This is a genomic window from Paraburkholderia sp. EG286A, assembly GCF_040965375.1.
In the GTDB taxonomy this organism is placed as follows: Bacteria; Pseudomonadota; Gammaproteobacteria; order Burkholderiales; family Burkholderiaceae; genus Paraburkholderia.
The window spans coordinates 735,529-849,294 of sequence record NZ_JBFRCB010000004.1 but is presented as its reverse complement, the minus strand read 5'-3'; the positions used below and the strand labels follow the sequence as shown (position 1 = coordinate 849,294).

Here is a 113,766-nt window from a genome sequence, read left to right as displayed (position 1 = left end):
CTCGTCCAGGCTGAGACCGCGCATGATGCAAAGGGGTGCATCGGTTAGCGGAGCGCATAAGACCGTCTCGTCGCCGCCGGCGCGGACGTCGCCCCACGAAGGCAGGTCGACCCCTTCGTGTGACTCGCGCGACCAGCGTTTCTGGTCGAGATCGATCCACACAAGGGCGAATTCGTGTTTGTCTGCCGGGTCAGAACCATTGATCAGGATGGTCAGTCGCATGAGCACTCCGTGCAGTGCGGCTCGTTGGTGGGATCGCGGCGCGAATCGCAAGCTGTCAGTCTAGAAGTTCCGCAACGGAACGCAAGCGGATTTTCCATATATTGGGAAAACTCCGTGGTGCGGATGCGCACATAACGCGAAGGTCAAGCCGGGACCCGAAGACGTCGGCGCAGCTTCGGTTCGCCCGGGGGTCGGAATGAGTTCTCCGCATCCTGGCGTCCGATCTGGTCTATGCTCACGAAATCATATGATTTGAATCGGGGAGACGACGTGCTTACGTCCGCCAGGGGCGACAAGTTCTGGACCGCCGGCATTTTGCGCCGCATTTATGTTCTCCGGGTCCTCGGCTACGCGATCGGCTCCATCCCCGTTCTGTCCTTGCTGCACGTGCAACATGCGCCGGCGTTGCTCTTCGCTGGCGTTCTTGCCATCTGTCTCGTCTGGCCGCATGTCGCTTATTCGCGGGTACGCGCCAACACTGACGATGCACTCCGCAAAGAGAAATGGAATCTGCTCTTCGATTCGGCGTTCGGCGGCTGGCTGGCCGCGGCGGTTCATTTCGAACCGGTCGCAACCGTCGTCATCCTGTTGATGTTTGCGCTCGACACCATGGCCGTGGGTGGTTGGCCGGTCTTCGTCGCCGGGGTGGGCGCGAGTGCGGCGGGCCTGATCGCCGGGGCGGCGATCTTCGGTGTCGCCGCCACGCCGCTGGACGTACGGATCGCGCCGGTGTGGCTGCCCATCATCTTCATCTATCCACTCCTGTTCGCCAAAACGACCCATGACGTGTCGGTCAGGCTTCTCGATCGTTCGCGCCGTTTGCGCGAACTCAGCGAATGCGACAGCCTGACCCGGCTCGCGAATCGTTCGGCGCTCAGCGCACGATTGCAGGCACTCCTGACTGACCCCGCCCGGCACGGCGAATCCGTCTATGTCGTTTTCCTCGACCTGGACACGTTCAAGACCGTCAATGATGCGCTCGGGCACAGCGTCGGCGATCAGCTGCTCGTCGAAGTTGCCGGGCGTCTGCGGGGCTGCGCGCGGCCGGGCGACATTCTCGGTCGTTACGGCGGCGACGAGTTCATGATCGTTGCGCCGCGCGGGCGCGACGACACACGCTTCGACCTTCCCGACGCCGTACTCGCGGCAATCGCGAAGCCCGTGCTCGTCGGCGGGAATGAGCTCGTGGTGAGCGCCAGCGTCGGTATCAGCGTGTTTCCAGCGGATGGAGACAATGTGGAAACGCTGATCTCGTGCGCGGACATGGCGATGTACGCGGCCAAGAGTCGTGGCCGCAATTGCTGGGATCGCTATCGGCCTGAGATGGGCGAGAACGCCGACGCAAAGCTCATCCTTTCGGCACGGCTGAGAAAGGCGATCGAAGCAGGGACGCTGCGCGTGCACTACCAGCCGCAGGTCGACATGCGCAACGGCCACGTGCTTGGCGTCGAAGCATTGGCGCGTTGGCACGATGAGATTTACGGCGAGATCGCGCCGGCCGAATTCGTTTCGATAGCGGAAGCCTCGGGATTTGTCGAGATGCTCGGCGAGTGGGTGCTGCATGAGGCCTGCCGGCAGTCGGCGCTATGGAGGCACATGGGGATTGCGCCGGTGCGCATCGCGGTCAATCTGTCGCCGCTCCAGTTGCAACGCACGGATATGGTCGAGACGTTTCAGACCATCCTGCAGGAGACGGGCGTCGATCCGACGATGCTCGAGCTCGAGGTCACCGAAACCGCGTTGATGAAGCAACCGGAGATCGCCGCGCGCCGCCTTCACGCATTTCGCCGCGCGGGCATCCGTATTGCCATCGACGATTTCGGCATGGGCTACTCGAGCCTGAGTCAACTGCGCGCGCTGCCGGTCGATCGCATCAAGATCGACCGTGCGTTCGTGCAAGGCGTTGGGGAAACGGACACGGGTGCGATCGTGAAGGCGATGGTTACGCTTGCGCAGTCGCTCGGTTTATCCGTCATCGCCGAAGGGGTGGAGACGCTCGCGCAGCAGGAGTTCCTGCTCGCGCTTGGTTGCGTGGAAGCGCAGGGATTCCGCTTCAGCAGGCCGCTCGATGCCGAAAGCATCACGCGTGTGCTCGCCGACGGCGGCCCGCTACCGCGGCCTTCGCTTGCCACGCTCGGCGAAAACGTCATCGTCTGAGCGGCGCGACGCGACGCGACGCGGGCCAGCGACGCCTGAAAGCTCGCATAAGTGCGTGCTATGCTGGCGTCACGCGACTTGCCCAAACCCACATGCATAAGCCGTTGTCCATTCTTTTCGTCGATGACGACGAGATGTCTCGCACCCACTTCGCACGCGCCGTCCAGGGGCTTTATCCGGTTCATCTCGCGCGCAACGCAGACGAAGCCATCGAGGTACTCGAGGAGCACGGCGCGGACATCGCAGTCCTGGTGACCGACTTCCGCATGCCGGTCAACAATGGCGATCAGCTGTTGCGCGAAGCCGCCCAACGCTATCCCCGCATCGTGCGGATTCTGGTGACCGCTTACGCCGACAAGGACATGCTGTTGCGTACGGTGAATACCGGAGGCGTCTTTCGCATCATCGAAAAGCCGCTGCGGATCGAAACGGTACGCGAGACGCTGCGCGAGGCGATTGCGCAGTGGACCGAGCGTGAAACGCGTCAGCATCAGTTGCTGGCGATGGATGAAACGCTTGCGTTCCTCGCGCACGAGTTGAACACGCCTTTGGCGACGATCGCACTGATTGCGCAAACCATCGAAAACGGCAGTGCCGGCGCGTCCGATCCGATGCCGCAGAGCAAGGTCGCCGATGCGGCAACCTCGATGCTCGCCAATGCGCAGTACTGCATGACGCTGATCTCTTCCTTCTGGGCGAGCTTGCATAAAAGCGGTGGCGCGCAGTCTATTTCGCGCGCTGGCGCACGGGAAGTGCGAGCGACGCGCCTGATTGCCACCCTGCTCGACACTTACCCGTTCTCAGCCTCGCAGCGCGACTGGATCACGGTTGACGTGCAGGACGATTTCATCGTGCGTGCCATGCCCAATTGCGTGACGCTCGTCCTTTCTTCGTTGCTGTCGAACGCCCTGCGCGCGCTCAGCCGCACGCCCCGCCCTGCGTTGCGCATTGAAGTGCTCGACACGCTCGAACCGCAGATCCGCGTGCGCGACAACGGTCCGGGCATTGCCCCCGAAATCAAGGCGCGACTCTTGCGGGACCCCATCACGACTCACGCCGAAGAAGGTGGCCACGGCATGGGCATGATCTTCTGCAACCGCATCATGCGATCTTTTGGCGGCGGCCTGGAAATCGACTCCACCGTGGGTGTCGGGACGACCGTCACCATGCGCTTTGGCACCCGCAAGGAACGCGCGCAAGCCACTGACGCGCAACGGCCGCTCGAGCCTCAGTCCTCGCTCGACACGCCCGGCTGATCGACCGGGCTTATCGCCGCCACAAAATATTGATGCAGCGCGTCGGCCGAGCGGTTTCCCAGCGCGGTGGTCTGGTCGAACCAGTCGGTCTCGTCCGGCCATTGGCCATCGAGGACCCGCGGATAGATCTGCTTCACATACAGGTGCAGCGCTTTCGCGCCGATATTCCCGCTGATGCCTAAAAGCACGTGTAGCGTCGCGTGGACTGCCCGGATGTCACCGGCCTCCACACTGGTTGCAAGCTGCGCCAGTAGCGAGCGGATTTGCGCAATGCCCTTGAGGAAGGTCTGATCCAGCATGTCGAGCGACGCCAGTTCGTCGAGGTGTGCCTCATCGAGCAGGTCGTTCTCCGCGATCGCCGGCCGATTCGCAGGCCGGTTTGCAACCCGCATGACCGGCACTGCCGGCCGCTCGCGTTTCTCCGGCGCGCTCGCCACGCGCGAGTGTGCAAACTGCCGCGCGAGACAGGCATAGAGCACACCGACCTGCACCGGTTTCGTCATGACTTCGTTCATGCCCGCCGCGAGACAGGCCCTGACTGCCGCCATATCGGACTGGCCGGTGAGGGCCACGATAGGCAGCTCGCCATACTCCTCCACGCGGGCGCGAATCCACGCCGCCGTCTCCACGCCGCCCATGCCGGGCATGTTCATGTCCATCACGATGGCGTCGACATTGCCGCCGCCCTGCAGGCGCGCCAGCACGCCCTGTCCGTTTTCCGCCTCCACGACGCTGGCGCCACAACGCTCCAGATAGCTCTTCGCGACCATCCGGCTGTAGGTGTCGTCGTCGGCGACGAGAATCGTCTTGCCCGCGAATCCGTCGAAGCGCGGGTGGCGCAAATGGCGATCGCCGCTTTCCATGAGTTTCTGCAGCGTACTCACCAGTTCCACCATGCGTATGGACTTGCTGATCGTTGCGTCCATGCCGGCACCCTTCGCGAGCACGCGAGCCAGGTTGTGAGCTTCGGCCGTATAACCGACCACAAGCAGGCCCCCGCCAGCCAGGTCGGCGTCGGAACGGATCTTCTCCGTGGTCGTGTAGCCGTCGAGACCCGGCATGTTGATGTCCATCAGGACGAGATCGTAGGCGGCGCTCTCTCGAAGGAGCGTCAGCGCGCGTTCACCGCTCTCCGCTTCGACGACCCGGGCGCCCACCCCCGCAAACGCATGGCAGACTTTCTCGCGTATCACCGCGTCATCATCCACGAACAGGATCGCCTTACCGCTGAAGAACTCCGTGGCGCGCGCGAGTAGCGTCTGCCGGTAGGCCGCGATTTCGCTCTCCGGTATGGCAGGAAACTCGAGCGTAAACTGGGTGAATCGGCCGGCTTCCGAGCGGCACTCGATCGTGCCGCCGAACGAGCGCATCGCACGCTGGCAGTAGGCAAGCCCCAAACCCGTGCCGGCAGCATTTCCCTGGGTGCGGAAAGGCTCGAACAGATGGGACATCATCTCGGCTGCGATGCCCGGTCCCGTGTCGTGAACGATCACCTTGTTCCGGTCGACGGTCAGCGTGAGTGTTGCCGTGGGATGCGCCGCCATGTGATGCAGCGCATTCTTGATCAGATTGAACAAGGTAAACAGATAGACGGTCTCGTCGACCTTGAAGGTAAAGTCTTCGAGGACCATCAGTTTCACGCGGCCGCGCTCTTTCCTGCCGCCGAAGCCGTACTCGTCGAGCGCCTTGCGTGTCGCCTCCGCCGCGCTCGCATAGTTGAGATTGTCCGACTGCATGGGCTTGGCGCTGACTTCATCGAGCGTCATCGCGATGATTCTGAGCCCGCGATCGATCGCCAGCTGTCCGTGCGCAACGTGCTGCGAGAGCGAAGCCACTGCATCGACGGGCAACGCCGGCGAGGGCTTCGAATCGGCCATCGCGGGCAGCGCCTCCTCGACGCGATCGAGCACGTACCTGAGCTGGCTGAGCGGATTCCGCATTTCATGGGCGATCGTGCCCGCAAGCGCCCGAAGTGCGCCGTTCTTGGCCTGCGCCGTGATCCCCCGCATGTTGCTGTAGCTGAACGTGAGGCCCGCGCTGATGCCGAACGCGAAAACCGGCAGATAGGTGTAGAGCAGCAAATGGCCGTCGACGTGCAAGGACTCCGGCGTGACGATCCACGCGCAGAGGATGGCGAGGCCAACCCCGAGGGCGAGATTCAGCGCCAGCGCGACAAACGACGGAAAAATCGCGATCAGGAAAAACATCATCCCGACTTCCGCCATCGACCAGATCATCGAATAGTGGCCGGTGATCAGGTAGTAGGTGAAAAAGAACGGTAGCGTATAGGCTACCGTCAGGAAGTAATACCACGGCAGGAAAGGCACTGCTGCTGCGGGCCAGAAGCGGCGCAGCAGCAACAGCAGACAGGCGAGCGCGCCGATCACGCGCATCAGCGTGCTTTCATTGGGCTGGGGGTCGATGTAGGTCCACCACAACCAGTACAGCGGATGGCCGATGGTCCCGATGACGCCCACCGCCAGCACGCTAAGGTCCGACAACCCATATGCGTCGCGAACCCGCTGCATCAGATAGCGAACGCCTCCTGCAATGCCTTTCATATCGTTCTCAATAGACTGATACCGAGCCTCAGAACAGGAAGCTGCTCACGTTGAACGACATGCCGGCGCTGCCGACCCAGCACAGCGCCCTGTCGCCCCGCTTCAGCTTCCCGGTCTCCTTGGCCATTGAAATCGCGGCCGGAATCGAGGCGGAAACGAGATTTCCGGTATCCGGATAGATGTGATACATCTTATCGTCGATGCCTGCCTTCACGCCGTAGCCGTGCCACGCGGCCTTGGAGGAGGCGTGCGTAAACACGATGTCGATGTCCTTTTTGGGAACGGCCAGTCTGGAGAAGACTTCGGTAAGCTCATCTGAATTTTTGTGCAGTTCGTGGCCGAACGAGGTAAACCGCATTTCGCCGTTCTTGCCGATACGGTCGGTGGGATGGCAATACCCCTCGTAGCCAGGAATCGGAATCGTGCACAGGTCCGAGACATCGGGCTTGCCGCGAAATGCAAAGCTGAAGTTATCCGGCTCCTTCGCGACCACCAGCGTGGCCGTCGCCGCTTCGCCTATCGTAAACGACGGCAGCGTGTATTCGACCTGGGCGTGATGCTTGAGCGCGAAATTCGAAGGATAGAGCGGCCCCCCTGCGAGCATATTGAATTCGGCATTGACGATCATCGCGTTCTTATACTGGCCGGTCTTGAAGAGACTGTCGACGATCGACATGGCCCGCGTCCAGCTCATGCAGGCATCCACCACATCGAAGCATTCGGCATTGCCAAAGCCGAGCGTGCTCGCCATCATGTGGCTGTTGCCCGGCTCGAGAAACCCGCGACCGATGCCGACGAAAATGAACAGTTCGATGTGCTCCGGCCTCAGATAGGTTTCCGATAAGACCTTGCGCGTCGCCATCGCAACGTGATCGATGGGCGACTCATGGCTGTCGCACCAACGACGATGGACCAGCCCGCTCCGGTCGAGCAGCGTCTTGATGGTTCGCGCGGTCCTGTCGATGTCGCCATCGAAAGCCGTAGAGTGGGAGCGGATCATATCGACGACTTCTTCGTTCGTGACGACCCTCGAGGGAAGACTGACTGCGACGTTCTTGATAAGCATAGAGAATCCGTGAATCGCGAAAAGATGGATGGGTAAAGGTCTCGCGCGTGTGGCACGCGGATACCTGGACACCAGATATCCGGCCGGACGGCCCCCGTACGTTAGCGCCCCCACCGTTTATCACGAATTCCCCCCCTTCCCTACGCGTTGACTTTCAGCGGCCGGGTCTCGAGCGCCCGGGGTTCGTCGCCATGCTCCCGGGAACCTGCCTCCCTCCCATTCTTTCAATTCAGCTTCTGGCGACCTGAGCCATTCGGCGACGGCTCAGGCTTCACGACTCATGTTCGGCGCATACTTTGCGGGAATGATCCCGAACGGAATATCGGCAACAGTGAGTGGAACTTGAGCGTCGGGAAATCGAGCAAGCGCGGCTAGGCGCGATGCTTCAACCTTGAGCGACCATAACGCCTGTCGCACCAACCAGATAGCCAGACCATGCAAGCTCACGTTGACGCCACTCGCACTTACACGAAGCGCTTCGATGCCGTACTCGCCTACATCGACATGAATCTCGATGGGGATCTCTCAGTGGAAACGCTAAGTCGCGTCGCGAACTTCTCGAAGTTCCATTTTCATCGGCAGTTCGCCGCCTATGTGGGCGTGCCAGTTGCACGCTTCGTGCAACTGATGCGTCTGCGCAAGGCTGCACAACGCCTGGCTTCACGTGAGTTCTGTTCGGTGCTCGATGCCGCGCTCGACGCGGGCTTCGACAGCCCCGAAGCCTTCAGCCGCGCTTTCAGGCGCGCGTTTGGCACGTCGCCGAGTTCGTTTCGCGAGCATCCGAACTGGCAGATCTGGAGCGCGACTTTTGTCGTCCCTTATTTTTCGAGGAAACTCACCATGCAAGTCCAGATTGTCGATTTTTCAGAAACGCGCGTCGCCGCACTCGAACATTGCGGCCCTACCGGGCTCGTCAACGAGAGCGCGCGCAAGTTCATTGACTGGCGCAAGCAAAGCGGGCAATCCCCGGTGGCGTCGAGCAGAACGTTCGGCATTCCGCGCAATAACCCGGACACGACGCCGGGAGAGGCATTTCGCTTCGACATCTGCGGCGAGATCGACGAACCGGTCGCATCGAATGGCTACGGTATCCGCGAACTCGTCATTCCGGGCGGCCGATGTGCCGTGGTCCGGCATACCGGATCGACGGACCACGTCGGCGAGACGATCTATCCGATCTATCGCGACTGGCTGCCCGCAAGCGGAGAAGAACTGCGCGACCACCCGCTGTTCTTTCACTACCTGAGTGTGTTTCCGGAAACGCCGCAGGACGAGTGGCAGACCGACATCTACATACCGCTTGTGTAACTGGTGGCGGTCGAGCGCGGCGACCCGCGGCGTCCATCGGGTCGCCGCGGTCCGGGCCGCTACCGGCTCAACACACGTCTCTTAGCCAAACCGCGCGGGCCAATACGGCGTGGGATCGATGAACGGCGTTTCGCCGACGATCTGCTCGGCAACGAGGCGCGCCGTGACCGGCCCGAGCGTGAGGCCATGATGATTGTGACCGAACGCGAACCACAGCCCCGCATGACGCGGCGCAGGCCCGAGCAGCGGGCGCATGTCGGGCGTGCACGGGCGCAAGCCCATCCACGGCGTTTCGTCCAGCCGCGCGCCGAGGCCGAACACGGGACGCGCCTCGCGCTCGGCGGCGTCGAGCTGCGCATAGTTGGGCGGACGCTCGCGCGTAGCAAGCTCGACGCCCGTGGTCAGACGCAGGCCGCGACGCATCGGCGCGACCACGTAACCGCCTTCGATATCCACCACCGGACGCACGAGCGGCGCACGCGCCTCGCTCGCGTAGTGCATGTGATAGCCGCGCTTGACCATGAGCGGCACGCGGTAGCCAAGCGGCTGCGTCACGAGATCCGACCATGGGCCGAGCGCCACGACCGCAAGCCCGGCGCGCACCGGTCCCGCGTCGGTCTGCACTCGCCAGCCCTTGCCGTCGGGCATCAGCGTGCGCGCATCGCCCTGTGCAAATGCACCGCCTTCACGCAGGAATAGTTGCGCATAACCCTTCGTCAGCGCGCCAGGATCCGCCACGCTCGCGGGATCGATCCAGTGAATCGCGCCCGCATAGCCCGCGTTGAGTGAAGGCTCCAGTGCGATGAGGCCCGGCGCGTCGAACATCTGCACATGCAGGCCATGGGCGTCGGCCACGCCCTGCGCCGTGTGCATTTCTCGCTCGAAGCCGATGGGCGAGCGCCACGCTTCGAGCCAGCCGACGGGCCGCACAATGTCACGCAAGCCCGCGCGCGCGATCAGCGCGTCGTGCTCGGCCACGCTGCGCTCGATGAGCGGCAGCATGTCGCGCGCGGCGTGTGCGAGGCGCGCCGGCGACGACTCGCGCCAGAACGACGCGAGCCAGCGCGCGTAGGCGGGCAACGAGCGCACGTCGTAGCGCAGCACGGTCGAGTCGTTGCGCACGAGGCGCAGCAGCGTGCGCCAGTCGCGCGGGAAACCATACGGCACGACCGACGACGACTCGATCAACCCCGCGTTGCCATGGCTCGTTTCCTCGCCGGGCCCGCGCCGGTCGACCAGCGTGACCTGCACGCCGCGCGCCTGCAGATGCAGCGCGACGCTCACGCCCACGATGCCCGCCCCGAGAACGATCGCGCTCTGGCTCATGAATCGGCTCTGGAGTCCAAAGTCATCGGCATCACTTCGCGACGATATCGCGGCCGAAGTACTTCATCGACAGCTTCGTGAGCGTCCCGTCCTGGCGCAGCGAATCGATCGCGGCCACCACCTTCGCCTTGAGCGCCGCGTCGTCCTTGCGCATGCCGAAGCCCGTGCCTTCGCCGAGCGTGGTCGGGTCCTTGAGCGGCGCGCCCGCGAATTCGAAGCCCTTGCCCTGCGGTTTCGAGAGGAAGCCGTCGGTGGCAGTCTGCACTTCCTGCACCGCGCCGTCCAGGCGCCCGGCCGCGAGGTCAGCAAAAATCTGGTCCTGGTTCTCGTAGGTGACGACGTTCACGCCCTGCGTGCCCCAGTGCTTGCGCACATAGTCTTCCTGCGTCGAGCCTTGCAGCACGCCAACCGACTTGCCCTTCAGGCTCGCGGGCGTGGGTTGCAGACCCGAGCCGCGCTTCGCGACCATCTGGATCGGCATCACGTAGATGGCGGGCGTGAAGGCGATTTGCTGACGTCGCTTGTCGGTGATGTTCATGGCCGAATTGATGACGTCGAACTTGCGCGCCTCGAGCGCGGCGATCAGACCGTCGAAGCTGTTCTCCACCCACACGCACTTCATCTGCAGTTTCTGGCACACCGCGTTGCCAATATCGATGTCGAAGCCTTGCAGATCGCCCGAAGGCGTCTTGCTCTCGAACGGCGGATAGGACGCCTCCACGCCGAAGCGCAGCGTTTTCGGGTCCTGCGCGTGCGCCGCGCCCGCCGTCATGCCCGCCAGGCACGCAAGGCTGGCCGCCGCCGCAAAGCGAATCATCTTCCTGTTCATCGTCGTCACCCAATTCGTAATAAGTGTCTGTTCACGTGTGTTGCGCTTCGTGCGGCGCCCTTTCACGATGGCCGCGGCCGCAGGAGGAATATAGACGAAAAATAAAAATAAAGTCTAGAATGGACAAAAATGTCTACACCGCGACTCCGGAGCCTTAACATGAACGAGATGTCCCAAGCCAGCGCCGCGCCGCTCGTCGTCGACGCCGCCCAGGTGCGCGACGCCCTGCCCAGCCTCGACGTGCGCGGCGAACTGGCCCGCCTGTTCGCCTCGCTCGGCCGCGGCGACGCCGTGCAGCCGCCGCAAACCCTCACGCTGTTCCCGAAGCAGGCCGGCGACTTCATCACCTATCTCGGCGTGCTCGCCGAAGCGGGCGTGTTCGGCGCGAAGCTCTCGCCGTACATCGCGGGCGCCGAAGGCCAGCCGCCCATCATCACCGCATGGACCGCGCTGATGTCGATGAAAACGGGCCAGCCGCTCATGTGGTGCGACTCGGCGCTGCTCACCACCGAGCGCACCGCGGGCACCACGGCGCTCGCCGTCGACCAGCTCGCGCCTCGCGACGCGAAGCGCCTGGCCGTGATCGGCTCGGGCGCGGTCGCGCTGGCGCATCTTCGTCACGTTGCGCCGCTGCGCGCGTGGGAGAGCATTCGCGTGTTTTCGCCGAAGCTCGCCGGCGACGCACAACGCCAGGCCGAACTGCACGCGCTGGACGCACGGACCAGCGTGGCGCAGACGGCCGAAGCCTGCGTGCACGACGCCGACGTGGCGATGCTGTGCACCTCGTCGGGCAAGCCCGTGCTCGCGCTGGACATGCTCACGAAACCCACGCTCATCACCTCGATCAGCACGAACGCCGCACACGCGCACGAGATCGATCCGGCCGCGCTGCCCTCGCTCGACGTGTACTGCGACTATCGCCACACCACGCCGCAAAGCGCGGGCGAAATGGTGCTGGCCGCGCGCGAGCACGGCTGGTCGCCCGATGCGATCGCGGGCGATCTCGCGGAACTCGCCAACGACGCGTGCCCGCGACCGGCGTACGCGCGCCATGCCTTCTTCCGCTCGATCGGTCTTGGCCTCGAAGACATGGCCGTCGCGAACGCGCTGTATATGCATCTGCAAAGCGCACGTTGATGCCCGTTGATACGCGGCGCCGACTGGACGCAGTATCATCGATGTCCTTTCTGCCGCCACCCGGTCCCAGTCCGATGCCGAAACGAGAAGACGAGAAAACCCGCGTGAAGAAAACCGCGAGCCCGAAGTCCGCGCGCGACCTGCTGCTCGCGCGCTACGCGCACGTGGCGGACAGCATCACCACGCTGTTCTTTCCGTTCGCGGAGGTCGTGATTCACGACCTCTCGGACCAGACCGTGGCGTATCTCTCGAACAACCTCTCGAAGCGCGAGGTCGGCGACGACGCCGCGCTCGAAGACGTCGAGGAAACCACCCGCAACAAGCTGCTCGGCCCCTACGAGAAGGTGAACTGGGACGGCCGGCGCATGCGTTGCGTGAGCACGGCGCTGTTCGACGACGAAGGGCACGCGGCGGGTGTCATGTGCATCAACTTCAACATCGCCGCGTTCGACGACATGCAGGCCACGCTCAACCTCTTCCTGCGCGGCGCAGGCGTGATCGCACAGCCCGAGGAGCTATTCCGGGACGACTGGCAGGAGCGCATCAACACCTTTTTGCACGGCTGGCTGCGCGAGCGGCAGATCGCGCTCAACTCGCTCACGCGCGAGCACCGGCGCGAACTGGTCGAGGCGCTGCACGCCGAAGGCGCGTTCAAGGGCAAGAGTTCCGCCAACTATGTGGCGAAGGTGCTGGGCATGGGGCGCGCGACGGTCTACAAGCATCTGCGCGAAATGAAGGCGGACGCCGAATAGCGCGCAAGCCATGCCTGACTAGAAGCGCCAGTACAAGGGCGCAATGAACACGACCACGGCCATCGACCACGACACGATCAGCACGCCGATCTTCCAGTAGTCGCCGAACCCGTAGGCGCCCGGCCCGTACGTGACGATGTTCACCGGCGTGCTCATTGGCGTGAGGTGCGCTGCGCCCGCGCCCAGCGCGACCGCGATCAGGAACGGCGTCGCCGACACCCCGAGCTCCCGCGCCGTGGCAACGGCAATCGGCACGGTCACGAGCGCGGAAGAGTTGTTGGAGATGACCTGGGTCAGCACCGCGGCGACGACGAAGAGCCCCGCCATCACGGCGCGCGGGCCGCCGGAGCCGACGATCTGGATCACGTAGTCGCCAAGCAGATACGCGAGCCCGGTCTTCGACATCGCCGTGGCGAGCGGGATCAGCGCGCCGACCAGCACGCAGGTGTTCCAGTCGATGGAATACAGCTGGCTCAGCTTGATCACGCGTGTCAGCACCATCGCCGTCACGCAGATCAGCGTGGCCACCGCGGCCGGCACGACATTGGTCGCAAGCAGCACGACCAGCACGGCGAGGATGATGAGCGCTTCGCGTGCGCCGCGACTGAGCGCGACAGTCTGGCGCCGGACGGCTTGCGGCGGATCGACCATGAGGATCTGCGGGTCGGAGAAGTGCTTGTCCAGCGCCTCCCAGGTACCCCGGAACAGCAGATGGTCGCCGGCGAGCAGATGCGTGGAGGGTCCCGGCACGTCTTCCCCACCTCGTTGAACGGCGAGAACGATCAGGTCTCCTTCGTGCGTCGCCATGCCCGGAAACACGGCTTGACCAATCAACGCGGAGCGCTGCGGGATCACCACTTCGGCAAGGCCTGACGTACGGTTGAACAGCGCGTTGGTCACGGCCTGCGATTCACGGTACGGCTCGCGAATAGCGAGGTGCAGGTCGTTCGCCAGCCGCGCGACAACCTGCGCGTCGCCGCGCACCAGAAGGTGCTGTCCCTCGAGCGCGGCTTGCCCGCCCAGTTCCGCATCCTCTTCGTCCATGAGCCCGAGGACGCTGAGGCCCGGGTATTGCGACAGATCGATGTCGCCCACCGTCTTGCCGATGAACGGCGAGCCGGCACGCACGCGCAGCCGGCACACGTCGTCGGCCATGCGGTACTGCTCGACGAGCGTATGCGCATGCTGGCTGAAATCGGCCGGCAGCGATCCCGAACTGCGTTTGGGCAGCAAGAGCGGCCCCAGCACCAGAATGATGATGAGGCTGCCCGCGAAAAGCGGCAGGCCGACAATCGACCATTCGAAGAAGCGGATCGGCACGCCGCCCGCCGCATCGGCCGCGCTGGCCGCGATGACATTCACAGGACTGCCTAGCAGTGTGAGCTTGGCGCCGGTCAGGCACGCAATCGACACCGGCATCATCAGTTGGGAAGGCTCGAGCCGCGTGCGCACGCAGACGATGACCGCGATCGGCAACATCGCGACGACGGCGCCGTTCATGCCGATCAGCGCCGTCGAGATCGCGGACAGGATCAGCAGCGAAGCGATGAGCCGCTTCTGGCTCTGGCCGGCATGACGAATCAGCCACTGGCCCGCCCACGTGCCCACGCCGGTCGTCTCGAGGCCGATCCCCACGCCGAGCAGCGCGGCGATGAAGACGATGAGCGGATCGCCGAATCCGCCCAACGCCTCGTGCATCGTCAGCACGCCGGTGAGGTAGAGCGCGAGCAGCGACATGACGGCGACCACCGCCGCCGGCAGCTTGTTCCAGATGAACAGCACCATCGTTACGGCGAGGATGAGCGAGGTAACGATCATCGGGTTCATGTGTTCGACCCTTCGCGCGCGTCTGCCAGTCCGCAGTCAGTCGTCGCGGAAGCTAGTAGCCCAGCGCGGCGCCATCTCCGCGCGGATCGGCGCCGCCTTCATAAAAGCCCTGTTCGTGATCGACCCGGATCGCGTGCGCATGTCCCATGTTGTCGTTCCAGTGCGTGACCATCTGCACGGGCTGCCCCCGGCGTTTCAGTTCGCGCACGACTTCGTCGGAGATGCGTCCCTCGAGCGACATGTTGCGCGATTTGGTGCCCCAGGTACGGCCCATCAGCCAGCGCGGCGCCTCGATGGCCTGCTGCACGTCGTAGCCGAAGTCCACGATCCGCGTGACGAGCGCCGCCTGCGTCTGCGGCTGCCCTTCCCCGCCCATCGAACCGAACGCGAGGCAAGGCTTGCCGTCGCGCGACATCAGCGCCGGGATCAAGGTATGGAACGTTCGCTTGCCCGGCTGCAGGCTGTTCGGATGATGCTCGTCCAGCGAGAAGAACGCGCCGCGATTCTGCATGATGATGCCGGTGTCGCCACCCATCACCGCGCTGCCGAAGTCGTGATAAATCGACTGGATCAGCGACACGACCATGCCGTCCTTGTCGGAGGCGCAAAAGTAGCAGGTGTCGCCGTCCGGCGCGCGGCGCTCGTGCGGATGCTGATACGCAATGCCCGCGGGCACCGTTGCGATGTCGAGCGCACGCTCGGGGTTCAGCAGCTTGCGGCGCTCGTCGCAGTACGTCTTGGAGATCAGCTCGTCTACCGGTATCGCGACGAAGTTCGGGTCGGTCAGCCACTCTTCGCGGTCGGCAAACGCGATCTTCACCGCCTCGGCGAGGTGGTGATAGTAGTCCGCCGTGCCATCGCCCCACGCGGTGACGTCGTAGCCCTCGATCAGGTTCAGGATTTGCAGCGGCGTGAAGCCTTGCGTGTTCGGCGGCAGTTCATACACCGTGTTGCCCCGGTACGTCGTGCTGATCGGCGTCACCCATTGCGCGTGGTACGCGGCGAAGTCGTCCGCCTGCAGCGGCGAGCCCGCCTGACCGATCGCGCCGCAAATGCGCGCGGCGAGATCGCCTTCGTAAAGTCCCGCCCGCGCGCCGTGATCGGCGAGATGCTGAAGCGAGCGGGCGAGCGCACCCTGCACGAGCCGTTCGCCGTCCGCCGGCACGCGGCCGCCCGGCAGGAAAATCGCCGCGGTTTCGGGATATTTCGTGAGGATCGGCACGTCCTGCACCGTCCAGTCCGCGAGCGAGCGGCTCACCGGCACGCCGTCGCGCGCGTAGCCGATCGCAGGCGCAAACAGCTCCGCCCACGTCAGCCGCCCAAAGCGCTCGTGGGCGAGCCGCCAGCCATCGATCGCGCCCGGCACGGTGAGCACGGCCTGCGGCCCGCGCGCCGCGATTTCGTCGGCGCCGGCGCTGCCTCGATAGCGCGCCAGTGTGGCTTGCTGCGCAGCGGGTCCGCTCGCATTGATGGCATACACCTGCTCGCTCTTGCCGTCGGCGATCAGCCAGAATCCGTCGCCGCCCAGTCCCGCCATGTGCGGGTAGGCGACGCACAGCACGGCATTCGCGGCAATCGCGGCATCGACTGCCGTGCCGCCGCGTTGAAGCATGGTTAGGCCGGCCTGGCTGGCGAGATAGTGAGGGGTCGACACCATCCCTTGCGGTGCGCGGGTGGGCGGCCGACCGGTGCGAGGGCCGTTTGGATGACTCATGATGAATGCGCTCCCGTGATGTTGATCCGGCAAAGCGACACGCTTGAACGCGCGAAACCGACGAATCAATCAGGAAGCCCGATCGTCGAATTCGACGCCCGCGTCCCTGACCTTGTCTTTGGAGTGGTCCATGAAGCGCGTGATGATAGGCAACGCGCCGCCGGCAATCACGCATAGCAGGCCGAGGCTCAGCAGCAGCGTGTTACCGGTGGTCGCGCCCCTGCTGGTGAGTGGAAAGGCCAGGAACATCAGGATCAGCGCCACCGTTTCTGCCACGAGCTTGTCCATGCCGATGACCTCACGCGAGCATGACGAGAACAATCGTGCCTATCCCCGTGAGGATGGCCACGATGATCGTCCACGGGATGGCGAGTTTCATGACCGCGCCTTCCTGCCCCTTGATACCGGTGATGCTGGTGCCCAGCACGATATTCGCGGGGCCGATCGCATTCCCGTAGGCGCTGCCTGCGGCCTGCGCCGCCACGATCGCCTCCACGGGCAGCGAATGCAAATGCGCCACGTCGCTCTGCAAGCCGCCGAACAGGACGTTCGATGCGGTGCTGCTCGACGTCATGAACGCGCCAAGCGCGCCAATCACACTGGCAATGCCCGCGTAGACGAGCGGCGGCGACGCGTCGGCAATACCGTGCGCGAGCACCATGGTCTGGCCGCTGTGATCGAGAACCCGGCTCGTCACGAGGAACGCGATGACGGGCAGCGACGCTGGCACGCCATCCACAATGAGCGAACGCCCGAGGTTCTCCTTGCCATGACGCGACTGCCACGCCCCGTAGTAGCCATTCGCGCGATACACGATCCACACGATGATGGCCGATATCAGCAGCATCGTGCCCGGATGGGTAAACGGCGCGAACGGCGCATAACGCACGACCGCCGCGTTCGTCACGCCGAAGCCTGTGGTCACTTCGGGAAACGGCAGACCGATACGGAATTGCCGCAAGGTGTTATTCAGCGGATCGATGAGCAAAATACCCAGCGTGACGACCGTGAGCACGACATACGGCAGAAAGGCCATGCCGATGCTCATCACCGGCTCGCTCGCATCCGCCTGGGTGCGGACCGCCGTTTCGTCCATTGCGGGCCGCAGCGGCACGTCGGCTTGCGGAACCGGCTCGCTGAAACGGCGCCAGCGCGAGAGCGGGTACAGCGAGATCATCGCAATGGCCGCTGCGAGAAACGTGGAAAGCTCCGGACTCAGGAACGCAAAAATCAGCTGGCCGAAGCCGAGTATGGTGCCGAGAATCAGGACGAGCGGCCAGGCATGACGCACTGCGGCCCAGCGTCCGTACAGCCACACGATCAGCAGCCCGCCAAAGTAGGTGGGAATCAGCAGGAGCAGCGACGATTCGAACGCGGCCCGCGTCACGTCCTGCACATCCGCCACCTGCAAGGTCGCCAGCCAGCCGACACCAAGCGTGCCGAAGAACCGGGCCCATGCATGCGCAATGATCGATATGGCGGCGGCGTAAACGGGTCTCACGCCGATTGCGAGCAGCAGCGGAGCCACAACGGCAATCGGCGCGCCGAACCCGGCGATGCCTTGAAGAAACGATGAAAATACCCAGCCGAGCCCAAGAATGACGAACAATTCATTTCGGCTAAAGCGGGAAATCCCTTGACGAAGGGCGTCGTATCCACCGGCCTGTTTGGTGATCTGGTAGAGCAGCAATGCCGGCCACATGACATACAGGATGAATATGGCGTCCCATACGCCCTTCGCGCTTGCGACGGTCAATGTCCCAAGTGGAGTGCGGAATGCGAAAAAGGCGATCAACCCCGCCACGAACATTGCACCCGGACCCGCCTCGGGCGCGCGCCAGCGCAGCGGCACGAGAAAGACAAGCAGCGCGACGATGGAAAGTGTTGCCAGAATCCAGTGAATCAGATCGACCGGAATTGATGTCTCAGCCATCTCCTTCCCTCATACCGACAAAGTCTCCGCTGACGTTGGGAGATTCGGCCTGGAAATCGATTTAACTGATGATAGTCGCTTTTGTTTAAGCCGCAAGACAAAAATCCAGCGACTTATTTCGTTGTGCAACATTTTTCCGATTTGAGTGGCTTATCCTCTCCTTGAAAATTATTTCGTTATTTAACGTCGTTCTCAACCGATTACCGATTTTCGAAAAAAGACAATGATTGCGCCCGCAATGAAACATCGGCATTTCCGCAGGCGGGACATCCCACCCGTTGGGATGCCGTTCGCGCGCCACTACCAGGTTTGCTAATGCGATCGACCGTCGCGTGACACATCAACCCTGCAAGCGAATTGGGGATCAAGTGCAAACGCCCGGGTTATTTTTCCGCGCCGGCGAAATAGCTGACGCACGCCGCTCCGAAAAGCACGGCTTTCGGACACGCCTATGTTGGTGACTGCCGGCTCGCCCCGGGCGTATGCTGAATCGTGACGAGTTGCGGCATCGAGCTCGTCGGTTCCACGGATACGGCGGCGATGGACGATAAAGTCAACGCGTTGGAAGGCAGTGACTACCTGCTGAGGCTTGCAGTCCTTCGAATGCAGGTGGTCGATCTCTGGTCCGGCGAAAAGACACGCGTGCGGTCCGATCTGTCGAAATTCATCAACTTCGTCGAGGCGCAACTGCCTGACGACCTACGCGTTCAAAGCGCCTGCAACATCGCCCGATCGCTGGTCGTGCTGGAGCGGCCATTTTGCGCGCTCCTTCGCATCGAGTTGCTGCTTGCCCAGTTTGGGCACTTCGCTGACTCCTGACTCATGCCCGGAGCGTGGCGGCACTGACGCAGGAATGGCCGTTTAGGCCGCCGGCCACCGTCCGCGCCCTCCGCACGAAAGGCTGCGCTGTTGCGCGACCTCGCGTCTGAGCAGATCGCGGTGCAGCGTCATGGTCTGCATGATGTCGCGCATGACGCAAAGCAAATCTTCTCCTGCCACGCTGGCGGTGCCGTGATCCCGCTGACGCTGGACGCATGCCGTGAGCACCGCCAGCCTGTGGCGAGCTTCCGCGAGGTGAAGGTCTGCGGTAAGAAGCTCGAGCTCCTCGGCCGATGGGTCGTTCATGATGCCCCTCTCCGGATTCGCCGCAATCGGCCGCAACGAATGGCAAGGCTGGCACCGCGACCACCCCAGTATATGCCTCGCACGAGAAACTATCGCTGTACAAATGAAGGCGGGGGCGTAGTATGAAAACATCCGTCGACTGCGACCGATCCCGCCGCTCCTCCTGCTGCCACTTCTCAGGGATCGCGCCGCTCCCCTCCATCGCAGACCACGAATGCCGCCGGCCGAAGACTCGGACGGCGTGCGGATTCTTCACTGGGATTCAGGGAGCGAACTATGCGTTCAGATCCAGACCGGTTTCATATCGATCCAACGCCACGCCGGGCGGATGGGGAATACATGGCGCACGCGCGCATCAGCACCAGCCGTATCGATGGGAGCGAGTGCGAAGTCCACTCCAGCGGCGATCTCGCGGGATTCGACGCGCGCGAGGATGCCATTGCCTTTGCGGAGAACTGGGCACGGCAATGGCTGGATGCCCGCTTTGGCTAGGCGGTCCCATCGGCTGCTCCGCGCATTTGCCGCTCCGCCGCCTGCTCGAGTTGGGGCCACGCCAGGCTAAAGGAAATCCCGGCCGTGTCGTTATACCGGGGGCGAATCCAAATGTTCCTGAATGGTGATGGTCGCTGGCATGCCGTACACGGGAAGAACCCGATTTCTCGAGAAACGACGCAGTTTTCGGGACGCCACAGAACTGCGTCTATTCCTCGAGAGTGCGGCGGAGAGTTCACGTCATCTCGCTGTGGCGGTCCAACTCTTCGGGCTGGTGTCATGGCTCATGTCCCGGGCATTCGCGAATCCCCATGCGCACTTCGATGTGCCGGGCACGCTGGCAGCCGCCAGCGGCATCCTCCTCGCGATGGGCATGACCTACGCCTCACGGGGACTGCGAATGGATGCGCTGGGCCGGTTCGCATGCGCAGCGTTCGTGGCGCTGGCGTTTCACTCCAATATGCCCGGCACCGGCAATCCCGCGTTCTGGGTGCTGCCGATCGGCGTGGCGATCAACGTGGGCATGGCCCCGGTGATCTCCGGGTATTTCAACTATCTCGCAAGCGCACTGACTGTCTGGCTGATCATCTCCCACGGCGAGGTGGTCGCGCTGATGTCCTCACAGGACCGCAACTGGATCTTGCTGTTTGCGCTCGCCGCCCTTGCGCTCGGCCTCCTGCTCAATCTCCTGTTCACACAGGAGCGGAAAAGGACATTTCTGGTTCAGCGCGAACTGGCGCGGCTCGCATTCAGGGACACGCTCACCGGGATTGCGAATCGCCGAAGCTTCATGCTGGAGGTCAATGAGTGTCAGGACCGCCGGTCTAGCGAGGAATTCTGGCTATTGCTCATCGATGTCGACGATTTCAAGCAGATCAACGACACCGCCGGGCACGACGCCGGCGACGAGGTCCTGGCCGCCGTGGCGCGAGCCATCGAAGAAGGCGCCAGCCCGCACTTTTGCGGCCGCCTTGGCGGCGAGGAGTTCGGCGTGATCTTTTCGGGCAACCAGCAAAGCGCCGAAACCCTCGCACGTGAGATCTGCGAAGCGTTGGCGACGGCGCGAATTTCCGGACACAGGGTAACAGTCAGTATCGGGGTCTCGAGCATCTCGGAGCTAATCGGTGTACCTGAAACGTTTCGGCTCGCCGACCGTGCGCTCTACGAAGCGAAACGGCAAGGCAAAAACCGATGCGTCCTTGCCGAACCGGAGTCGTGGTGACGCGCGTCACCGGACGAGCTTCGATGTCCCCCCCCGCCGGACTAGCCAATCAGACGTGCGGCCGTGCGGACCACCTCCTCGACGAAGACGTTGATCGCTGGGTGGTTGCGTTCGCCGCGCCGCGTTGTCGCGAGCGCCATCGACAGCACGTCTTCGGCGAGCGGCACGACACCGACGCTTTCCTGTTTGTCGCCGACGACGAGCGACAGATCGTCGATCAACGCGATGTCCGCTCGCCAGGAACGCAGCGCCGAGAGCCCGTCGCCGGACACGGCACGACCGCATCGCGGCCCGGCGCGATGCTTTTAGCGGGACGCACGCGAGAAACGCAACTGATACTCGCGCGGCGAGAGACCCGTTTTACGCTTGAACAGCACGCGAAACGAACCCGGATCGGCGTAACCGACGCGGTCGCTGAGGTTTTCGAGCGCGATGGGCCGGGATTCCAGCAACTGTTTCGCCACTTCGATGCGAAGATTCTGCAGATATTCGAGTGGCGCGAGGCCCGTGGCCTGCTTGAAGCGGCGGTTCAGCGTCCGCTCGCTCACGGCGAGCCACGTGGCAAGCTCGCTTAACCGGAACCCTTCGGCAATCGTCGCTTCCATGCGCTGCTGCGCCCGGGCGATGAGGGGATCCGTGTGACCGTGCTCGTCGACCAGCGTCGAATAGGATGCCTGATCAATTCGATTGACGTCGATCAGCAAGGATCTCGCCGTCACGGCAGCGAGCTTTTCGTCGGCGAGCAATTCCACGAGCCGTATCGCGAGGTTGAGATATGAGGTGACCGCGCCGCTGGAAATGATGCGGTCCTGCCCGGTCAGGACCTCGCGCGCCCGCAGCTCGACGGCCGGATAACGGCGCGCGAAATCGGCCGCCTTCGCCCAGTGCGTGGTGGCGACCCGCCCGTCCAGCAGGCCCGCCTCGGCAAGCAGATAGTTGCCGGTGCAGTAGGCCGCCAGCACGGCGCCGGCCTTGTGCTGGCAGCGCAGCGCCCTCGAGAGCTTGTCGATCCGCTCGCGGTGGCCGATGAACTCGTCCATGTCGGCGAAAAACGGCGCCGTGAGCAGGATGGCGTGCGCGCCTTTGCGTCCGTCGATCTTGCCGTCCACCGCGATGGTCTGCCCCGACGCCGCCCTCACCGTCTGCCCGTCGAGGGATTCGACGCGCCATGCGAAACGCCACGCGCCATGGCCTCCGCGTGCACCCAGTTGATTGGCGGCGTTGAAAACGTCGATGGGGCCGGCCACGCCGGAGGCCAGAATGCCGTCGTAAACCCAGATGCGGATCGTGATCATTGGTGTGTCCGATATGCCTTCAATAATGGCGATCTTGCCACTTCCTCGCTAGCCGGTAAAGCCGCATGATCGTCCCATCCCAACACCTGATCGACGGAGTAGCGCCATGCCCATGATCGACGCACTGTGGCCCGAAGACGCCCTGACACCCGAAGCCGAAGCCGGGCTCGTCAAGGAACTCACCAACATTCTGATCCACGCGGAAGGCTACGATCCCGGCAACCGCATCGCGCAGGGCGTGACCGTGCTCTATCTGCACCGGCCGGCCGCCGTCTATGTCGCCGGGGAGCCCTCGCCGCTGCCGCGCTACCGCATCGTTCCTTCGGCGCCGGAAGGTCAGTACACCGATGCTTCCCGCAAGGCGCTCGTCAGGGCCGTGACCGAAGCCGTGGCCCGCGCCGAGAACCGTCCCCTCGAAGACGTGGCGCCGCGCGTGTGGGTTTTCCCGACCGAGATTCCGGACGGCACGTGGGGCAGCCGCGGCAGCATCTGGACGTTGCCCGACATTCACGCCCTGCTCGAAGGTGAAGCCGAACGCGGCGTGGGCGCGACGCGACTCGCGCGCCGACGCCGCGAAAAAGCGCGTACCACGCTCGCGGCAGCGCTCGACGCGGCATCGACGGGGCACACTGACGAGTAACGGCGAAAGGCTCTTCGCAAGCGAAGAGCCTCTCAATGGCGACGGCCCGCAGGGCCGCGCGCGCGACAAGCATCGTTAATGCGCGTAGACCGGACCGAGCCCGGGCGTATCCTGCCGGGACGAAACCGTCGCCGCACCGGCGCCTCCCGCCGACGAGCCGTCCGCCACGCCGCCAAATCCCGAAGCCACCGCGCCGTTCTGCGCGCTCACGCGCGCCTCGGCGGCCTGAATTTCCTGCGGATAGTTCGCATAGTCGGCGGTAGGGTTGTAGCCGGCCTTCTCCAGCTGGACGAGTTCCGCGCGAACCTGTGCACGCGTGAGCGGCTCGCTGGGTTGCGCGAAGGAAACAACCGGAACGGCGACGATAGCGGCAACGACCAGCGACTTGATGAGTTTCATGGGATCACCTGCAAGCAAAGTATTGGGTCAGACCACGGTTGCGTGGCACGTGCATCCAGTCGCCCCGACGTCTGCTTTGCGACACCGCCGACTGGCATGGACGTATTTGAAACCCTCAACGTATCCGGCTTGTTTCCGTGAACCCCGGCTTTTGCAAGCCTCCTTGTCCTTTGGCGCGATGGATACACCACGATACAAAGTCCGCAAGATCGCTGCGTGCCGTTCGGGTCGGCGCGCCTGTCTCAATCGTCTGAATGTTGCGGATGCCGGGCTAGTGCGTGCGGCGCGCCGTTCCTGGCGACCCCGCACGGGTTTTGTATCCCCATGTATCTGGCGGCCGCGTGGAAACAGGCACATACACAAAGGCGGGCCGCCCGACACGTGCGGGATACATCGGCACGCTTCAATACGTCAACCGGGCGAACCGCCCTGCACGAACCCTGGAGTCGCGAAACATGTCCTGTATCGAAGCTGTTCCGCGCAGCACCGAAGCATCGGCCAGCGTGAGCGCGCAGATCGCCCGCCACTGCCTGCTGACGCGCACCCGGCAGATCGCACGCGTGCTGACCGGCCTTTACGACGAAGCGCTGCGCCCGCTCGGCATCAGCTCATCGCAGCTTTCGCTGCTCGTGCTCGTCGCGGAGTACGGCCCCTTGAGCCGCGCCGCGCTCGGGCGCAAGAATCATCACGACCGCACGACGCTCACGCGTAACCTGCAGCCGCTCATCGCCCATGGCTGGGTCGCCGATGGCGAGCCTGGCGGCGACGGCCGCAGCCGTGCGCTCTCGGTCACGCAAGCGGGCCGCGCGCTGCTTCAGACCGCCGGGCCGGCGTGGTCCACCGCGCAACAGCGCGCCGCCGGCGTGCTCGGCCTGGAAGGCGCGAGCGCGCTCATGAACATCGCGGCGGATCTGTCGTCAGCCACCATCTGAATTTTTTTCGTCGTCAATGTTGCATATGCAACGCCATCAGGAGCCTGCAATGAAAGTCGTCAAAGCCGCCGCCGTCCAGATCAGCCCCGTGCTCTACAGCCGCGAGGCAACGGTTGCCAAGGTCGTGCAGAAGATTCTCGAACTCGGCCGCAAGGGCGTGCAGTTCGCCACGTTCCCCGAGACCGTGGTGCCGTATTACCCGTACTTTTCCGCGGTGCAAACGCCCATGCAGTTGCTCGCGGGCACCGAGCATCTGCGGCTGCTCGAACAGTCCGTGACGGTGCCCTCGCCCGCCACCGATGCGATCGGCGAGGCCGCACGGCAGGCGGGCGTGGTGGTCTCCATCGGCGTGAACGAGCGCGACGGCGGCACCATCTACAACACGCAACTGCTGTTCGACGCCGACGGCACGCTGATCCAGCGCCGCCGCAAGATCACGCCCACCCATTTCGAGCGCATGATCTGGGGCCAGGGCGACGGCTCGGGCTTGCGCGCCGTGGACAGCAAGGTGGGCCGCATTGGCCAGCTCGCCTGCTTCGAGCACAACAACCCGCTCGCGCGCTATGCGATGATCGCCGACGGTGAGCAGATCCATTCGGCCATGTATCCGGGCTCGGCCTTCGGCGAAGGCTTCGCGCAACGCATGGAAATCAATATCCGCCAGCACGCGCTGGAATCCGGCGCCTTCGTCGTGAACGCGACGGCATGGCTCGATGCCGACCAGCAGGCGCAGATCATGAAGGACACGGGCTGCGCGATCGGGCCGATCTCGGGCGGCTGCTTCACCACGATCGTCGCGCCGGACGGCTCGCTGATCGGCGAACCGCTGCGCGAGGGCGAAGGCGAAGTCATCGCCGACCTCGACTTCTCGCTGATCGACCGTCGCAAGATGCTGATGGACGCGGCCGGCCACTACAACCGTCCGGAACTGCTCAGCCTGCAGATCGACCGCACGCCGACGGCGAACGTTCACGAACGTGTGCAGCACGCCGCTGCGGCGACCGGAAACGACAGCGAGGAACCACGTACGATCGTTGCCTGAGAGCGCACTGCATCCGCTCTGGCTACTGCCTCTCTTTAAATGTGTATATACACTCTTTAGTGTTACGAAACAGGTAAGCGAAATGACCACTCAAACCCAGCATGACCGTCCGATTCTCGTCACGGGTGCGGCAGGCGCAATTGGCGCCGTCGGCCGCAGCATCACCGAAAACCTGCTTGCGAAGGGCCATCGCGTGCGCGCGCTGGTGCGCCGCGAGGACGCGCGCGCCGACGAACTGCGCCGCCTCGGCGCGCAGGTCGTGCTCGGCGATCTGACCGATCTCGATTCGATACACCGCGCCATGGAAGGCGTCTCGCGCCTCTACTTCGGCATGTCGGTGTCGCCCGCGTATCTCGAGGCGACGATCAATACCGCGGCCGTTGCGCGCCATCACGGCGTCGAAGCGTTCGTGAACATGTCGCAGATGACCGTCTCGCAGATGAGCATCACCGAAACCACCGACAGCGTGCAGCAAAAGCAGCATTGGCTCGCCGAGCAGGCGCTCGCCTGGTCGGGTCTGCCCGTCGTCACCGTGCGGCCCACGGTCTTTCTGGAGAGCTTCTTCCTGCTTCTCGCCGCGGAGGGCGTGCGCAAGCACGACGAACTCGTGCTGCCGATCGGCAACGGCCGCACCTCGCCGATTTCGTCGCTCGACGTCGCGCGTGCCGTCGCGGAGATCCTCGACAACCCGGCACCGCATATCGGCCAGGTCTACCACCTCACGGGCCTCGAATCCTGCGATATGGAGCACTATGCGCGCCTCTTCTCCGAGGTGCTGGGCCGCACGATCCGCTATCGCGACGTGCCCGTCGAGGCATGGGCTGCGAAGCTGGGCGAACTCGGGATCACCGCGCACGTCGTCAAGCATCTCGCGGTCATGGCCGAACTGCATGCGCAGGGCCGCTACGACCGCATGACCGACGACCTGCGCAAGCTCACGGATCAGGCGCCGATCGGCATGCGCGAGTTCGTGACGCGCCATGCTGCGGCATTTGCGAGCGGCGCGGCATCGGTCTGATGCGACGTTCGTTTGCGTGCCGGGACATCCGGCTCGAATCCCGTTGGCGAGCGATGCAAAACTGCAGCACATGCGCACGCCAGCACAACTACGCTTGGTATTGCGAAGCATCCCTATGCGCTCTGCCTCCAATACCAGAAAAACGGAGTACCTATGTCTGACGATTCTCTCATCCCGTCGCCGTCGCGCCGCCGCTTCATGGGCGCGACCGCGGCCGCCGTGGCGGCAGCCTCGCTGAGCCAGCTGGCGTTCTCGCAAACCCCGCAAGGCATCACCGAAGTCAAGTCCGCACCGAACGGCGACAAGACCGCGATTCGCCCGCTGCGCGTGCATGTGCCCGAAGCGCAGCTCGTGGATCTGCGACGCCGCATCAAGGCCACGCGCTGGCCCGACAAGGAAACCGTGAGCGACGATTCGCAAGGCGTGCCGCTCGCGATGATGCAGGAGGTCGCACGCCACTGGTCGACCGACTATGACTGGCGCCGCTGCGAGGCGAAACTAAACTCGCTGCCGAATTACATGACTGAAATCGATGGACTCGATATTCATTTCATTCATGTGCGCTCGAAACACGAGAATGCGATGCCGCTCATCGTTACGCATGGCTGGCCGGGCTCGGTCATCGAACAGTTCAAGATCATCGACCCGCTGACCAATCCCACGGCTTACGGCGCGAGCGCTTCCGACGCCTTTCATCTGGTGATTCCGTCGCTGCCGGGCTATGGCTTCTCGGCCAGGCCGACCGAGGTCGGGTGGGGTCCCGAGCGGACCGCGCGTGCGTGGGTCGTGCTGATGAAGCGCCTTGGCTACGAGAAGTTCGCGGCGCAAGGCGGCGATCTGGGCGGCATCGTCGCCAACGTGATGGCGAAGCAGGCGCCGCCGGAACTGCTCGGCATTCACGTGAATTTCCCGGCGACGATTCCGCCCGAAATCGCCAAGGCGCTGCAAGCCGGCTCGCCCCCGCCAGCCAGTCTCAGCGACGACGAAAAGCACGCCTACGAGCAGCTCGCGAGCGCAGCCAAATCGCGGCGCGCCTACGCGCTCGAACAGGGCACGCGCCCGCAAACGCTCTATGGGCTCTCGGATTCGCCGATCGCGCTGGCCAGCTGGCTGCTCGATCACGGCGACGGCTATATCCAGCCGGCTGCGGCACTCACCTCGGCCGTGTACGGGCGCGACGTCAACGGAGAATCGGCGGGCGCGATGACGCGCGACGACGTCCTCGACGACATCACGCTCTACTGGCTGACGAACACGGGCATCTCGGCCGCTCGCTTCTACTGGGAGTCGCACTTCAATTTCCTGGCCGCCGCCGACGTATCGGTGCCGGCCGCGGTGAGCGTCTTCCCACGCGAGAACTATCAGGCGCCGCGCAGCTGGACCGAACGCGCCTATCACGACCTCATCTACTACAACCGGCCCGACAAGGGCGGCCACTTTGCGGCGTGGGAACAGCCGCAACTGTTCGCACAAGAGGTGCGAGCGGGCTTGCGGCCGCTGCGCCAGTCATAGCGCGAGCCGTCTGTAAGGCGCCGGGACGCGACTCCCGGCGCCGACCTGAAACCGAAGGAACATCCGACATGAAATTCAACGACACTGCGCCTGTCTTGGCGCCCGAAAACACGCCGCCGCTCTGGCTGGCGAAACTGGCAGAAAATGCCACGCTGGAAGCGACCGTCCTGAAGCGTCCGATAGAGGGCCGCGCCGATATCCTTGCCGTGATCAGGCATGCCGTTTCTCTCTATGAGTTCCAGCATCACAGCTACAAGGGGGAAATCGGCAACAGCCTCTACATGGAGTCCTACCGATCGCAGATCCAGGGAGAACCGATCGAAACCGTGGTCGTCGCGCATCTGAACCAGAATGGCGAAACGGATTCGGTCGTCATCAACCATCGGCCGCTCGAGGCGGCGATGTTGTTTTCGGCACTGATGTGGGAGCGGGTAGACGAACGATTCCGCGACTACTATCTGAGCGGACCGGAAGCGGCGGCCATGAAAACGGCGTAGTTCGGCAAGCGGCGTAGAGCCGCCTGCGGCCGTCAATGCATGAAAGCAAATGCCTGCTCGGCAAACAGAATGACCGCTACCACGATCATCGTCGCGCCGGACAGCTGGCTCACCCTGCGGGCAGCCGTTGGCCGCGTGGTCAGAATGGCCTTCGAACCCACGCCGACGACGGAGTAAACCGACGCACAATTGATCATGTGCAGCAGACCCAGCGCGACGATCTGCGTGGAAACCGGCCACAAGGCATCGCGCCGCGTGAACTGCGGCAGGAGTGCGACGAACAACAGAATGGCCTTCGGGTTGAGACCGCTGATCGCGAAGCCGCGCAACGACCATCGCCACCGGCTGCTCTCCTCCTGCGCCTGTCCAACCGCGAGTTCCGATGGCCGCATGAATGTCCTGATGCCGAGCCAAACCAGGTAGGCCCCGCCAACGGCAGTCAGCACGGGAAGCACGCCGGGGACGCTCATCACCAGCGTTCCGACACCTGCGGCCACGATCAGCGTGATCGCGAGATAGCCGGCCAGCATGCCGACGACGGCAGGCGCGACGGCGCTGCCGCGCAGTCCCGCCGAAATCACATACGCCCAGTCGGCGCCGGGGACCATCACCAGCGAGATCGATACGATCCAGAACGCCGTCAACAAACTTGCTTCCACTTCTGCACTCGCTTCCTGTCAAGCGGGCGCCACCGCCCGAAGGCGCAAATGGTAGGGCCTGGGACGCGAAAAGTGCTCCCTATGTCTTGCGTGTTCCGGGCGCTCGACGCTAATATTTAGCGCATGGACGCGATCGATCGAAAAATTCTTGCTGAGATCCAGCAGGATGGAAGAATTTCACTCACTGAGCTGAGCGAGCGGGTTGGCTTGAGCGTCTCCCCATGCCAGCGACGGCTGCGCGCACTGGAGAGCGAGCAGGTGATCAGCGGTTACCGCGCCACGATCGACGCTTCGGCAGTCGGCCTGAATTTTTCCGCGATCGTCTTCGCGACCTTGCGCGAGGGCAGCAGTGAGAACGTGCGATCTTTCGAGGACGCGCTCATCGACATTCCCGAAATCACGCGCGCGGAGCGTCTGTTCGGCGAACCCGACTACATGCTGCATGTCGTTACGCGGGATCTGAAGGCGTTCCAAACCCTCTACGATCGCCGGCTGCTGCCGCTGCCGTCGGTACTGCGGCTGACCTCGACGCTCGTGATGAAGAGCATCTTTCAGGACCGGCCGCTGCCGTTGTGATCACATCGACCGTTCCCGTTTGAACTGCGGCAGGGGAAGGGCTACTTCTCTGCCTTGCCATGCATGACCATGATCGTCTGCTGCATGAGGGCGCAATCCGCAAACTCTACAGGGCGGTTGACCCCGACGGCCGCTCCGCCGCCACCCGTTCGCCCGGCGAGGCACTCCGCACGACCGGCAACGCATCAGGAACCGCACATGAATTCAGGCAAATCAACCAGACGCGCGCTGCCAGGCAAGCGCGAACTCGAAACGATGTCGGCGTTCCGGTATGACCTGCGCAAATTTCTGCGGGCTTCCGAAGAGATCGCCAACGCCGCGGGCATCACGACGCTCCAGTACCAGTTGCTGCTGCACGTATGTGGCTTTCCCGACCGCAACTGGGCGACCGTCGGCGAACTCGCGGAGCGCTTGCAGGCGGCGCCGAACGGCACGGCGGCGCTCGTCTCGCGCTGCGAATCGGCCGGACTCGTGACGCGCAAGCCCGATCCCGCCGATCGTCGCCAGGTGCAGGTCCATCTCACAGCCAAAGGCGAGATGTTCCTGCTCGAACTCGCGGCCGAGCACAAGGCGGTCTATGGCGCGTTCGGCTGGGTGTTCGACGAGGCCGGCAGCTAGCCCTTCCCGGAGCGGGCCTGTTGGACTGTGGCGGGGGAAAAGGCAATTTATGTCACAATGTGCCTTAAATGCCATTTTCTCCGGCTACCCATGCGATTTACGAACATTTTTGATCGGCGCACGCTTGTGCGAAGCCATCGGCGCTGGCGCTATTTCGGCGTGTTCTGGGTCGGCGCCATCGCGACCGGGCTCGTCGCGGTTCTGTACGCGCGGCTCATCGACTTCGGCTTCGACCTCTTCGTACAGGTGACCGCCCACTACTGGTGGTTACCCCTTGTCATCACGCCGGCGATCGCCGCGTTCAGCGTCTGGGCCACGCGACGCTGGTTTCCGGGTTCCGAGGGCAGCGGCATCCCACAGGTCATCGCGACGCTGCACGACGTGCGCGGACTCGGCCCGCGCCTGCTCACGCTGCGTATCCTGATCGGCAAGATCGCCCTGTCGTTCCTCGCGATCCTCGGCGGATTCACGATTGGCCGCGAAGGGCCGACCATCCACGTGGGCGCCGCGCTGATGTACAGCCTCCGGCGCTTCTATCCAGCGCGGCTGCGCAGCATGTATGGGGTTGGCCTCGAATACAAGCTCGCGCTCGCGGGCGCCGCCGCCGGCCTTTCTGCCGCGTTCAACGCGCCGCTCGCAGGCGTGGTCTTCGCCATCGAAGAACTCACGCGCAGCTTCGAAGCGAAAACCAGCGGCGTCATCATCACGGCGATCATCTTTGCGGGCGTCGTGTCACTCGCGCTGCAAGGCAACTATGTGTATTTCGGCACCATTGCCATCGGCGGCCATTTTCCCGATCTGCTCGCCGTCGCCGTTATTCTGGTCGGCGTGATTACCGGCGTCGCGGGCGGCGTGTTCTGCTGGCTGCTGCTCAACACCGAACGATGGATGCCCGCCCGCCTGTTCACTCTGCGTAAGGACAGCCCTGTCGCGTTCGGCGCGCTGTGCGGTTTGTTCATCGCCGTGATCGGCGTGGCGACCGGCGGCCACCTGTTCGGCAGCGGCTATGCGGAAGCGCGCGGCATGCTCGAGGGTCATTCGCAGCTCGGCGCGGCTTATCCCGTGCTGAAAATGGCCTCGATGGTGGGCTCGTACCTGCCGGGCACGCCGGGCGGCCTCTTTGCGCCGTCGCTGGCAATCGGTGCCGGCATCGGCAATGCCCTGCACATGGTGTTCGGGCAGATGCAGCTGCCGATGCTGATCGCACTCGGCATGGTCGGCTATCTGGCCGCCGTCACGCAAAGCCCGATCACGGCGTTCGTCATCGTCATCGAGATGATCGACGGGCACGCGCTCGTGATCTCGTTGATGGCAACGGCGCTCGTGTCGAGCCAGGTCTCGAAGCTGTTCGCGCCGCCGCTGTACGAAGCCCTGGCGCATCGCTATCTGAAGCATTGACGCGCGCTGTGACGTCTGTTCGTCACAACGGACGTCTACCAAGACCCCCATCTATCGTTGCTCGAGCCATCCGCGCTCGCCCGTCCCCGGCAACCGAAAGCGCACTTCACATCGTGAAATACAGCTTGAATTCCCGAAGCGGCGCCATTCCACTTTATGAAAACATGTTCTACAGCGCAAAAATTGTTCGCCATCTCATTGATAAATAACGAATAAATAACTCATATGTCTTATATAAGACTTTGCTGCGACGCATCAGGATGAACCTACAATTGAGCCATGCAGTTCGCTTCGACTTACGTGGCGGCACGCTGAACCATTCATTCAATCGCACTTTGCTCTTCGGAGACTTAGGAGATACACATGGCTCAATATCAGGACGACATCAAGGCAGTGGCTGGTTTGAAGGAGAAACAAGGCAGCGCCTGGAATGCCATCAATCCCGAATCGGCTGCACGCATGCGGGCCCAGAACAAGTTCAAGACGGGCCTCGACATCGCGAAGTACACGGCGAAGATCATGCGCGCCGACATGGCCGCCTACGACGCCGATCCGTCGAAGTACACGCAGTCGCTGGGTTGCTGGCACGGCTTCATTGGCCAGCAGAAGATGATCTCCATTAAGAAGCACTTCAACAGCACCGAGCGCCGCTACCTTTACCTGTCGGGCTGGATGGTGGCCGCGCTGCGCTCCGAGTTCGGGCCGCTGCCGGACCAGTCGATGCACGAGAAGACCTCCGTCAGCGCGCTGATCCGCGAGCTGTACACCTTCCTGCGCCAGGCCGACGCCCGTGAACTGGGCGGCCTGTTCCGCCAGCTGGACGCGGCGGAAGGCGCCGCCAAGGCCGCCATCCAGGAGAAGATCGACAACCACGTCACTCACGTCGTGCCGATCATCGCCGACATCGACGCGGGTTTCGGCAACGCGGAAGCCACCTACCTGCTCGCCAAGCAGTTCATCGAAGCGGGCGCATGCTGCATCCAGATCGAAAACCAGGTGTCCGACGAGAAGCAGTGCGGCCACCAGGACGGCAAGGTCACCGTGCCGCACGAGGACTTCCTGGCCAAGGTCCGCGCGATCCGCTACGCCTTCCTGGAACTGGGCGTGGACGACGGCGTCATCGTGTGCCGCACCGACTCGCTGGGCGCCGGCCTGACCAAACAGATCGCCGTGACCCACACGCCGGGCGACCTGGGCGACCAGTACAACTCGTTCCTCGACTGCGACGAAATCCCGGCCGACGCACTGGGCAACGGTGACGTCGTCATCAAGCGCGACGGCAAGCTGCTGCGTCCGAAGCGCCTGCCGAGCAACCTGTTCCAGTTCCGCGCCGGCACGGGCGAGGCACGTTGCGTGCTGGACTGCATCACCTCGCTGCAAAACGGTGCCGACCTGCTGTGGATCGAAACCGAAAAGCCGCATATCGCCCAGATCGCCGGCATGGTCAATGAGATCCGCAAGGTCATCCCGAACGCCAAGCTGGTGTACAACAACAGCCCGTCGTTCAACTGGACGCTGAACTTCCGCCAGCAGGCGTATGACGCGATGAAGGCCGCGGGCAAGGACGTGTCGGCATACGACCGCGCCCAGCTGATGAGCGTGGAGTACGACGAGAGCGAACTGGCGAAGGCCGCAGACGAAAAGATCCGCACCTTCCAGGCCGATGCGTCGCGCGAAGCCGGCATCTTCCATCACCTGATCACGCTGCCGACGTATCACACCGCTGCGCTGTCGACCGACAACCTCGCCCGCGAATACTTCGGCGACCAGGGCATGCTCGGTTATGTGGCCGGCGTGCAGCGCAAGGAAATCCGTCAGGGCATCGCCTGCGTCAAGCACCAGAACATGTCCGGCTCGGATATCGGCGACGACCACAAGGAGTATTTCAGCGGCGAAGCGGCGCTGAAGGCGGCGGGTAAAGACAACACGATGAATCAGTTCTGATACTCGTTAGTCCCCACGTACAACGCCACCCCTTCCGGGTTGGCGTTTTTTTTCGTCCGTCGAGATCGCTCGCCGGCCCCCCGCAGGAACGAAGAATGCGACTCCGGAGGGGGATTCAACCACCGGAGCGCACAATCATGTCCCATCGACTCAAAACAGGCGATCGCGTCACGTGGAACACCCCGGAGGGCATGGCGACAGGTACGGTCGTCCGCCGGATCATCAGGGATACGGAACTGGAAGGCCACACCGTCGCCGCGTCGAAGGACGACCCGTATTACGAGGTCGAAAGCGAGAAAGACGGTCAACACGCTGTGCAACCCGCCGAAGGACTGGAAAAGGTGCACAAGCATTGAGCTGCGCGCGATTACACGGTCGAATTCGTCGGCCGGGGGACTGACCTCTTTGAGGGACAGGCTCGCTGTTCACTGATACAACTCGAAACGTTCTGTGCGCGATGAATCGGTAAACTTCTCGTGCGAGCAAGCCTGCGGCTTGCTAATGCGCACCGCTGTTACCCTCATCACCCTTCCCCCGGCACGCGCCGTACGCCACCGCCGGGGAATATGACCTGGAACGTATTGTGGACGACCGATTCGACCGACGCGAACTGTTGCTGCACCGTGGAGATGTTCTCGAAGCGATGCGCAACGTCGGCGCGACTCAACCCTTTTCGCCCGTTGCGCATCTTGCGTTGCGCGAGCCTTCGTTGCAGGCGTTGCCCTTTCTGCAGCAGATGTCGCCTCGCATGCGTGCGAGAGATTTTCTTGAACGGGCCGCCAGCGCCTACGCGAGCTGGCCAAGGGCGCTCCTGGAGGCCGAACTCGATCGCATCGAGCTTGCCTCGACGGTGCAGCGCGAACTCTTCGCGGACGATCCGCAAGGTTGGGCAGCGTACGCCGCCTGGGTCAGGCAGAAGGTCAGCTGGTTCGGACTCGAGCTCGACGAGACAGCCCAGGCCTCGACACGGGTGAACGATCGTGACGACGGGAACGGCGGAACGACACCTGCACCTGCGATGAGGACGGGCTGGCCGTGGAAGCCGATCGAGTGAGCTATGCTCCCCCCCGATTCGCCAATGTGATCGCACGCGAGACCCCACCACCCCGAGGAGTTACACCCATGCCGCTCGCCACCGCTACTGCCAGCCTCGCCGCCGACGCGCCCAACTACGTCGTCGCCATCGAGGCTGGCCGCCACCCGCTGACCGGCGACGAAGGCCCGCACGAAGGCGGCCAGGACCGCGGCCCCGCGCCATTCGCGTTCGTGCTCTCCGGGCTCGCCGCGTGCACGGCCGCCACGCTGCGTATGTACATGCAGCGCAAGACCTGGTCAGCCGCCGCGATCGCCGTCGAGGTCAGCCTGCATGCGGATCACGACGGAACCCAGTACATCCGCCGCGGCGTTGCAGTCGGCGGACCGCTCGAGGAAGCGCAGCGCGCGCGCCTGGCCGAAATCTGCGAAAAAACGCCAGTCACACTCTTCATCAAACGCGGCACGCGCATCGACACGACCTTGCGCATTGGATGAATGTCATGGATCAATCTGGCGACTTCATCGTACGCACCATGTCGGCCGACGAGGTGGCCCTGTCGGTCGAATGGGCAGCCGCAGAGGGCTGGAACCCCGGGTGGCACGACCCGCGCTGCTTCCGGGAAGCGGACCCGGACGGTTTCTTCGTCGGCCTCTGGCGCGGCGAGCCGGTCGCGTGCCTGTGTGCCGTTGCCTACGACGACAGCTTTGGCTTCATCGGTCTCTACATCGTGAAACCCGGATTTCGCGGCAAGGGCTTCGGCATGCGGATCTGGCAGCACGGTATGCGTTACCTGGGAGACCGTAACATTGGTCTCGACGGCGTCGTCGCCCAACAGGCGAACTACGGCAAGTCCGGATTCCGGCTCGCGTACCGCAACATCCGCTATCAGGGGCGCGTGAGCGGCATCGGGTGCGCGTGTGCGGGGCCAGCCGCGGACGTGCCGTTCGAGCAGTTGCTTGCCTACGATCGCGCCTGCTTTCCCGCGGCGCGCGAGCGTTTCCTCCGCGCCTGGATCGCGCAGCCGGATGCCGTCGCGCTCGCAACGGTCGACGCGGGCCGCGTCGCCGGCTATGGCGTCGTGCGGCGATGCGAGGCGGGCTGCAAGATCGGCCCGCTCTTCGCCGACGATGCGGACGTTGCCACGGGCCTCTTGCGCGCGCTGGCGGCGAGCATGCCGGGCGAGGTCATAGTGCTCGACGTACCGGAAACGAACCCTGCGGCCGTCGCGCTGGCGGAACGGCACGGTATGACGAGCGTGTTCGAAACCGCGCGGATGTACACGAAAAACGCGCCCGCGATCGCGATCGATCGCGTGTTCGGGGTGACGTCGTTCGAGCTGGGTTGATCGCGCTAAAGCTGGAGCCGCTGAACATAGCCCGTGAGTTCGAGATAGCCGCGTCCTAGCGGTTTTCCTGTGGGTTTCGCAGCGGTGTTTGCCTTGCCCGTGCTCGCCGCGTCCGCGGCAAACGCCGTCACCGCGCCCTCCCAGTACACCGCGCCGGTGCTCGCGCGGCTGTCGAACTCCTGATCGTCCATGAGCGGCACCAGCGTCAGATGCACGTCCTGCGCATCGACGCGCATCGCCACCGGATACTGTGCGCCGGTATGCGGCGAACGCCACTGGCGCAGCGGCGTGAAGCGAATGCTATCGGGCGTCAGCGTATGTGTGGTTCCATCGGCGGCGCGCAGCGTGCCGCCTGCCCAGAACTTGCCGCCGGCCTTGTCGCGGATCTGCAAGGCCATCAGTGCGCCGCCGTCATCGAAGTTGATGCCGATCCAGTCCCAGCCGACCGCGCCATCCGCGAGCGGCGCCGACGACCATTCGTGATCGAGCCACGCCTGCCCTCGCACGTGCGCGGCGTTCCCGTTCGAATCATCGCCTCGCTTAAGCACACCGTCGACTTGCAGCCACGGTACGCTGTAGTAGTAGCTCGCTTCGTCCGGCAGCGGGCCTTTGCGGCTGTACCCGCCCGCGCCGTTGACGAGCACCGGCTGCGTCGGCGCCAAGGTGAAGGCGAACGCAAAGCCAGGCGTGGCGATGTTCAGGCGGTAGCGGCCGTCCGCGTTGCGCTCGAGCGACCAGTCGTCGATGTGGACGGCCGTGTCCGTCTCGCTCGCATCGGCAAGACCAAAGCCGCGGCGCGCAATGCGCTGGTCGTGCTGCAGGCTGCCCGCATGCGGATCGCTGAGCGCCACGTTGGCGAACAGCAGTTGCTCCGGCGCGAAGCGGCTCGGGTTCGCATCGTCGAGCGCGGGGCGCGAGCGGAAGAAGGTCGCTTCGAAGCCCAGCGATGCATCGGTAGCCGTGTCGGCATCCGCTTGCAGCCAGCCGGTCACGTACCACCATTCGGTGCGATAGCTCGAATGCGCGCCATAGTCGCGCGGGAACACGAGCGGCTGTCCGCTCGTCACCGCTGGATAGTCCGGCATGCGCGCCCATGCAACGCCTGGCGACAGCGCGGCGAGCGGCGATAAGAGGAACATGCGCCGTCTCATCGCGTCACCAGTCGTCGCGCACGGCGCGCACTGCATCGACCGACATCGCGGCGCGCGAACTCAGGAGCGCCGTGAGCGCAGCGGCCACGACGACCGCAGAAGCCAGCGCGGCCAGCAAACCCCACGGCATATGCACGCTCATCGTCCAGTGAAACGACTGCGGGTTGACGACATGCACGAGCACCATCGCGAGACTCAGGCCCAGCGTCAAACCGGCAAGCACGCCGAGCAGCGCAACGAGCGCGCCCTCCATCGCGAGCATGACCGCGATCTGCCGACGTGTCACGCCGATATGCCGCAGCATGCCGAACTCGCGCGTGCGGGCAAGCGCCTGCGACCCGAAGCTCGCGCCGACGCCGAACAGACCGATGATCACCGCCACCGCTTCCAGCAGATACGTCACGGCGAAGCTGCGGTCGAAGATCCGCAGGCTCGCCGCGCGGATCTCGCCGGGCTGCGCGAACTCGAGGCGCTGCCCGCCGTGCACGCTCTCGCGCAAGCGTGCGATCGCTTGCGCGGGCGCCACGCCCGGGTCGAGCCATAAGGCGGCATCGCTCACGCGCGTGTCGCGAGTCAGCCGCCGATAGTCGCTCGCGTCGATCACGATGGCGCCGAACTGGCGCGCATAGTCGCGCCAGACGCCGGCCACCGTGAACGGCAAGCGCTGGCCCGCCAGCGGCAGCGTGATGCGCTGGCCCGTGTGCATCCCGTACAGATCGGCAGCCGCCTCGCTGATCCACACCGGCGGCGGCTCGCCGGCTTGCGGCACACGGGGCGCCGTCGTCAGCGGCAGGCGCGCGGCGGGGTTACGCGCATCGATGGGCCGCGCGAGCAGGCTCACGGGCGGCAGGCGAGCGTCGAGCGAGATTTGCGTCGCGCGCAGAAACTCGGCGCGCGCGATGCCGGGCGTGGCGGCGATGACCGCCTGATCGCCAGGCGAAAGAAACGCGCTATCGCCGCCCGGCGAAGCGCGCAGATAGAGCGGCGCGGGCAGCAGCAACTGCAGCCAGTCGTCGACCGCCACGCGAAAACTCGACACCATGATCGCCATCGCCGTCATCAGGCTGAAGCTCGTGACGATGCCCGCGAGCCCAATCGTCGCGCGGCCGGGGGCATTGGCGAGCTGCGCCAGCACGAGCTGCGGCAAGGCATGATTCGAGCGCGGCAGCACGGCGAATACGGCGCGCGCGAGCGCCGGCATCGCCAGCACGCCGCCCAGCAACAACAGGGCGATGGAAACATAGCCGAACACCGGCAAGCCGGCCACGGGCGGCAATAGCGCGGTGACGACCCCGGCCGCAATCGCGAGCAGCGCCGCCGTGACCGTGCGCTTCGTACGCAGCCGGGCGGCCGGCGCTTCCTCGTCGCCCGCCTTCAGCGCCCGCGCGGGTCGCGCCTTCGCGGCTTCGAGCGCCGGCGCGAGACTGCCGAGCACCGACGCAGCCATCCCCAGCGCAAAGAATATCGCCGCGGGCATCGCATCGAAATGCACGCGCGGCTGCACCCCTTCGAAATAGCCGCCGCCCAGATCGCCGCCCGCATAGCGCAGCACGGCGGCCGCGAGCGCGAAGCCGATGGCGAGGCCCGCCGCCGCGCCGAGCACGCCGAGAACTGCGCCCTCGGAGACGACGAGCCACAGCACGCCACGCTGCGTCACGCCGATTGCGCGCAACAGCGCAAACTGCGCACGGCGCCGCAGTACGGCGAGCGCCTGCATCGTGAAGACGAGGAACGCCCCCGTGAACAGCGCGACGAGCGCGAGCACGTTGAGATTCGCGCGATACGCACGCGAGAGCATCGAGGTGCGCTGGGCGCTGTCGCCCGGCGTGACGGCGGCGACACCCGCGGGCAGGCGCGACGCGAGCGAATGCGCGAACACTTCGGCATCGACGCCAGGCTTGAGCTTGATGTCGATGCGCTCGAGCGTGCCGAGCCGCTGCAAGCGCCATTGCGCGGCACCGATGTCCATCACGCCGACGCGCACCGCATCACCCGATGCGGGCAACACGCCCGCGACACGCAGCGCGACCGAAGCGAGCCCGACCTGCACCGTGAGCGAATCGCCGGGCTTGAGCGCGAGCCAGCTCAGCGCGGCCGGCGAGAGAAATACGGTGTCGGGGTCGAGCAGATCGAGCGTGGTGGCCTTCGCGCCATTCGCGCCGTTCGCGCCGTGCGCGCCGTTCGCGCCGTTCGCGCCGTGCGTGCCGCTCGCGCCATTCGTGCGATCGGTCAGCTCCACGCGTCCGACGAGATTCGGCGTGACATACCCTGCGCGAAACACATCGACGCCGAGCAGCTTCAACGACTCGTCGCGCCCCGCCACGCGCGCATCGACCTCGACGACCGGGCTGGCCGCGGCGACCTCGGGCAAGCGGGCAATGCGCGGGTAGAGCGCTTCATCGAAGCCCGCGCGCGGGCCGCGCAATTCGATATCGGCGTTGCCCATCAGCGAGTTGACGGTGGCCGACAGCTCGTTGAGCGCCGCGCGATTGATCAACTGCACGGCGTAGCCCATCGCGACGCCCGCCGCGATCGCTAGAATGCCGATCAGCGTGCGCAGCGGATGCGCGCGCATTTCACCGGCGATGAGCGCCGCGCCGACGCCGCCAGCGGGCATGCGATCGCCCGGGCAACGCGATGCAGCAGCGTCGCGCGATGACCCCACGGCGCCGAACCAGCGCATCGCCTACGCGCCGCCGGCGCCGGGCGCGTACGGCTCGAGCCCGGCGGGCGTGAGCCGCAGCACGCGGTCGGCGGCAGCCGCCACGGCGGTCGAGTGCGTCGCGAGCAGCACGCCCGCGCCGTTCTTCTGCGCCAGTTCGCGCAGCAGCGCGAGAATGCGCATCGCCGTGTCGTGATCGAGATTGCCGGTGGGCTCGTCGGCCAGCACGAGACGCGGCTGATGCACGAGCGCGCGCGCGATCGCCACTCGCTGCAACTCGCCGCCCGACAATTCGCGCGGCAGCGCGCGCTCGCGCCCGCCGAGCCCGACGGCCTGCAGCACGGACGACACGCGCACCGGCACGTCTTTCGCCCGCATGCCGTTCAGGAGCAGCGGCAGCGCGATGTTCTGCGCCGCCGAGAGGTTCGGCAGCACATGGAACGCCTGGAACACGAAGCCCATCTTCTGGCGGCGCTGCAGGGTGGCCGCGTCGTCGTCGAGTGTGCGGAAGTCGTGTCCGTCGAAGACGATCTGTCCCGCGTCCGGCCGGTCGAGCCCGGCCGCGAGATTGAGCAGCGTCGATTTTCCGGCGCCCGATTCGCCCATGATTGCGACGCATTCACCCGAGCGCAGCTCGAGGTTCACGCCGCGCAGCACGTTGCGCGGCGTGGTGCCGTCATAGTGCTTCGATACGTTGGCGAGCGTCAGCATCATGTCGAACCAAACGCAGCGCCAGTCAGGCGGGCCCCATGTCCTGCTGCGGCGACGTCGCGGTCGTGCCCGGACGGCGCAGCATCTTGTCGACCTCGCCCGCGTGCAGCTCCTCGACCTGGATCATCTGGCGCGCGTACTCCTCGAGCGCAACCGAGCGATCTGCCACGAGCGAAAGCAGCTCGCGGTAAAGACCGAGCGCGATCTGTTCGGCCTCGAGCGATTCGCGCAGGATGGCCCCGATATCGAAGGTATGGGAATCGAGCAGCGGACCGATGGCGAGCGACGGATACGCGCCGAGCGTCGTGATCCATTCGCCAGCCTGCTGCGCATGCAGGAGCGACTCGTCCGCCTGCTGCCGCAGCCACGAGACGATCGGAATGCGGCCGAAGCCGAACACCAGGAACGAATAGTGCGTGTAGCGCACAACGCCCGCCAGCTCGGATTCGAGGATCTTGTTCAGCACGGCGACGACGGGCTCCTTCTCGATCTCAGTCATGTTGCCTCCCATGCACGGCAAGTAAGCGGTGGGGACTGTTCATAACACCTCCGTCTCGCAGAAATCTTGCAGAATGCGTGTGCAAGCGCACTGACGAATTCGATTGTTGCACTTATCGCGGTTTGCCGCTGCAGTCGACCAACTGTGCATCGAGCAGGCGCGCAAGCGCCAGGCCGCCTTCGCGCATGATCGAATCGTGATTCCAGCGGAATACCAGACGCGCGAGGGGCGCGAGTGCGACCGCGCTCATCCACGCACTGGCCGTCCTGACGTGCCAATCGTAGCGCACCACCGTGCGGCCGCCGTCGGCCGCGAACTGCCAGCGCCCCACGCCCTCCAGCGCGCCGCTGGCCTCGCCCTCGAGGGCGACGAGCGGCGCGACGCGCGTGACACGCACGTCGATGATCACGCGATAAGGCAGCACGCCTTTCCACGTGTAACGATGCACGGCACCGAGCCCGTCGGTCTCGCCCGCCCGCAACTCGCGTACCGCTTCGACGTTCTTCCACCACCTCGGCCAGTTCATCGCATCGTGGATCGCGTCCCATACCGGCTGCACCGGCGCCTCGATGCACCACAAGGTGGTCAGACGGAATTCCGCCATCGTACGTTTCCTCCTTGTCCGCGCCAGGGCCAAGCCTGCATTGCGCGGTGCGAAGCCGTGCTCCAGAATGACCCATCTTCCACATTCGAGTATAGGAGGGGGCAATGACGCTCCCAGACCGGGATTTCGTGGCCGTCGCACAGGCACGCTTCGATGCGCTCGCAAACTACCAGGTCACGTTGAAATCGACATCGGCGGGAGCGGAAACGGTCGAGGTGCTCTATGGCTACCGAAAACCCGGCTTCGTCCGGATGGACTTCATCCGGCCGCACGGCGGCGCGACGCTCACCTTCAACCCGGAATCGGGCAAGGTCAAGCTCTGGCCGTTCGGTTTCGACACGTTTCCGAGGCTCACGCTGAGTCCCGACAACCACATGATTCAGAGCCCGCAGGGTCATCGCGTCGACGAGTCCGATCTCGGCGCGCTGCTGGTCAATGTCCGTGCGCTGCAGGAGCATGGGGACACCCAGGTCGTCGGCGCCGAAACGATCGGCGCGCACCAGGCGGCGCATGTGATCGTGACGTGCCGGCCCGGGCACTTCGTGAGCGGCGTGTTCCGCTATGAGTTATGGTTCGATTTGAGCCATGAGCTGCCCATCAAGGTCGTGAGCGAGGGCGAGTCACGCGAGCCGATCGAAACGGTGCTGATGGAAAATCTGCGCATCGACGTGCCGGATTCGCAGCTCAGGCCGTTCGGCTAGTCGCGCGAGCGATCACTGGCATTGGGGATGTCACTTAATCCTCAGGTTAATCAAGGCGTAAACATGACATCCTAGAATGCCTCAACCGCTTAGGATGCCAAATAACCAGCCTGCCCAAGCGTGCGCGACGAGCAAGCTATCGTCGGAAAACATACGTCTGATCCCCCAATCGTTGCTAACGCAGTCAATCGCGAATCCGTCGACGGAATCTACCGTGAGCGACCCGCTCGCCTGCGAACAGGAAGCGGCGGCGCTCTGCCCGAAAGGTATTCCCCGTTTGCTGGGTCGAAGGGACATGGCATGTTCAGAAACTTTATCGAGTTCGCAAGACAGGTGCGACGCAGCGAAGACTTCAAGAACGCGCTCAATACGCCAGCCCGCCTGTGCCTGCATGCGAAGCAGCGCCTCAACCGTGGCCACTTCGTCATAGAGATTCGCGCAAATTCGGGCTTCTTTTCCGTCATGCAGATCGTCCTGTGCATCCTCCTGTACTGCGACGAAAAGCATTTGACGCCCGTTATTTCGGCGCGCGGCGGCAGCTATGGCGACGCGCAAGGCAAAATCGACTGGCTAGCCGAATACTTTGAAAACCTCGCACCGTCCGCCCTGCCGAACGACGCGAGGGCGGGTTTGCGAACGTCGATCGTGCGCGATCTCGGCGATCTGGGCTTTCGCCGTTACGAAGCCGGCCTCGGGCTCGCGCGGGCAAGTACGGTATTCCTGTCGAACTTTCGGCCAGGCGAAGCGATCCGGCAGGAAGTCGCGCGCATCAGCGAGCGGCTCGAGATTGGCGCCTCGACGCTGGGCGTCCATTTTCGCGGCACGGACAAAAAGTTCGAGGCCCATACGATCGACTGGAGTGCGTTTTGCCGCATGGTCGAGAGAACCCTTGCGGACGATCACCGGCTCACGAACATCTTCGTCTCCAGCGACGAGCAGGCCTTCCTCGACTTCTTCCAGAAGTGGGGCTTCGCCGTGCCCGTCAACGTCGCGCCTGCCACACTGCTCGCGAGCGGCGAGAAGCCCGTGCACTTCAGCGGACATCCCGGACTCGCCATCGGCCGCGAAGCCCTGGTCGCAAGCCTGCTACTCGCAAACTGCGGCCATTTGATCAAGACGCCCTCCTATCTCTCGGCGTGGTCGAAGATCTTCAATCCGTCGCTGCGGGTGAAGCTCGTCGTGCCGCCCCGCAACAACGCCTTCTGGTTTCCCGATAGCCAGATCTGGACCGAACAGACCAGGCGCGACAACGACCTCGTGAATCCTGAAGTCGAAAACGCGGCCTTCGACTCGCCGTTCACGGCAACCGCGACGACGCCAAACGCGGGAGCCCTTCCCCGGCCTATCGACCTCTGAAGACGTATCATCAAAGCCAGAACGCAGGGCGCGTGCAACTGCGAGCATCGTCATGGACTGGCTGGCCAATACCGTTCTCGTACTACATGCACTGGTCGTACTCTTCATCGTCGGCGGCCTGGTCGCGATCTGGGTGGGCGCCTGGCTCGAGCGCGGTTGGGTGCGCAACCGCGTGTTCCGGCTCACGCATCTCCTTGCGATAGGGCTCGTCGCGCTTCTTGCTGTCCTCGACATCCCCTGTCCGCTCACGGTGCTCGAGGACTGGCTGCGTACCGGGCACGCCGGGCCGCAGGGCTTCATCCAGCGCTGGGTCAGCGACTTGCTGTACTACGACTTGCCCGGCTGGGTGTTCGCGACAGCTTATGCAGGATTCCTGCTGATCGTGGCAATCACCTGGTTTCGTGTCCCGCCGCGTTCGTGACGGCAACAGCGCGTCGCTCTTTCGGCGTGTAACGACACTGGCGGGACACCGCCTGTTTTCTCTGGCGCCTCGCATTCCGAACATCGAATCTTGCCTCCACAGCGTATGCGAGTCGCATAATAGCGCTATCCGCGCGCCTCTCGACACGCACGCTCACGCGCCTCATGCGCCTCATGCGCCGTCAGTTTGCTGACGTCCGGGTTCGCCTCGCCGCCATGGCGTGGAGGTTTTCAAATGACACAGGGCAGCTACGACATCGTGATCGCGGGCGGCGGTCTCGGCGGCGCAACGCTTGGCCGTGCACTGGCAGGCGCCGGCGTGCGCACGCTCATCGTCGAACGCGAGACGGCGTTCAGGGACCGCGTGCGCGGCGAGGGCATGATGCCTTGGGGTGTCGTCGAAGCCCGCGCGCTCGGCATCGACCGGCTGCTCTGCGATGACGGCGCGCACGTGGTCCCGTTCTGGCGGCGCTACAGCGGACTGGTGCCGGCCGAGTCCCGCAACCTCGCGGAGACCACCCCCGGGCACACCGCGTGTCTGGACTTCTATCATCCGTCGATGCAGCGCACGCTGCTCGACGCGGCCGAATCCTCGGGGGCCATCGTGCTGCGCGGCGCCGAGGTCGTGCGCGTCGATCCGGGCGACGCCCCGGGCAAGCCGCCGGTCGTCGAGATTCGCACGGATGGCGGCACCCATCGGCTGAAAGCGCGGCTCGTGGTGGGCGCCGACGGACGCCGGTCGACGGTGCGCAGATTAGCCGGCTTCACGCTCAACCAGGATCCCGGGCGGCTGGTCGTGGCGGGGGTGCTCTACGAGGGGCTCGATACGCCGGAGGATTCAGTCCACCACTTCCAGTGTCCCGCGTTGGGACAGGCCGCATTGATCTTTCCGATCGGGCAGCAGCGGTTCCGGTCGTACTTCGTCTCGTGGGTCGGGCAGCGCGCGCACCCCATCAGCGGCAGCGGGCATGTCCGCGAGTTCCTCGACGCCTGCGTCGACACGGGCGTGCCGCGCGACTGGTTCGAACGCGCGAGTGTCGTTGGCCCGCTCGCGGCGTATCCCGGCGCGGACATCTGGGTCGAGCATCCCTGCATCGGCAGCGTGGTGCTGATCGGCGATGCAGCGGCGGCCAGCGACCCGTCATGGGGATGCGGGCTGTCGTTGACGCTGCGTGACGTCAGGGTGCTGCTTGACCGTCTGCTCGCCAACGATGACTGGGAAGCCGCCGCGCACGCGTACGCCTTCGAGCACGACCGCTATTACGGCGCCCTGCACCGCGTACTGGACTGGCTCACCCAGCTCCTGTACGAACGCGGCGCGAGCGCCGACGAGCGCCGCGCCCGCATCCTGCCGTGTTTCGCCATGGAGCCCGATCGCGCGCCCGATCTTCCCGGGCTCGGCCCGGAGACGCCATCGGACGAAGAGGCGCGCCGGCGGTTCTTCGTCGAGGATCGTTTTTTGCCGCCAGGCTGATCTCGCGACGCATGTTCAACGTCACGCACGGAAGCGTGCCAGCGACGCTTACGCGGCACGGTTCGCGATCCTCGCCTTCAACGCCTCGATGACGGCGCGCACCTTGCCCGACGGGTAGTTCGTCGGCGCGAACACGGCCTGCACACTCAAAGGCACCCCGGACCATTCGGGCAGCAAGCGGACCAGCGCGCCGGACGCAAGATCCGCGCGGGTCGAGAAGTCGGTCAGCGCGGCGAAGCCACCACCCGCGAGGACCGCCGCGCGCGCGGACGTCGCCGTGTTCACGCTCAGCGCATTCACGCAGCGCACGCGGCGCACGGCTTTGTCGTGGCTGACGCGGCCCGTCGCGAGGCGCCCGGCTTCGCGCGTCAACTCGAGCGTCGACGGATGCCGCAGCACGCTCATCGCGATATGCGGCAAGGACGCCAATGCGTTCAGCGACCTCGGCATGCCGTGCCGCGCAACGAACGCGGGGCTCGCGACCAGCCAGCGCACGTAGCTGCCGAGTTTCACCGTGCGGTAGTTCGAGTCCGGCAGATTGCCGAGCCGCACGGCCAGATCGATCCCCTCGCCGATCAGGTCGACGTAGTGATCGGCGCAAACCAGTTCGATGTCGAGTTCCGGATAGACGGCGCGCAGATCGACGAGCGCGGGCGCGACGATCTGCGCGCCGTAGTCGACAGGCGCGCTCACCCGCAGCGCGCCGCGCGCGGGCGTGGCCTCGTCCGAGACGGCCGCGAGCGCCTCTTCCGTCATCTGCAGGATACGGCAGCTGGCGTCGTAGAACGCACGGCCTGCGTCGGTCACGGAGAGCTGACGCGTGGTGCGCGTGATCAGGCTCGCGCCGATCTCGCGTTCGAGGCGCTGCATGTGCGCGCTGACCATCGTCTTGGCGATGCCGAGCCGCTCGGCCGCGGCGGTCAGCGAGCCCGCTTCGACCACGGCGACGAACACCGCCAGCCGGTTCAGATTCACGTCGCGTACGTCGGTCATCGGCGATTGTCCACTTTCGATAGAAAATGAATGCAAGCTTAGCAGTCTTCTCGCGCGCGCAGCCATTGCCTATTCTGAACGCTCACTGACGCTTCATCCCGAGGCGCTTTCGTTATGGAGAATGCGATGCCCGCTGCCCGTCCCGCCACGCCGATCCGCTTGTACACCATGCTGCTATCCGGCCACGGACACCGCGTCCGGCTGTTCCTGTCCATGCTGGACCTGCCGTTCGAGATCGTGCCGGTGGATCTCGCCGCAGGCGAACACCGCCAGCCCGAGTATTTGAAGCTCAATCCCTTCGGCCAGGTCCCGACCATCGTCGACGGCGACACGGTGTTGTTCGATTCGAACGCGATTCTCGTCTATCTGGCGAAGCGTTACGGCGATCCGTCGTGGCTGTCCGACGACCCGCTGGGTGCGGCTGCCGTGCAACGCTGGTTGTCGCTCGCAGCCGGTCCGATCGCGTTCGGCCCGTGCGCCGCACGCCTAGTCCATGTATTCAAGCGCGATCTCGATCTGGCGCGTGCCCAGCAAATCGCGCAAACGCTGCTCCCACTGCTCGATGCCGAACTCGCGCACAAGCCGTTCGCCGCGGGCGAGCACGTGACCATCGCCGATATTGCCGCGCATACCTACATCGCGCATGCACCGGAAGGCGGCGTGTCGCTGGAGCCGTATCCGCATCTGCGCGCATGGCTCGACCGCGTGGCCGCGTTGCCGGGCTTCGTGCCGATGCCATCGACGAAAGCGGGCCTGCTCGCCGCCTGAACCCCACTTGCGCGCCGCTAGATCGAGACCGTCATGACCGCGCTCCCCGAACTGAATCCGTACCGCGCCGCCGGGCCGTTTCACGACGGCGAGCGCGAAGCCCAATTGCGCGCGGGCGTCGCCGACGTTGCGCTCGAAAACGGCTCGCGCGGCATCCGCGACTACATGCCGGACCAGCATCGCGCATTCTTCGCGATGCTGCCGTTCATGGTGTTCGGCGGCGTCGACGCAAACGGTCAGCCCTGGGCGACGCTGCGTGCGAACACGGCGGGCTTCGTGTCGACGCCGGACAGCCGCACGCTGCGCATCGACGGCGGCGCGCTGCCGGGCGATCCCCTCGAAGGGAGCTGGGTGCCGGGCGCGCGTATCGGCGGGCTCGGCATCCAGCCGCATACGCGGCGGCGCAACCGCGTGAACGGCGTAATCGAAGCGGTCGATGACGGCGTGGTGACGCTTGCCGTCGAGCAGAGTTTCGGCAACTGCGCGAAGTACATCAATGGACGTGAACCGGCATTCGTCGGCGATGCGCCGGCGCACGCCACGGTCGAACATGCGCAGGCACTCTCGGACGAAGATTGCGCGCTGATCGCGCGCGCCGACGTATTTTTCATCGCCACCGCCAATCTCGACGATGCAGCGGGAGCGGCGGGCGGCGCCGACGTGTCGCATCGCGGCGGCATGCCCGGCTTCGTGCGGATCGACGACGCGCGCACGCTGACCGCGCCCGACTTCAGCGGCAACAAGTTTTTCAACACGATCGGCAACCTGCTGCGCGATCCGCGCGCGGGGTTGCTGTTCGTCGACTTTGCGCGCGGCGATCTGTTGTATCTGGCGGTACGCGCCGAGGTGATCTGGGACGGCCCCGAAATCGCGCAATTCCCGCTGGCACAGCGGCTGGTGCGCTTTCATGTGGCAGAAGTGCGCCGCGTGCGGGAAGCGTTGCCGTTGCGGTGGTCGGCGGTCGACTATGCGCCGCAGTTCGCGCAGGCTTCGACGGAATCCTCGCCAGCCGCTGCACCGAAGAACGCCGACACGCGCCCGTGGCGCACGCTACGCGTCGCCGAGGTGCGCGACGAGTCTCCGACGATCCGCTCGTTCCATTTCGAAGCGGTGGACGGCGAACCACTCGCCCCGTTCGAAGCGGGACAGTACCTTCCGCTGCGCATCGCCATGCCTGGCTCGGACAAGCCGCTCATGCGCACCTATACGCTCTCCGCGGCGCACGATGCCGCGCATCCGGCGCGCTACCGGATCAGCGTGAAGCGCGACGGCGCGGCGTCGCGCTGGCTGCATGAACACGCACGCATCGGCGCGCTGATCGACACGCTGGCGCCGCGCGGCTCGTTCACGCTCGATGCACGCAGCCCGCGCGCGATCGTGCTGGCGGCGGCAGGCATTGGCATCACGCCGATGCTGGCGATGCTCGACGCGGCACTCACGCTCGAACCGCAACGCCGCATCCACGTGTTCCATGGGACGCGCGGCGAGCACGAAAGGCCGTTCGCAGCGGCGCTGCGGGAGATCGAACGCGCGCATCCGAACGTCTCAGTGCATCTGTACGACAGCGCCGCGCAGCACGACTCGCCCGATGAAGACCGGCTCGCGGGCCGCGTGAACATCGATGCGTTGCGTCGCTTCCTGCCGTTCGACGACTACGACTTCTATCTGTGCGGCCCCGAAGCGTTCATGCGCGATCTGTACCACGGGCTGCGCGCGCTGAATATTGCGGACGAGCGGATCCGCTTCGAGGCGTTCGGGCCATCGAGCCTGAAGCGTGCGCCTGATCACGCGCCCGTGGCGAGCGAGGCAACGACAGTCAGACCGGTGACCTTCGCCCGCACGGCGAAAACGGTGCAATGGCAGCCGCAGCAAGGCTCGCTGCTCGATACCGCCGAGCGCTGCGGCACCGACGCAGTGTCGAGCTGCCGCTCCGGCATGTGCGGAACCTGCGCCACGCGCGTGCTCGATGGCAGCGTGGAATACGACGAAGCGCCGGAGTTCGGCGTCGAGCCGGGGTACGCGCTGATCTGCGTCGGGCATCCGGCAGCGGGCGGCGTGACGCTGGATCTCTAGCCGCCATGCTCGCTGCACGCGCGACCAGCGTCAGCTCGGCGCGCGCAGAAAGCGCACGACTTCGTCGTTGAACCGCTTGGGAAACTCGATGTTGGAGCGGTGCACCGCCGGCAGCATCAGCAGCCGCGCGCCCGCAATCGCTTCCGCCATCTGCACGCTGTAGCTCGCCGCCGTGACCGTATCGTGCTCGCCCGCAATCACCAGCGTCGGCCGCACGATGCGCGCAAGCGACTCCCGCATATCCGCTTCTTGCACGGCGCCCTACGAACCCCCAAGCCCATGCCGGTTCGTCGTGACCGGTCGATCCGGTGCGGCGCATGCACGCCCAGCCATTGGCCGACAATTCCGCCCAGTGAGAGCCCGAGAAAATGAGGAGAACGCACCGATGATCTATTCAGGCAACACGCCAGCTGCGCCGGCGCATCAAGACGTTCTGGCCATCTTGCTGCGCAGCTGGCCAGCCGAAAGCCACAAGGCAGAGATCAGAAAGTAGACGGCGCCGACCGCTGCATAGCCCGCCACTTTTTCGATCGCAGAGGCCAGAGGCGCGCCGCCCTGCACGATGAAAAACACCCCTGCCAATGCCGATTGAGCACCGCTTAGTATCATCGCCCATTGCGCGCCGAAGCGTTTCCAGCGACGCACGGCGGTGCCGAGCTGAAGCAACCCTGCAAGGATGGCCCACACGCCAAACACGCCCAGCACCCCGTGCGCGCCCAGCTTCAACGCCACCATCACGGCGACCGTCGTCAAGATGCTGATGCCGACGTTGACGACCTGCGTACGGTTTTCCTCCGCCCCGCCGCTGCGCAGCATGTCGAGATAGTTGGCCACGGCATCCCACGCCGGATAGACGACGAGCAGCGCCGCGATTCTGGCCGGCGAATGCTGCCCGAGCGAGAATGCCAGTGCGACCCAGGCGACGGAAAACGCGGTCCGCACAAAGTAATACTGCTTGAGCCAGCTCGCTTCGCGAGTGAGCGTGATATCTGCGTGTCGATCAGCCATGGCAACTCCTGAACAGTTCGTGACAACGGTGCAAAGGATCGCACTCGCCTCGTTTTTGCGGCATCGGTCGAATGACCGACCCTCGCGGGGTCGAATGGCGTTGTGACGTATAGTGATCGAACGTCTGACGTGCGCCCTGCCTCCCATGCCGATGATCGACGACCAAGCTGGCCTTTTCCCGCTGCGCGTGTTCGATGCCGTGAAAGCACTCGCCTTCATCGGCGATCTGAGCATGGGCCAGCCCACCGATCATTCGCCGCGCACCGCATGGCTCGCGGCGCGCCTCGCGCAAGCCGCCCGGCTCGACGCGTCGACGATCGATACCGTGCGGGAGACGTCGCTGCTGCGCTGGTCGGGATGCACGGCAAACGCGGCGGGCTTCGCCGACGTTTTCGGCGACGACATCCAAAGCCGCGTCTCGATGCTAGACGGCCGCACAGACTGGGTCGCGCCACTCGAGTCGCGTGGCGGTGCCGCCGCGGTGCTCACGCCGCTCGCGCAGACCCACTGCGAAGTGGCGGGCGAAGTGGCGCGCATGCTGGGCCTCCCGCTCGAAACCGAAACGGCGTTGCGTCATATCTTCGAAATGTGGGACGGCAACGGTGTGCCCGCGCATCTTGCACGCGAAGCCGTGCCGATGCCGGTGTTCGTCGTCGCGCTTGCCGGAGATCTGGAGATTTTCAGCCGCACGTACGGTGTCGAGCAGGCGCTCGGTCTCATCGCGCAACGCGCCGACACGCGCTATCCACTGCGGCTCGTCGAGACCGCGCAGCGCAGTGCGCCCATTTGGCTCGCGGAACTGGAACATGCGTCACTCGCCGCGCTCGACGCTGCACTGACGACCTCGCCCATGCAGCAGGCAACGTCGGCGGAGTTGATCGCCGACGTCGTCGACCTCAAGCTGCCCTGGATGACCGGCTTCTCGCGCGCGGTCGCGGCAACGGCCGCCCGGTGCTGCGAACGTCTCACAACGGACAAGGCCGCGCACGAACGCGTCTATCGCGCAGGATTGATTCATGGGATCGGGCGGGCAGCGGTGCCCAACGGCATCTGGAATCTGAGCGCGCGTTTGCCCGCTAGCGCCTGGGAGAAGGTGCGCCTCGTGCCCTACTGGACGTCTCGCGCGGGCAGGCAGGCCGGCGCGCTCGGTGACGCCGCCGAACTCGCATCGTATGCGTATGAGCGGCTGGACGGCTCGGGTTATTTTCGCGGCGCGCGCGGCGAGGCCATGACGCTGGAGGCGCGCGTGCTGGCTGCTTCGGTGGCGTGGGTCGCGTTGCGCTCGGCGCGCCCGTGGCGAGCCGCGCTCTCCGACGACGCCGCCGCGCAACAGCTGCGCGACGAGGTCACGAGCGGCCGGCTGAGCGGCGAAGCGGTCGATGCGCTGCTGGCCGAAGGCGCAGTTGCCGTCAGGCGCCCGATGAACAGCACGCCGCAGCGCTCGCCGCTGACGCCGCGCGAAATCGACGTGCTGCGTGCCATCTCGCGCGGTGCGAGCAACAAGGAAGCCGCGCGAGAACTGGCGCTGAGTCCGAGCACAGTGCGCACGCACGTCGAAAGCGTGTTTCGCAAGTTCGAATGCTCCACCCGCGCGGCGGCGACACTCAAGGCATCGGCAATGGGCCTGCTTTAGCGATCATGCCGATGCGTTCCGGAAGAGAACGCCGCGCGTTGCCATGTCCGGTGGCAGCAACGCGTTGCGGCTAGTGCAGGTTAATGGTTTTTTTCCCCTGCTTTTTTGGTGGTCTCTCACGCTTCCCGGATTTTTAGGTGGTCTCTCACGCTTCCCGGATTTTTGGGTGGTCTCTCACGCTACCCCAACTTGTTTGATCTCCTCTGCTCCCCCGAATCAGGCATGACTCAGTCTATTTCTTGTCCCCCGGCTCTGGCCGCGAACCGATCCAGCAAACACTGCAGCCGACGCTCCTGAATGTGCAGGATCCCCGGTGTGGAACGGAGCTCGAGCACGCGGGAGTGCCAATAACTCGCACCGAAAATCGCCATCGCCTTGTCCGCGCTGATCGCGCTTTCGAGGTGAGCAATTGCCGTGTCGAGCGTGTGGACAGTGTAGGGACTCTGCGGCCGCCTTTCTGTCTCTGTCTTTATCTGAATCGTTTTCTCGCGCCCTGCCCGCTTGCCTCCCGCCTGGCTATCGCGCTCCTGCGCGAGCAGGGACTGCAGGCGCTGCTCATCGAGCGCGTCGTACCGGATGGAGTTGTCTCGCATCGCACGGTCTCCTCGTCGGCGATCGCTCACCAATTACCGTCGAGCATGTTCCGGCGCTCGCTGATGATGACCGTTGGGCCCGGATTGTCGTGATTAACCAGGGTCGCATCGGTGCACACGGTGCGGGCCGCTTTGGCGCCACGGCGGTGGCGTGCGACAGACTCCAGCAGGCTCAACGTGATGCAGAAACTCCGGTCGATCTGCTCGGTCCAGCACTTCTGGTCATAGGCGGCCAGCGCCTGCACGAAGACGTCGTAGATCTGGTCCGGAAAAGTCACGCCGCTCGACTCGATGCGGACCATGAGCGCCCTTGCCCGAAGCAGCTCGGCCAGGATCGTCGCGTCCGGCTGCGTGGCCGGTTCAGGCTCCGGCTTGCAAGGGCGTGCGCGGGTTTCGTCGTCCGACGCAAAGCGGAAAATATTCAGCAGGCTTTTGAAGTCGGGATGCGGCGTATGCATGATGGTGTCCCTCATCGTCCGAACTGCAGCGACTCCATCCTGCGCGTCCCGGGGCGCTGGCAAAACCGGCCATGGCGGGGGAAAAACGCCTCCAGAAGGCGGCCCCACAAGCGTCCCCCGCTATGGGGGGATCGCAACCTGCAGGATTACGGGTACAGTGGGGACGACTAGAGAGGCGCTCGATGGACAACCTGTATTTCCGGCACGTACTGCTCGTCGAAGACGAGGGCTTGACGCGTATCGCGATGAAGAGCCTGATCCTGACGTCGGAACCGACGCTCGACATCGACGAGGCCGGCTCGTACGACGCTGCTGTCGAACGGCTGCAGAACAAGGCTTACGACCTGGTCTTTCTCGACTACCAGATCGGGGACAATCACACCGGGCTTGATTTGCTGCGCTGGCTGCAGGAGAACGAGCGCGCGGCGCACGTGGTCATGCTGTCCGCGCAGGACGACCGCGAGACCGTGCTGGACTGCATCAAGAATGGCGCCGGCGGCTTCATCTCGAAGGCCAGCGAGGAAGGCGGTGCGGTGTTCCGGGAAGCCCTGCAGACGATCCTGAATGGACGGGTCTACCTGCCCAACAGCGTGCTCGGCAAGGGCGGCCATACCCCGCAGTCACCGGGTCCGAGCAAGGCCATTCCGATCGACTCGCTGAACCTTCCGCCGCGCCTCGCGCAAACCCTGGGCTTTGTCCTGCAGGGCATGTCGAACAAGGCCATCGCGCGCAAGATGAATATCTCGGAGAACACCGCGAAGGAGTACATCAGCGATCTGCTGAGCCGCTTCAACGTATCGCGGCGCACTTTCCTGATCGTCGAAATGGCACGCCGCGGCATCGAGATTCCCACCGTTGCGCACGCCCCGGCGGTCTAGGTCGCCCGGGCCGATGCCTCCGTCAATTCGAGCATGCGCGCAATCAGCAGGTCGGGAGCCAATGGCTTGCTGAGCACGCAGCGCTCGGGCAACACGCCCTGCGTGCTTGCCACGGCTTCCCCCGTCACCACGAGGCACGGCACGGGCCGCGCAACGTGCTCGCCCAGCAGACGGATGACGTCGTGCGCGGTCGAATTCTCCGGCAGCCGGTAGTCGCTGATCACGAGGTCCGGCACGCGCTCGATCGTCTGCAACAGTTCACCGAGTTCGGCTGCGGAGCGCACCGAATCGGACAGCACGCCCCAGCGTGCAAACAATGCCTCCATCGAGGCGCGCACCAGGCTGTCGTCCTCGACCAGCAGCACGTAGAGACCGCGCAGTGACGACGGTGACGGCGACGATGCCGCATCGGCGGGCGATAGCGCGGCATCCTCGTGCGCGAATGGGTCCGCCACCGGCATGCGCACCGAAAAGCGCGACCCGTGACCCTCGATCGACTTGAGTTCGAGACGATGGCCCTCGAGCAGGGACACCACCGCATTCACGATCGACAAACCGAGTCCGAGCCCTTTCTCGCGGTCCCGCTCCGGGTTGCCGAGCTGGACGAACGGCTGGAAGATCGCGTCCCAATGCTCCGACGCGATGCCGATGCCGTTATCGAGCACGTCGAGACGCACATAATTAGGCATACGGACCAAACCCACGAGCACCGTGGAGCGCCCCGCTTTCGCCGGATCCGAATATTTGATGCCGTTCGCAATGAGGTTGCTCAGCACGCGGGGAATCCAGTCGGCGTCGGTGCGCACCCATGCGGGCTTTTGCAGCGCCTTCGCATAACGCAGCACGACGCCGCGGCTCGCCGCGAACGACGCGAGCTGCTCGACCGCCTCCTCGGTCACGCGGCTCAGGTCGACGCTCGTATAGGTCGGGTTGACGTGCCCCGATTCGAGCTTCGACAGGTCGAGCACCGCGTTGAACAGACGCGCCGTCAATACCGACGCCTTGCGCGCTTCGCCGATCAGCTTGCCCGATGCTTCGATGTCGCGCGCTTCCAGCGCTTCGTCTGCCGCCGCGAGAAACAGGTTCAGCGCATGCATGGGCTGGCGCAGGTCGTGCGCGGCCGCGGCCAGAAAACGCGACTTCGCCCGGCTCGACTGTTCGGCGGCTTCGCGCTGCTGCTCGCGCAAGGCGATCAGGGCTTCCGACTTGGTCTGCTGGTCGCGCCGTGAGCGCTCGAGGTCATGATGCTTTTGCGCGAGTTCGGCGTTGGCGCTTTGCAGCGCGGCGTTGCTCTGCGCGAGTGCCTGCACGGCGACATAGCGGTCGCGCACATGCCGCTCGGCATTCACGTTGACGCTATGCCCCAGCACGGCGACGTTCAACAGATAGAACATGCCCGCGGCGAAGTTGTCCGGCTCGACCGCCTGGGTGACCAGTTGCGCCATCACGATCACGGCGATCACGCATGCGGTCAGCATGAGCGTCGCCTTGGCCCGCAGGCGCAGAAAGCCGAACAGATAAAAGAGAATTAAATAAAAGCCGACAAAAAAATGGGTGAAATTGAATGGGCGCGGGGCAAGGATCGTTTGCATCAACAGGCAAAAGCACATGAACGCCAGGCCCGACAGCAGGATCCAGTGTGCAACCTTGTCCCGATGAAATTCGAGCCTGAAGGCCAGCACGATGCCGACGGTCGCGCCGAGCGCACCGGCGCAACGGAACGCGAACACCTCCGGGAAGTACGGCCGGAACACCGGACTGGTCTGTGCAAGGCTGATTTCCCAAAAGCCGAAACACACCCAGATCAGGGTTCCGAGCACCAGCGCCGCACGGCGAAAGTCAGCGAAGCGCCGGCCATACTCCTCCGTAAATTCCCGTTCGACCTGCGGATCCTCGAAGCGGGCTGGCCAGCAAAGCATATCGACCAGCCACGCGCGAACCGCGCTGGGCGCATGCGAGCGTTTGAGGAATGCCGATTCCGTCGCCGATTGAAATCTGAATATGCTCATCGCATCTCGCCGGTATGCTCGCTGGCTAACGAAGCAGGAAGCACGTCTCGCGCTTAGGCATGCCAATCCATTCTAGCCGGTCACAGCCTGCCCCGCCCGCTTCCCCGCTGGAAGCGAGGATATCTTACGCCTGCGGACCAGAAGAGATGTCATATAACATGGTGTTCGGCGCGCGACGATCCGGTATCGCGGCGGCTCTCTCCAGGCATCCTTGATCCTTCGCACTCCGTTGCAATTACAACGAACTACGTCTATGCCGAGCCGAGGCATTCCCCACCGCGCAAGGTGGCTCACCTCCCCTCCCAATCCACGCATCAATCTATTTCCCATTTTGAGCAGCATTCATCATATGTTTCCTGCGCAACGAACGTAATGCCATGATTAAGCTGCAAAAATCGGCATACACGAGGCTGAACCCATCACACGAAAATGACGCTGGGATGGCCAATAAACTTTCAATTTCCTTTTTATTTAACGAAACTGAATCGGTGTTTTATCGCCATAAATGCGATCGTGTCATGTTTTCCCTCTAAGATCTGTCGCGACGTTTTCACGCAGCCTGGACTGGAGAACAGTATGGATCTGGCAAGAATCCGCCGCGATGCATTCGCGATGCCCATGCACAACCCCGCGTATCCGCGGCCGCCGTTTCGCTTCGTCAATCGCGAATATTTCATCATCACGTACGAGACCGATCCCGATGCGCTGCGCGCCATCGTGCCGGAGCCGCTCAAGCCGGAAAACAATCTCGTGCATTACGAATTCATCCGCATGCCCGACTCGTCGGGTTTCGGCGATTACACCGAAAGCGGTCAGGTGATTTCCGTACGCGATCCGCAAGGCCGCCTCGCGAATTACACGCATTCGATGTATCTCGACGACGAAGGTCCGATTGCCGGCGGCCGTGAAATCTGGGGCTTCCCGAAGAAACTCGCGCGCCCCGTGCTCGCCGTCGATGGCAACGACACGCTGCTTGGCACGCTCGATTACGGCACGCAGCGCATCGCGACCGGCACGATGGGCTACAAGCATCACGTGCTCAACAGCGAAGACGAGCGCCGCAAGCTCGCCGACACGCCCAACTATCTTCTCAAGATCATTCCGCATGTGGACGGCACTGCGCGCATCTGCGAACTCGTGCGCTTCTATCTGCGCGACGTGACGGTGCGCGGCGCATGGAGCGGCCCGGCCGCGATCGAGCTGCATCCGCACGCGCTCGCACCCGTCGCCGATCTGCCGGTGCGCCGCGTGGTGGGTGCACGCCACGTCATTGCGGACCTCACGCTCGATATCGGCGAAGTCGCCTTCGACTATCTCGCCGCGACATCGAGCCAGGACGCCGCCCTGGGCGAGCCCGAAGTCGAGCTTGCCTGATCTGCTTAACAATCGCTTTTAGTAAGGAATACATATGTCGTTGAAGGACAAGGTTGCAGTCATCACGGGCGCCGCGAGCGGCATTGGCGAACATTGCGCACGCACGTTCGCGAGCCAGGGTGCGGCGGTCGTGATCGCCGACCTCAATCTCGCGAACGCCGGCAAGGTGGCGGACAGCATCGTGGCCGCGGGCGGCAAGGCCCTCGCCGTGGCGATGGATGTCACCAACGAAGAAGCCGTGAATGCGGGGATCGACGAAGCGGCGAAAGCCTTCGGCGGGATCGACGTGCTCGTGTCGAACGCGGGCATCCAGATCATCAGCCCGGTGGACGAGTTCCCGTTTGCCGACTGGAAGAAGATGCTCGCGATCCATCTCGACGGCGCGTTTCTCACCACCAAGGCCGCGCTCAAGCATATGTACGGCAGCGGCAAGGGCGGCTCGATCGTCTACATGGGATCGGTGCACTCGCACGAGGCGTCGAAGCTCAAGGCGGCTTATGTCACGGCGAAGCACGGTTTGCTCGGCCTCGCCCGCGTCGTGGCGAAGGAAGGCGGTCCGCGCGGCGTGCGCGCCAACGTCGTGTGCCCGGGTTTCGTGCGTACGCCGCTCGTCGACAAGCAGATTCCCGAGCAGGCCAGGGCGCTCGGCATTTCGGAAGCCGACGTCGTCAAGAACGTGATGCTCAAGGACACCGTGGACGGCGAGTTCACCTCGCTCGACGACGTGGCCAACACGGTCGCGTTCCTCGCGGGCTTCGGGTCGCAGGCGTTGACGGGCCAGTCGGTGCTCGTCACGCACGGCTGGTCGATGCACTGAGCAATCAACGAACGAAGGGAGAACGTATGCGCAGCAGCAATCTAATCGCCCGCACGGAGCGCAAGCCGTTTGAGCTGCCGCGCTACGACGAAATCGCCCTTGTTTTGCAGGGCGGCGGCGCGCTCGGCTCTTATCAGGCCGGCGTGTTCGAAGGGCTCGCGCAGGCCGGCGTCGAACCGCATCGCATTGCGGGCGTGTCGATCGGCGCGCTCAACACGGCGATTATCGCGGGCAACGAGCCCGCTCGGCGCGTCGAAGCGCTGCGTGGTTTCTGGGAGTCGATCTGCCATCCGCTCGACTGGTTCGGCAACCTCGGCGCGCTCGCCATGCCGATCTTCAGCCAGCAGGAATTTTCGCGCCGTTGGGCCAGCATGTGGGCCGCGGGTCGCGCGCTCACCGAAGGCCAGCCGGGCTTTTTCGCGCCGCGACGCCCGCTGCCCGTCGCAGGCTGGCAGAAGGCGACTCCGAGTGCGGTGAGCTACTACGACACCGCCGCACTGAAGTCGACGCTGCAACGTTTCGCCGATTTCGACCGCATCAACGATGGCCCGATCCGCGTTTCCGTGGGCGCCGTGAACGTGCGCAGCGGCAATCTCGTCTATTTCGACAACGCCAAAATGCGGCTCGAGCCCGAGCACTTCATGGCATCGGGCGCGCTGCCGCCGGGCTTTCCGGCCGTGGAAATCGACGGCGAGTATTACTGGGACGGCGGCCTCGTGTCGAACACGCCGCTCACGGAGGTGCTGCGTGACGCGGACCACAAGGACACGCTCGTATTCCAGGTCGATCTATGGAGCGCGAGCGGCAACGTGCCCGCCGATTTTCTGGACGTGGCCGAACGCGCCAAGGACATTCAATATTCGAGCCGCACGCGCGCCATCACCAACATGCTTGCCGATCGGCAAAAGCACGCGCGCTTCATCAAGGAACTCCTCGAACACGTGCCCGCCGAGGCGCGCCGCAGCGATCCCCTCTTCCAGCTCGCCGAGCAGGTGGCCGATGGGTCGTCGATCAACGTGGTCCATCTGATCTACAAGAACAAGCCTTACGAAGGGCATTACAAGGACTACGAATTCAGCGCCGACACCATGCAAGAGCACTGGTCGAGCGGCGTCGAAGACATTCGCGCGTCGTTCGCGCAACCGGACTGGTTCGCGATCCCGAGCCGCGAGCAAGGCTTCGTCACGCACGACATCCATCGGCGCGCGGGCGAAGTGCCCGAGTCGGATCGCGCCGAGCTGAGCGCGGGCGCCTCGGGACAGGTGGATTTGACTCGCAAGGTCGCGTAGGCGCAGCGCAAGAGCCGACCCGGCGTCGGGCCCGCGCCTGAGGGTTTTCCTTGACGCCGGCCCGGCAACATCGCCAATGGTTGACCGACGGAGGACGTGCTAGGCTCCCTTCAAACAACTCCGGAGACAGCGATGCCGTTCATCTGCGAAAACGTTGAATGTCGTGCCGTACTGGCTCGCGGTCAGGTCAGAGCCAGTCACGAGGACGACGGGTGGTGTTTCTACTGCCCGGACTGCAAGACCCGGAACGAGTTGCAGGATGTCGGCATACCCGGCGGTCCTGCCGAGTTGGTTCAGCCAGAACGATCCGGCCCTCCGCACAGGATCATTGCGACGGCTCGCCCCCTCGAGGACGGCGGGTACGCCGCGCAATTACGCGTGCAGAGGGCGCTCGCGATAAAAGGCACTTACGCGGTCGAGGAGCGCTGGGAGCAGCTCGGCGTGTTCCCGAACGCGCAAGAGGCCGTAGCGCATGCGAATTCTTTCGCGACCGAACTGCTGAAGGCCTGATCGCGGGCGGCCCGCCCGATCGATTACCCGGACCGAAAGCCTCAACGCGAAGCCATCGTGCCCACCGGACCGGCTTTCGGCACGACCACGTCGTCCTCCGCTTCGAGCGGCGCCTGCAGATCCCGTTCGTCCAGTTCCCACACCACCAGTTTGGGCGGCGTCTGGGCGTACGCCGCGCTCGCGAAATACGCGCGCGCCGAGCCGCCGAACTTGCCGCCTTCGCGCGCAAAATTCCCCACGCCCTGGCCTGATGCCAGCGCCAGCTGCGGCACGAAATCGGAGGTCGTCGAATAGGAGGTGCCGATGACCGCGATACCCGGCAGATCGGCATCGCCGAACAGATCATCGGCCGACGCAGCCGCCTGGGCCACGTGAAGGTACGCCCGGCCAGTCACGATCTCCGCGCGCGGCTGCCAGGACACCGGCAACGCATCGAGGCCGGCCAGCCGCACGAGGTCACCGGGCCGCCGGGCGGGCGGCTTGTCGGCCACGCGGTAGCCAGGCTGGCTCGAACCCGGCGGCTCGTCCAGCGCCCGAATGCGCTGCGCCACCGCGCGCGCCGCAGCGCCCGCGCCGTCCTGGGTCCAGTGCGTGTCGGTCCGGAAAAACGCGTCGCCCGGCACGCCGCGCAGCGCCGGGCCCAGGTCCACCACGGGCACGCCAACGGCGGCGAGACGCGCTGTCCAGTCGCCCAGACGCGCACTCAGCGTTGCCGGCCGATACAGGCCGCATAGATGCTGCGGTTCGATGCGCGACTTGTCGGGCACCACGGCAACGAGCAACGCAATGCCGTGACGCGCCAGTTCGCGCTGCACGGCGGCGACCGTCGCGGCGCGCGCCGCGAGATGGCGCTCTGCGTCGGGGTACACGTTCAGTTCGTCGCGCAGAAACAGCCAGCCGGGACAGCCCTGCCGCACGCGCGGGCCCAGATCGCCCAGCGCCAGCCAGCCCAGCGCGCGCTGCATGCGCGCGGCGTCGGCAGCGATCGGCGTATCGGCCATACGGCCCGCGAATTCCTTCGACACCGTGCCGTCCAGCATGCCCGCACGCGTGACGGCGTGAGGCAACAGCGATGCCGTCGTCGCCGCGAACCGGAGATTGAAGAACAGGCCTGCGAACAGGAAGCCCATCAGCATGACGGCGACGATCTTGCCGGCGCGCGTAGCGGGTAGTTGCGGTAGCGGCTTGGGATCTTCCATGGCGTCAGAACTGGAAGTAAAGGAAAGGCACCGCGCCGCGCGCGACGATCAACCCGAACGACAGCAGAAAGCCCGCGAGCGGCCACACGGCCTGCCACAGCCGGCCCGGCGCCGTATCTGCCAGGCGCTCCCAGCGCGATTGCCAGACCGGCAGCAGCACACAGACGATGCCCAGCGCGGCGGCCAGCCCATGCACGGGGCGCAGCAGCACGATCGTGGCGTCGCTGAAGCCGATTCCGTTCAAGCCGAACTGGCCACGGTACATGGCGAGCGCCGCATGGAAACCCACCGCGCGGAACAGCGTCCACGCGAGCATGACGAAAACGAGCGTCAGCCCGTGCGATAGCCACAGCGGCACGGCGGGCATGCCAGCGCGCCGCCAGAGGCGCGCCACCGTCAGCGCCACGCCGTGGGCGATCCCCCACAGCAGGAAGTTCCAGCTATCGCCGCCGTGCCACAGGCCCGCGATGGCCATGGTCAGCAGCAGGTTGCGGCAGGTTTGCCACTCGCCGTCGCGGTTGCCGCCCAGCGGGATGTACAGGTAATCGCGAATCCAGCTCGACAGCGACAGGTGCCAGCGGCGCCAGAAGTCCTGAATGCTGCTGGCGAGGTACGGATGGTCGAAGTTCTCGGGGAAGCGAAAGCCCAGCATCTGCCCCAGCCCGATGGCCATGGCGCTATAGCCCGCGAAATCGAAGAACAGCTGCAGCGTGTAGAAGCCGCAACCGAGCCATGCGTCCGCCAGCGTGGGCGCATGCATTGCGAAGACCGCATCGACGATGGGCGACAGCGTGTCGGCCACCAGCACCTTCATGCTCATGCCCACCATGAGCCGCCGCGCGCCCGTCGCAAAAGCGTCCCAGTCGACCGTGCGCGACACCAGCTCGCGCTTGACCCACGCATAGCGGATGATCGGCCCGGCGATCAGGTGTACGAACATTCCCTGATAGGCCCCATAGCGGATCACGCTGCGATCGGCCGGGACCGTGCCGCGCTGCACGTCGATCAGGTACGAAATGGATTGCAGCACGATGAAGGACAGCCCGATGGGCAACACGACATGCTGCCACGGAATCGGCCCCGCATGGCCTGCCGCCAGCACGTTGTCGAGGCTGTCGACCATGATGTTGGCGTACTTGTACCAGCACAGGATCGCGACGTTCACGACGATGAAGACCGCGAGCCAGCCGCCGCGCGCACGCGGGCTCGGCGCCCGGTCGATGACCACGCCGCCGAACCAGCCGCAGAAGGTCAGCGCGATGAACAGCAGCAGAAAGACCGGGCTCCACCAGGCATAGAAGAACCAGCTGCAAAAGAGCAGCACGCCGTTGCGCCAGCGGGCCGGCGACACGACGTAGATCGCCAGGAAGGCCGGCAGAAACAGCGTCAGGAATTCGAGGGACGCGAAAACCATGCGATCAGCGGCTCACCGCGTCGTTCGCGAAGAAGATGCGCGACTGCGCGCCGGCCGGCACGAGGAACACTGTATAACGCTGTCCCGCCACGAGCGTACCGAGATTCAGCGGCTGGCCCACCGGCTGGCCGCCGCAGGCGAGTTGCACCGACAGCGCGACCGGGTTGACCTGGCGGCGCTTGCTCTGCCCCGCGGCCACGCCGTCGAGCAGCACGATGTCGCGGCCCGGCACTTTCAGCGTGGGCGCCGCGCAGTGCGCGTCGAGGTTGTAAAAGCCCACCGATGCTTTGAGCGCGTTGAAGTCGTCCGGCTTTTCGCGGACTGTCACGACCTGCGAACGCGCGCCCTGCTGCGCCCCGTCGAGCGCAACGATGCTGACGAACTCTCCGGGCTTCACGGTCGCGCTTACGTCCTGGTGTGCGCCGCCAGCCGTCAGCGTACCGGCCACGGGTTTGCCCGCCGCGATCGGAAAGAAACGGCTGGCCGGATTCGCTGCATCGAGCGTCAGGCGCGCTTTCGAACCTGCCGAGGTCACATCGACGGGATGCGATCCGCCATCGACGAAACGCACGAACGACGCATCCTCCGCCGGACCGCTCGGGTACAGCGGGATATCGGCCGCGATGGCCGGTTCAATGGCGAACGGCGCGGCAAACGGCGCGGCCAGTTGCGCGGCCAGCGCGAAGCCGGACAGCGCAAGGCCGCGGAGAACGAAGCGCAACGGCTGGGAAAGGACGTTTTTCATTGTTTTTCTCAGACTCTCGATGTGACGAAGCGGCGCCTTACTTGTGCTGCACGACCGGCAGCTTGACCAGCGCCTTCATGATGTCGGCGCCCCAGTACTTGTAGCCGGTCGTCGTCAAATGCTGACCGTCGACCGTCGCCCATTCGCCCGGCTTCGAAAACGTGAGCGAGTCGATGTACTGGCACGGCGCGACGTTGGTGGCGAGGAACGACGAGAGCTGCTTCACGCGCGCAAAGCTCTTCTGATACTTGCCGCCTTCCGAGCCCCACGCCGGCCCGACCCAGACGCACGCCGTCTTGCTGGCGGCCAGGTCTTGCGTGAGCGCCGTGACCTGCTGCCACACCCAGCTCTTGGGGAAATCGTCCTTGCCGTAGCCGCCGATCGTGTCGCCTTCGACGATGATGACGAGGTTGGCCTTGTTCGCCGCGACGAGCTGATCGATCGGCTGCGTCTTCGCGCTGTGATCGACGACGAGCGGCGCCTTGCCGTTGCGCGTGGCGCCGCCGCAGGTGCCCGGCACCGACTTCACCCAGTCGCCCGGCACGCTGCCGCACACCCCGTAGGTGTGCACCTGCGCGCCGGCGGCGATCAGCTGGTCCTGCAACGTGTCGATGAGATAACCCGGCTCGCTCAGATGGCTGTCGCCAATCATGAGAATGCTGAGACCTGCAAGTACGGAAGCAAGCATGAACTTGAAACTCCTGAAAAACGATCGATCTCGGATCGATCGGGCTACTGATCGTTGTAATGCGACTGGTAAGGCATGACCGGCATATCCAGCGACTTCGTCTGCGGTGCGAAGCTAAAGCGCAGATACAGTCCGGCCACCCACTGGCGGTAGCTGGACGCATTGTTGGCGCCCACCGATGCGCCGCCCGTGAGGTGATTGCTGAAGCGGTACTCGGCCGCGGCCAGCAGGTTGTAGCCGATGCCGGTCTTCGACTGCGCGGGGTGGACCGCGCCGTCGCTCAAGCCAAGCGACGTCGCTGCCGTGACGGCCGCCGCCTGCAGTGTGCTATTGGTCGGGAAGTACGGCGCGCCGGCCTCGTGGTAGTACTGAAGACCTGCCGAACCCTGCAGCTTGTAGGTCCAGCGATCCGAGCGCTGCGCCCACGTGATGGGCACGGTGAACGCATAGAAGCGCTGCGGACTGAAATAGCCGCCGTTGCCGTAGGTGAAGTTGTTCTGGTCGTGGCGGTAGAACTCGCCGCTCAGGTTCATGCCGATGGTCAGCATGTTGCTGGCGCTGCGCAGCAGGTACCAGTACGTGCCCGCGCCGACCTCGGCGCCCTCGTTGGACTGGACGCTGTAGCCGTCCAGGTATTTCACGGCGCCGTAGCCGTAAAAGCCGTAATCCTGGTTGTCGACGCCGATCGCGCCATGCAGCCCCGTGGCGGTCACGCCGCCCCAGCGCAGGCCCGAGCGCGCGTCGGTCGAACCGGCGAACGACGTGATGCTGTCGGTCACGGCCCGGCGCGACACGCCCGCGTTGAACCAGCCGCCTTGCACACCGATGGCGCTCTTGAACGACACGCCGCCGACGACATTGGTGTACTGGAAACCCAAAGGCGTCGTGCCGATGTCGAACGCCCACTTGCGCGTCTCGTAGCCCACGCCCAGACCGACGCCATGGGCACTCTGCGCGCCGGGCGCGGCGACGGTGCCACCTTGCTGCTCCAGCGCCGCGGCCGGGCCGCCGCCGAACTGGCTGCTGCTGTAGACATCGGTGCCGAGCGTGCCGCCCTCGAGTTCCACCGGCGTCACGCGTAGCGACAGCTTGCCGTTGCCGACCGGCAGCAGCGCTTCGAGCGGCTGCTGCACATTCGTCAATTGCGAGGTCCCGCCGGCGCTGTTGTTCGACGAGACGAACAGGCCGCCGCGAATTTCCGGCGAGCGCTCCGAGCGGATATCGTCGAGTTCGTTGCGCATGTCGTCGAGCGAGATGGCGCCCTCCTGAGGCGCGCTCGTGGCCAGCGCGTCCTGCGGCGCCTGTTCGCCGATCGGTGTGCCGGCCACCGAGGGCAGCGCGGAGGCACGCGCCGACTTCGACGTCGTTGCAGACGCGACACCGGAAGCCGTTCCCGCATCGGTCGCGAGCACGGCATCGGACGCCGCGCCTGCCGTGCCCTGCGCGGCAAACGCATTGGCAGCCGGCTGGCGCTTGTCGCGAGCCGCACGGCGGCGGCGATCGTCGTCGTGGACGAAGGGATTGCCCGCCACATGGACGCCTTGCGCCTGCACGCCGAGCCGCTTTTCCTTGGCCGCGATGGCCGTGACCAGCAGCGCCTGCGCCTCGCGGGTCTTGCCCTGCATGGCGTAGATGCGCGCGGCGCCCGCCAGCACGTCCGGATCGTTCGGCGCCTTCGCGATGGCCTGTTTCAGGGCGGCGTCCGCCACGCCGCCCTTGCCGGCCTGCACCGCCGTCATCGCCACGCCCAGTTCGAGACCGGGGTTGTCGGGGTCGTTCGCGAGCGCCTTCCGATACAGCGACAGCGCTTTGTCGTACTGGCCGTCGGCCGCATACATGCGCGCGAGCGCGGCGTTGGCCAGGCTGTCGTTGGGCCGCTTCGCGAGCACCGGCGCGAGCGTGTCGTAGGCCTGCGCAAGATCGCCCTGCTGACGTTGCTGCTCGGCCAGACGCACGGCGTAGAGGTAGTTCAGATCGTCCAGTTGCCGGCGCTGGTCTGCCGTCAGCGTCTCGCCCTGCAACCCTCGGATCACGTCCTGGGCCTGAACGTTCTGGCCGGTCTTGAGCAGCAGGCCCGCGTAGGCCAGTTGCACATCGGGACCGCTGCCCTTCAGGCCATTCGGCATCAGTCCATGCATCAAGGCCATGGCGCGCGGCAGATTGCCCGTGTCGACATAGGCCTGGGCGAGTGCGCTCAGCCGCGCTGGGTCCTTGCCCGCGGACGCTTCGAGCCGCGCCAGCATATTGCGCGCGTCGTCCAGGTTGCCGTCGCGCGCCAGCTGCGAGGCTTGTGCCGCCACGGCCTGGAAATCGATCTGCTGCGCCGTCGCGACCATGTTCGGCGTCCGCGCGGCAGTGGGAATGCGCGCCATCGTGTCCTGCGCGCGCATCCAGTCGCCCATCTGCATGGCGAGCAGCGCGCTCGCGTAGAGGGCGTCGGGATTGTCGGGGTTCGAGGCGAGCAGGCCGTCGACGAGTTCCCTCGCCTCGTCGGCATGGCCCTGCCGCAGTTCGTAGCGCGCCAGTTCCAGACGGATCCACGGATTGTCGGGATCGCGGTGCTGCGCGTCTTCGAGGATGCGTCGTGCGGCATCGAGATCGCCGCGCTGCTCGGCGGCGTCGGCACGACCCGCCGCCACGGCGGCACGCAAACGATCGAGGCCGCCGATGCCGGCCTGCTGCTCGGGCGACATGCCGTCGACCCACTTCTGAGCCTCGTCGGCGCGCCCCGTTGCAGCGAGGATATCGACGAGACCGCTCACCGCCTCGCGGTTGTTCGGGTGCGCCGCCAGTACCTCGCGGTAGACCTTTTCTGCGCGGGTCAGATCGCCCTGCGCCGCATACAGCCGGGCCGACGCATTGCGCCCGCCCGGCTCGGCCGGGTCCATGCGCAACGCCTGGTCGAGCTTGCTGCGCGCGGCGGCGTAGTCGCCCACGCTTTGCGCGCCTTCGGCCTGATTCACCAGCAGCCAGTAGCGTGCCGAAGCGAGCGCCTTGTTCCAGTTGGCGCCGGCGCCCGGACGCGCGACGGCGCGCGCGAGCAGCGTCTGCGCCTGCGCCAGATCGCCCTGTTGCATGCGCACCAGACCCAGCCCGCCGAGCGCGTCGGTGTCGTTGGGTTTATCGCGCAGCACGTCGGTAAACGACTGTTCGGCGGTCGTGATGTCGCCTGCCTTGAACGCTGCGAAGCCGCGCGTCAGGCGCGGGTCCATGACGGGTGCGGCAGGGGCGCCTGCCGCGCGCGGCGACAGCATCTGATGGCGGATTTCATCGTCATCGGGATGCAGCTTCAGATAGTCCTCGAACCACGACTTGTTCTTCGGCGTGGGCGTGACCCAGGTCAGCACGGAGCGCCAGGCTTCCGTGGCCGCGCCGCCAATGTCCGGACGCGCGGCCAACTTTTCCAGCAAGGCGACGCCCGCCGCGCGATAGCGTTCGTCGCGCACCTGATGCTGGGCCAGCGCCAACTGGGTATATGGATCGGGCGTCTCGGCGTTCAGGCGCGTCAAGCCCTGAATGGCCGGATCCACGCCGCCGTCGGTATAGCCGAGGAAGGTGTAGTACTCGCGCGCCACACTGCCCTGCGGGGTCTTGCCGCCCAATGCCTTGTCGTATTGCGCGAGCGCGGCCGCCAGCGCTTTCGGGTCGTTCTGGTTGACGGCGTCCTGGGCCATCTGGCGCGCCTTCGCGAACGTCGACTTGTTGGGCTCCACGGCAAGACGCAGGTCCTGCTCGAGCAGCGGCACGTAGCGGCTGTCGGGCGCCGCGGCGCGCAGCCTCGTCAGATAGTCGTTGGCGACCGCAAACTGCTTCCTGGCGACGGCGATCGCCCCCATGCCATAGAGGCCTTCGGGCTGCTTCGGGTCGGCCAGCAGCAGCTTCGACCAGGACTGCGCGGCCAGATCGGGCTTGTCATGCGCCTGCCAATAGCGGCCCTGCTCGAGCAGCATTCTGGAACTGGCGTCCTGCGCCCACGCGGGGTGGCTGACCGAGGTGAGCAACAAACCCAGAACACAGGCCTGGCTGCGGCTGACTAACATGAAGGCTTCCTGATTATTGTTGTGCGTGCTGCTTTGCGCGCAGCCGTGCCTCGGCTTCCGCATCGCGCCGCGCCTGACGGCGCCGCAAGGCCACGAACCCACCGGCCGCCAGCAGCACGAGCGCGACGACACCGAACGCCTTCAGCAGCGACGCCAGCGACACGCCGAACGAAGCCAGCCACCAGTCGAGGCCGCGCCACAGGCCCAGATGCCCGACGTAGTACGTGTGCTCGCCCACGAGCGCATCGACTTCATTGCCGCGGATCGACACGAGGCTGCCCTGGATGGGCTGCTTGTCGTAGTTCGGCACGCCCAGCAGCGCCGCGACCGCATCCTTCAGGCCATCGGGTTGATTGCTCACCAGCATGACCACGCTGCGGCCCTTTTCCTTCGGCGACTCGAAGCCCGCCAGCACGGCGCTCACGCCCGGCCCCGTCCAGGCGAGCGACAGGCGCCCGGGGGCCGCGTCCAGACGCGGATTGGCGTGGAACCAGCCGCGCACGCGGCCCGGCAGATCCGAGAGCGAGAACTGCGCGCCGTGGTCGTACGCCGCGGGCATGTACGCCGCCCAGTCCTTGAGCCAGGCCTGATCGGCGCCCGAGGCGATCACGAGCAGATCCTTCGCCGCGGGCATCGCGTCGATGCGCTGGCCGCGCAGCACGGTGACGCCGCGCGCCGGATAGCCGGTCGAGTCGCCCATGCGGCCCATCACGGCCAGATACGTGCTGTACTCCTGCGGGCCCGCATTGGCGCCGAGCACGACGTCCGTGTCTGACAGGTCGGCCATGCGCGTGAACGGAAAGCCCGCCTGGGCGAACGCGGCCAGGTTCGGCATTGCGATGTAGTGCGGATACGTCGACAAATCAATCGTCGACTCGGGATCGATCGCGCCGCGCACGTTGTCGATGATGATGTCGCGGCACTCGCCCTGCTTGATGTAGTCGTACATGTAGCGGAACTGCAGCTGCGTGTTCGGCTGCAGGAGCGACTCCAGCGGCACTTCCAGTCTCGCCTGACGCGGCAGGCTGCTGTCGGGCAGCACTTCGGCGCGCAGCTTGTCGCCGCCTTCGAGACGCTCGAGCGGCAGCAGCGGAATCGACTTCATGAACTGGTCGCTGACGCTGAACAGCAGCGACGAATTGACCATGTAAGGCTGCGGCGTGTAGCGGTAATGCAGGTCGATCGGCACGTTGGGCGCGTGCCAGCCGAACAGGTCGGGCGGCACGCGCGTATTGATGCGGATGAGGTCCGGGCTGTAGCCCGACACGCTCAACAGTTTGGCGTCGATCAGCTCACCGAACGATACGGGGCGGTCGGTGCGCAGCCAGCGCGGCGCGTCGTAGGGCTTGCGCGGCGCGAGATCGGCGAAATGCGTGATGAGCGCGCTCGCGCCCGACAGCGTCTGGCTGCCGGTGACCAGCGCGTCGGCCGCCTGCTTGAGTTCCTTGCCGTCGCGGCCCATGACGAGCAGCAGCTTGCCATTGGGATCGTTCGGGTTGCTGACGATGGCGAGCGTCGGACCTCGCAGCGGCGCCCCCGCGAGCGCGGCCTGCTGCGTGCCTTCGACGATGACGACCGCGTTGCCCTGCGCGGGCACGGCGGAGAGCGAGACCGGGAAGTCCGCGCCGCGGAAGCTTGCCAGCGCGCCGAACCACGACGACACGGTGCCTGCGGCCTCGAGCGCGGCCGTATCGGGATTGCCCGCGAACACGACCGGCAGGTTCAGCCGGCGGATGTCCTGGCCGTCGAAGAACGGCTTGGGCAGGCGCGCCAGATCGTTGGCCTGCGGCAGCGGCTGCGTGTCGATGCTCAGCGTGCTTTCGTTGCTGATGTTGGCCCACAGGCTCGAATGCAGCGGGTCCTCGCACTGCGTGGTGTAGTGGCCGATCAGTTGCAGACGCAACTTGCTGTTCGAGGTGAACAGATAGGCCGGCAGCGCGATCGTGCGCTGCAGGCTCGCGCCGGCCGTGTCCTTCGGCACCGCGATCGAGGCCGCCACCTGGTCGTTCACTAGCACGTTGATGTGCGAGAGATCGGGCAGCAGCGCCGGCGAATAGGCGTAGCGCAGATTCAGGCGCGCGCCGCTCACGACCTGATCGTCGCGCACGCCGACCGGCAGCGTATTGCTGCCGTCGACGCCGCGCAGATTGAGCGCGTATTGCGCACCCAGTTGCCGCAACGACCAGGTTACCGTCGAAGACGATGCCGCCGCCGCAGCAGCAGCGGGCTGCGCCTGCGCGTTGTTTGCGGCGTTGCCGCTTGCCGCAGCCTGGGCGTGCGCCGTCGAAACGAAGGCGCAGCCGAGCAGCAGTGCAGGCAGTGCCGGCAACGCCCGCAATACCGAGTGTACGGTCATGCAACGCGCGAGGCGTGCCCGGGAAATAGCAGGCCGTCTTTTAAACATGAGAACCTCGTCGTCCTTCTTCACGTTGCGATGTCTGGGGAATGTCCAGATTCAGGCGGCTCAGCGCGCGCCGATGCAGGAGTACGCCGCCGAGCAAGCCGATGAGCACGACGCTGACGAGCGTCGCCGCGAGCAGCAGCACGATGTGACTCGCGAAGAACCACTCGACCGCGAGCCGCAGCGGCAAGGAGCCGATGAAATAGCTCTGGTCCTTGTTCAGCGTGGTGAGGATGCCGTCGTTGACGACCACGAGGCTGCCGCCGATCGTGTCGTCAATCCGGTAGTGGCGCGCTTGCAGCGCGTCCGCGACCGCGCTGAGGCCGCCCGGCGTGTTGCCCGCGACGACCACTACGCTGCGCCCATGCGCCAGCGGCGACTCGAAGCCGGCCACCATGCCGTCGTGGTCGTCGCTGCGATAGAGCGCGGCGATGTCCGCCTCGCGCCTGGCTTGCGCCTGGCCGCCAGTGAGCTTGTCCCACCACCCGGCGAGCCCGTCGCCGGACGGCGGTGCCGGAGCGAAGAAGCCGCGCGGTAGATCGCTGCGCCACGCCTTGAGCAACGGCTGGTCGTCGCCCGAAGCCAGCACGAGCAAGTCCTTTTGCCGCAGCGCTTCGACCTGGGCCGGATCGCCCACCGTCACGCCCAGCACCGGGTAACCGGTGGCCTGACCCATGCTGCCCATCAGCGTCAGGTATGCGGAATAGTCGTCCGCGGCCGGCTGCGTGGGCAGGAGCACCGCGGTTTCGGACAGATCGGCGAGGCGCGTGAACGGAAAACCCGCATTGGCGAACGCGCCCAGATCCGGCATGGCCGTGTAACGCGGCAACTGCGAAATGTCGATCGTCGAAGCCGGATCGATGGCGCTCAGCAGCGGGCCGCCGGGCACGTCCTGCCAGTGGTCCTTCGTCTTGACCGCCTCGTAGCGATAGTCGAATTGCAGCGTCGTCAACGGCGGCAGCAGATACGTCGGAATCCGGATCACGGCATGGCCGTCCGATGCGTCGCCCGGCAGCGGCAATGCCGCGATCGGCGTGTTGCCGGCCAGCACATTCAGCGCCGAATGCGCCGACTCCGGGCGAGCCGTGTAGCGATAACGCAGATTCAGCACCGCGCCGCCGTTGTTGAAACCGAACAGGCCCGGCGGCAGGCGCAGGTCCACATCGATCGCGCCGGGACGGAAACCCTGGATCGTGAAGCGGTCCGCCGGCAACAGTTCGCCCAGCGCCACCGGGCGGTCGACCGGCAACCAGTTCGGTGCGTCGAAGGGCTTGCGCGGCGCGGCCGATACCGGACTGTCGATGCGGACCTGCGGGCCCGCCAGCGTCTTCGCGCCCAGCACCAGCGCCAGCGCCGCCGTGCGCAGTTGCGGCTCGTCGCGGCCCGCGACCAGCAGCAGCCGGCCGTTGGGGTCGTTGGGGTTGGGCACGATCGCGAGCGTCGGCGCATCGATGGCAAGCGGGGCCAGGCCGAGGGCCGGCAATTCGTCGCGCAGCGCCAGCACGACGGCATGGCCATGCGCAGGCAGCGCGCCGAGGCTCGCGGCAAAGTGCGAGCCGCGATAGCCCGCCTGCGCGCCCAGCCACGAGGCCACGATCCCCGCGGATTCGAGGCGCCGCGCACCCGGCGCGCGCGGCAGCACGACAGGCAAATTCACGCGGCGCACGTCACGCGCATCGACGAACGGCGCGGGCAGTTGCGACAGGTCGCTGGCGCGCGCCGCCGGCGCCACGGTCAGTTCGAGCGTGCTATTCGGGCCGGCTTTCAGCCACAGGTCGGGACTCAGCGGATCGTTGCCTTGATCGCTGGCTTTGCTATGGGCAATCAACTCGAGGTTGAGGTGATTGAACTCGCTGAGCAGCGACACCGGCAGATCGACGCTCACCTGCGTCGCCGTGCGCGGCGCGGGTTCCGGCAACGCAATCGTCGCCCCCACCACGCTGTTGAGCAGCACATTGAGGTGCGAGAGCGCGGGGAGCAAGGTGGGCGAATAGCGGTAGTCGAGCACGAGCCGCGCGCCGACTACGCGCTCGTCGCGGCGCAAGCCGAAGTCCATGCCACCATAGGCGTCCTCGCCGAGCAGCGTCAGCCCTTGCGCCGCGTTTTGCCGAAGTAGCGGGATGCGGTAGGTATAGGTTTCGCCGGCGTCGGTGAACGTCTGCGTCTGCGTCTGCTCCGCCGCAGGCGCTTCGGCCGTCACGGCCTGCGACGCAAACGCCGGCGCCGATGCGGCCGGCGCGCCGGGCGCACTCGCGGCCAGCGCAACGTTGGCGCCGAACGCGAGCACGGCGAGCACCAAGCCCAACCGCGGCGCCAACCGGCGCGTGCGCGCCAGGGCGCACCAAGGCAACTGATGGACGGGACTCACGATTGCTTCGATCCCAACTCGCCCGCCTGCGCCTCGGCCGAACGTGCGAGACGTTCGCGTGAGCCCATCAGCAGATGCCGGAACAACTCCTTCAGGCCGCGCACGCCGACGCCGAGCACCTCGAACAGGCTGCGCAACGGCCGGTCGCGCCGATAGCGGCCCCACGACGCAATCCAGCTGTCGGCGCGCGAGAACGTCACGCGCATCAGGTCGCGTTCCTGATCGATCGTCAGGGCCGGGAAACTCACGCCCACGGTGCGGCCGCGGCACACCTGGACCTCGGCGGGGAACCTGCCCTCGTAGTCGTCGCGGAACACCGAGACCACGACGCGCTCGCCGCGCTGCGGCAGCGGCGCGTCCTCGGGCAGCACCAGTCCGAGACCGCCGTGCGAATAGTCGCTGGTCTGGCAGACGACGCGACATCCGTCGGCCAGACGGATCGCGGCCGGCAATTCGATCTGCACGCGCGGCGTGAGGCGCAGCTGCTTCGATTCGGACGCCACGCCTGCCGCCGCGCTCAGGTTCATGACGTTGTAGATCACCCAGACCAGGTTGAACAAAATGCTCATCGCCTCGGGCCAGCCGGGACTGCGGATCAGACCGGCCACCCCCACCGCAAAGCCGGCGAGGTTGATCAGCAACAGGCCGATGTAGGGCCGCGCCATCGCCCAATCGAGGAAGGACTGCCGGATCACCCCGCCCTTGGACGTCACGTTGAAGCCTCTGGTACCGGGAAACAGCACGGCCTGCAGCGCGGGCAGAATCACGTACCACGCGAGCACCGTTTCGTAGACCTCGCTCCAGAACGAATGGCGGAAGCGGCCCTGAATGCGCGAAGCGCCGATGCTCGAAATTACGAGATGCGGCACGGCATAGGCGAGCACCATCAGCGCCGACGCATGAAAAACGTGTGCGCCGAAGAACAGATAGGCCATCGGCGTGATCAGGAACACGATGCGCGGCAAGCCGAAGAAGAAGTGCATCATCGCGCTGAGGTAGCACAGCCGCTGCGGCAGCGTCAGCCCCGAAATCAGCAGCGGGTTGAACTGGCGGAAGATCTCCGCCATGCCGCGCGCCCAGCGAATCCGCTGACCGATGTGGCGGCCCAGGCTTTCGGTCGCGAGGCCCGCCGCCTGCGGAATCGCGAGATAGCCCGTGTTGTAGCCCTTCATGCTCATCTTGAGCGCGGTCAGCGCGTCTTCCGTGACGCTTTCGGTCGCCACGCCGCCCACCTCATCGAGCGCCGAGCGCCGCAACACCGCGCAGGAACCGCAGAAAAACGCGGCATTCCAGAGATCGTTGCCGTTCTGCAGCACGCCATAGAACAGGTCGCCCTCGTTGGGCACCTTGCGGTAGGTTTCGAGGTTGCGCTCGAACGGATCGGGCGAGTAGAACACGTGCGGCGTCTGCACCATGGCCATCTTCGGATCCTTCAGGAACCAGCCCATGCAGATCTGCAGAAACGAGCGCGTGGTGACGTGATCGCAGTCGAACACGGCGATGTACTCGCCGCTCGTCTTCGCCAGCGCCGCATTGAGATTGCCCGCCTTGGCGTGCGTATTGTCGGGACGGGTCAGATAGTCGACGCCGGCCTGCTCGCAGAAGGCCCGGAACTCGTCGCGACGGCCGTCGTCGAGCAGATACACGCGCAGCTTGTCGGCCGGCCAGTCGAGCAGCGTCGCGGCCAGCACCGACTGCCGCACCACGTCGAGCGGCTCGTTGTAGGTGGGGATGTAGACGTCCACCGTGGGCCAGGCCGACGTATCGGCCGGCAGCGGCGCAGGCCGGCGATGCAGCGGCCAGAGCGTCTGGAAGTAGCTGCACAGCAGCATGAGCACCGCGTAGCCTTCGGCCAGCAGCAGCAGATAGCCGAAGGTCCGGTCCAGCGAGTTGGTGAAGGACAGGGTCTGTGTCACGCGCCAGTACAGATAGCGCAGCGACATGAACACCGACAACGCTACCAGCGACACGGTAAGGACGCGGCCGCGCATGCGGCTCAGCGCGATCGCGACGCCCATGCACAGGATCGCGAACAGCCACTGCTTCGACACCGCCAGATGGACCGTCATGGCCGACGTGAACAACAGCACGGCCGCCAGCGTCACGAGCACGCGTGACCAGCGCGACGCGAGCAGCGACGCACCCGCTTGCAGCAGTGTGTCGTCCCAGTCTCCGGCATCGTCGCTTTGCCCGGCACCGGCCGCTTGTCGTTGCGGGCGCATCGATTTCGGTTTGAGGATCATGGCGCGCCACGCTGCGCAACATCGCCGCGAGGCTCATTGCGTTCCATGAGGCGTGCAAACACACTGCTCAGCGCGGCAGACTGCTGCACAGCGACGACGGGCTCGGGCGTGGCTTGAGCGACGGGCGCTTCGGCTGCTGCCTGCTCAGCCGGCGGAGGTTCGGACGCGGCGGCAGCAGGCGTGGCGCTAACCGGGTCGGGTGACGCATCGGTCGTGTCGGGCGCATCGAGCGTATCAGCCGTAGCGGGCATATCGGCCGGATCAGCGGCGTCGCCCTGCGCCGACGCGACAGGCGCGGGCGCGACGGGGTCCGGCTCCGCCGCGTTCAGCGTGGACCAGCGCCCACGCAGGCCTTGCGACTGCTCCGCCCTTTCCACTTCCTGGTACTGCGATGGGCTTGCGTCTGCTACCTCGAAAAGATTCGCAATGTCCGATGCACTGCTCATGCCCCGACCCCGTAGTATTCGTTGTGCTGTCCATCAAGGCGCGTCACGCGCGCAGCACGTTTTGTGTTTTTTTACTGAACTGCCGACCTGCCGACCTCTACTTACCGAACAGGAAAACCATCGTGCCCGATGCGTCCGCAGGACCCGCCGTGGTCATGCGCAACTGCGTATCGGCGCCCAACTGATGCATCCACGCTTCATAGGCTCCTTCGAGGAACGCCCCGGCCCACGCCACGTTCTCCGCACCGAAGACGGCCTTGAGCGGCGCCTGGTAATGCGTGAGCACCAGCCAGTCCTGAGCCTCGCGTATCTCGACCTGGCCCCAGTCCAGTTCGCCCCACACCTGATTCATGGCGTCCCGCATCGCGGCCACGGTGGCCGCCTCACCCAGTGCATATTGATGCGCGAACTGGCCGCCCGCAGCACGCATAAGCTGGGTCAAAAACCTGGGCGTCAGGTTCTGCATCAACTCCTGCGTGAGAAACGACAGGAACGGACGCCATTGCGGTGCTGGCATGGAATTCATCACCTATTCATGCACCCGGAAAGAAAGCGCACAGGGTCAACAGAATTTGCAGAAGCGGCCATGATCACCATTCGTGCAGTGACCGGCGTTAAGCGCAGGCGATCCCTGTGGGTGATTCCGGAAGGACGGTGGATCAACTGACGCGCGCGGCGGATTATACGTATTATTTTCGCCGTTTTTATTATTTAATTTGCCTGCAGCACTCAAATTGTCACGCGTTCGCGACAAATTAAAAACGACAACGTTTGCGCATAAAAAAGGGGCGCGCCAAATTAACGCCGCATCGTATTCATTAGCCCACACCCCCTGCTTCCCGAATACGAAACACGAATTCGGCCGGTTTCAAATCGACCTGACAATATCGCCACGCATTTATAAATTCGCCTGGATTCGCCAATGATTCACGCCGAAGCACCATTTCCGCGAATTAGCTCAAATGCAAACGTTTGCAATTCATTTCCGCGGCTGGATGGCTGCCGCCGCAATAGCCGCTCCAGCGAACGCGCACGCGGCGGACACCATGGCGACGGCACGCAGCGCGTCGAGCATGGCGTCCGCTTCCGCACGCGCCACCAGCCTTGCGTGCGACGTGCCGGCGCCGTCCGGTGCGAGCCCGCCTTGCGCGTCCGGCTCCAGCAGCTGCCCGATCTGGCGTGCGTCCACCGGCACGCGCAATGCGTCGAGGCGCGCCGCCAGCGCTGCGTGATGCGACCACACGAACACAATGCCGAGCACCGCCACCGCCAGCAGGCTCGCCACGCGCGCAACGGCGTTGTTGATGCCGGACGCGATGCCGGTGCGCTCGCTCGACACCGCGCCCATCACGGTCGTGGTGAGCGGCGCGACGGTGATCGTCATGCCGAGGCCGAGCACCGCGAGCGCCGGGAAGAATCCGCTCCAGTAGCTGCCGCGCACGAACGGCAACGCCAATAGCGTGAACCCGAGTCCGGCGACGCCCGGGCCAACGGTCAGCAGCGCGCGCGAGCCAAAGCGGCTCGTCAGTCCACCGGTGAAGCGCGACAGCAAACCGATGATGACGGGCACCGGCAACAGCGCCGCGCCGGCTTCGGTCGCGGTAAAACCATGCGCGCGGATCAGCGTGAACGGCAGGAAGAAGAACGCGCCGCCGAGCCCGAAGTAAAGCAGCAGTGTGACGAGATTCGCGCCGGTGAAGTCGCGCGAACGGAACACATCGAGCGGCATCATGGGATTGGCGCTGCGCGCTTCGATCATCACGAACGCGGCGAGCACGAGCACGCCGGCGCCGATTGCAACCAGCACGAACGGATGCTGGAAGCCTCGCGCCGACGCCTGGGTCAGCCCGAAAGTCAGACTGGCGAGTCCTGCCGCCGCGGCCAGCGCGCCGGGCCAGTCGAGTTGCCCGGGCGCATCGAGCCTGTGGCTGTTGGGCACCGATGAGATGGCGAGCGCGATCGTGAGCGCGGCGAGCGGGACGTTGAGGAAGAAGATCGCGCGCCAGGAAAATGCATCGACGAGCCAGCCGCCCGCCACGGGCCCCACCGCCGACGTGATCGCGCCAACGCCCGCCCAGGTGCCGATCGCCCGCCCACGCGCTGCGTCGTCGAACACCGCGCCGATGATCGCGAGGCTGCTGGGTACGAGCAGCGCCGCGCCGATGCCTTGAACCGCGCGCGCGGCGATCAGCGCAGCCGCATTCGGCGCGAGGCCGCAAGCCGCCGACGCCAGCGTAAACAGCGCGATGCCCGCGATGAACACCGTGCGGCGGCCAAGCTTGTCCCCCATCGACCCGCCGACCAGCACGAGCGAGCCGAGAAACAGCAGATACGCGTTGACGACCCATTGCATCGCCGCGACGCTCGCACCGAGTTCGCTCTGAATGGACGGCAGTGCGACGTTGACGACCGAGCCGTCGATGAACGCCATGCTCGACCCCAGGATCGTCGCCGCGAGCGCGAGACGCTTGCGCCGGCACGGACGGTCGACTGAGGTGGGCTGCGTGCGGATCACGAGCTCGTCGCACGGGCTCGCCTGCGCAGCGACGACATGCGCGCCCTTCGGCCCGCTTTCAACAAGATCCGGGTTGGCCAAGTTCGCTCCCGTCTGGATCGATGATGACTAGAGTCTGTTGATGCCAGCGGCGCGAGTCAACCCGGGAGAGCGCATAGGCGCCGGCCGCGGATCACCGTGCGGACGCGATCCAGATCAGGCTGGTATACATCGGTCTGCCGGCCACCGCGCTGCGCCGTCCCCCATTTCGCCACACGCTCGTGCGTGACCGCGCGAATGGCCTGGATCCTTCATGACGCGCCCTTACCCATCACGCATGCCGCGTTGCCCGCCGTTAGCCCATGTGTTGGCCAATGTGTCGGCCCTCCTCGCTGCCGCGCTGCTCTGCGGCTGCGCGATGGTGCGCGTGAACTCGCTCGGCCCGCAGCAGTACTTTGCCATGCGTCGCGGAGATATTCTCTCGACCGGCCAGTTGAGCGCGGCGACACAGGCCACCTTGCGGGTCGCGGCCCTCGACGAAAGTTCGTGCCAGAGCGCGCCGCAAGCGTGTATCGATACGATCGCAACCGTCGGCGGACTCAGTACCGGACAGCGCCTTGCCTGCCTCGCCGAGTTATCGCTCCAGATGGCGCTCGAGCAAACGCCGCCTGCCGGCACCCCCTGGACCGACGCGCAATTCGATTCGTGGCTCAAGACAGCGCGATACGCGTACGCGTTTCTGTTCCTCGGCCAGCGCACGGCTGGCGAACGGGCCTTCGAGGACCGCCAGACGCAGGTTCGCGACTACTACAACTATGCGGTCCAGGAGCTGGCCGGCGCGCTGTTTCTGCGCGGCACCGCTGAAACGACCACCGGCCATCGCGATCCGGCAAATCAGTTCATCGCAGGCTGGACCATTCATATCGACCTGAGGGAGGTCCGGCTGCCCGAGGGCGTGCGCGAACTCAGCGAAGTCATTCCCGCCTCGGGACTGTCGTTCGCGGGACTCCACAGTACCTATCGCCGTGACGGCCTCGGTGCGGATCTGGTTGCGGTCACACAGCCCGCCCAGCCCGGCGCAAATAGCGCTACGACTCACAGCGCAACGACAACGGCTGAAGACGATGCGAACGCGAACGCAGGCGCAACCTTCTGGTTCGCACCCGGCTCGCGTCCGTTCAATGAAATGCCTTCGCCGAACGTCACCGCACTGCTGCTGTTTGGCAATGGCACGCTCGAGCAGCTGCTCGCTTCGCACGACGTAGTGTTCTCCGCCTACGATCCGTTTCGCGTAGAGAGCGTGGAGATCAATGGCGAGACCGTGCCGCTCGCGGCCAACTTCAGTGCGGGCTACGGCATCTGGCTTGCCCGCTCCGGCTTTGCCAGGCAGTCCTTGCGTTCGCTGCTCGGCCGCACGAGGGGCATCGATCGTCCACGCATTTACATGATGCAACCGTTCGATCCGGACCGGCGCATCGTTCTGATGCTGCACGGCCTGGCCAGCAGCCCCGAGGCATGGGTCAACGTCGCCAACGACATTCAGGGTGACGAAATGCTGCGCCAGCACTTCCAGGTCTGGCAGGTCTATTACCCGACCAACGTGCCCATTCTCATCAACCTCGCGAGAATACGGCAGGCGGTGCAACTGACCCTCGCGCATTTCGATCCCGCAGGCAAGCTGCCCGCTTCGAACGGCATGGTGCTGATCGGACACAGCATGGGCGGCGTGCTCGCGCGCTTGCTCGTGTCGTCCTCCGACGATGTTCTGTGGGTAACCATCCAGAACAAGTACCTGCCCGAAGGGGTCGACATCGTGCGCGAGGATGAGCGGCTCGATCGTCTGCTGCGTTTTACGCCGATGCCACAGGTCGAGCGCGCGATCTTCATCGCCACGCCACACCGCGGCACGCCGTTCGCGAGCAATCGCCTCTCTCGCTGGGTCGCGAACCTGGTACGCTTGCCGCTTGCGCTGCTCAAGGAAATCGACGAGATGCTGCAGAGCGCCACCAACGCGGATAGCACCCAGCGGGCGGGAAAGACCATCATGGTTCCCAACAGCATCGAGCAGTTGCGGGAGACCGATCCGATCATCCAGTCGATCTCACGCCTGCCGATCAGCCCCGATGTGTGCTTTCACTCGATCATTGCGCGCCGCCGCGAGACAGGCCCGCTCGAAGATTCCGATGACGGGGTCGTCCCCTATCGCAGCGCGCACCTCGACGGCGCGCTCTCCGAAAAGGTGATCGTTGCGGGACACAGCGTTCAGGAAACACCCGAGGCGATTTTCGAAATCCGGCGCATTCTGCACGAGGATATCGAGGTGTTCGATAACCAGGGCGCACACGAAGGCGCTTGCGGCAGGCCCGCGGCGGTACATGAGACGCAGTGAACGGCGCCCTGGTCTAGTCCGCCGCCATGCGCTTTCGCGCGGTCATAAAAGGTCCCGTCGGCTGGCGTGCCGGCGCGAAGCGATCGAAGCCCACGGGGGCGGGCATGTCGATATACACCGCTTCCATTCCCTGCCGGCTATAGCTCTCATGCCAGAAGCCCGCGCCGCCGCTGTCGCGCAGGAACTCGCCCCACCAGCGCGAATGCGGCGCGCTGCGGGTAAACGCTTCGAGGCTTTCGAGGTCGCGCCAATACTGGCGAATGCCGACATGATTGAGGGCGAACAGGAACTGCTCGCTGGAGAGCAATCCCTCCGGCGGATTCGACTCGATTTGCCGCAAGCCTTTGCCGATGCCGAACAAGGTCGCGAGCCCCCGCAGCCGGCGTACGCGGAAACCCAGGAGGATGACCACAAGATTCGGATAGGCGCTGAGGTCGACGGACTTTCGGGTGACGGTGGCTTGCATGATGGCTCCCGGTTGTTTACGCTGTAAGCATAGTCCTGAATGATTACAGTGTAAACAACGAATGAGCGATTCGAATTTGACCCTCCGTGACCGTCTGGTCGATTGCGCGCTGGCCTTGCTCGAACAGGGCGAAAGCGACGTCAGCCTGCGAGCGGTGGCGCGGGCGGCTGGCGTTTCGGCGATGGCGCCCTATCGCCATTTCGAGGACAAGGCGGCGCTGATGGGCGCCGTCGCGCTCAAGGGCTTTGCCATGCTGGAAGCAGGCGCCGCGCGCGCCAACGAGGCGGCCGACGCGCGCGCAGCGCTCGAGGCGCAGGGCGTGGCCTACGTTGGCTTCGCCCGCGCGCATCCGGCCCTGTTCCGGCTCATGTTCGCGGACGGCGCAGGACTCGCCCTGCCCCATGAGGATTGCCGGGGCGCTTATACGCTGATGGCGCGCAACGTGGCGGCGCTGGCGCCGCATTGCGTCGAGGCGGGGGTGCTCGCCTGCTGGGGGCTGGTTCACGGTCTGGCCACGCTGGCGCTCGACGGAAGAATTCCGGCCGATCCGGCCGGTGAGCGTGCGGCGATCGCGCTGATCACCCACGCGCTCAAGGCCGCGCCGCCCTCGCTCACCGGTTCCTGAGGCGGCATTCGCAGCACGCGCATTCCCTCTCGCGCGTACGATTGCCGGCAACGCGATGACGACGAGAGAGGAGCCATGGCGACAGAGGAATCCACGAGCGGCGGGCCGCAGTCCGGCCCCAAGGTCGCGCTTGCCCTGCAAGGCGGCGGCTCACACGGCGCTTTTACGTGGGGCGTGCTCGATCGACTGCTGGAATCGACATCGCAGGGCACGCCGTTCAGTGTCGAGGCGATCAGCGGCGCGAGCGCGGGCGGAATCAACGCGACGCTCTGCGCGGCGGGCCTGGCCAGCGGGGGAGCCGCGAAAGCGCGCGAGAAACTGCGCACCTTCTGGGAAGCGGTGTCGCACGCCGGGGAGCAGGCCGGCAATGCGCTCTTCGGCTTTTCCGAGCCGGGGCCGTTCGGCGGCTGGAATATCGACTGGAGTCCTGGCGCCATCTTCTCGGAGATCGTGGGACTCGTCGCTTCGCCTTACAACAATCCGTTCTATCGCGATCCGCTCGGCCCGGTGATCCGCGCCGCGCTCGCGGAAACCGATTTCTCTACGCTCAACGCGCAGAGCGGGAGCCCGCAGCTTTTCATTTGCGCGACCAACGTACGCACTAACGAACGCACCATCTTTACGCAGCCTGAAATTTCCATCGACGTGCTGCGCGCTTCCGCGTGCCTGCCAGGCGAATTCCGCACCGTGAACCTCCACGGCGTGCCGTACTGGGATGGTGGCTATCTCGGCAATCCGCCTTTGGCGCCGTTGATCGCCCATGCCCAGGACCTGATCCTGATCCTCGTGAATCCGTTCGTGCGCCACGACATGCCGCCGAAAAATGCGCGCGGCATTCTGGACCGGCTCAACGAAATCGGTTTCAACGCTTCCGTCGTGCTGGAGATCAACGCGATCGAAGCGGTCAACCGCGTGCTCGATTCGGTGGGCGAGGAAGCCGCGAGCCAAAGCCGCTTCAAGACCGTCCGGTTTCACCTGATTCGCGACGACGCTTTTCTCGCGCAGTTCGGCTTCGTCTCCAAGAGCAGCACGTCCTGGTCGCTGCTCAAAACGCTGTTCGATCGTGGACGCGAGGTGGCGGACGGGTGGCTCAAAAAAAACTATGGGAATCTCGGGCAGGCGTCTTCGCTCGACGTCAAGGATGCGCTGCTCGATCCGACGCTCAAGCAGGTCAGCGGATCACACACGTAAAAACGCGCGTGGCGTAACATTCGGACCTGGATCGGCTGGGCGGGGCGAGTGCGCTGGCCCTGCTCGCCTCGAGGGAGCAGATCAATGCCGTTCGAATATATCGACGTCGAAACCGCAATGCAGCGCGAGGGCTTGCGTTGCCGCTATCGCTATAGGTGAATGGAGCGAAACCAGGTGAACACAGAATTTGCCCGCCTTCCTGTCTACTTCTATGGCTACGACGACATAGAAACGTTTTGCCTGTCCAAAAGAGAGCAGCTGGTTCAGGAAAACATCGGTTTGATACTCGGCATCATGCGCGGAGGCGCCATACCGGCCCTGATGCTTTCGCAGATGTTGGGCCTGCCCGTCGACTTCGTACGCTACGATCGTCGGGAAGCCAAGGCTGAAATCAGCAACGAGAAAGTGTTTGATCTTGTCGATGCCTGCGTCAAGGAGGGCAAGAGAATCCTGCTGGTGGACGATGTTGCCGGCGTTGGATATACGCTGGCCAACTGCTACGAGTATCTGCTTTCGTTTGTTAAGGACGCGTCTTTGATCAGAGTGCTGACACTGGTGCACCACGTCGATAGCAGAACGGCGGCGGACCACTACAAAGACTGTTCTTCGGTGCGCGCAGTATTGCCATGGGAGCGGTATGTCACCAGCCGTCAGTGCCTCGATGATTTCGTGAAGGCGGAAGCGGCGCTGCTGGAAGATCAAGGCTATAAGAAGACATTGGCCATCGACGATTCCGCCTATCCGTTGAACCTGAAACGGGAATGGAAGGTGGATTGCCGCCTGGAATTCGCGGGCGATCACCACTCGCTCTTGAAGACCATCGAATCCGTTGGACCAGAGGAGATTTATTGCAACAACGAATCTCTGATAGAAGTCTTGCTTAAAGCATTTCCGTTTTCCATCATATATAAATCGATCAACAACAAGCGATACAGGATCAGCGCTTTGGATTAGCGATTGACTCTGCACTCGGCACCTCGGCGAGTACGGGTACCAGGCACGTTGTAAGCAAACGGAAGCTTGTGCGTACATCGGCGCACTGCGACTATCTCGTGCCGAACGGCTTGAAGGACGACCTTCAATACCTCGTGTTCTCGATGAGAGACTGGTTCGCGATACAGTACGTGAAGATGGAGGTGAAAATGCCTGTCCCCTACGACCCATCGCGCGACGCGCTCAACTCACCGCAACTCAGGCCGACGGTATTCACTGCGGGTGGCGACTACGATATCGACGGACTGTGCGCGGAGTTCGCGCGGCTTGCCTACATACGCTACGAGAATGGCGGCGCTGAATTCCAGCGGCTCGAACAGGCGCTCGCGCTGGTGGGTTTCGAAGGCGCGGTTCCCTTCAACAATGCCGACGACGACACGCACGGCTTCGGCGCAGTGAGGCGCTCCGATGGCCTCGCCGTCCTCGCCTTCCGGGGAACGGAACCGCAATCGCTCGCCGATATCGCAATCGACCTCGAAGGCAGCTTGACCGCCTGGACCGAAAGCGCCGGCCAGGTTCATGCTGGATTTGCACGTGCCGCCCGCGGCTTGCACGAAGCAGTCGGCAACTGGTTGAACGAGACCGCGCCGACGAGAAAACAACTCATCTTGACAGGCCATAGCCTCGGTGCGGCCATCGCGACGCTCTTTGGCAGCCTATGCAAGCCAAACGCCCTCGTGACGTTCGGTTCGCCACGCGTAGGCGACGCGGCGTTCGTCGCCACGCTTGCCCCTGTCGGCATCAGGCGCTATGTCGACTGCTGCGATCTCGTCACCGATTTGCCACCGCCCATTGGCGGATACGTTCACGCGGGAGCGTCGAACTACATCACGCGCGAAGGCAAACTGGCACCGCATGCGGACGACGCATTCGTGCAGGCAGACCGCGCCGCCGCCCGGGAGGCCTATCTGCTCCAATACGCCTGGCGCATCGGTGACGTCATGGTGCGTGACCTCGCGGATCACGCACCCATCAACTACGTGAGAAGTCTGGTTCCGTGAAACGACACGTCGCCGTCAATCAGACTAACCGAGCCCTTTCGCCTGATTAGCCGCGTCTCCCTCGCGATGCACGGGCTGCGTCTCCTTCAGGCTCTTCGCGAGCCGCGATGCCTGCAGATAGCCGGGATTCGCAGGCCGCTTCAGATACCGCCCGGCACCGCGCCGCGCCCGCAGATCGCCGTTCGCCCACACGAGTTCGCCTTGCGAGACCGTATGCGTGGGCACGCCGCGCACCGTCATGCCTTCGAAGACGTTGAAGTCGACGTTTTGATGATGCGTCTTCACCGAGATCGTGCGCGTAGCCTGCGGATCCCAAACGACGAGATCGGCGTCGGCGCCGGCAGCCACCGTGCCCTTGCGCGGATACAGGTTGAAGATCTGCGCGGCGTTCGTGGAGGTCACCCGCACGAACTCGTTCGGCGTGAGCCGGCCCGTATTCACGCCCTGGTCCCACAGCACGGCCATGCGATCCTCCACGCCGCCGCATCCGTTCGGAATCCTCGTGAAATCGTTGCGGCCCATTGCCTTCTGCGATGCACAGAACACGCAGTGGTCGGTCGCCGTGGTGTGCAGCAGCCCCCCTTGCAGCCCGCGCCAAAGCGCGTCGCGATGCTCTTTCGTGCGGAACGGCGGGCTCATCACATGGGCGGCGGCGCGCGTCCAGTCCGGGTCGCGATACACGGACTCGTCGATCACCAGATGGCCGGCGAGCACCTCGCCGAACACGCGTTGCCCTTCGCTGCGCGCGCGGGCGATGGCTTCGAGCGCGTCTTTCGCCGAGACATGCACGATGTACACCGGCACGCCCAGCACCTGCGCAATGCGAATGGCGCGGTTCGCGGCCTCGCCTTCGACTTCGGGCGGCCTCGAAAGCGGATGCGCCTCGGGCCCCGTGAAGCCGCGCGCAAGCAACTGGCGCTGCAACTGGAAGACGAGTTCGCCGTTTTCAGCATGCACGGTGGGCAGCGCGCCCAGTTCGAGCGAACGCGCGAAGCTGTTCACGAGAATCTCGTCGTCGGCCATGATGGCGTTCTTGTACGCCATGAAGTGCTTGAAGCTCGACACGCCGTGTTCGTTCACGAGCAGGCCCATGTCGCGATGCACGCTGTCGTCCCACCACGTGACCGCCACGTGGAAGCCATAGTCGGCGGCGGCTTTTTCGGCCCAGCCGCGCCACTCGCGAAACGCGTCCATCAGCGGCTGCTTCGGGTTCGGAATCACGAAATCGATGATCGACGTCGTGCCGCCCGCCAGGCCCGCCGCCGTGCCCGTGTAGAAGTCGTCGCTCGCCGTCGTGCCCATGAACGGCAGCTCCATGTGCGTATGCGGGTCGATGCCACCCGGCATCACATACTGGCCGCCCGCGTCGACCACGGTCGCGCCCGCGGGCGCGTCGAGGTTTTCGCCCACGGCCTGGATCATGCCGCTTTCGCAGAGCACGTCCGCGCGCCAGCTCTTGTCCGCATTGACGACGGTGCCGCCTCGAATCAGGATCGCCATGATGCCAAGTCTCCTTCAGTTGAACGAATTCGCGCTGCCACGACTCACGCACTTGCCACGCTCGGGCGCCGGCTCTTGCCGAGCTTCATCATGACGCCATAGACGAGCGCCGCAATCGCGAGCCCCACGAACCACGCATAGGTGTAGATGCTCTTGAACGCGTCGGGCACGGAGGTAAACACATTCGGGAACGCGGTGTTGAGAAAGCCCGGCAGATTGGGCAGCACGCCCAGCACCAGCGCGATCACGGCCGCCGGGTTCCAGCCGTTCGAGTAGGCATATTCGCCGTTCTCCTCGAATAGCTGAGCCGTATCGAGGCGCGTGCCGCGAACGAGGAAGTAATCGACGATGAGAATCCCCGCCACGGGTCCGAGCAGCGCCGAATAGCCGACGAGCCAGGTGAAAATGTAGCCCTGCGTGGTGGCGAGAATCTTCCACGGCATCATCACGATGGCGATACCCGCGGTAATGAGCCCACCAGCCTTGTACGAAATGGCCTTGGGCCAGAGGCTCGAAAAATCGTAGGCCGGGCCGACGAGATTGGCAGCGAGATTGCAGCACATCGTGTCGAGCGTGAGGATGACGAGCGCGATGCCCACGCCCACGCCTTCCATGCGGCTCGTGAGATCGATGGGGTCCCAGATCGCCTTGCCGTAGATCACCACCGTGGCCGACGTCACGACGACCGAGACCACCGAAAGCAGCGCCATCGGAATTGGCAGGCCGATGGCCTGCCCCACGAACTGGTCCTTCTGCGTTTTCGCGAAGCGCGTGAAGTCGGGAATATTCAGCGCGAGCGTGGCCCAGAAGCCCACCATGGCCGTGAGGCTCGGCCAGAACGTCGCCCAGAAGAGCCCCGCCTTCTTGCCGCCAGCGGCAAACTGGGAAGGCTGCGAGAGCATCGAACCCACGCCGCCCGCCTTCGAACAGGCCCACCACACGAGCACCACGCACATCACGACCTTGATCGGCGCGGACCAGCTCTCGAGCCAGCGGATCGAGTCAGTGCCGTGCAGGATGAAGTAGAGCTGCAGCACCCAGAACACGAGGAAGCACGCGCCCTGGCCGATCGAGATGCCGAGAAACGGCAGCGCGTCGCCCACCAGCGCGTTGTGCGTGAGGATATTGGCGAGCGTATAGATGGCGCTGCCGCCAAGCCAGGACTGGATGCCGTACCAGCCGCACGCCACGATGGCGCGCAGCATGGCGGGCAGCTTCGCGCCCTGCGTGCCGAACGAGGAACGCACCAGCACCGCGTAGGGAATGCCGTATTTCGTGCCGGCGTGGCCGATCAGCAGCATCGGCACGAGCACGATGAGATTGCCGAGCAGCACCGTGAGCACGGACTGCCACGGCGACATGCCCTGCTCGGTGAGCCCGGCCGCGAGCATGTACGAGGCGATGTTCATCACCATGCCCACCCAGAGCGCCCCGAAGTGATACCAGCGCCACGTGCGCTGCGCTGCGCCGGTGGGCGCGAGATCGTCGTTGTATAGCTCGCTTTCGGCGCGGCGCGCGCTGGCGTCGCCTGTCAATGGCTGACTCATGGTTGCAGTTCTCCGTGACTTGTCGTTGGTCTGGTTCGGTTCTGTTTCGATGCGTCAGGCGGCTTTCGGATCGGCCACGCGCGCCGGGTTGTTGGGATGCGTGGTCCAGTTCGCGTAGCGGCCCGAGTCGACGCGCTCCATCGTGATGCATTGGTCGACCGGGCAGACATGCATGCATAAATTGCACCCGACGCAGTTGGCGTCGACCACCTCGAAGTAACGCTTGCCGTCGCGCGTAGCGGTGATGGCTTGATGGGAGGTGTCCTCGCAGGCGATATGACAAAGCCCGCACTGGATGCAGCGGTCCTGATCGATGCGCGCCTTGATGTCGTAGTTGAGGTTCAGGTACTGCCAGTCGGTGACGTTGGGCACGGCGCGGCCGCGAATGGCGTCGAGATTCGCGTAGCCCTTGTCGTCCATCCAGTTCGAGAGGCCGTCGATCATGTCGCTGACGATTCGGAATCCGTAGTGCATCGCGGCGGTGCAAACCTGCACGCTTCCCGCGCCCAGCACGATGAATTCGGCGGCGTCACGCCAGTCGGAAATGCCGCCGATGCCGGAGATGGGCAAGCCGTGCGTTTGCGGGTCGCGCGCGATTTCCGCGACCATGTGCAGCGCAATGGGCTTCGCTGCGGGGCCGCAGTAGCCGCCGTGCGTGCCTTTTCCATCGACGGTCGGCAGCGGCGCCATCACGTCGAGATCGACGCCCACGATCGAGTTGATCGTATTGATGAGCGAGACGCCGTCCGCGCCGCCCTTCATCGCCGCGCGCGCGCCGTGGCGTATGTCGGTCACATTGGGCGTGAGTTTCACGAGGCAAGGCAGGCGCGTGCCCTCCTTCACCCAGCGTGTGACCATTTCGATGTATTCGGGCACCTGCCCCACGGCCGCGCCCATGCCGCGCTCGCTCATGCCATGCGGGCAGCCGAAGTTGAGCTCCACCGCATCGGCGCCGGTATCTTCCACCTGCGGCAGGATCCACTTCCAGTCCTGCTCGGTGCACGGCACCATCAGCGAGACGATGAGCGCCCGGTCTGGCCAGTCGCGCTTCACCTGCGCGATTTCCTTGAGGTTCACGTCGAGCGGGCGGTCGGTAATGAGCTCGATGTTGTTCAACCCCGCCATGCGCTGGCCGCGCCACGTGGTGGCGCCATAACGCGAGCTCACGTTCACCACGTGCGGGTCGAGGCCGAGTGTTTTCCAGACCACGCCGCCCCAGCCCGCCTCGAAGGCGCGGTTGACGTTGTAGGCCTTGTCGGTGGGCGGCGCGGAGGCGAGCCAGAACGGGTTCGGCGATTCAATGCCGGCAATCGTGCAGTGCAGGTCGGCCATGATGCGACTCCTTCGTATTGTCTGGATTCGGTGTGTTGCTCGCGTGGATCGAGTTGCGCGGCTCAAGCGGCTTTGGCGGACTGACTCGCGAGGTAGCGGTCGATCGCGCGCGCGGCGAGCTTGCCGTCCTGCACGGCCTGCACGGTGAGATCGGTTGCGCCATGGGCTGCGCAGTCGCCGCCGGCGAATACGCCTTCGATGGAGGTCGCACCATCGGCATCCACGGCAATGCGCGCGGCGCCCGCGGTAAGTTGCAGGGCGTCGAGGCCAACCAGGCCTTCGGGCAAGAGCTTTTGGCCAATGGCTTTCAGGACCATGTCGGCTTCCACACGCACGATCTCGCCGGTGCCGCGCAACGCGCCGCCCGCATCGAGCGCGGTGCGCTCGAACTCCACGGCCTGCACGCAGGTGTCGCCGGTAATACGCAGCGGCTTCATCCATTCGACCAGCACCACGCCCTGCGCCCGTGCGAATTCCTGTTCGGCCCAGGTGGCGCTCATCTGCGCCGCGCCGCGGCGATACGCAAGCGTCACCTGCTCGGCGCCCAGCTTGCGGCTTTGCACGGCGGCATCGATGGCCGTGTTGCCGCCGCCGATCACCACCACCTTGCGGCCCACCGCCAGCGTGGCAAGATCGTCGGCTTCGCGCAGGCGCGCGATAAATTCGACAGCATCGCGCACGCCATCGAGCGCTTCGCCTTCAATGGAAAGCGCTTGCGTGCCGCCGAGGCCCACGCCGACGAACACGGCGTCATAGGCGGCTCGCAGTTCCGTAAGCGTGACGTCACGACCAAGCCGCTGGCCCTGACGTATTTCGATCCCGCCGACGGAAAGCAGCCATTGCACCTCGCGCTGCGCAAAATCGTCGACGACCTTGTACGCCGCGATGCCGTATTCGTTGAGCCCGCCCGGCTTCTCGCCCGCGTCGAACACGCTCACGCGATGCCCGGCGAGCGCCAGCGTATGCGCGCAGGCGAGTCCAGCCGGTCCGGCCCCGACCACGGCCACGCGCCGTCCCGTCTCGCTCGCGCGCTTGAAGAGCGCCGGCGCGCCGGCGGCTTCGCGCGCCATCTGAAAGTCGGTGGCATGGCGCTGCAGCGCGCCGATCCGAACTGGTTCGCCATCCTGATGATTCCGGACACACGCGCCTTCGCAGAGAATTTCGGTTGGGCACACGCGCGCGCACGTGCCGCCCAGCGGATTCGCGCTCAAGATGTCGCGCGCCGCGCCCTTGAGATTGCCGTTGCCGATCTTGCGGATAAAGCCCGGAATGTCGATACCGGTCGGGCAAGCCGCGACGCACGGCGCGTCGTAACAGTAGTGGCAGCGGTCGGCGGCGATGACGGCCGCATTGGCGGACAGTGGCGGTGCGACGTCGGCAAAGTTGCAGCCAAGCTGTTCGGCCGTGAGGCGGCCAGGCGCGATGCCGTCGGCGGCATTCGAGTTGGACTGGGACATCCGGATGCTCCTTGCGAGGCAAAACACGGGTCCGCCGGCTGTGCGCGACGCGCGCAGCCGGTACGTGGGGAAAGCGTGAAAGACAGCGCGGCTCTCAGGCCGCTTGCGTTGGCGTCAAAGGCGTCAGCCGGGCTCGCTCGCGCGTTCGAGCATGGCGTGCAGCAGCACGTTCGCGCCCGCCTCGATCCATTCGATCGTCGCGTCCTCGACCTCGTTGTGGCTGATGCCGTCGATGCACGGCACGAACACCATCGAAGTCGGCGCGACCGTCGCGAGATAGCACGCGTCGTGGCCCGCGCCCGAAACGATCTCGCGGTTCGAGTAGCCAAAGCGCTCTGCCGCCGCGCGCACGGAGTTCACGCAGGCCTTGTCGAACGGCACCGGTGCGTAATAGAAAATCTGCTCGAGCTGCGTTTCGAGCTTGCCTTGCTCTGCAATCTTCGCAATACCTTCGCGCAACTCGGCGTCCATCTGCGCGAGCACGTCGTCCTGCGGATGGCGGAAATCGATGGTAAAGAACACGCGGCCCGGAATCACGTTGCGCGAATTCGGATGCACCTGCATCATGCCGACCGTCGCGCAGGCCAGCGGCGCATGGCGCAGTCCGATTTCGTTGACGAGCTGCACGACACGCGAGGCGCCCAGCAGCGCGTCGCGGCGGCGTGGCATGGGCGTCGGGCCCGCGTGCGCTTCCTGTCCGGTGAGCACGACTTCGTACCAGCGCTGGCCCTGCGCGTCCGTGACGACGCCGATGGTCTTGTGTTCGGCTTCGAGTATCGGTCCCTGCTCGATATGCAGTTCGAACGCCGCGTGAATCTTGCGGCCGCCACACGGCAGTTCGCCCGCGTAGCCGATGCGCTGCAACTCCTCGCCAATGGTCTTGCCGTCGACATCCTTGCGCGAGAGGCCGTAGTCGAGCGTGAAGACGCCCGCGAACACGCCCGAGGCGACCATGGCCGGCGCGAAACGCGAGCCTTCCTCGTTGGTCCAGATCACGGTTTCGACGGGGCGCTCGGTTTGAATGCCGTGATCGTTGAGCGAGCGGATTACCTCGAGACCGCCCAGCACGCCATAGATGCCGTCGAAGCGCCCGCCCGTGGGCTGGGAATCGGCGTGCGAGCCGGTCATCACCGGCGGCAGGTCGTTGTTGCGCCCCGCGCGGCGCATGAACACGTTGCCCATCTGGTCGACGCTCACCGTGCAGCCCGCCTCTTTCGCCCATTGCACGATGAGATCGCGCCCTGTCTTGTCGAGGTCCGTGAGCGCGAGGCGGCACACCCCGCCCTTGGGCGTGGCGCCGATCTTCGCCATCTCCATCAGGCTGTCCCACAAACGCTGGCCGTTCACGTGAATCGCGGTCGTCAGCGCGGCTTCGCTTACTGCGTTCATGCGTGTCCTCCTGTCCGTGTTCGTCAAACGTGCATTCGTGCCACCTTCTGGGGCGGGAAGAGCCATGGCGGTGCACGCTCGAATGGCGCTTCGCGACTCCCGAAACCTCGCCCGCGAATCCTGTCCGATTGGACAGGTTGTAGCCGATAAACTTCACGAATTCAATGCGGTGTTACCAGCGAGAAGCGTGCCATCGATGCTGCAGTGCGCGAAAACGCCCCCGCGCTCCGCGCGTTTTCCCCGAGGGCGGTGAATGCACGAGGCGCTTACATCGTGACTACAATGAAGCCGACATGGGCGCGGCAGCCGTGCGCCGCCTCTTCCCTTCTGAACGGACCGACCATCATGCGCGACGACGAACCCACCACGCGAGCCGCGAACCACGCGATGCGAGGCACGGCGCACGAACGGGATGCCGCTGACGCAACGCACAAGCCGCGTCGGCGCAAAGCCGCCATTCGCGAGTCGAACGAAGCGCATCTGCTCGCCTGCGCGGAGGCCGTGTTCGCCGAGCGCGGCTTCGAAGGCGCGAGCACGGCGCTGATCGCGGAGCGCGCCGGCCTGCCGAAGGCCAATCTGCACTACTACTTCCCGACCAAGCTCGCGCTTTACTGGCGCGTGCTCGACGATCTGTTCGAGGAATGGAACGCGGCGGCTAACACCTTCGACGCGAGCGACGATCCGGTCGAGGCGATTGGCGGTTACGTGCGTGCGAAGATGGAACTCTCGCGGCGCAGGCCGCTGGGGTCGAAAGTGTGGGCGAACGAGATCATCAGCGGCGCGACGCATATGCAGGACATCCTGCTCAAGCGTGTGAAGCCGTGGATGGAAACGCGCGTGAAGCTGATCGATCGCTGGATTGCGGAGGGATTGCTCGCACCCGTCGATCCGAAAACGCTGCTTTTCATGATCTGGGCGACCACGCAGCACTACGCCGATTTCGAGGCGCAAATACGCGCGCTCTCGGGCAAGCGCGCGCTTTCATCGGCGGGTTTCGAGGCGAGCACCGAGGAAGTGGTGCGGCTGATTTTGCGCGCGAGCGGCGCGCGCTCGCCCGGGCATTGAGCGAAACACGATTGCCGCCCTTTTTCTGCCTCATTCCGAAGCAAACGATGGCGCGGAATACTAAAACCGTGGCGTCCAATCGCAAATGCGAGATCCGCGTTTGCCGTATCGTGCGATTTCAACCATGAACCCAGTACCGACGACGCTTCGTGTGAAGAATCACGCTATGACGGTCGGGCCGCGCCAGCATGCTGCGCCTCGCTAGGCGAGGTGATCGTCTTCCCCGCACGGATCAACAAGACGGCTGAACGCGATCACCATTTCCTTAGGATCACGTATGAACGACATTGCAGGATACGACTTCGAAGACCTGGCACCCGGGATGAGCGCGAGCTTCGCCAAGACCATTACCGACGCGGATATCGTGCTGTTTGCCGGCGCCTCGGGCGACAACAATGCCGTGCACATCGATGAAGAGTTCTCGCGCAAGACGCCCTTCAAGGGACGCATTGCGCACGGCATGCTCAGTGCAAGCATTATTTCCGCGGCCATCGCCGGCCGGTTGCCGGGCCCCGGCACGATCTATCTCGGGCAGAACCTGCGCTTCAAGGCGCCGGTGAGGCCGGGCGATACCGTGCAGGCCACGGTGACGGTCCGCGAACTCATTCCGGGCAAGCGCCGGGTCGTGCTGGACACCATCTGCACCGTGCAGGGCAAGGTTGTCATCGACGGTGACGCGCTCGTCATGCCCACTTCGCGCGCGGATCGCGCCAGCGAGGCACGTTGCGAAGACGCTTCGACGCATACCGCAGTGGAACCGGCATGAGCAATCACTTCAATATGCCCGACGAGGTCGCGCACGGCTTTTCCCGCTCGGCAAAAGATTTCCTGAACGCATTGGCCGGTATTCCGGCGAGCGCAGCCGTTGCGCCGGCTGTCATGCATGAAGCCGGCACTCGCTACTGGGAACAGCAGTGGGCGCTGTGGACGACCGTGCTGAACCCGCAGGCGGCAGCCGGTCAGGCATCCCGCGACCCGCGGTTTCGGGCCGACGAATGGACCAGCAACGCCTGGTACAACCTGCTCAGGCAGAGCTATCTGGCCAACGCGGGCCTGCTCGAAGACATGGTCGGCGCGACCGGCTATAACGAGAGCGAAAAGCACAGGCTGCGCTTTTTCATGCGCCAGTTCATCGATGCGGCGAGCCCCACCAATTATGCCGCGACCAATCCCGATGCGATCCGGATGGCCATCGAGTCGAACGGCGCCAGCCTTCGTACGGGCATGACCAATCTGGTTGGAGACCTCGCGCGCGGCACCATTACGATCACCGACGAAGCCGCCTTCGAGGTAGGTCACAACGTTGCCGTGTCCAAAGGCGCGGTGGTCTTCGAGAACGCCCTGTTTCAGCTGATCCAGTACGCCCCGCTCGGCACGCACGTAGCGAAGCGTCCCTTGCTGATCGTGCCGCCTTGCATCAACAAGTTCTATATTCTCGACCTTCAGCCTGAAAACTCGTTTGTGCGCTTCGCCGTCGAGCAGGGACAAACGGTCTTCATGGTGTCATGGCGCAATCCCGATGCGGAAACTGCGCATACGACATGGGACGACTATCTGGAAACGGGCGTGATGCAGGCCATCGACGTCGCGCTTGCGATTACCGGCGCGGACAAGGTCAACACGGTAGGCTGGTGTGTGGGCGGCACGATCCTCTCTTCGGCGCTCGCGGTGATACGCGCGCGCGAAGAAGAAAAGGTTGCGAGCCTGACGCTTCTGACGACCATGCTCGACTTCACCGATCCGGGCGATCTCGGCGTGTTCATCGACGAGCAAACCGTGCTGCAGCGTGAGCATTCGATAGGCAGCGGCGGCATCTACCCGGGGCGCGAACTCGGCTTCGTGTTCCAGATGCTGCGCGCCAACGATCTGATCTGGCCAAATGTGATCAACCACTATCTGAAGGGAAAGAGCCCCGCGGCGTTCGACCTGCTCTACTGGAACGCCGACAGCACCAATCTGCCCGGCCCCATGTACACCTGGTACCTGCGCAACATGTACCTCGAAAACAACCTGCGCGAGCCCGGCAAGCTCACCATGTGCGGCGTGCCGGTCGACCTCGGCCGCGTCGACATGCCGGCCTACGTGCTGGCGACCCAGGAGGATCACATCGTGCCGTGGAAATCGGCGTGGCACAGCACGCGCCTTCTTGGCGGCGAAGCCCAGTTCGTGCTCGGCGCGAGCGGACACATCGCCGGCGTCATTAATCCGGCGACAAAGAACAAACGGAGTTATTGGGTCGACGGCGGCGCGAACGGCAGTCCTGGAAGCGACGCTGATGAGTGGTTCGCTTCTGCGCAGCAGACTTCGGGCAGCTGGTGGAATCACTGGATCGCGTGGCTGCAGCCGCATGCGGGTGGTCAAGTCAAGGCGCGCACGAAGCTGGGAAGCACGAAGTTTCGGCCGATAGAGCCCGCGCCTGGCCGTTACGTCAAGGCGCGGGTGAAATGAGTCCACGTGCACGAGCAGTCATGGCACGTGCTACGTGCTCCTGATTGCCTCCAAGTGACCCAATCCACGCTGATGCGCACTGAATCATTCGCTGTGCATCCTTGATAAATCCATGAGCGGGTTGAAACGCCGAACGCGATTTTCTGACTACACTCCAGATACACGTGCTCACTGAGCACGACCTCCCCTTTGCGGCGTGGCTTCACTATCGGTCACTTTATGCGCCGCGATTCATGCCATCGCGGCGCGATGTCTATGGGAAGCCCAGCGCATGTTCAAGAAGCGGATTCGCACAGCATTGCTGGGGCTTTTCGTCGCCGCCATCGCGCCTGCCGGTCACGCGCAATACACGACCGACTGGCTCGCCAACACCTTCGGCACGCTCGCCGCACACGTCGGCAACGGCGCGCGCTCGATGTGGGTCGCGCCCGAAGGTGTCATCTATACGTCATCGCGCTGGGACGAAAACGCGGGTGGCGTCGCGCTCTACCAGAACGGCGCAACGCTCGGCACCATCGGCGCGCACGACGAGTTCCAGGGCAGTGCGATCACAGGCAACGCGACGTCGATCTTCGTCGCGCTCGGTTATAGCCGGGCGTACGGCAGCGGATCGGTGGGCCGCTACAGCCGAAGCTCGAACACCCGTGACCTTCGCATTGCCGTGAGCACCTGGACCGGCATCCAGAACGCGGACGTGATCACCGGCCTCGCGACTGCGGGCACACTCCTCTATGCCAGCGACTATTACGGCAACCGCGTACGGGTGTACACGACCGACGGCGTCTGGCAACGCGACATCGGCGTCCAGCAACCCGGTGCACTCGCAATCGACGGTGCGGGCAACCTCTGGGTCGCACGCGCGAACGCCGGTGTGATTGCACAGTTCAGCCCGGCTGGCGCGGCGATGAACACGATCCAGATGGCCGCGGGCGGGCGGCCATCGGCGCTCGATTTCGACGCTCCGACGAACCAGCTGCTGGTTGGCGACGAAGGTCCCGACATGAACATCAAGTGTTATGCCCTGACCGGGGTGCCGGCGCTGGTCGGCACGTTCGGTGTACAGGGCGGCTATCTCGACACCACGACGGGCATCAAGGGGCAGGTCGGCGACAAGCGCTTCACGCGCGTCGCCGGTATCGGCAAGGATGCAGCGGGCAATCTGTACGTGCTCAACAACGCGTGGGGCGGCGACTGGGACCTCGGCCGCAACGGCAGCACCGACATTCATTCGTATAACTCAACGGGCACGCTGCAGTGGACTTTGCAAGCGCTCAATTTCGAGGCGATCGCGGCACCCGACCCGGCAACCGATGGCGCGAACTTCTACAGCGGCAACACCATCTACACGGGTACATCGGGCGGCACGTTCGTCGCAAACACGATCGATCCATTCAGCTGGCCGACTGACCCGCGCCTGAACATGAACGACTATCAGCGCGGCCAGCTTTTCGGGCAACTCGTGGTGGTGGGCGGCAACCGCATTCTCGTCGCCTCCGGGCAGAATCCCGACACCTTCAACTTCTTTCATTTCCAGCCGTCGAGCGGGTACATTGCCATTCCCGACGGCTCGATCCCGGGCAAGGCGTTCAATACGAATACGAAGGTGACGGGTGGCTTCGCGATCGACGGCAACGGCGACGTCTGGGCCGGCCTCGACCGGACCAACCAGATCTACCATTACCCGCTGACCGGCTTCGACGCGAACGGCAAGCCATCATGGGGCGCCGCCGGCACGATCCAGATCCCGCGGACCGTGCGCCCGCTCACGCGCATCATCTATCAGTCGGACAGCGACACGATGATCCTCGCGCAAGGCATTGCGGGGAGCTGGGACTGGACAGCCATGAACGGGCACATCGAGATCTATCGCGGCTGGAAAGCGGGCAACACGAGCGCGCCGGGCCCGGTGATCGATCTCACCAGCGCGAATCCGAAATCGATCGCGGCAGCGGGCCATTACCTGTTCGTGGGCTACGTGCATACGGTACCGAATATCGACGTGTTCGACCTGAACACCGGCAGTCTCGTCACGACATTGACGAACTCGAACCCGACGGCGATGGATGTCGGCAACGACGTGGATTCGATGTACGGCATCCGCGCGTACCTGCGCTCGACCGGCGAATACGTCGTCACGAAAGACAATTACAACGGATCGAGCGTCGTGGTTTATCGCTGGCACCCGTAACGGCTGTCCTTGCAGGCGATTCGCGTGCTTGCGCGCCGCCTTGCATTCCCACGCATCTAGTCATAATATAACTATACACAAAGTTACTAGCCCGCCATGCTCCGACATTCGCCGCTCGCCCTCGCCGTTCTCGCCATGCTGACCGAAGCGCCGATGCATCCCTACCGGATGCAGCAGCTCATCAAGGCGCGCGGCAAGGACGAAGTCGTCAACGTGCGGCAGCGCAACAGCCTCTATCAGACGATCGACCGGCTTTTGCGCGGCGACCTGATCGCGGTGCGGGAAACGGAGCGCGACGGCGCGTTTCCCGAGCGCACGATCTACGAGATCACCGACGCCGGGCGCGACACCGCCCGCCTGTGGCTGCGCGAGCAGCTCGCGCAGCCCGCGCGCGAATTCCCGGCGTTTCCGGCGGCACTCTCGCTGTTGCCCTTGCTGCCGCCCGAAGACGCCCGCCGCCAGCTCGAAACGCGCGTGGCGGCCCTCACGCGCGAACTCGTCCGCATGGACGCCTTGTACGCAGGCGCCGAGGCGATGCAGGTGCCGCGCCTGTTCCTGCTCGAAGGCGAACTCATGAGAGCGTCGCTCAAGACCGAGCTCGACTGGGTCACGAGCGTCGTGGACGACCTGAAAGCCGGCCATCTCACGTGGAGCGAGCCGTGGCTGCGCGAACTCGCCGAGCGTTTCGCACCGCCGTCCGACGCGCCTGCAGCCCGCGAGTCATCGAAGGAGAAATAGCCATGTCGAACGTCAGCCCGCAAACTCCACTCTCGGTCATGATCATAGGCGCGGGAACCGGCGGCCTGTGCCTCGCGCACAGCCTGCAACGTGCCGGCATCGACGTTCAGGTGTACGAACGGGATCGCACGCGTGTCGACGGTCTGCAAGGCTATCGCGTCGGTATCGACCCACACGGCCTCGCCGCATTGAAGGCCGCGCTGCCGCCTGAACTCTTCGCTACGTTCCTCGCCACCTGTGCGCGCACGCCACGCTACTTCAACATGCTGACGGAGCGCTTATCGGAGCTGCTCTCAGTCGGGATCGGTGAAAGCGAGATCGATGGCGGGAAGTCCGTGAGCCGCATGACGCTGCGTCAGGTCCTGCTCAGCGGCCTTGAAGATCGCGTGCACTTCGACAAGACCTTTGCCGAATACGAGCGGCACGCCGATGGCCGCGTGACTGCGCGCTTTGCCGACGGCACGAGCGCGAGCGCCGATGTGCTCGTCGGCGCGGACGGCGCGCGCTCGAAGGTGCGAAGGCAGCTGCTGCCGCACGCAAGGCTCGAGAACACCGGCATCGTGAGCATCGCGGCCAAAGTGCCAATGACCGAAGAAAACCGCGCGCTGCTGCCGGCCAAGGTACGCGACAGCATTACGCTGATCTCGGCGCCGAAGGGCTACGGCGCAATCATCCACGTGATGGCGTTCAACTGGGACCAGGGCGGCGCCAGGTCCGGCGTGGGCGGCAACGACGCCGCGTTGATCGAGCGCTGGCCGGGCCTGCTCTACGACAACACGCGCGACTACCTGATGTGGGGCGTGTGGGGCGCGCGCCGCAACGTCCCCGCCGACCCGATGAAGCTCGAAGCGCCGGCGCGGCTCGCGCTCGCCATGCAGATGACCGACGGCTGGCATCCCAATCTGCGCGCGTTGATTCGCGCGTCGGACCTCTCGACCACTTTCGCCCTCGACGTGCGCACGTCGGTGCCCGTCGAGCCCTGGGCGGCCTCGAACGTTACCGTGCTCGGCGACGCGATTCATCTCATGACGCCGGGCAGAGGCGTCGGCGCGAATACCGCGCTGCGCGATGCGCAACTGCTCGGCTCGCAACTCGTGCGGGTAGCGCGCGGCGAACTGGCGCTCGTGAATGCGATTGCCGGCTATGAAACGCAGATGCGCCGTTATGGCTTTCACGCGGTGGCCGAATCGCGCAAACAGTTCGACGAGCGCGACGCAATACATCGGCCCATTGTCGGACGCTTCGCGCTCGGTGCGATGCGCACGGCAATGCGCGTCGTCAACAATGTGCCGCCACTGAAGCGGCGCATGATCGATTCGGAAAACCGCTTTCGCGGCAGCGAAGAAGAAGACGCGATGGCTTCGCATTAGGACATGCGGCCGGGCCTGACCCCGCCCACGTCCGGATGTCGCCAACTTCACGCTTAATTAAAAGCGTTCGGTGAAAGCGCTTTGTTTGCCCGAACCCACGCCATTCGCTAGCATTTCTTCGCCAACCTGGCCCATCTCAGCTGCCAGCCCGGACAATCCACCTATAGGCTACGTCGTTTACCGAGTCGGCAAATCATACGAATTGTATTGATTCGCAATGCGAATCAAGTGAGCGAAGACGTGGCTTTCTAATCGCCGTATCCTGCAGCGATACGTCATTGCGTTCCGCTTATGAGGGGCGGCGTCGCGATGAAGATGGTCCTTCTGAACCATGCCGACGACACGCAGCGGGGGAGCGCGTTGCGGCACATCGCTTGCGCGCCTGTTGGCCAACGCGCGGAGCGGTTTTGCGCGGGCAAGTCGGGCATTTGAAGCGGCTTGCGCGAAATAGGGGGGAACGATGAACCGATCAACCAAGCAGACCGTGGTATGGGTGCTCGCCCTGGCCCTGTCGGGTGCCGCTTATGGTGCGGGCGGCGGGAACGGCGGAGGGAACGGCGGCGGTAATGGTGGAGGCAACGGCGGCGGCAATGGCGGCGGCAACGGCGGCGGCAATGGCGGCGGCGCGGGTGCTGGTGCTGGTGCTGGTGCTGGTGCTGGTGCTGGTGCTGGTGCTGGTGCTGGTGCGGGCGGTGGCCACGGCTCTGGGTCGGGCTCAGGCTCTGGGTCGGGCTCTGGATCAAGCTCAGGCTCGGGATCGGGATCAAGCTCGGGCTCCGGTGCAGGCAGCTCCGGTGCAGGTAGCTCTGGCGCAGGCAGTTCCGGCGCGGGTAGCTCCGGTGCAGGTAGCTCTGGCGCAGGCAGTTCCGGCGCAGGCAGTTCCGGCGCGGGCAGTTCCGGCGCGGGCAGTTCCGGTGCAGGCAGCTCCGGCGCAGGCAGTTCCGGTGCAGGTAGCTCCGGCGCAGGCAGTTCCGGCGCGGGCAGTTCCGGCGCGGGCAGTTCCGGCGCGGGCAGTTCCGGCGCAGGCAGTTCCGGTGCGGGTAGCGCCGGTGGAAGCAGCGCCGGTGGAAGCAGCGCCGGTGGCAGTAGCGCTGGAGCAGGCGGTAGTTCGAGTGCGGGTAGCTCCTCAGGTAGCGCGAGTGCAGGCGGCCCCGGTGGACCTATGGGCCGCGGCGGCTCACCAGGTATGAGTGCACGGACGGCCATGGTCGAAATCGTGCCGCCTCCTCCACCTGCGCCGATCATCGACGCACCGGTTACAAACGCATATAGCCCACCGCCGCACTCGGATTATCGTCCGAATGCGTTGGTGATACCCACGCCAGCCGGGAGCGACAATGCCCCGCCGCCGAGCGCGACCACGTCGGTCCGGGGCACAACCACCGGGGCACCCACTGCGCCGGTGGCGAACTACGCGCCGCCGCCGAGCGTACCGCGTCCGCCCCCCGTTGCGGTCGCAAGGCCAGCTGCCGAGCCGGTTGCGAACGACTACGGTCCGCCGGGTGTATCCGGTACGAACAGCGGCGCGGGCCACGGCGCCGGTCCTGCACGGGCCGCGAACAACTCAGGCTCGCCTGGCGTGGGCGGCACGACCAAAGCGGGTTTCGCGGTGGACACGGGCGGGTACGAACCACCGATCCTGACCCCAACGAGCACGCCATAAACGCATTCATGCTCTCGCGCGACGCATCGCTTCGGATTCGGCACGGTGACGCATCGCCGTGCCGAAATCTTGTGTAGCAGCGCCGATGAGCGACCCGCAGCACGAGTACAAATTGATCAAGATCAATGCATTGTGAGACGCCGGGCGCATAGTGAATCAGCCGCGGCTGACCACGCAGCGCCGTCCCCACTCCCTCCGCTCCCTTGCTCCAGGTCGGCCGCTCCTCTCCCGGAGCCCGACATGGAACTCGCCACCCGACGCAATGCGACACAAGTGACTTTGAGCGAACACCGCCGCCTGACGAGTATCGTCAGCGGCATGCTGAGTGTGGTCGATGGCATGGCGTCCGGCTCCGGGCCACGCAGCGCCATGCTGATGCGGGCAATGCTCTACTACATCAGCGAATTCCCCGAGCAGGTTCATCACCCCAAAGAGGAGCAATACCTGTTCGCGCGGCTTCGCAATCGCACCGAAGTATTCGACGCTGTCATCGGGGAACTCGCGCGCCAGCACGAGGAAGGCAAGCTGCGCGTTCATGCACTCGAACGCGCACTCACACGCTATGAACTGGCCGGCGCCGACATGCTGCCGGCGTTGCGCGAGGGCGTGTATGGTTACGCGAACTTCTACGCCAGTCACCGGCACCTGGAAGAGTCCGTCATCCTGCCCGGCGCGCAACGTTATTTGACGCTGTCGGACTGGGTGGCGATCGACGAGGCGTTCGGCGCGAATCGCGATCCGTTCGAGAGTCTGGAGACCGAAGACAATCTTAACGATCTTTACAGATTGATCGTCCAGACGATGCCCGAAGCGTAAGCCTGAGCGACTTCACGCGATGTGCATCGTGGTTCGCCGCCCGTCCGGACTTGCGGACGCTCGATCGAGCCCTGGGTCTAGCGCGAAAAAACATCTGCAAACGGACTACACGAATTCACGGCAACGTGGCAGGCCCTGCGGCAAACAACCGCACCCCAAACGCAAGATGAGCTTGGGCCGTGCAATCAGTCCGCGTCGTACACTGTGCGTTTCGACGCTCGTAGCCCGGAACGCCGTCGTGCCCATTCACTATCTGCGCAGCTTCACCTCTGTCGAACGCACCGAGCGGGCCAACCTGCGGCTTGGCCGTGCACTGGCGTGGGTCGCCGGTGCAATCAACGCCGGCGGGTTCCTCGCCGTTGGGCAATACACGTCGCATATGTCGGGCATCGTCTCGTCGCTTGCCGACAGCACCGCGCTCGGCGAGAGCGGCATCGCGTTGTCCGCTATCAGTTCGATCCTTGCTTTCGCGAGTGGCGCCGCGACGTCCGCCATTCTGATCAACTGGGGACGCCGCCGTTGCGCGCGCAGCGTCTACGCACTGCCACTCCTGCTCGAAGCCGCCCTGCTCCTTTGCTTCGCCGCGCTCGGCGCGAATCCCGGCATCCATCGCGTTCTCTTCGTGCCGCTGACGGTGGCTGTGCTCTGTTACATGATGGGCGTGCAGAACGCCATGATCACGAAAATCTCACAGGCCGAAATCCGCACGACGCATGTGACCGGCATCGTGACGGATCTGGGAATCGAACTTGGGAAGGCGCTCTACTGGAACTGGGGCGTGCCGTCTTCAGCAGCGCATCACGTGGCGGCCGACATGCAGCGCGTCCGCGTACTCGGCTCCCTGCTCGGAATGTTCCTGCTTGGCGGAACGCTGGGCGCCGTGGCTTTCCGGCATTTTGGATTTGCCGCGGGCGTGCCCTTGTCGATGCTGCTGGTGATCCTGGCGAGCGTGCCGGTGACCGACGATTTGCGTCGCCTGCCGCTGCGCGACCTGTTTTGACGAATACGTCGGTCGCCGGCGGCCAATACCCGCCAACTCATTCGCTTATCAGAAACCGGTCGCGATTCTTCGCGTCCTTGATCCAGTTCGGCGCGCGTCCCCTGCCGGACCAGGTCGCGCCACTTGCGGGATCGCGATATTTCGGCGGCGCCGCGCTATGCGAAAGCCCCGACCTGCCGCGACGACTACCAAAGATGTCCTGCTGCGTGTACCCGAATTCGGCCACCTTTGCGCGGATATCGGCGAGAACCGTCTCGAACTCCTGTTGACGGGCGACGACCGCCTGACGCTCGAGTTCCGCGAGTTGCGCCTTCAGTTCCTTGTACGTTGCCACGAATCGTCTCCTGCGCGTGGACACCATTCGCCAATCATAGTGGCTTTCGCTCACCCCCCCTTCCAACGTGATCACGCGACATGCGCAGCGGGCACAGCAAGCCCACGCGGCAGACCGTTCAGGCCGTGACGAAGACGATTGCCCCCGCATCGGCAACCTGGGCGAACAACCGTACGAAACGATAGCTTTGCGCCTGGATAGTCAGCTCGTTGAGCCCGGAGCGCGTGCCCTCCAGTATCGCCCGGGCCACGGGTTCCGGAATCGCGCCGAGGTGCGCCCAGTCTTCCGGCAACAGCGCGGGATCGCCCAGATAGACCTCGTTTTTCCCGCCAGGCGTGCGAACGAGAATCAGGCTTCCCCCCTTGTCGAGCGCAATCTCCAGGTACTCGGACAAGGTCGCCAACGCCTCTGTGTCGACATCGCGGGCTGCATGTGTGTTCGAAGTCATAGGGTGGCCACGCTGAGTAGTATGTCGATCACTATCGTACCCCCGCTCCTGCCTGTTCGGCGCATTTTGGCAGCGGGATGCGTTCAGGGATGTAGCCCGAACATACCGTGCCAGATCGTACTAAAGAGGTTGGCGTGACGACGATCGTCGGACTTTTGCGACTCCTCGTCGCCTGCGCCGTGCGACGAAGACGGCGGCACGGCCTGGTCCGGCTCTGCGGCATTGCGCGACGCGGCGCTGTCCGCCTGACGCGACAGGTGCAGCGCGATAGCGCCATCGGCAATGCGCCCGGCCAGTTGGGATTCGCAATCACTCGCGAGCAGTGCGCCGAACACGACGTCGCGGTTGTAGCCCTGCTCCGCGAAGCGCATGGCCACGCTCACGTGCCGCGCATACGCCTCCTGACGCGCGGCCTCCTGCAAACGCGCCTCTTCTTCCCGCTCATGGGCCATACGCCCCATTTCCTTGGCATAGACCGCGTCGTAGACGCTGCGCTGCGCCGGATCGGAAAGAATCGCGTAAGCCTCCTTGATCTCCTGGAACTGCGCATGAGCAGCGGCTTCGCGTCCCATATTACGGTCGGGATGCGCTTTCATCGCGGCCCTGCGGTAGGCCCGCTTGATATCTGCGTCGCTCGCGTCGTCGCTTACGCCCAGCAAGTCATACAACGTCGCCATGGCTCGCACAAATGGAAGTGAGATCCGGTCGATCGTAGCATGTCGTCCGCAGATGCACCGCGCATGCGATGACGATCGCCAACCGGCAACCGGTCAATTGTCCTAAGCAAACGGGCCGCGGAAATCGAAATCCGCCTGCGCCACCAGCGCGCAGCACCCGGGTACTCAGCGTCGAACCCGTGTCCAGCGACACCAGTCGTGGTGATCGAGATTGCGCAGCAAATCGGCCCTGCGCCGTTCGCGCCGATAGTGAGCGGTGACACCAACTGCCGCTATTACGAGCACGATCGTGCCGGCAGCCATACCCAGCCAGGACTGGTCCACGTCAGCCTCCTCGGATCCATGCGGATCGCAACCCAATTGTGAGCAACGCACTCTGAATATAGCCTGTCCGTGTGACAGACTATGCGGTCTCGACCGCCAATCAGCGCACGCGGGCGACCGCTCTCAGGAGCGCATCGCCTTGAGGCGTCACGCGGGGCGTAGGGAAGCCGGATTCGGGCGTATCGACGATGACCAGGTGAAGATCGCGAAGCGCACCGAGTTCCTCCCGGTCCGGCTCGATCCGCCCCGGCGCATTCTTTATCAGCATCAACGTGGCAAGTTCGTGGGGGCTCAACATGTCATTTCCCTCCCGCTTGATCCTGTTTGATCACGCTTCTTCGCGGCTGCGAGCGCACTCGCGGCCCGAATGCGATGCGTGCTACCGCAGCTTCGCCGCAGTCTCCGCCGCGATGTCCATGCATGCGCGCGTGTACCCGGCCGCCTGCGAAGCAACCCACGGCAACATCTCGACCTGGTTGCGGACAAATTGCTCGGGCGTCTGCACGGACAACATGCCTTCGAAGTGCTGTTGCGAGCCAGCGAATATCGACCTGCAAGTCGCGAGATTCAGGCGTGAGAGTTCACAAAAGCCATCGAATAGATGACCGGTCAACGTAGTGAACTTTGCGGCCCACGATTCGCTTCCCGCCGCCGCGAATTTTTGATTAGACATACTAATTTACCCCCCGTGCATTTCATCAATCGTTATGTCTGTATCGACCGCGTTTGATGTATGGCTTCTCAACGCGAGTGGCGTTGCTCATTCAGAAGCGAATGCCGGTGTCGATCTAGAGCCTTGATTCTAACTTTGTTAAATCCGCCTCATGAATGCTAGTTGAGTCAGGAGTTTCCCCAATTTATTACGCGGATGGATTCACCCCGAAGTATGGCGGCGGCAAGTGCAGAACAGGCTTGTGAAAAGTTGACTTGTCAGCCTGGATCTCAGCCAGTCAGACAAGAAAAGACGAATTACGGGTTTTGCGCTATGTGGTAAGGCAAGAAGTCAAACAAGGTACCGCTTGCGATGAGGATTCATCGCAAGCGGATTGTGAGTGCAGCGCTGTTGCGCCCTCAAGCAAGGGTGAACGGGCAAATCAATGGGCGCTGACTTTCACCGCATTGCGTTGCGCAAGCAGCTCGCGTATGCGCGCCAGATGCAGATCGCCAACGGCCGTATGAACGGGCTCGACCTTGCGGGCCCGACGCGCAGCAGGCGGCCACGCGCCGAGGTATCGGCACAGCGCGGAAACGAACGGCCGCTTCCCTCCGCCAGCAAGCCGCCGGGTCGCAGCGGCAACGCGATCCGCCCCTACATTTGCCACCAGCCATTCAAACGCCTGACGGTCTTCGTCATTCACAATGCGAATTAGCGATTCCATGCGACGCTCCTACTGGACGTAAACACATACTGTGAATTTATACAGTATTCTGCGTCAGCGCAAGCCAGGTTTGAACTGGCTCCTGGGGAGCGTTCGCCGGGGTAAGGAAAGATCGCGAGTCGCCTTCTGGCGGCGTTGCCTCGGATGGAAGCGCGGGCGAGACGCTACTCGCTGGCCGCGGCGTCCTCTTTCTGGGCTTTCAGCCGGTTTCTCACGGCCGTCACGCCCAGCACCGGCCTCGCCGCATTGCCCGCGCGCGAGATCTGCCAGGTCTCCGGGACGGTGCCCGAGAGCGTGACGACGCCATGGCTGACCCGAATGTGAATGTCCGAATCGTCGAGATCCGGAACGCGCCTGATGGCACGGCGAACGTCACGCACCACCGAGGTATCCGGCCGGCTTCCGGGTGTCGATGCCGAGACACGTTGCACGGCCACACCGGCCGGCTCGCTCACACCGGTTTGCGCGTTCGCATTGGCAGCGCAGCTCGCGATAGCCACGAACACCATCGCGCCGATCGTTCCATTCGCACCGTTTCTGTTCATGCTGCCTCCATCGGGTCGAGTCAACCGAGGAAAAGCGCCGCCTCTACGCGTATGTTCGCACAGGTATTCACGCGTCGCGTTCACGATGGCCTGCCCCGCCCCGATGGCTGCCCGAGCGCACACGCAGACGCAGCGGATGACTTCGGCGCCGCACTGCGCTACCCTAACAACTCCGATACAAAAAGTCGTCGTATAACCATGTCACACATCAGCACCGGCGTCGAATACGGGCTGCATTGCCTGCTCTATCTTGCCGGCACGTCCGCCGGCGTGCGCGAGGCGAGCGTGCGCGACCTCGCGGAAATGCAGGGCGTGCCTGTCGATTACGCCGCCAAGCTCTTCACACGCCTCGCCAAAGCCGGCATCGTCGAGTCGACCGAAGGCATACGCGGTGGCTTCAGACTCGCGAAACCCGCACGCAATATTTCGGTGCTGGATGTCGTCGACGCCATCGACGGCGAAAAGGCGCTCTTCGACTGTCGCGAAGTGCGCCGGCAATGTGCCGTTTTCGACGACGAGCCGCCCGCATGGGCCACACGCGGCACCTGCTCGATCCATGCCGTGATGCAGGGCGCCGAGCGCGCCATGCGCGCAGAGCTCAAGCAACACTCGATTGCCGATCTCGCCACCCGCGCGTATTCCAAGGCGCCTGCCAGCTATCACCATCACGTGGTGGACTGGTTCACGGAGCGCGCCGCCAATCGGCGCGGGTAACATCCGTCGCTTGACAGGCCCTTCCAGCATGCGAAAAGACGCGGAGCCTTCAACGAGGCTTCCGCGTCCAATCCGATCCGTCGTTATCCTGAAGGATCAGGCAACCACGATGCGCAGCGGATCTGCGGCGATGAGCGCTTGCTCGCGGTCCGCGCGAGGCGGATAGATCCATTCGGAGTTGATCTGGCGCTTGAGCCTCTTCGCCTCGGCGCCCTGCAACTTCACTTCGCGTTCCCAACCTTCGGTATAGACCGCGCCCCACGGGCCCAGATCCAGACAGGTCACGTACTTCGGCTGGCTATACGGAATCGGCGCGAGGCCGAGCAGATCGGCGGCCGCGTTGTGGCCTGCCGAGCGCCCCAGGTTCATCGCGTGCTGGCACGACATCATCGTGTGATTGCCTTCGTCGTCGGTGGCTGCGCGGGCGACGTCGCCGGTCGCGTAGACACCGGGCACGCCCTCCACCGCGAGGTTGCGATCGACATGCAGACGTCCCATGGCGTCGAGGCGGCCCGGAATCTGCGCGGTCAATGCGCTCGCACGCAGCCCGGCCGTCCAGATCACCGTGTGCGATTCGATACGCTGGCCGTCCGTTGTCGTGACGCCGCCGGCATCCACTGAAGCCACACCCGAGCCGAGCTTCCACGTCACGCCGAGCGAACCCAGTGCCTCTTCGATCACGGGACGCGGGCCCGCGCCCAGATCGGGGCCGATCGCATCGTTACGTTCGACGATGATCACCTTCACATTCGCTCGCTCGCCCAGCGCCGCGCGCAGGCGTGCCGGCATTTCCGCAGCGGTCTCGATGCCGGTGAATCCGCCGCCCGCCACCACCACGGTATTGCGCGCGGGCGAGTCCGGCTGGCCGGCCAGACTGCGGATGTGCGCTTCCAGTTCGACCGCTTCGTCGGTCTGGTCCACGCTGAAGGTGTGATCGGCCAGGCCCGGAATCGACGGGCGGAACAGCCGGCTGCCAGTGGCCAGCACGAGGCGGTCGTAGCCGAGCGTAGAGGACTGGCCGTCGACATCGGTCAGATCCACCGCGCGGCGCTCCACGTGAATGCGCTCGACCGTGCCCTGGATGAACTTGACGCCAGTCGCATCGAAGATCTCCGTGAGCGGCGCCCGGAAGTTCGCGGGGCCCTCTTCGTACAGACGCGGACGGACATGCAGATGCGGGTCCGGCGCGACCAGCGTGATCTCCACGTCCGTGCGCTCCTGCTCATCGAGCAGCCGCGCCGCGCTCAGCGCGCTCCACATGCCGGCGAAGCCGGCCCCAATAACAAGAATACGCTTCGACATGTGTGCTTCTCCAATGCAGGGATACGGGATATCGGTGGACTCGCGCCGCGCCTGCGCAACGCATAACTCGGATTCTATGAGTCGTAGTTTAAATGCGCAAGCCCCCGTTTGGGACGCACTGTTGACGAATCAGGCAACCATGTTGCGTGGCCGGGCGCTACATGCCCATGCCCGTCCCTGCTCCCGTGCTCGTGCCCGTACCCGTACCCGTACCCGTGGCCGGGTTCGGCGTCGCATTCAGATCGATTCGTCCATACACGCCATCGGCTTCGTCGTTCGGCCCCGCGGCGAAGAACAGCGTATTGGAGGGCTGATTGCTGAGGTTGTTGCCGAACGCAATGCCCCACACGCCGGATTCGACGAGCGCATTGCCGTTCGACCCGTTGAGCGGCCCCATCGACTGGCCGTTCGATGCATTGAACGCGTTGATTGCGCCATTACCGAAATTGCCGATCAGTATCGCGCCGCTCATCGAGCCGAAGTTCGCGGGCGCTTGCGCAATGCCCCATGGCGCGTCGAGCGGACTCCCCGTCGCGAAGCGCTGCTTCAGGTTGCCGGCCGTGTCGTACACGTCGACCATGCCCAGCCCCGCGCCTGCAACGTCGTCGTGCTTCGCCGCGTCCTGCATCGCATACGTGACGAACAGATTCGAACCGATCGCCTGAATGCCGAACGGCGCGAAGCCGGCCGGCATCGTCGGGTCCGTGAAGCCGCCGGGCATCGTCACCTTGTTGAACGAGGTATTGAAAACGTCGATCTTGTTGTTATGGAAGTCGGTCGCGTAGAGGAAGTTCGCGTTGTTCATCGTCGCGAGCGCGAGCCCCTTGTACACGGCGCCGCCCGTGCCGTCGTCGTACATGACGAATGCGTTGGTCGGCCCGACCGTTGGCGCCCACGCGGTGATGGTGCCGCCCTCGCCCGCGAAGATGAACGCTGCGAGGCCGGACTTGCCGTTTTCCGTGACGGTAAAGCTTTGTGTGCCGTTGAAGACGATGCCCGTGGGCGATGCCGTGCCGTTCTTGCCGCTGGGTATCGCGACGATCAGCGATTGCGGCACGCCGTTGCCGTCATAGAGCGTGGCGACATTGGTGCCGTTGTCCGCGACCCAGGCAAAACCGTTCGGATTGAAGGCGACACCCCAGGGGTTTTTCAGATTCCCGTCGATGTGCGCGGCCGCCACCGCGCCATCGGAAACGAGCGCCGTCGCCGTGAACGACGACGGGGCGGGCACGCTCGCACTGCTGGAACCCGAGTTGGAACCGGAACTGCCGCCACACGATACGAGCGTCGCGATGGCCGCACCACATGCTACGACGCCGAATACGGCGAGTAGAGACTTCATGACCGCACTCCTCGTTCAATCCAGGGGACTAACGGACAAAGAACGAGGAGGATGCAGCGTTTATTCCAGCGAAGAAACAGGGCTTGCTTCTCTGGCGACCGCAATGACTGAACTAGCTAGCGAAAAACACGTGGCGGGCAACGAGCGCTATGTGTGACTATCGGGCGCCTCCAGACTCGCCGATACCGGCGGCGATCTGCGCGGCGTACCGAGCAGGGCGAGTTGTTTCTCGTGCGGCGTCAGCGCGCCACTGTCGCGCTTGTCCGCTGCGGCATATTTTTGCGCGGCATGAGAGAAATCGCCTTCTCCTTCCAGCGCCTGCCCCCAAAGTTCATACGAGGGCGCGAGATCGGGACGAAGCTCCACCGCGCGCGCAAGCTTGATGATCGCCGCCTCGTATTGTCCGTTGTCGATGAGCGCTTCTCCCCAGTCATGCAGGATGTTCACGTCGTCGTGGTGCATTTCATCGGCGCGGCGAAACGCGCCAAGCGCTTCGGCATACCGGTGCGCGTGCAACAGGACGTCGCCGAGCAAGCGCTGGTTCTCCGCGGTGCTCCACCGCTCGTGAGCGCCCGCGCGAAGCTCCTTGATCGCGGCGTCGATGCTGTGCTCCTGCTCGAGCGCGATACCGAGATTGGCGCGCAAGACGGCCGAGTGTGGATACAGCAACAGCGCGTCGCGTGACTGCTGTTCCGCCTCCTCAGCACGATTTTGCCGCAGCAGCAGCCAGCCTTTTCCAGCGAGCGCCCATTGGCGTTGCGGTGAGCCAGGCCGGCTGAGGACATCGTCATAAATGGCTTCGACGTCGCTGTAGTCGCATTGGCCCGGCGAACACCGTGTCTTTTGCACCGTCGTGAACACATGGCTCGCAAGCGTATTCGGTTCGACGAGCCGCATGACCTCGATCGCGATGTCCCGCACCGACTGGTTGAAGTCCTTACCGGTGAACGCGACGTCGTCGTGCATGGCGTTGAACGGGCCGTTTTCGATCTGGATATGCGCGACATACCCATCCGCGCTGCCGCTCACATGCGTAATGCCGATATGGACAACCACGTCCTGCTTGTTCCTGAACAGCGTCGATTTCAGAAAGCCGACGATCGAGGCATAGGACATGTCTTGACCCGGCAGCTTGATGTCCGGGCTGTCGTTATCGGCCAGCGAGACATCGTGTGGAACCGCCTCGCTGTCGCTGCTGATTCCGCGCATCGCCGAAAGAATTCGTTCTGCCAGGAATTCCGGGGTATAGCCGGTCTCGGCCAGCGCTTTCGGTGTTTCCACTGGCGGCACCAGCACGTGCTGCGTGAGCGCGCCGGAGATGACGAGCCAGCAAAAGGGCACGGTCAGTACCGCGATGACCCAGGTGAGCACAAAGGGCCACAACTCCCGTGGCGCGCGGCCGATCAGCCCGACCAGAAACAACACATGAGACAGACCCGCGGGCCTGCGATCCGGAACGCTCGACATGTTGCACCTCGACTCGGCTGCAGTTGGCTGGGCCCAACTGTCGGTCGGCGTGAATGCATCGAATGTGCCAGCGCTCTAAAAAGCCCTGCTGGCCGCCGTTTTGGCCATGTTTGTGAACGTCGCGCGTGGCGGGTGTTATCTCCTGACCAACGCTTGAACGCGGCGAGTGCCGGTTCGCGGCACACACCTGCGAACGCGCGCTTACTTCACCGCCTCCACGTCTTCGACCTCGCCCGCCACGGGCACGTTGCCCGAGGGGCTCATCATGCGCGGCTGCAGCATCAGCGCGACGAGTCCGGTCCAGCCGGTCTGGTGCGATGCGCCGACGCCGCGCCCGTTGTCGCCATGGAAGTACTCATGGAACAGCACGAGATGGCGGCAGCGCGGATCGGCCTGCAGCAGCGGGTACGCGCCCATCACCGGGCGCTCGTTGTTGCGGTCGAGCAGAAAGAGCGTCGTGACGCGGCGCGCCAGCTCGTCGGCGATCTGCGCGAGCGAAAGCTTCTTGCCCGAGCCGGTCGGATACTCGACGCGAAAATCGTCGCCATAGTAGCGGTGGAATTCGTACAGTGACTCGATCAGCATATAGTTGACCGGCATCCACACCGGGCCGCGCCAGTTCGAATTGCCGCCGAATACGCGCGAATCCGATTCGGCCGGCAGGTATTTGACGCGGAAGTCGCAGCTGTTGTGCCGGTAAACAAAAGGCTCGTCGAGATGGGCACGAGAGAGCGCACGCACGCCGTGGTCCGAGAGAAATTCGGCTTCGTCGAGCATGCGCCGCAGCAGTGCCTTCATGCGGTGCCCGCGCAATAGCGAGAGCAGCAATGAATTGCCCTTGCCGGGTTCGTTCCAGCGTGACACGAGGCTGGCGAGGTCAGGCCGGTGCTGGAGGAAGAAGACCAGCCGCTCGCGCAGCCCCGGCAGGCCGCCGTGCACCCGCTCCTCCAGCACGCGCACCGCGAAGAAGGGAATCAGCCCGACGATCGAGCGCATCCGCAGCGGCACGCTGGTGCCGTCCGGCAGCCTCAGCTTGTCGTAGAAGAACTCGTCCACGCTGTCCCACAGGCCCGTCTCGCAGCCGTCGTCGCAGCTCACCGCGCCAGCGATATACAGGAAGTGCTCGAAGAACTTCACACCGATATCGACGAACACATGGTTCGCGAACGCGAGTTCGAGCGCGATGCGCATCAGGTCGAGCGCGTAGGCCGCCATCCACGCGGTGCCGTCCGCCTGGTCGAGGTGCCCGCCTGTCGGCAGCGGCGACGAGCGGTCGAAGATGCCGACGTTGTCGAGCCCCAGGAAGCCGCCCTGGAAGATGTTGTGGCCGTCCGCATCCTTGCGGTTCACCCACCACGAAAAATTCAGCAGCAGCTTGTGGAAGATGAGCTCGAGAAAATCCCGGTCCGCCTTGCCGGTGATCGCGCGATCGATTTCATACACGCGCCACGCCGCCCACGCGTGCACGGGCGGATTCGCGTCGCCGAACGCCCATTCGTAGGCGGGCAACTGGCCGTTCGGATGCTGATAGCGGTCCTTCACGAGCAGCAGCATCTGCTTCTTTGCAAACATCGGATCGACCAGCGCGAACGCGACCGCCTGAAACGCGAGGTCCCACGATGCGTACCACGGGTACTCCCATTTGTCGGGCATCGAGAGGATGTCCGCGTTGCACAGATGCCGCCAGTCCGCGTTGCGCCCGCTCTGGCGCGCGGCGGGCGGTGTCGGCTGCAGCGGGTCGCCTGCCATCCAGCGGTTCACGTCGTACTGGTAGTACTGCTTCGACCACAGCATGCCCGCCAGCGCCTGGCGCTGCACGAGCCGCGCATCGGCGCTCTCGATGTCGCGCTGCAGCGCGTCGTAGAACGCGTCCGCTTCGGCGATGCGCTGCGCGAACAGGCCGTCGATATCGAGCGCCACCTCGTCCTTCGGCGCGGACAGCGGACGCCAGCGGAACGTGACGACCGCGCGCCCGTGCGCCGCGATCTCGAGATGCACGCGCGCGGCCACCTTCGTGCCGGCGTCGCGCCGGATCGCGTCGTGGTTGCCGTGCACGACGTAGTCGTCGAAGCCGTCCTTGAATGGGCCCGCGCCGTCCATGCCGAAGAGCCGCTTCACGTTGGTCTCGTTCTCGCAAAACAGCCACTCGACACGCTCGCCGCCTTGCGCGGCAGCCGTCACGACGAGCGGCTCGTGCGT

Annotated in this window: 104 protein-coding genes (2 of these 104 cut by a window edge); 51 read left to right on the top strand and 53 right to left on the bottom strand. The window is 64.7% G+C overall.

Features of this window, described 5'->3' with window-relative positions; translation table 11 throughout:
• Positions 1–222, bottom strand: the 5' portion of a protein-coding gene (locus AB4Y35_RS22765) for a DUF3564 family protein (protein ID WP_368706026.1). It extends 138 nt beyond the left edge of the window; the window shows 222 of its 360 coding nt (coding positions 1–222); its start codon is at positions 220–222; its stop codon lies beyond the left edge, outside the window.
• A 270-nt stretch (positions 223–492) separates the two neighbouring features.
• Here AB4Y35_RS22765 and AB4Y35_RS22760 point away from each other — a divergent pair, with 270 nt between their 5' ends.
• Both AB4Y35_RS22760 and AB4Y35_RS22755 read left to right on the top strand, forming a co-directional pair.
• Positions 493–2,379, top strand: a complete 1,887-nt coding sequence (locus AB4Y35_RS22760; RefSeq protein WP_368706025.1) for a putative bifunctional diguanylate cyclase/phosphodiesterase — start codon at positions 493–495, stop codon at positions 2,377–2,379.
• Positions 2,380–2,471: 92 nt separating this feature from the next.
• Positions 2,472–3,635, top strand: a complete 1,164-nt coding sequence (locus tag AB4Y35_RS22755) for an ATP-binding protein (protein WP_368706024.1) — start codon at positions 2,472–2,474, stop codon at positions 3,633–3,635.
• Here AB4Y35_RS22755 and AB4Y35_RS22750 read toward each other — a convergent pair.
• The gene (locus AB4Y35_RS22750; RefSeq protein ID WP_368706023.1) at positions 3,608–6,196 is read right to left on the bottom strand and encodes a hybrid sensor histidine kinase/response regulator; all 2,589 of its coding nucleotides are present in this window, start codon (positions 6,194–6,196) and stop codon (positions 3,608–3,610) included. The two genes, AB4Y35_RS22755 and AB4Y35_RS22750, sit on opposite strands and share 28 nt — an antisense overlap.
• Positions 6,197–6,224: 28 nt before the next feature.
• Positions 6,225–7,262 carry a 3-oxoacyl-[acyl-carrier-protein] synthase III C-terminal domain-containing protein gene (locus AB4Y35_RS22745; protein WP_368706022.1) on the bottom strand — a complete coding sequence of 346 codons (1,038 nt, stop codon included), beginning with the start codon at positions 7,260–7,262 and terminating at the stop codon, positions 6,225–6,227.
• A 435-nt stretch (positions 7,263–7,697) separates the two neighbouring features.
• On the opposite strand from AB4Y35_RS22745, the gene AB4Y35_RS22740 reads away from it, so the two are divergent.
• A complete protein-coding gene (locus AB4Y35_RS22740) occupies positions 7,698–8,570 on the top strand; it encodes a GyrI-like domain-containing protein (protein WP_368706021.1) in 873 nt (290 codons plus the stop codon).
• Between the two features lie 81 nt (positions 8,571–8,651).
• On the opposite strand, the gene AB4Y35_RS22735 is transcribed toward AB4Y35_RS22740, so the two are convergent.
• Both AB4Y35_RS22735 and AB4Y35_RS22730 read right to left on the bottom strand, forming a co-directional pair.
• Positions 8,652–9,896: an NAD(P)/FAD-dependent oxidoreductase gene (locus AB4Y35_RS22735; RefSeq protein WP_368706020.1), complete on the bottom strand. Its 1,245-nt coding sequence runs from the start codon at positions 9,894–9,896 to the stop codon at positions 8,652–8,654.
• A gap of 31 nt (positions 9,897–9,927) precedes the next feature.
• Entirely contained in the window at positions 9,928–10,725 is a 798-nt protein-coding gene (locus tag AB4Y35_RS22730; protein ID WP_368706019.1) for an ABC transporter substrate-binding protein, read from the bottom strand.
• Between the two features lie 168 nt (positions 10,726–10,893).
• Between AB4Y35_RS22730 and AB4Y35_RS22725 the strand changes: the two genes are divergently transcribed.
• A complete protein-coding gene (locus AB4Y35_RS22725; protein WP_368706139.1) occupies positions 10,894–11,862 on the top strand; it encodes an ornithine cyclodeaminase family protein in 969 nt (322 codons plus the stop codon).
• Between the two features lie 104 nt (positions 11,863–11,966).
• On the top strand, positions 11,967–12,614 hold the full coding sequence (locus AB4Y35_RS22720) for a transcriptional regulator (protein ID WP_368694874.1): 648 nt from the start codon (positions 11,967–11,969) through the stop codon (positions 12,612–12,614).
• An 18-nt stretch (positions 12,615–12,632) separates the two neighbouring features.
• Here AB4Y35_RS22720 and AB4Y35_RS22715 read toward each other — a convergent pair whose 3' ends face one another.
• The 4 genes from AB4Y35_RS22715 to AB4Y35_RS22700 form a co-directional block, all read right to left on the bottom strand.
• Positions 12,633–14,441 (bottom strand): SLC13 family permease, encoded by a 1,809-nt coding sequence (locus AB4Y35_RS22715; RefSeq protein ID WP_368706018.1) that lies wholly within the window; start codon positions 14,439–14,441, stop codon positions 12,633–12,635.
• 52 nt (positions 14,442–14,493) lie between these two features.
• On the bottom strand, positions 14,494–16,155 hold the full coding sequence (ggt, locus tag AB4Y35_RS22710) for a gamma-glutamyltransferase (RefSeq protein WP_368706017.1): 1,662 nt from the start codon (positions 16,153–16,155) through the stop codon (positions 14,494–14,496).
• 69 nt (positions 16,156–16,224) lie between these two features.
• Positions 16,225–16,443, bottom strand: coding sequence for an EmrB/QacA subfamily drug resistance transporter (locus AB4Y35_RS22705; protein WP_069262417.1), 219 nt, complete (start codon positions 16,441–16,443; stop codon positions 16,225–16,227).
• A gap of 10 nt (positions 16,444–16,453) precedes the next feature.
• Positions 16,454–18,088 carry an L-lactate permease gene (locus AB4Y35_RS22700; protein WP_368706016.1) on the bottom strand — a complete coding sequence of 545 codons (1,635 nt, stop codon included), beginning with the start codon at positions 18,086–18,088 and terminating at the stop codon, positions 16,454–16,456.
• 540 nt (positions 18,089–18,628) lie between these two features.
• Between AB4Y35_RS22700 and AB4Y35_RS22695 the strand changes: the two genes are divergently transcribed.
• Complete coding sequence (locus tag AB4Y35_RS22695) at positions 18,629–18,907, top strand: hypothetical protein (protein WP_368687873.1); 279 nt, start codon at positions 18,629–18,631, stop codon at positions 18,905–18,907.
• 42 nt (positions 18,908–18,949) lie between these two features.
• Here the strand turns inward: AB4Y35_RS22695 and AB4Y35_RS22690 are convergent, their stop codons facing one another.
• Positions 18,950–19,213: a hypothetical protein gene (locus AB4Y35_RS22690; protein ID WP_368706015.1), complete on the bottom strand. Its 264-nt coding sequence runs from the start codon at positions 19,211–19,213 to the stop codon at positions 18,950–18,952.
• 276 nt (positions 19,214–19,489) lie between these two features.
• Here AB4Y35_RS22690 and AB4Y35_RS22685 point away from each other — a divergent pair, with 276 nt between their 5' ends.
• Both AB4Y35_RS22685 and AB4Y35_RS22680 read left to right on the top strand, forming a co-directional pair.
• Complete coding sequence (locus AB4Y35_RS22685) at positions 19,490–19,705, top strand: hypothetical protein (RefSeq protein ID WP_342921661.1); 216 nt, start codon at positions 19,490–19,492, stop codon at positions 19,703–19,705.
• Positions 19,706–19,991: 286 nt separating this feature from the next.
• Positions 19,992–20,927: a GGDEF domain-containing protein gene (locus AB4Y35_RS22680; protein ID WP_368706014.1), complete on the top strand. Its 936-nt coding sequence runs from the start codon at positions 19,992–19,994 to the stop codon at positions 20,925–20,927.
• 41 nt (positions 20,928–20,968) lie between these two features.
• Here AB4Y35_RS22680 and AB4Y35_RS22675 read toward each other — a convergent pair whose 3' ends face one another.
• Together AB4Y35_RS22675 and AB4Y35_RS22670 are read right to left on the bottom strand one after the other, a co-directional pair.
• Positions 20,969–21,148, bottom strand: coding sequence for a hypothetical protein (locus tag AB4Y35_RS22675; protein WP_368706013.1), 180 nt, complete (start codon positions 21,146–21,148; stop codon positions 20,969–20,971).
• A gap of 84 nt (positions 21,149–21,232) precedes the next feature.
• On the bottom strand, positions 21,233–22,222 hold the full coding sequence (locus AB4Y35_RS22670; RefSeq protein WP_368706012.1) for a GlxA family transcriptional regulator: 990 nt from the start codon (positions 22,220–22,222) through the stop codon (positions 21,233–21,235).
• A gap of 106 nt (positions 22,223–22,328) precedes the next feature.
• Here AB4Y35_RS22670 and AB4Y35_RS22665 point away from each other — a divergent pair, with 106 nt between their 5' ends.
• Positions 22,329–22,862 carry a 4-oxalocrotonate tautomerase family protein gene (locus AB4Y35_RS22665; RefSeq protein ID WP_368706011.1) on the top strand — a complete coding sequence of 178 codons (534 nt, stop codon included), beginning with the start codon at positions 22,329–22,331 and terminating at the stop codon, positions 22,860–22,862.
• 75 nt (positions 22,863–22,937) lie between these two features.
• Here AB4Y35_RS22665 and AB4Y35_RS22660 read toward each other — a convergent pair whose 3' ends face one another.
• Positions 22,938–23,261 carry a DUF4148 domain-containing protein gene (locus AB4Y35_RS22660; RefSeq protein ID WP_368706010.1) on the bottom strand — a complete coding sequence of 108 codons (324 nt, stop codon included), beginning with the start codon at positions 23,259–23,261 and terminating at the stop codon, positions 22,938–22,940.
• A 455-nt stretch (positions 23,262–23,716) separates the two neighbouring features.
• On the opposite strand from AB4Y35_RS22660, the gene AB4Y35_RS22655 reads away from it, so the two are divergent.
• The 5 genes from AB4Y35_RS22655 (at position 23,717) to AB4Y35_RS22635 (ending at position 28,262) form a co-directional block, all read left to right on the top strand.
• Positions 23,717–24,193: a MarR family winged helix-turn-helix transcriptional regulator gene (locus AB4Y35_RS22655; RefSeq protein WP_368706009.1), complete on the top strand. Its 477-nt coding sequence runs from the start codon at positions 23,717–23,719 to the stop codon at positions 24,191–24,193.
• 49 nt (positions 24,194–24,242) lie between these two features.
• On the top strand, positions 24,243–25,235 hold the full coding sequence (locus tag AB4Y35_RS22650) for a carbon-nitrogen hydrolase family protein (protein ID WP_368706008.1): 993 nt from the start codon (positions 24,243–24,245) through the stop codon (positions 25,233–25,235).
• An 82-nt stretch (positions 25,236–25,317) separates the two neighbouring features.
• Positions 25,318–26,253, top strand: a complete 936-nt coding sequence (locus tag AB4Y35_RS22645; protein ID WP_368706007.1) for an NAD(P)H-binding protein — start codon at positions 25,318–25,320, stop codon at positions 26,251–26,253.
• Between the two features lie 153 nt (positions 26,254–26,406).
• On the top strand, positions 26,407–27,765 hold the full coding sequence (locus tag AB4Y35_RS22640; protein WP_368706006.1) for an epoxide hydrolase family protein: 1,359 nt from the start codon (positions 26,407–26,409) through the stop codon (positions 27,763–27,765).
• A gap of 68 nt (positions 27,766–27,833) precedes the next feature.
• On the top strand, positions 27,834–28,262 hold the full coding sequence (locus AB4Y35_RS22635; protein ID WP_368706005.1) for a hypothetical protein: 429 nt from the start codon (positions 27,834–27,836) through the stop codon (positions 28,260–28,262).
• 32 nt (positions 28,263–28,294) lie between these two features.
• Here AB4Y35_RS22635 and AB4Y35_RS22630 read toward each other — a convergent pair whose 3' ends face one another.
• Positions 28,295–28,921: a LysE family translocator gene (locus tag AB4Y35_RS22630; RefSeq protein WP_368706004.1), complete on the bottom strand. Its 627-nt coding sequence runs from the start codon at positions 28,919–28,921 to the stop codon at positions 28,295–28,297.
• 123 nt (positions 28,922–29,044) lie between these two features.
• Between AB4Y35_RS22630 and AB4Y35_RS22625 the strand changes: the two genes are divergently transcribed.
• The 8 genes from AB4Y35_RS22625 to AB4Y35_RS22590 all read left to right on the top strand — a co-directional run bounded on the left by AB4Y35_RS22625 (position 29,045) and on the right by AB4Y35_RS22590 (position 35,838).
• Positions 29,045–29,497, top strand: a complete 453-nt coding sequence (locus tag AB4Y35_RS22625) for an Lrp/AsnC family transcriptional regulator (protein WP_368706003.1) — start codon at positions 29,045–29,047, stop codon at positions 29,495–29,497.
• A 198-nt stretch (positions 29,498–29,695) separates the two neighbouring features.
• Positions 29,696–30,115, top strand: coding sequence for a MarR family winged helix-turn-helix transcriptional regulator (locus tag AB4Y35_RS22620; protein WP_368706002.1), 420 nt, complete (start codon positions 29,696–29,698; stop codon positions 30,113–30,115).
• A 90-nt stretch (positions 30,116–30,205) separates the two neighbouring features.
• Positions 30,206–31,513, top strand: a complete 1,308-nt coding sequence (locus AB4Y35_RS22615; RefSeq protein ID WP_368706001.1) for a chloride channel protein — start codon at positions 30,206–30,208, stop codon at positions 31,511–31,513.
• Between the two features lie 363 nt (positions 31,514–31,876).
• On the top strand, positions 31,877–33,457 hold the full coding sequence (locus tag AB4Y35_RS22610) for an isocitrate lyase (protein ID WP_368706000.1): 1,581 nt from the start codon (positions 31,877–31,879) through the stop codon (positions 33,455–33,457).
• 137 nt (positions 33,458–33,594) lie between these two features.
• Positions 33,595–33,813, top strand: coding sequence for a DUF2945 domain-containing protein (locus AB4Y35_RS22605; protein WP_368705999.1), 219 nt, complete (start codon positions 33,595–33,597; stop codon positions 33,811–33,813).
• A 227-nt stretch (positions 33,814–34,040) separates the two neighbouring features.
• A complete protein-coding gene (locus AB4Y35_RS22600) occupies positions 34,041–34,511 on the top strand; it encodes a hypothetical protein (RefSeq protein WP_368705998.1) in 471 nt (156 codons plus the stop codon).
• Between the two features lie 68 nt (positions 34,512–34,579).
• Positions 34,580–34,987 (top strand): OsmC family protein, encoded by a 408-nt coding sequence (locus tag AB4Y35_RS22595; protein WP_368705997.1) that lies wholly within the window; start codon positions 34,580–34,582, stop codon positions 34,985–34,987.
• Between the two features lie 5 nt (positions 34,988–34,992).
• On the top strand, positions 34,993–35,838 hold the full coding sequence (locus AB4Y35_RS22590) for a GNAT family N-acetyltransferase (RefSeq protein ID WP_368705996.1): 846 nt from the start codon (positions 34,993–34,995) through the stop codon (positions 35,836–35,838).
• 5 nt (positions 35,839–35,843) lie between these two features.
• Here AB4Y35_RS22590 and AB4Y35_RS22585 read toward each other — a convergent pair whose 3' ends face one another.
• The 5 genes from AB4Y35_RS22585 to AB4Y35_RS22565 all read right to left on the bottom strand — a co-directional run bounded on the left by AB4Y35_RS22585 (position 35,844) and on the right by AB4Y35_RS22565 (position 41,465).
• Positions 35,844–36,977: a lipocalin-like domain-containing protein gene (locus tag AB4Y35_RS22585; protein WP_368705995.1), complete on the bottom strand. Its 1,134-nt coding sequence runs from the start codon at positions 36,975–36,977 to the stop codon at positions 35,844–35,846.
• A gap of 16 nt (positions 36,978–36,993) precedes the next feature.
• Positions 36,994–39,606, bottom strand: coding sequence for an FtsX-like permease family protein (locus tag AB4Y35_RS22580; protein WP_368705994.1), 2,613 nt, complete (start codon positions 39,604–39,606; stop codon positions 36,994–36,996).
• 69 nt (positions 39,607–39,675) lie between these two features.
• Positions 39,676–40,362 (bottom strand): ABC transporter ATP-binding protein, encoded by a 687-nt coding sequence (locus AB4Y35_RS22575; RefSeq protein WP_368706138.1) that lies wholly within the window; start codon positions 40,360–40,362, stop codon positions 39,676–39,678.
• 25 nt (positions 40,363–40,387) lie between these two features.
• The gene (locus tag AB4Y35_RS22570; protein WP_368687904.1) at positions 40,388–40,861 is read right to left on the bottom strand and encodes a bacterioferritin; all 474 of its coding nucleotides are present in this window, start codon (positions 40,859–40,861) and stop codon (positions 40,388–40,390) included.
• Positions 40,862–40,973: 112 nt separating this feature from the next.
• Positions 40,974–41,465 carry an SRPBCC family protein gene (locus tag AB4Y35_RS22565; RefSeq protein WP_368705993.1) on the bottom strand — a complete coding sequence of 164 codons (492 nt, stop codon included), beginning with the start codon at positions 41,463–41,465 and terminating at the stop codon, positions 40,974–40,976.
• A 104-nt stretch (positions 41,466–41,569) separates the two neighbouring features.
• Between AB4Y35_RS22565 and AB4Y35_RS22560 the strand changes: the two genes are divergently transcribed.
• From AB4Y35_RS22560 to AB4Y35_RS22545, 4 genes are all read left to right on the top strand, one after another.
• Positions 41,570–42,166, top strand: a complete 597-nt coding sequence (locus AB4Y35_RS22560; RefSeq protein WP_368705992.1) for a DUF1571 domain-containing protein — start codon at positions 41,570–41,572, stop codon at positions 42,164–42,166.
• Positions 42,167–42,466: 300 nt separating this feature from the next.
• The gene (locus tag AB4Y35_RS22555) at positions 42,467–43,522 is read left to right on the top strand and encodes a hypothetical protein (protein ID WP_368705991.1); all 1,056 of its coding nucleotides are present in this window, start codon (positions 42,467–42,469) and stop codon (positions 43,520–43,522) included.
• Between the two features lie 52 nt (positions 43,523–43,574).
• Positions 43,575–43,943 (top strand): DUF2784 domain-containing protein, encoded by a 369-nt coding sequence (locus AB4Y35_RS22550; protein ID WP_368687908.1) that lies wholly within the window; start codon positions 43,575–43,577, stop codon positions 43,941–43,943.
• A 234-nt stretch (positions 43,944–44,177) separates the two neighbouring features.
• Positions 44,178–45,416 carry an FAD-dependent oxidoreductase gene (locus AB4Y35_RS22545; RefSeq protein ID WP_368705990.1) on the top strand — a complete coding sequence of 413 codons (1,239 nt, stop codon included), beginning with the start codon at positions 44,178–44,180 and terminating at the stop codon, positions 45,414–45,416.
• A 48-nt stretch (positions 45,417–45,464) separates the two neighbouring features.
• On the opposite strand, the gene AB4Y35_RS22540 is transcribed toward AB4Y35_RS22545, so the two are convergent.
• Positions 45,465–46,409, bottom strand: a complete 945-nt coding sequence (locus AB4Y35_RS22540) for a LysR family transcriptional regulator (protein WP_368705989.1) — start codon at positions 46,407–46,409, stop codon at positions 45,465–45,467.
• A 126-nt stretch (positions 46,410–46,535) separates the two neighbouring features.
• Between AB4Y35_RS22540 and AB4Y35_RS22535 the strand changes: the two genes are divergently transcribed.
• Positions 46,536–47,177, top strand: a complete 642-nt coding sequence (locus AB4Y35_RS22535) for a glutathione S-transferase family protein (protein WP_368705988.1) — start codon at positions 46,536–46,538, stop codon at positions 47,175–47,177.
• Between the two features lie 33 nt (positions 47,178–47,210).
• Positions 47,211–49,250: a pyridoxamine 5'-phosphate oxidase family protein gene (locus AB4Y35_RS22530; protein WP_368705987.1), complete on the top strand. Its 2,040-nt coding sequence runs from the start codon at positions 47,211–47,213 to the stop codon at positions 49,248–49,250.
• A gap of 30 nt (positions 49,251–49,280) precedes the next feature.
• Here the strand turns inward: AB4Y35_RS22530 and AB4Y35_RS22525 are convergent, their stop codons facing one another.
• Together AB4Y35_RS22525 and AB4Y35_RS22520 are read right to left on the bottom strand one after the other, a co-directional pair.
• Complete coding sequence (locus AB4Y35_RS22525; RefSeq protein WP_368705986.1) at positions 49,281–49,490, bottom strand: alpha/beta fold hydrolase; 210 nt, start codon at positions 49,488–49,490, stop codon at positions 49,281–49,283.
• 183 nt (positions 49,491–49,673) lie between these two features.
• Complete coding sequence (locus AB4Y35_RS22520) at positions 49,674–50,258, bottom strand: DUF308 domain-containing protein (RefSeq protein ID WP_368705985.1); 585 nt, start codon at positions 50,256–50,258, stop codon at positions 49,674–49,676.
• Between the two features lie 151 nt (positions 50,259–50,409).
• Between AB4Y35_RS22520 and AB4Y35_RS22515 the strand changes: the two genes are divergently transcribed.
• The gene (locus AB4Y35_RS22515; protein WP_368705984.1) at positions 50,410–51,891 is read left to right on the top strand and encodes an HD domain-containing phosphohydrolase; all 1,482 of its coding nucleotides are present in this window, start codon (positions 50,410–50,412) and stop codon (positions 51,889–51,891) included.
• 227 nt (positions 51,892–52,118) lie between these two features.
• Here AB4Y35_RS22515 and AB4Y35_RS22510 read toward each other — a convergent pair whose 3' ends face one another.
• Together AB4Y35_RS22510 and AB4Y35_RS22505 are read right to left on the bottom strand one after the other, a co-directional pair.
• Positions 52,119–52,484, bottom strand: a complete 366-nt coding sequence (locus tag AB4Y35_RS22510) for a hypothetical protein (RefSeq protein ID WP_368705983.1) — start codon at positions 52,482–52,484, stop codon at positions 52,119–52,121.
• Positions 52,485–52,510: 26 nt separating this feature from the next.
• The gene (locus AB4Y35_RS22505) at positions 52,511–52,942 is read right to left on the bottom strand and encodes a hypothetical protein (RefSeq protein ID WP_368694851.1); all 432 of its coding nucleotides are present in this window, start codon (positions 52,940–52,942) and stop codon (positions 52,511–52,513) included.
• A 182-nt stretch (positions 52,943–53,124) separates the two neighbouring features.
• Here AB4Y35_RS22505 and AB4Y35_RS22500 point away from each other — a divergent pair, with 182 nt between their 5' ends.
• Entirely contained in the window at positions 53,125–53,820 is a 696-nt protein-coding gene (locus AB4Y35_RS22500) for a response regulator transcription factor (RefSeq protein ID WP_342921697.1), read from the top strand.
• Here the strand turns inward: AB4Y35_RS22500 and AB4Y35_RS22495 are convergent.
• Entirely contained in the window at positions 53,817–55,829 is a 2,013-nt protein-coding gene (locus AB4Y35_RS22495) for a hybrid sensor histidine kinase/response regulator (protein WP_368705982.1), read from the bottom strand. The two genes, AB4Y35_RS22500 and AB4Y35_RS22495, sit on opposite strands and share 4 nt — an antisense overlap.
• A 576-nt stretch (positions 55,830–56,405) precedes the next feature.
• Here AB4Y35_RS22495 and AB4Y35_RS22490 point away from each other — a divergent pair.
• The 4 genes from AB4Y35_RS22490 to AB4Y35_RS22475 all read left to right on the top strand — a co-directional run bounded on the left by AB4Y35_RS22490 (position 56,406) and on the right by AB4Y35_RS22475 (position 59,819).
• A complete protein-coding gene (locus AB4Y35_RS22490) occupies positions 56,406–57,203 on the top strand; it encodes an acetoacetate decarboxylase (protein ID WP_069262144.1) in 798 nt (265 codons plus the stop codon).
• Positions 57,204–57,237: 34 nt separating this feature from the next.
• Complete coding sequence (locus AB4Y35_RS22485; RefSeq protein ID WP_028204627.1) at positions 57,238–58,020, top strand: 3-hydroxybutyrate dehydrogenase; 783 nt, start codon at positions 57,238–57,240, stop codon at positions 58,018–58,020.
• Positions 58,021–58,046: 26 nt separating this feature from the next.
• The gene (locus AB4Y35_RS22480; RefSeq protein ID WP_368705981.1) at positions 58,047–59,309 is read left to right on the top strand and encodes a DUF3734 domain-containing protein; all 1,263 of its coding nucleotides are present in this window, start codon (positions 58,047–58,049) and stop codon (positions 59,307–59,309) included.
• Between the two features lie 132 nt (positions 59,310–59,441).
• Positions 59,442–59,819, top strand: coding sequence for a hypothetical protein (locus tag AB4Y35_RS22475; protein WP_368705980.1), 378 nt, complete (start codon positions 59,442–59,444; stop codon positions 59,817–59,819).
• Between the two features lie 41 nt (positions 59,820–59,860).
• On the opposite strand, the gene AB4Y35_RS22470 is transcribed toward AB4Y35_RS22475, so the two are convergent.
• From AB4Y35_RS22470 to AB4Y35_RS22420, 11 genes are all read right to left on the bottom strand, one after another.
• Positions 59,861–61,018, bottom strand: a complete 1,158-nt coding sequence (locus tag AB4Y35_RS22470; RefSeq protein ID WP_368705979.1) for a cell division protein FtsQ — start codon at positions 61,016–61,018, stop codon at positions 59,861–59,863.
• A gap of 4 nt (positions 61,019–61,022) precedes the next feature.
• Positions 61,023–62,432, bottom strand: a complete 1,410-nt coding sequence (locus AB4Y35_RS22465) for an MBOAT family protein (protein ID WP_368705978.1) — start codon at positions 62,430–62,432, stop codon at positions 61,023–61,025.
• A gap of 4 nt (positions 62,433–62,436) precedes the next feature.
• Positions 62,437–63,177, bottom strand: coding sequence for a cell division protein FtsQ (locus tag AB4Y35_RS22460; protein WP_368705977.1), 741 nt, complete (start codon positions 63,175–63,177; stop codon positions 62,437–62,439).
• Positions 63,178–63,214: 37 nt separating this feature from the next.
• A complete protein-coding gene (locus AB4Y35_RS22455; RefSeq protein ID WP_324148294.1) occupies positions 63,215–63,865 on the bottom strand; it encodes an SGNH/GDSL hydrolase family protein in 651 nt (216 codons plus the stop codon).
• A gap of 44 nt (positions 63,866–63,909) precedes the next feature.
• Entirely contained in the window at positions 63,910–67,905 is a 3,996-nt protein-coding gene (locus AB4Y35_RS22450; protein ID WP_368705976.1) for a cellulose synthase subunit BcsC-related outer membrane protein, read from the bottom strand.
• A gap of 13 nt (positions 67,906–67,918) precedes the next feature.
• The gene (gene bcsB, locus AB4Y35_RS22445) at positions 67,919–70,261 is read right to left on the bottom strand and encodes a cellulose biosynthesis cyclic di-GMP-binding regulatory protein BcsB (protein WP_368705975.1); all 2,343 of its coding nucleotides are present in this window, start codon (positions 70,259–70,261) and stop codon (positions 67,919–67,921) included.
• Between the two features lie 40 nt (positions 70,262–70,301).
• The gene (bcsB, locus tag AB4Y35_RS22440) at positions 70,302–72,602 is read right to left on the bottom strand and encodes a cellulose biosynthesis cyclic di-GMP-binding regulatory protein BcsB (protein WP_368706137.1); all 2,301 of its coding nucleotides are present in this window, start codon (positions 72,600–72,602) and stop codon (positions 70,302–70,304) included.
• Between the two features lie 68 nt (positions 72,603–72,670).
• Positions 72,671–74,917, bottom strand: a complete 2,247-nt coding sequence (gene bcsA, locus AB4Y35_RS22435; protein ID WP_368705974.1) for a UDP-forming cellulose synthase catalytic subunit — start codon at positions 74,915–74,917, stop codon at positions 72,671–72,673.
• Positions 74,914–75,363 carry a BcsR/BcsP family cellulose biosynthesis protein gene (gene bcsR, locus AB4Y35_RS22430; RefSeq protein WP_368705973.1) on the bottom strand — a complete coding sequence of 150 codons (450 nt, stop codon included), beginning with the start codon at positions 75,361–75,363 and terminating at the stop codon, positions 74,914–74,916. The genes bcsA and bcsR overlap by 4 nt, the downstream gene beginning before the upstream one ends.
• Positions 75,364–75,460: 97 nt before the next feature.
• Positions 75,461–75,880 carry a cellulose synthase gene (locus AB4Y35_RS22425; RefSeq protein ID WP_368705972.1) on the bottom strand — a complete coding sequence of 140 codons (420 nt, stop codon included), beginning with the start codon at positions 75,878–75,880 and terminating at the stop codon, positions 75,461–75,463.
• A 462-nt stretch (positions 75,881–76,342) separates the two neighbouring features.
• Positions 76,343–77,959, bottom strand: coding sequence for an MFS transporter (locus tag AB4Y35_RS22420; protein ID WP_368705971.1), 1,617 nt, complete (start codon positions 77,957–77,959; stop codon positions 76,343–76,345).
• Positions 77,960–78,233: 274 nt separating this feature from the next.
• Here AB4Y35_RS22420 and AB4Y35_RS22415 point away from each other — a divergent pair, with 274 nt between their 5' ends.
• Entirely contained in the window at positions 78,234–80,246 is a 2,013-nt protein-coding gene (locus AB4Y35_RS22415) for an esterase/lipase family protein (RefSeq protein ID WP_368705970.1), read from the top strand.
• A 13-nt stretch (positions 80,247–80,259) separates the two neighbouring features.
• Here AB4Y35_RS22415 and AB4Y35_RS22410 read toward each other — a convergent pair whose 3' ends face one another.
• Positions 80,260–80,712: a DUF4188 domain-containing protein gene (locus AB4Y35_RS22410; RefSeq protein WP_368687933.1), complete on the bottom strand. Its 453-nt coding sequence runs from the start codon at positions 80,710–80,712 to the stop codon at positions 80,260–80,262.
• A gap of 61 nt (positions 80,713–80,773) precedes the next feature.
• Here AB4Y35_RS22410 and AB4Y35_RS22405 point away from each other — a divergent pair, with 61 nt between their 5' ends.
• The 4 genes from AB4Y35_RS22405 (at position 80,774) to AB4Y35_RS22390 (ending at position 84,522) form a co-directional block, all read left to right on the top strand.
• Positions 80,774–81,337, top strand: a complete 564-nt coding sequence (locus AB4Y35_RS22405; RefSeq protein ID WP_368705969.1) for a TetR/AcrR family transcriptional regulator — start codon at positions 80,774–80,776, stop codon at positions 81,335–81,337.
• A gap of 75 nt (positions 81,338–81,412) precedes the next feature.
• Positions 81,413–82,528: a patatin-like phospholipase family protein gene (locus tag AB4Y35_RS22400; protein ID WP_368705968.1), complete on the top strand. Its 1,116-nt coding sequence runs from the start codon at positions 81,413–81,415 to the stop codon at positions 82,526–82,528.
• Positions 82,529–82,702: 174 nt separating this feature from the next.
• Positions 82,703–83,482 (top strand): phosphoribosyltransferase, encoded by a 780-nt coding sequence (locus tag AB4Y35_RS22395; RefSeq protein WP_368705967.1) that lies wholly within the window; start codon positions 82,703–82,705, stop codon positions 83,480–83,482.
• 68 nt (positions 83,483–83,550) lie between these two features.
• Complete coding sequence (locus tag AB4Y35_RS22390) at positions 83,551–84,522, top strand: lipase family protein (protein WP_368705966.1); 972 nt, start codon at positions 83,551–83,553, stop codon at positions 84,520–84,522.
• Positions 84,523–84,546: 24 nt separating this feature from the next.
• Here AB4Y35_RS22390 and hydA read toward each other — a convergent pair whose 3' ends face one another.
• The 5 genes from hydA to AB4Y35_RS22365 form a co-directional block, all read right to left on the bottom strand.
• On the bottom strand, positions 84,547–86,022 hold the full coding sequence (hydA, locus tag AB4Y35_RS22385; protein ID WP_368705965.1) for a dihydropyrimidinase: 1,476 nt from the start codon (positions 86,020–86,022) through the stop codon (positions 84,547–84,549).
• Between the two features lie 44 nt (positions 86,023–86,066).
• The gene (locus AB4Y35_RS22380; RefSeq protein WP_368705964.1) at positions 86,067–87,569 is read right to left on the bottom strand and encodes an NCS1 family nucleobase:cation symporter-1; all 1,503 of its coding nucleotides are present in this window, start codon (positions 87,567–87,569) and stop codon (positions 86,067–86,069) included.
• A gap of 54 nt (positions 87,570–87,623) precedes the next feature.
• Positions 87,624–88,901: an NAD-dependent dihydropyrimidine dehydrogenase subunit PreA gene (gene preA / locus AB4Y35_RS22375; RefSeq protein ID WP_368705963.1), complete on the bottom strand. Its 1,278-nt coding sequence runs from the start codon at positions 88,899–88,901 to the stop codon at positions 87,624–87,626.
• A gap of 62 nt (positions 88,902–88,963) precedes the next feature.
• Positions 88,964–90,358 (bottom strand): NAD(P)-dependent oxidoreductase, encoded by a 1,395-nt coding sequence (locus AB4Y35_RS22370; RefSeq protein ID WP_368705962.1) that lies wholly within the window; start codon positions 90,356–90,358, stop codon positions 88,964–88,966.
• A gap of 123 nt (positions 90,359–90,481) precedes the next feature.
• A complete protein-coding gene (locus AB4Y35_RS22365) occupies positions 90,482–91,747 on the bottom strand; it encodes a Zn-dependent hydrolase (RefSeq protein WP_368705961.1) in 1,266 nt (421 codons plus the stop codon).
• A gap of 387 nt (positions 91,748–92,134) precedes the next feature.
• Here AB4Y35_RS22365 and AB4Y35_RS22360 point away from each other — a divergent pair, with 387 nt between their 5' ends.
• The 6 genes from AB4Y35_RS22360 to AB4Y35_RS22335 all read left to right on the top strand — a co-directional run bounded on the left by AB4Y35_RS22360 (position 92,135) and on the right by AB4Y35_RS22335 (position 99,556).
• On the top strand, positions 92,135–92,812 hold the full coding sequence (locus tag AB4Y35_RS22360; RefSeq protein WP_342921792.1) for a TetR/AcrR family transcriptional regulator: 678 nt from the start codon (positions 92,135–92,137) through the stop codon (positions 92,810–92,812).
• Positions 92,813–93,089: 277 nt separating this feature from the next.
• Positions 93,090–93,578, top strand: a complete 489-nt coding sequence (locus tag AB4Y35_RS22355) for a MaoC family dehydratase (RefSeq protein WP_368687943.1) — start codon at positions 93,090–93,092, stop codon at positions 93,576–93,578.
• The gene (gene phaC / locus AB4Y35_RS22350) at positions 93,575–95,260 is read left to right on the top strand and encodes a class I poly(R)-hydroxyalkanoic acid synthase (RefSeq protein WP_368705960.1); all 1,686 of its coding nucleotides are present in this window, start codon (positions 93,575–93,577) and stop codon (positions 95,258–95,260) included. Before AB4Y35_RS22355 ends, phaC begins: the two co-directional genes overlap by 4 nt.
• A gap of 271 nt (positions 95,261–95,531) precedes the next feature.
• Complete coding sequence (locus AB4Y35_RS22345; protein ID WP_368705959.1) at positions 95,532–97,448, top strand: SMP-30/gluconolactonase/LRE family protein; 1,917 nt, start codon at positions 95,532–95,534, stop codon at positions 97,446–97,448.
• 96 nt (positions 97,449–97,544) lie between these two features.
• Positions 97,545–98,186 carry a PadR family transcriptional regulator gene (locus AB4Y35_RS22340; RefSeq protein WP_368705958.1) on the top strand — a complete coding sequence of 214 codons (642 nt, stop codon included), beginning with the start codon at positions 97,545–97,547 and terminating at the stop codon, positions 98,184–98,186.
• 2 nt (positions 98,187–98,188) lie between these two features.
• Positions 98,189–99,556 carry an FAD-dependent oxidoreductase gene (locus tag AB4Y35_RS22335; protein WP_368705957.1) on the top strand — a complete coding sequence of 456 codons (1,368 nt, stop codon included), beginning with the start codon at positions 98,189–98,191 and terminating at the stop codon, positions 99,554–99,556.
• Between the two features lie 469 nt (positions 99,557–100,025).
• Here the strand turns inward: AB4Y35_RS22335 and AB4Y35_RS22330 are convergent, their stop codons facing one another.
• A complete protein-coding gene (locus AB4Y35_RS22330; protein ID WP_368705956.1) occupies positions 100,026–100,256 on the bottom strand; it encodes a hypothetical protein in 231 nt (76 codons plus the stop codon).
• Between the two features lie 1,203 nt (positions 100,257–101,459).
• Here AB4Y35_RS22330 and AB4Y35_RS22325 point away from each other — a divergent pair.
• Positions 101,460–102,035 carry a hemerythrin domain-containing protein gene (locus AB4Y35_RS22325; protein ID WP_368705955.1) on the top strand — a complete coding sequence of 192 codons (576 nt, stop codon included), beginning with the start codon at positions 101,460–101,462 and terminating at the stop codon, positions 102,033–102,035.
• A 238-nt stretch (positions 102,036–102,273) separates the two neighbouring features.
• Positions 102,274–103,035 carry a YoaK family protein gene (locus AB4Y35_RS22320; protein WP_368706136.1) on the top strand — a complete coding sequence of 254 codons (762 nt, stop codon included), beginning with the start codon at positions 102,274–102,276 and terminating at the stop codon, positions 103,033–103,035.
• A gap of 37 nt (positions 103,036–103,072) precedes the next feature.
• Here AB4Y35_RS22320 and AB4Y35_RS22315 read toward each other — a convergent pair whose 3' ends face one another.
• From AB4Y35_RS22315 to AB4Y35_RS22305, 3 genes are all read right to left on the bottom strand, one after another.
• Entirely contained in the window at positions 103,073–103,369 is a 297-nt protein-coding gene (locus AB4Y35_RS22315; protein WP_368687950.1) for an H-NS histone family protein, read from the bottom strand.
• Between the two features lie 118 nt (positions 103,370–103,487).
• The gene (locus tag AB4Y35_RS22310; RefSeq protein ID WP_342921722.1) at positions 103,488–103,817 is read right to left on the bottom strand and encodes a hypothetical protein; all 330 of its coding nucleotides are present in this window, start codon (positions 103,815–103,817) and stop codon (positions 103,488–103,490) included.
• Between the two features lie 83 nt (positions 103,818–103,900).
• Positions 103,901–104,494, bottom strand: coding sequence for a DnaJ domain-containing protein (locus AB4Y35_RS22305; RefSeq protein WP_368705954.1), 594 nt, complete (start codon positions 104,492–104,494; stop codon positions 103,901–103,903).
• A 198-nt stretch (positions 104,495–104,692) separates the two neighbouring features.
• On the opposite strand from AB4Y35_RS22305, the gene AB4Y35_RS22300 reads away from it, so the two are divergent.
• On the top strand, positions 104,693–104,860 hold the full coding sequence (locus tag AB4Y35_RS22300; protein WP_368705953.1) for a hypothetical protein: 168 nt from the start codon (positions 104,693–104,695) through the stop codon (positions 104,858–104,860).
• A gap of 58 nt (positions 104,861–104,918) precedes the next feature.
• Here AB4Y35_RS22300 and AB4Y35_RS22295 read toward each other — a convergent pair whose 3' ends face one another.
• Entirely contained in the window at positions 104,919–105,116 is a 198-nt protein-coding gene (locus AB4Y35_RS22295) for a hypothetical protein (protein ID WP_028204658.1), read from the bottom strand.
• 81 nt (positions 105,117–105,197) lie between these two features.
• A complete protein-coding gene (locus AB4Y35_RS22290) occupies positions 105,198–105,491 on the bottom strand; it encodes a phasin family protein (RefSeq protein ID WP_368687952.1) in 294 nt (97 codons plus the stop codon).
• A 481-nt stretch (positions 105,492–105,972) separates the two neighbouring features.
• On the opposite strand from AB4Y35_RS22290, the gene AB4Y35_RS22285 reads away from it, so the two are divergent.
• Positions 105,973–106,188: a hypothetical protein gene (locus tag AB4Y35_RS22285; RefSeq protein WP_368705952.1), complete on the top strand. Its 216-nt coding sequence runs from the start codon at positions 105,973–105,975 to the stop codon at positions 106,186–106,188.
• Between the two features lie 173 nt (positions 106,189–106,361).
• Here the strand turns inward: AB4Y35_RS22285 and AB4Y35_RS22280 are convergent, their stop codons facing one another.
• Positions 106,362–106,742 carry a BON domain-containing protein gene (locus AB4Y35_RS22280; protein WP_368705951.1) on the bottom strand — a complete coding sequence of 127 codons (381 nt, stop codon included), beginning with the start codon at positions 106,740–106,742 and terminating at the stop codon, positions 106,362–106,364.
• Between the two features lie 198 nt (positions 106,743–106,940).
• Here AB4Y35_RS22280 and AB4Y35_RS22275 point away from each other — a divergent pair, with 198 nt between their 5' ends.
• Complete coding sequence (locus AB4Y35_RS22275) at positions 106,941–107,456, top strand: Rrf2 family transcriptional regulator (RefSeq protein WP_028204661.1); 516 nt, start codon at positions 106,941–106,943, stop codon at positions 107,454–107,456.
• Between the two features lie 96 nt (positions 107,457–107,552).
• Here the strand turns inward: AB4Y35_RS22275 and AB4Y35_RS22270 are convergent, their stop codons facing one another.
• Positions 107,553–108,758: an NAD(P)/FAD-dependent oxidoreductase gene (locus tag AB4Y35_RS22270; RefSeq protein WP_368705950.1), complete on the bottom strand. Its 1,206-nt coding sequence runs from the start codon at positions 108,756–108,758 to the stop codon at positions 107,553–107,555.
• A 157-nt stretch (positions 108,759–108,915) separates the two neighbouring features.
• Positions 108,916–110,100, bottom strand: coding sequence for a TIGR03118 family protein (locus tag AB4Y35_RS22265; protein ID WP_368705949.1), 1,185 nt, complete (start codon positions 110,098–110,100; stop codon positions 108,916–108,918).
• On the opposite strand from AB4Y35_RS22265, the gene AB4Y35_RS22260 reads away from it, so the two are divergent.
• Positions 110,099–110,257, top strand: a complete 159-nt coding sequence (locus AB4Y35_RS22260; RefSeq protein ID WP_342921728.1) for a hypothetical protein — start codon at positions 110,099–110,101, stop codon at positions 110,255–110,257. The genes AB4Y35_RS22265 and AB4Y35_RS22260 overlap by 2 nt on opposite strands.
• Here the strand turns inward: AB4Y35_RS22260 and AB4Y35_RS22255 are convergent.
• The gene (locus AB4Y35_RS22255) at positions 110,248–111,567 is read right to left on the bottom strand and encodes a tetratricopeptide repeat protein (protein WP_368705948.1); all 1,320 of its coding nucleotides are present in this window, start codon (positions 111,565–111,567) and stop codon (positions 110,248–110,250) included. The two genes, AB4Y35_RS22260 and AB4Y35_RS22255, sit on opposite strands and share 10 nt — an antisense overlap.
• A gap of 201 nt (positions 111,568–111,768) precedes the next feature.
• Positions 111,769–113,766 carry the 3' portion of a glucosidase gene (locus AB4Y35_RS22250; protein ID WP_368705947.1) on the bottom strand. The gene runs 732 nt beyond the window's last position, so only the last 1,998 of its 2,730 coding nucleotides appear in the window; the start codon falls outside the window, past its right edge; its stop codon occupies positions 111,769–111,771.

Excerpts from the sequence above, each read along its gene's own strand:
- AB4Y35_RS22755 (WP_368706024.1), top strand. The coding sequence starts at position 2,472 with ATGCATAAGCCGTTGTCCATTCTTTTCGTCGATGACGACGAGATGTCT.
- AB4Y35_RS22750 (WP_368706023.1), bottom strand. The coding sequence starts at position 6,196 with ATGAAAGGCATTGCAGGAGGCGTTCGCTATCTGATGCAGCGGGTTCGC.
- AB4Y35_RS22745 (WP_368706022.1), bottom strand. The coding sequence starts at position 7,262 with ATGCTTATCAAGAACGTCGCAGTCAGTCTTCCCTCGAGGGTCGTCACG.
- AB4Y35_RS22740 (WP_368706021.1), top strand. The coding sequence starts at position 7,698 with ATGCAAGCTCACGTTGACGCCACTCGCACTTACACGAAGCGCTTCGAT.
- AB4Y35_RS22735 (WP_368706020.1), bottom strand. The coding sequence starts at position 9,896 with ATGAGCCAGAGCGCGATCGTTCTCGGGGCGGGCATCGTGGGCGTGAGC.
- AB4Y35_RS22730 (WP_368706019.1), bottom strand. The coding sequence starts at position 10,725 with ATGAACAGGAAGATGATTCGCTTTGCGGCGGCGGCCAGCCTTGCGTGC.
- AB4Y35_RS22725 (WP_368706139.1), top strand. The coding sequence starts at position 10,894 with ATGTCCCAAGCCAGCGCCGCGCCGCTCGTCGTCGACGCCGCCCAGGTG.
- AB4Y35_RS22715 (WP_368706018.1), bottom strand. The coding sequence starts at position 14,441 with ATGAACCCGATGATCGTTACCTCGCTCATCCTCGCCGTAACGATGGTG.
- ggt (WP_368706017.1), bottom strand. The coding sequence starts at position 16,155 with ATGAGTCATCCAAACGGCCCTCGCACCGGTCGGCCGCCCACCCGCGCA.
- AB4Y35_RS22705 (WP_069262417.1), bottom strand. The coding sequence starts at position 16,443 with ATGGACAAGCTCGTGGCAGAAACGGTGGCGCTGATCCTGATGTTCCTG.
- AB4Y35_RS22700 (WP_368706016.1), bottom strand. The coding sequence starts at position 18,088 with ATGGCTGAGACATCAATTCCGGTCGATCTGATTCACTGGATTCTGGCA.
- AB4Y35_RS22695 (WP_368687873.1), top strand. The coding sequence starts at position 18,629 with ATGGACGATAAAGTCAACGCGTTGGAAGGCAGTGACTACCTGCTGAGG.
- AB4Y35_RS22690 (WP_368706015.1), bottom strand. The coding sequence starts at position 19,213 with ATGAACGACCCATCGGCCGAGGAGCTCGAGCTTCTTACCGCAGACCTT.
- AB4Y35_RS22685 (WP_342921661.1), top strand. The coding sequence starts at position 19,490 with ATGCGTTCAGATCCAGACCGGTTTCATATCGATCCAACGCCACGCCGG.
- AB4Y35_RS22680 (WP_368706014.1), top strand. The coding sequence starts at position 19,992 with ATGTCCCGGGCATTCGCGAATCCCCATGCGCACTTCGATGTGCCGGGC.
- AB4Y35_RS22670 (WP_368706012.1), bottom strand. The coding sequence starts at position 22,222 with ATGATCACGATCCGCATCTGGGTTTACGACGGCATTCTGGCCTCCGGC.
- AB4Y35_RS22665 (WP_368706011.1), top strand. The coding sequence starts at position 22,329 with ATGCCCATGATCGACGCACTGTGGCCCGAAGACGCCCTGACACCCGAA.
- AB4Y35_RS22660 (WP_368706010.1), bottom strand. The coding sequence starts at position 23,261 with ATGAAACTCATCAAGTCGCTGGTCGTTGCCGCTATCGTCGCCGTTCCG.
- AB4Y35_RS22655 (WP_368706009.1), top strand. The coding sequence starts at position 23,717 with ATGTCCTGTATCGAAGCTGTTCCGCGCAGCACCGAAGCATCGGCCAGC.
- AB4Y35_RS22650 (WP_368706008.1), top strand. The coding sequence starts at position 24,243 with ATGAAAGTCGTCAAAGCCGCCGCCGTCCAGATCAGCCCCGTGCTCTAC.
- AB4Y35_RS22645 (WP_368706007.1), top strand. The coding sequence starts at position 25,318 with ATGACCACTCAAACCCAGCATGACCGTCCGATTCTCGTCACGGGTGCG.
- AB4Y35_RS22640 (WP_368706006.1), top strand. The coding sequence starts at position 26,407 with ATGTCTGACGATTCTCTCATCCCGTCGCCGTCGCGCCGCCGCTTCATG.
- AB4Y35_RS22635 (WP_368706005.1), top strand. The coding sequence starts at position 27,834 with ATGAAATTCAACGACACTGCGCCTGTCTTGGCGCCCGAAAACACGCCG.
- AB4Y35_RS22625 (WP_368706003.1), top strand. The coding sequence starts at position 29,045 with ATGGACGCGATCGATCGAAAAATTCTTGCTGAGATCCAGCAGGATGGA.
- AB4Y35_RS22620 (WP_368706002.1), top strand. The coding sequence starts at position 29,696 with ATGAATTCAGGCAAATCAACCAGACGCGCGCTGCCAGGCAAGCGCGAA.
- AB4Y35_RS22615 (WP_368706001.1), top strand. The coding sequence starts at position 30,206 with ATGCGATTTACGAACATTTTTGATCGGCGCACGCTTGTGCGAAGCCAT.
- AB4Y35_RS22610 (WP_368706000.1), top strand. The coding sequence starts at position 31,877 with ATGGCTCAATATCAGGACGACATCAAGGCAGTGGCTGGTTTGAAGGAG.
- AB4Y35_RS22605 (WP_368705999.1), top strand. The coding sequence starts at position 33,595 with ATGTCCCATCGACTCAAAACAGGCGATCGCGTCACGTGGAACACCCCG.
- AB4Y35_RS22595 (WP_368705997.1), top strand. The coding sequence starts at position 34,580 with ATGCCGCTCGCCACCGCTACTGCCAGCCTCGCCGCCGACGCGCCCAAC.
- AB4Y35_RS22590 (WP_368705996.1), top strand. The coding sequence starts at position 34,993 with ATGGATCAATCTGGCGACTTCATCGTACGCACCATGTCGGCCGACGAG.
- AB4Y35_RS22585 (WP_368705995.1), bottom strand. The coding sequence starts at position 36,977 with ATGTTCCTCTTATCGCCGCTCGCCGCGCTGTCGCCAGGCGTTGCATGG.
- AB4Y35_RS22580 (WP_368705994.1), bottom strand. The coding sequence starts at position 39,606 with ATGCCCGCTGGCGGCGTCGGCGCGGCGCTCATCGCCGGTGAAATGCGC.
- AB4Y35_RS22575 (WP_368706138.1), bottom strand. The coding sequence starts at position 40,362 with ATGCTGACGCTCGCCAACGTATCGAAGCACTATGACGGCACCACGCCG.
- AB4Y35_RS22570 (WP_368687904.1), bottom strand. The coding sequence starts at position 40,861 with ATGACTGAGATCGAGAAGGAGCCCGTCGTCGCCGTGCTGAACAAGATC.
- AB4Y35_RS22565 (WP_368705993.1), bottom strand. The coding sequence starts at position 41,465 with ATGGCGGAATTCCGTCTGACCACCTTGTGGTGCATCGAGGCGCCGGTG.
- AB4Y35_RS22560 (WP_368705992.1), top strand. The coding sequence starts at position 41,570 with ATGACGCTCCCAGACCGGGATTTCGTGGCCGTCGCACAGGCACGCTTC.
- AB4Y35_RS22555 (WP_368705991.1), top strand. The coding sequence starts at position 42,467 with ATGTTCAGAAACTTTATCGAGTTCGCAAGACAGGTGCGACGCAGCGAA.
- AB4Y35_RS22550 (WP_368687908.1), top strand. The coding sequence starts at position 43,575 with ATGGACTGGCTGGCCAATACCGTTCTCGTACTACATGCACTGGTCGTA.
- AB4Y35_RS22545 (WP_368705990.1), top strand. The coding sequence starts at position 44,178 with ATGACACAGGGCAGCTACGACATCGTGATCGCGGGCGGCGGTCTCGGC.
- AB4Y35_RS22540 (WP_368705989.1), bottom strand. The coding sequence starts at position 46,409 with ATGACCGACGTACGCGACGTGAATCTGAACCGGCTGGCGGTGTTCGTC.
- AB4Y35_RS22535 (WP_368705988.1), top strand. The coding sequence starts at position 46,536 with ATGCCCGCTGCCCGTCCCGCCACGCCGATCCGCTTGTACACCATGCTG.
- AB4Y35_RS22530 (WP_368705987.1), top strand. The coding sequence starts at position 47,211 with ATGACCGCGCTCCCCGAACTGAATCCGTACCGCGCCGCCGGGCCGTTT.
- AB4Y35_RS22525 (WP_368705986.1), bottom strand. The coding sequence starts at position 49,490 with ATGCGGGAGTCGCTTGCGCGCATCGTGCGGCCGACGCTGGTGATTGCG.
- AB4Y35_RS22520 (WP_368705985.1), bottom strand. The coding sequence starts at position 50,258 with ATGGCTGATCGACACGCAGATATCACGCTCACTCGCGAAGCGAGCTGG.
- AB4Y35_RS22515 (WP_368705984.1), top strand. The coding sequence starts at position 50,410 with ATGATCGACGACCAAGCTGGCCTTTTCCCGCTGCGCGTGTTCGATGCC.
- AB4Y35_RS22510 (WP_368705983.1), bottom strand. The coding sequence starts at position 52,484 with ATGCGAGACAACTCCATCCGGTACGACGCGCTCGATGAGCAGCGCCTG.
- AB4Y35_RS22505 (WP_368694851.1), bottom strand. The coding sequence starts at position 52,942 with ATGCATACGCCGCATCCCGACTTCAAAAGCCTGCTGAATATTTTCCGC.
- AB4Y35_RS22500 (WP_342921697.1), top strand. The coding sequence starts at position 53,125 with ATGGACAACCTGTATTTCCGGCACGTACTGCTCGTCGAAGACGAGGGC.
- AB4Y35_RS22495 (WP_368705982.1), bottom strand. The coding sequence starts at position 55,829 with ATGAGCATATTCAGATTTCAATCGGCGACGGAATCGGCATTCCTCAAA.
- AB4Y35_RS22490 (WP_069262144.1), top strand. The coding sequence starts at position 56,406 with ATGGATCTGGCAAGAATCCGCCGCGATGCATTCGCGATGCCCATGCAC.
- AB4Y35_RS22485 (WP_028204627.1), top strand. The coding sequence starts at position 57,238 with ATGTCGTTGAAGGACAAGGTTGCAGTCATCACGGGCGCCGCGAGCGGC.
- AB4Y35_RS22480 (WP_368705981.1), top strand. The coding sequence starts at position 58,047 with ATGCGCAGCAGCAATCTAATCGCCCGCACGGAGCGCAAGCCGTTTGAG.
- AB4Y35_RS22475 (WP_368705980.1), top strand. The coding sequence starts at position 59,442 with ATGCCGTTCATCTGCGAAAACGTTGAATGTCGTGCCGTACTGGCTCGC.
- AB4Y35_RS22470 (WP_368705979.1), bottom strand. The coding sequence starts at position 61,018 with ATGGAAGATCCCAAGCCGCTACCGCAACTACCCGCTACGCGCGCCGGC.
- AB4Y35_RS22465 (WP_368705978.1), bottom strand. The coding sequence starts at position 62,432 with ATGGTTTTCGCGTCCCTCGAATTCCTGACGCTGTTTCTGCCGGCCTTC.
- AB4Y35_RS22460 (WP_368705977.1), bottom strand. The coding sequence starts at position 63,177 with ATGAAAAACGTCCTTTCCCAGCCGTTGCGCTTCGTTCTCCGCGGCCTT.
- AB4Y35_RS22455 (WP_324148294.1), bottom strand. The coding sequence starts at position 63,865 with ATGCTTGCTTCCGTACTTGCAGGTCTCAGCATTCTCATGATTGGCGAC.
- AB4Y35_RS22450 (WP_368705976.1), bottom strand. The coding sequence starts at position 67,905 with ATGTTAGTCAGCCGCAGCCAGGCCTGTGTTCTGGGTTTGTTGCTCACC.
- bcsB (WP_368705975.1), bottom strand. The coding sequence starts at position 70,261 with ATGACCGTACACTCGGTATTGCGGGCGTTGCCGGCACTGCCTGCACTG.
- bcsA (WP_368705974.1), bottom strand. The coding sequence starts at position 74,917 with ATGATCCTCAAACCGAAATCGATGCGCCCGCAACGACAAGCGGCCGGT.
- bcsR (WP_368705973.1), bottom strand. The coding sequence starts at position 75,363 with ATGAGCAGTGCATCGGACATTGCGAATCTTTTCGAGGTAGCAGACGCA.
- AB4Y35_RS22425 (WP_368705972.1), bottom strand. The coding sequence starts at position 75,880 with ATGCCAGCACCGCAATGGCGTCCGTTCCTGTCGTTTCTCACGCAGGAG.
- AB4Y35_RS22410 (WP_368687933.1), bottom strand. The coding sequence starts at position 80,712 with ATGCAAGCCACCGTCACCCGAAAGTCCGTCGACCTCAGCGCCTATCCG.
- AB4Y35_RS22405 (WP_368705969.1), top strand. The coding sequence starts at position 80,774 with ATGAGCGATTCGAATTTGACCCTCCGTGACCGTCTGGTCGATTGCGCG.
- AB4Y35_RS22400 (WP_368705968.1), top strand. The coding sequence starts at position 81,413 with ATGGCGACAGAGGAATCCACGAGCGGCGGGCCGCAGTCCGGCCCCAAG.
- hydA (WP_368705965.1), bottom strand. The coding sequence starts at position 86,022 with ATGGCGATCCTGATTCGAGGCGGCACCGTCGTCAATGCGGACAAGAGC.
- AB4Y35_RS22380 (WP_368705964.1), bottom strand. The coding sequence starts at position 87,569 with ATGAGTCAGCCATTGACAGGCGACGCCAGCGCGCGCCGCGCCGAAAGC.
- preA (WP_368705963.1), bottom strand. The coding sequence starts at position 88,901 with ATGGCCGACCTGCACTGCACGATTGCCGGCATTGAATCGCCGAACCCG.
- AB4Y35_RS22370 (WP_368705962.1), bottom strand. The coding sequence starts at position 90,358 with ATGTCCCAGTCCAACTCGAATGCCGCCGACGGCATCGCGCCTGGCCGC.
- AB4Y35_RS22365 (WP_368705961.1), bottom strand. The coding sequence starts at position 91,747 with ATGAACGCAGTAAGCGAAGCCGCGCTGACGACCGCGATTCACGTGAAC.
- AB4Y35_RS22360 (WP_342921792.1), top strand. The coding sequence starts at position 92,135 with ATGCGAGGCACGGCGCACGAACGGGATGCCGCTGACGCAACGCACAAG.
- AB4Y35_RS22355 (WP_368687943.1), top strand. The coding sequence starts at position 93,090 with ATGAACGACATTGCAGGATACGACTTCGAAGACCTGGCACCCGGGATG.
- phaC (WP_368705960.1), top strand. The coding sequence starts at position 93,575 with ATGAGCAATCACTTCAATATGCCCGACGAGGTCGCGCACGGCTTTTCC.
- AB4Y35_RS22345 (WP_368705959.1), top strand. The coding sequence starts at position 95,532 with ATGTTCAAGAAGCGGATTCGCACAGCATTGCTGGGGCTTTTCGTCGCC.
- AB4Y35_RS22340 (WP_368705958.1), top strand. The coding sequence starts at position 97,545 with ATGCTCCGACATTCGCCGCTCGCCCTCGCCGTTCTCGCCATGCTGACC.
- AB4Y35_RS22335 (WP_368705957.1), top strand. The coding sequence starts at position 98,189 with ATGTCGAACGTCAGCCCGCAAACTCCACTCTCGGTCATGATCATAGGC.
- AB4Y35_RS22325 (WP_368705955.1), top strand. The coding sequence starts at position 101,460 with ATGGAACTCGCCACCCGACGCAATGCGACACAAGTGACTTTGAGCGAA.
- AB4Y35_RS22310 (WP_342921722.1), bottom strand. The coding sequence starts at position 103,817 with ATGACTTCGAACACACATGCAGCCCGCGATGTCGACACAGAGGCGTTG.
- AB4Y35_RS22305 (WP_368705954.1), bottom strand. The coding sequence starts at position 104,494 with ATGGCGACGTTGTATGACTTGCTGGGCGTAAGCGACGACGCGAGCGAC.
- AB4Y35_RS22295 (WP_028204658.1), bottom strand. The coding sequence starts at position 105,116 with ATGTTGAGCCCCCACGAACTTGCCACGTTGATGCTGATAAAGAATGCG.
- AB4Y35_RS22290 (WP_368687952.1), bottom strand. The coding sequence starts at position 105,491 with ATGTCTAATCAAAAATTCGCGGCGGCGGGAAGCGAATCGTGGGCCGCA.
- AB4Y35_RS22285 (WP_368705952.1), top strand. The coding sequence starts at position 105,973 with ATGCAGATCGCCAACGGCCGTATGAACGGGCTCGACCTTGCGGGCCCG.
- AB4Y35_RS22280 (WP_368705951.1), bottom strand. The coding sequence starts at position 106,742 with ATGAACAGAAACGGTGCGAATGGAACGATCGGCGCGATGGTGTTCGTG.
- AB4Y35_RS22275 (WP_028204661.1), top strand. The coding sequence starts at position 106,941 with ATGTCACACATCAGCACCGGCGTCGAATACGGGCTGCATTGCCTGCTC.
- AB4Y35_RS22270 (WP_368705950.1), bottom strand. The coding sequence starts at position 108,758 with ATGTCGAAGCGTATTCTTGTTATTGGGGCCGGCTTCGCCGGCATGTGG.
- AB4Y35_RS22260 (WP_342921728.1), top strand. The coding sequence starts at position 110,099 with ATGACCGCACTCCTCGTTCAATCCAGGGGACTAACGGACAAAGAACGA.
- AB4Y35_RS22265 (WP_368705949.1), bottom strand. The coding sequence starts at position 110,100 with ATGAAGTCTCTACTCGCCGTATTCGGCGTCGTAGCATGTGGTGCGGCC.
- AB4Y35_RS22255 (WP_368705948.1), bottom strand. The coding sequence starts at position 111,567 with ATGTCGAGCGTTCCGGATCGCAGGCCCGCGGGTCTGTCTCATGTGTTG.